We start from the raw sequence: 114,048 nt of genomic DNA, 5'->3' as shown, positions 1-114,048 counted from the left end.
GTGCCTCTTATGTCCCGTCCTCATCTTGTAATTAGGGATAGCTTGGGAATTCGTGGGACGCAATAGTTTTTTATGGGACAAGTTGGGCATATGTTGTTCAGAAGGGGTCTGGAAAACAACATATAGCGTCAATTTTGACCCCGCCGAAACGACACTTAGCAGAAAGTACGCCATCCAGACACCAAATGTAGTGCTGCATACGCAGCATAAAAAAATCCCTCGATTTCCCATATTTTGGGTTATCAGGGGCAAATATGTCGCAAACCGAGGGTATCCAGATCGAAAAAGATCGAATCTGGCCGCCTTTTTTGGAAAGATTCTACGTGTCGCCAGCCCAATCCCCATGAATTCCCATGAGGCGAAGCAAAAACGGCCCATGGTTTCCCACGGGCCGATCGCTACAGATGGTTCAGTTCACTCAGGCGATGCCGCGTGCCACCAAATCTCGGGCCAGCGCGGCATAGGCATCAGCCACCGGCCCCTCGCCCAATGCGGCGGGCCTGCCGCTGTCACCAGCCAGACGCACATCCAGAGACAGAGGAATTTCGCCAAGGAAGGGCGCGCCAAGCTCTGCGGCCTCTTCGCGAACACCGCCATGACCGAACAGATGCGCCTCGTGCCCGCATTGGGGGCAAACATAGGTCGACATATTCTCGACCAGACCAAGGATCGGCACCTTCACCTTGGCGAACATATCAATCGCCTTGCGCGCATCCAGAAGGGCCACATCTTGCGGCGTGGAGACGATGATCGCGCCGGTGATCTGGGATTTCTGCGCCAGCGTGAGCTGCACATCGCCCGTGCCCGGCGGCAGGTCAATGATCAGCACATCCAACGGCGCCCAGTCGACCTGGAACATCAACTGCTGCAATGCGCCCATCAACATCGGGCCACGCCACACCACCGCCTCACGGTCGGATTTCAGCATCAATCCGATGGACATCATCTTCACGCCATGCGCTTCGACTGGCGCAAGTTGTTCGCCATCGGATGAGGATGCGCGTTCGCTGGTGCCCATCATGCGCGGCTGGGATGGCCCCAGAATATCGGCATCCAGCAAGCCAACCTTGCGCCCCTGACGCGCCAGCGCGACGGCAAGGTTCGAACTGAGCGTCGACTTACCCACGCCGCCTTTGCCAGACGCGATGGCTATGACGTTCGTCACTCCTGGCACCGGCAGCGGCCCCGCCTGTGGCTTTGGATGGCCGCCGAACTTGAGGTTAGGCGGCTGCGGCGCGGCCTTAGAAGGACCATGCGCCGTCAGAATAACCGAGACACGCTCGACCCCGTTCAAGGCCGCCACAGCAGCCTCGGCGGCGCGGCGTTGGGGTTCCATGGTCGCGGCTTCCTCGGGCGTCGGCGCCTCGATCACGAAACTGACCGCCCCCTCATTTACCGTCAGCGCGCGCACCAAATCGCGCGAGGCAAGGTCGCCCCCGTCCGGCAATGCAATGGTGGACAAGGTGCCCATGATCTTTTCGCGCATATCTGACATTCGTGCCTCCTTCTGGGTTACGCATTACTTGGCAGCTTTCACGACAGGTGCAAGAGGCATCGAAATGCAAGGCAGACGGCAGGCCTGGTCAGACGTGCCCCAAGGTCAACCCAGACGACCCCAAATTGGCACTGCTGAAGCTAACCCAGCGTCAACCTATTTGCGGCATTAAATCATTATTTTTAAGGCATTTTTACGTATGCACCGGCTGCATATCGGGTTTGCCTTTGTGGGTATTGTGCATCTGCAGCATTCGGCCCATCTACTGCCTCAAGACGACGCTGTGAGCGCCAACACAAATACAGCGGCAACGGCCGCCCCGCCCGCAGGGATCTGTGGATGAGACGAAAGAGAGAATGAATATGACATACGCAAATGAAATCCTGTCCGCCCCGGCTGGAATCGTGGATCGCCTGAACGCCCGCTTTGCCGAGTTGAAAGAAAAACTGGCCCAACGCGCACAATATCGCGCAACCGTTCGCGAGCTGAGCCGTTTGTCAGATCGCGAGTTGTCTGACTTGGGTATCAGCCGCGTCTCGGTCAGTTTTGTGTCGCATATGGCAGTTTACGGAAAATAAGTTTCCTGGCCGCCACTTCCTCCTCCCTTGGTGGTGGCCTTGATTGGCGGCGGGGGCCGAACTCCTCCCCGGTCCCCGCTGCACGATCACATAAGTCCGGGCATAGAGCATCGGACACACAGTTTCGGACCTTCGTCCTCCTCCCATAGAAGGTCCGCGGGTCGCGGTGGCACCATCCTCCTCCCAGGTGTCACCGCACCCCCAAAGATCCGGTTTCCTCTACCTCCTCCCAGAGGCAAACCGATACGGCAACGGGTCTACCTCCTCCCAGACCCCGAGCCACCTGATGTCGGGCTCCTACCTCCTCCCGGGGGCCTGCCTCATCCAGGAACGGCGACGCCCACCTCCTCCCGGGCGTCGCCGTTTTTTTGTGGACGCAGGGGATGTCGCGTGCTTGGTGCTTCCCCGCATACCGGGTTTGCGCATTTATCGGTTGATTTTGCCGGATTTGGCGGGATAGCTCGTCCTATGAAGCCCAAAATCCTGACAACTTTGCGCGATTATGACCGCGAGCAATTCACAAGTGACCTGATCGCAGGTGTGACCGTGGCAATGGTTGCCCTGCCGCTAAGCCTCGCCATTGCCATCGCATCAGGCGCGGGGCCGGAAAAGGGGCTGGTGACGGCCATCGTTGCCGGGTTTCTGATTTCATTTCTTGGCGGCAGCCGGGTACAAATCGGCGGGCCAACCGGCGCATTCATCGTCGTGGTTTATGGCGTTATTGCCGATCACGGTTATGACGGGCTGGTGCTGGCGACACTGATGGCGGGGATCATCATGTTGGTCGCAGGCTATCTGCGCGCGGGTAATCTGGTGGCATATGTGCCCGAACCGGTCATCAACGGCTTCACCATCGGCATCGCGATCATCATCGCAGCCAGTCAGATCAAGGATCTGTTCGGCTTGTCCACTACCGAAGTCCCGGCCGAGTTCATCGCCAAGATGAGCACCCTCTGGGCGGCGCGCGGTAGCGTCAGCGGCGCGGCCTTGGCAATCGGGCTAACAACGATGGTGCTGATCGTTGCCTTGCGGCGGTTCGCACCGAAATTTCCAGGGCTGATCATCGCGGTTGGCGTTACGTCTGCGGCGGTCGCGCTGGTGGCCCTGCCGGTCGACACGATCTTTTCGCGCTTCGGTGCGCTGCCCAGCACCCTGCCCACCCCCACCCTTCCCGATATCAGCATCGCACGACTGACCGAGCTTTTGCCATCCGCCATTGTCATCGCCTTTCTGGCCAGCATCGAATCACTGCTATCGGCGATGGTGGCCGACCGGATGATCGGCGGTCAGCACAGGCCCAACGCCGAGGTTCTGGCGCAGGGCTTTGCCAATATCGGGTCTGCCTTATTCGGTGGCTTGCCCGCGACAGGCGCAATTGCGCGCACGGCGACAAATGTCCGCGCGGGCGGCAAGACGCCGGTTGCCGGGATCGTTCACGCGTTGACCATTCTGCTGGTCATGCTGCTGGCCGCCCCGCTGGCCGGATATCTTGCGATGCCTGCCTTGGCGGGGCTGTTGATCCTGACCGCATGGAACATGAGCGAGCCGCAGAAATGGCGCGGCTATCTACAAACGCGCGTGTCTGACCGTGTGCTGCTGTTGTTGACGCTGGTGCTGACGGTGTTTGCGGACCTGACCATCGCCATTGGCGTCGGTGTTTCGGTCGGGTTGGCGCTGCGCCTGCGCCGCCATGGCGCCGCGCCCGAGAAGGACTGGACCCCGCCGGACCGTTAACGCACCGCCTTAGAACGGCACGTCGCCCGCCTGCGCGGCAGGCACTATGAACTTGGAAACGACTTTCTTGGCACCCGCCTTGTCAAACTCGATATCCAGCTTGTCGCCTTCGATGCCCATCACCGTGCCATAGCCAAACTTGGTGTGGAATACCCGGTCACCCTGCGTGAAGGACGACACGGCCTCAAGATCAATCACCAGCCCGCGCGATTCGTTCGGGCTGGGCTTGCTACGCAACGCGCCCTGCGCCTGCATCCGCTTCCACCCTGGCGAGTTATAAGCGTCCACCCGGCTGGCTTTGTCCTCCAACGGTGACGCCCCAAAATCGCCCGCCGCACCGCCGTAGCCACCACCATAAAGCCCCGGCGCGGTCAGCACCTCGACATGGTCCGCGGGCAGTTCATCGACGAAGCGCGACGGAAGCTGGCTTTGCCACTGCCCATAAACCCGACGGTTGGCAGCAAACGAGATCGTGCAAATCTCCTCGGCCCGTGTGATGCCGACATAGGCCAGCCGGCGCTCTTCTTCGAGGCCCAAATTGACCAACCCGCTTCCGTTCCCCGTCTCTTTGACCTTGCCTTCATCCATCGAGCGTTGGGATGGAAACAGTCCGTCCTCCCACCCCGGCAAGAACACGGCGGGGTATTCCAACCCCTTTGCGCCGTGCAGCGTCATGATCGTGACTTTTTCTTCCGCATCGTCGGTGTCATTGTCCATGATCAGGCTGATATGCTCCAAAAATCCTTGCAGGTTTTCGAAACTTTCCAGTGCTTTGACCAGTTCCTTGAGGTTTTCCAGCCGCCCCGGCGCTTCGGGTGTTTTGTCGTTCAGCCACATGTCGGTGTAGCCGGATTCCTCCAAGATTACTTCAGCCATTTCGACATGGGTGTCAGCCTCGGCGCGCAGTTGCGCGTGCCAGCGATCCAGCCCCATGACCAGTTCGGCCAGCCCCTTGCCACCCTTGCCTTTGATCGCGCCCGTGTCCACCGCTATCCGCGCGCCTTCAACGAGGGACACGCCGTTTTGGCGCGCGAGCCCCTGAATGGTCTGCACCGCCTTGTCGCCCAGCCCCCGGCGGGGCGTATTCACGATGCGCTCAAACGCCAGATCGTCATCCTGAGACACCGCCAGCCGGAAATAGGCCATCGCGTCGCGAATTTCCAAACGCTCGTAAAAGCGCGGGCCGCCGATGACGCGATACGGCAGACCGATGGTCAAGAACCGATCTTCGAACGCGCGCATCTGGTGGGAGGCGCGGACAAGAATCGCCATATCATCCAGCGACATCGGTGCCCTGCCCCGCGTGCCCGATTGCATCGCCTCGATTTCCTCACCGACCCAGCGGGCTTCTTCATCGCCGTCCCAATGGCCGATCAGGCGGACCTTTTCGCCGCCCTCAGCCGCGGTCCACAATTCCTTGCCCAGTCGATCCTCGTTGCCAGCAATTACGCCAGACGCGGCGGCAAGGATATGCGCGGTCGAGCGGTAGTTCTGTTCCAGCCGCACCACCTTCGCGCCCGGAAAATCCTTTTCAAACCGTAAGATATTGCCCACTTCTGCCCCGCGCCAGCCATAGATCGACTGGTCGTCATCGCCTACGCAACAGATGTTTTTGTGACCGGCGGCCAGCAGGCGCAGCCACAGGTATTGGGCCACGTTGGTATCTTGGTATTCGTCCACAAGGATGTAGCGAAACCAGCTTTGGTATTGCTTCAGGATGTCGTCGTGTTTCTGAAAAATCGTGACCATGTGCATCAGCAGGTCGCCAAAATCACATGCGTTCAGTGTCTTCAGCCGCGCCTGATATTGCGCGTAAAGCTCAGGGCCGCGACCGTTGAATGCGTTGGCCTCGGACGCCGGCAGCACCTCGGGCGTCCATGCGCGGTTTTTCCAATTGTCGATCACGCCAGCGAGCAACCGCGCGGGCCAGCGTTTTTCGTCGATATTGTTGGCGGCAATCAGTTGTTTCATCAGCCGGATCTGGTCGTCTGTGTCCAGAATGGTGAAGTTCGTTTTCAACCCCACAAGCTCCGCATGACGACGCAGAAGCTTCACGCAGATCGAATGGAACGTGCCCATCCACGGCATCCCCTCAACCGTCTGGCCCAACAGGCTGGCGACACGCTCTTTCATCTCGCGCGCGGCCTTGTTGGTGAAGGTCACGGCGAGGATCTCGTTCGTCCGCGCCTGCCCGGTGTTCAGAAGATGCGCGATGCGGGTGGTCAGGGCCTTGGTCTTGCCGGTGCCCGCACCCGCCAGCATCAGGACTGGGCCGTTCAACACCTCGACCGCCTCGCGTTGCGCAGGGTTCAGCCCATCAAGGTAAGGCATCGGGCGCGCCGCCATCGCCTGCGCTGACAGGCTGGGGCGGGCGGCGGCCTCGAATGCGTCGTTTTCGTCGAATTCACTCATGGGGGTTCTTTATCAACGGGGGATGCGGGTGGGAAGAGTGTTCCACGAATGTTCTTTCTGCGCAAATCGAATGTCAGCTTTGCCGTCAAATTCTCCGCCCCCTAAAGGGGGCGCGGCGACAGACCCGCCTATATATAATGACACGCCATTGACAACATGCCCCTTCCCAACCCATCTAACGCCCCGTGATGAGGGGTCAATATAACGTGGCCTGACTGAGTCGAGAGGAAGTTCATGCCAGTTGTCGTCGTTGAAAGCCCGGCCAAAGCCAAGACCATCAACAAGTATCTTGGGTCGGATTACACCGTGCTGGCATCCTATGGCCATGTGCGTGATTTGCCCGCGAAGGATGGGTCGGTTGATACCGACGCCGATTTTGCCATGAAATGGGAAATTGGTCGCGACAGCGCCAAGCACGTGCGCGCCATTGCGGATGCGTTGAAAGACGATAACAACCTGATCCTCGCGACTGACCCGGATCGTGAAGGCGAAGCGATTTCGTGGCACCTTGAAGAAGCCCTGCGCAAGCGGCGTGCGATCAAGAAGGACACACCGGTCAGCCGCGTGGTGTTCAACGCGATCACCAAATCCGCCGTGACCGAAGCGATGCAGCAGCCGCGCGACGTGGATACCGATCTGGTAGAGGCCTATCTGGCCCGTCGTGCGCTGGATTATTTGGTGGGCTTCAACCTGTCGCCCGTTCTGTGGCGCAAACTGCCCGGTGCGCGGTCGGCGGGTCGTGTGCAATCGGTTTGCCTGCGTCTGATCGTTGAGCGCGAGGAAGAGATCGAGGCGTTCAACGCCCGCGAATACTGGTCGGTCAAGGCGCTGCTTTCCACGCCGCGAGGGCAGGAGTTCGAGGCGCGACTGACGGTCTTGGGCGGCCAGAAGCTCGACCGTTACGACCTAGAGAATGAGACCGCCGCTGAAATGGCGGTGCAGGCGATTTCGTCGCGCGATCTGTCGGTTCAATCGGTCGAGGCCAAGCCCGCTACCCGCAACCCCTCGCCGCCCTTCATGACATCGACTTTGCAACAAGACGCCAGCCGCAAGTTCGGCTTTGGCGCGCGCCAGACGATGTCGACCGCCCAGCGTCTCTATGAAGCGGGTTATATCACCTATATGCGGACCGACGGGATCGACATGGCGCCCGAGGCCGTGGCCGCGGCACGCGACGCGATCACCGACCGCTATGGCAAGGAATTCATCCCCGCCAAGCCGCGTATCTATAAGAACAAAGCCAAGAACGCACAGGAAGCGCACGAATGTATCCGCCCAACGGATATGACCGTTTCCGCGAACGATCTAGCCAGGTTAGAACCCGATCAACGCAAGCTTTACGACCTGATCTGGAAACGCACACTCGCCAGCCAGATGGAAAGCGCCCGCTTTGAACGCACCACGGTTGATGTGGGCTCATCCGACGGTCAGGTCGTGCTGCGCGCCACCGGTCAGGTTGTCGTGTTCGAAGGCTTCCTGAAGGTCTACGAAGAAGGCCGCGACGACCAAGTGGTGGATGACGACGACAAGCGCCTGCCGCAGATCATGGAAGCCGAAAAGGCCGAGAAAAAGGGCGTCACGCCCGAACAGCACTTCACCCAGCCGCCACCCCGTTACACCGAGGCGACGTTGGTCAAACGCATGGAAGAACTGGGCATCGGTCGCCCCTCGACCTATGCGTCGGTGATCACCACGATCCAGGACCGCGAATATGTCCGCAAGGACAAGAACCGCCTGTTTCCCGAGGATAAAGGCCGGATCGTGACGATCTTTCTGATGAACTTCTTCCGCAAATATGTGGGATACGAGTTCACCGCGAACTTGGAAGAAGAACTGGATGAGATCTCGGCCGGCGACATGGATTATAAGGAAGTCCTGGCGCGCTTCTGGAGGGATTTCTCAGCCGCGATTTCGGAAACATCCGACCTGCGGATTTCCGAGGTGCTCGACAAGCTGGACGCGGCCCTTGCCCCGCAGCTTTATCCACCCCGCGAAGATGGCTCCGACCCGCGTATCTGCCCAAAATGTGGTGAAGGCAAACTGCACCTAAAAACCTCGCGCACGGGCGGGTTTGTCGGCTGTGGCAACTATCCAGAATGCACCTATACCCGCCCGATCGCCGGTGAAGGCGCCGAAGGCGATGAACGTCTGCTGGGCGAAGATCAGGGCGACGAGATTTGGTTGAAATCCGGTCGGTTCGGGCCTTACGTGCAGCGCGGCGAACCGACACCGGAAAACAAGAAGCCGCCGCGCGCGTCCCTGCCCAAAGGCTGGGACAAGGACGAGATCACACTGGAAAAAGCACTGGTCCTGCTGTCTCTGCCCCGTGTCGTGGGCGACCACCCCGATGGCGGTGATGTCAAATCCAATTTCGGCCGGTTCGGCCCCTACATCATGCACCAGGCAGAAGGCGAGGCGAAGCCCGTCTATGTCAACCTGAAAGACCCCGCTGACGTGTTCGATATCGGCATGAACCGCGCGGTCGAGATGCTGGCGGAAAAACGCGCCAATCCCGGCGGACGTGGACGTGCGGCGGCTAAGCCCCTGAAAGAACTCGGTGAACATCCCGAAGATGGCGGCCCGGTGAACGTCATGGACGGACGCTATGGCCCCTATGTGAAATGGGAAAAGGTCAACGCGACCATTCCCAAGGATGTGGAAGCCGCAGACGTCACGATGGAAATGGCCGTCGAATTGATCGCCGAGAAGGCCGCGAAGAAGAAGCCTGCGAAAAAGAAGGCCGCAGCGAAAAAGAAACCCGCCCCAAAGAAAAAAGCTACAGCCAAAAAAACGTAGACGTGCGAGCGACCCAGTATGGCCCGGATTCCCCCGATCCGGGCCAAAAATGCGACAGGCCTGCCGATCACATTCGAACTCGCGCATTCGTGAGTTGAACCCCCGGCGCAGGTTGGTTTGAGTGCCGCCAAACGCAACGAAAATAACGAGCCTCACCATGACACGTATCTTATCTCGTCGCGCCGTGATTGCAGGCGCAACCGCAACCTTGATCATGCCGCGCAGTGGCCTTGCCGCCCCGGCGATTGAAACCGCAAAACGCAACGCGTCGAGCTTTGCCAACCAGGATTGGCGCGACCATTTCGACAAGCTGGACCGGGTGACAATTGTCTGCGACACGGTATCACGCGCCCTGCATTACTGGAGCGCGGATGGCAGCGATTATCGCATCTTCCCGACCTCGGTTCCGATGACGGACGAGCTGACCAAGACCGGTTATACCAAGGTCGTGCGCAAGAAGGTCGGGCCGGACTGGACACCCACGCCCAGCATGATCGAACGCAACCCCGAACTGCACTATATGCCGCCGGGCCCTGACAACCCGCTGGGCACGCACGCGATGTATCTGGATTGGCCTGCCTATCTGATCCACGGCACGCACGACACGCGCAAGATCGGGCGACGCAGTTCGGATGGCTGTATCGGGCTTTACAACAATGCCATCGCCGATTTGTTCGCCATCACCCCCGTGGGGGCGCAGGTCCGATTGATCTGATCCGCCGCGCCGGTTAGATGGAATTATGGACGCAGCTCAGGCTGCGTCCATTTTCTTTTTTGGCACTTCCGGCCCGACCAACAACTCCTCAACCAGAACGCCAACCAGTTGGGTCCGGCTTTTGACACCGGCCTTGCGGTAAATCGCATTGTTCTGTGATTTGACAGTGCCTTGGCTGGTACTGCGCGCCTCGGCAATCTCGGCCACGCTCATGCCCTTTACGGTTAAAAGGGCCACGTCCTGTTCCGCTTCGGTCAGCGCCCATTGGGCGAATTGAGCCTGCAAAAGCGCGGTAAACTCACCCTTGGCCGCCCGCAACAGCCGTTCGACCTCGGCATTGCGGATGTGTAGCAGACGATGGCTGCGCCACATCAACAGGCCACCGATGATGAAACCCAGAAGCGTCGCAAGTTCGGTGATTTCATGCACCACCCACCCGTAATGAAACAGGCGATAGCCGGTAATCTCGCCCAACAGGCTGTGCAAGAACGCGAGGGCCGACACGGCATAGATGACAACACCGATCTTGGTCAGGGTTGCAGGTTTCATGTCGGCCTCCGCTTTGGTTTGAATGACATCCGATCAGGTCGGATCAGTCGTCATCATCGTCACGATCATTGTCGCGGTCGTTATCACGATCATTGTCGCGGCCGTCATCACGATCATTGTCCCGGTCGTCATCATCGCGATCATCATCGTCATCGCGATCATCATCTCGATCATCGTCGCGGTAGTTATCGTCGTCGCGATCATCATCGTCATCATCCCGGTCGTCATCGTCGTCCCGGTCGTCGTCATCGCGATCATCATCGTCGTCATTCGGTTCGAACCGATCGCGCAGAACGTCGCCGTTCTTGCCCAGCACGACCTCGCGTTCACCCTTCGGGCCTTCGCCTTCAATGCGGGTGTTGCCAAACAGGCTACGCTTGATCGTGATCTCGGTGTAACCCTCGGCGGCCAACATCTCGACCACCTCATCGCGGGTGGTTTGGGCGCTTGCAGGTGCGGCCAGCATGGCCAGCACGACCGCGGTGACGAAGGTGTTTGCGGTTTTGGTGGTGTGCATGTCAATCTCCTTTGTTGCGATTTGACTGCGCTCAGCTATCGCCAATTTCACACCTCAGCATATTGGACTTTGGTTGGTCAGGGCCACAACCAACCAAAGTTATAGACCGCCCCGGCAGGTAGAAATACGCAGACCCGCGCCAAGCAGTCGGGTTTCGTTGACTTTGCACCGCCTGCACGCCAGAACAGATGCAACAACTGACGAGAGGTAACTTTCATGAAAAAGGTATATGGCAGCGCCGCCGAGGCCCTTGACGGGGTTCTGCGCGACGGGATGCTGATTGCCGCCGGTGGCTTTGGCCTGTGCGGCATCCCCGAGCTTCTGCTTCAAGCGATCAAGGAAGATGGCGCCAAGGATCTGACATTTGCGTCGAACAACGCCGGCGTGGATGACTTCGGCATCGGCATCCTGTTGCAGACCCGGCAGGTGAAAAAGATGATCTCGTCCTATGTGGGTGAAAACGCCGAGTTCATGCGCCAGTATCTATCGGGCGAGTTGGAACTTGAATTCAACCCCCAAGGCACGTTGGCCGAACGGATGCGCGCCGCCGGACACGGCATCCCCGGTTTTTACACCAAGACCGGCGTGGGCACCGTGATTGCCGAGGGCAAGGAACATAAAGACTTCCCAACCGGCCCCGATGGCGAGGACGAGACCTATATCCTGGAGCAAGGTATCTTTGCCGATCTGTCCATCGTGAAGGCGTGGAAAGCGGACGAAACCGGCAACCTTGTCTTCCGCAAGACCGCCCGCAACTTCAACCCGCCCGCTGCCATGTGTGGCAAGGTCTGCGTGGCCGAGGTGGAAGAGATTGTGCCGACTGGCTCGCTTGACCCTGACACAATCCACTTGCCGGGCATTTATGTGCACCGCCTTATCCAAGGCGAGCACGAGAAGCGCATCGAACAACGCACCATCCGGGAGGCATAATCATGGCTTGGGACCGCAATCAAATGGCCGCCCGCGCGGCGCAGGAACTGCAAGACGGCTGGTACGTGAACCTTGGCATCGGCATTCCGACGCTGGTGTCCAACTACATCCCCGACGGGGTCGAAGTCACGCTGCAATCGGAAAACGGCATGTTGGGCATGGGCCCCTTTCCGACCGAAGACGAGATTGACGCCGACCTGATCAACGCTGGCAAGCAGACGATCACCGCACTGCCGAAAACCTCTTATTTTGACAGCGCGACAAGCTTCGGCATGATCCGCGGCGGCAAGATCGCGATGGCGATCCTTGGCGCGATGGAGGTGGCCGAAAACGGCGACCTTGCCAACTGGATGATCCCCGGCAAGCTGGTCAAAGGCATGGGCGGCGCGATGGACCTTGTGGCCGGAGTTGGCCGCGTGGTGGTCGTGATGGATCACACCAACAAGCACGGCGACAGCAAGGTGTTGAAGGAATGCACTCTGCCGCTGACCGGCAAGGCCGTGGTGGATCGCATCATCACCAACCTGGGTGTTCTGGACGTGGTCGAAGGCGGGTTGAAGATCGTCGAGACCGCCGATGGCGTGACCGAGGACGAGCTGCGCGCCGCGACCCAGGCAACGATCGTCGACTGAACAGCGCGCCAACGCGTTTTTAAGGGGCTCCCGCACGGGGGCCCTTTTCTTTTGGGCGGTGGTCGTGCGGGCGCATTGGTTTTCCCTCGCAATTGCACAAATGCTTTCATATTCTCGCCGTAATCCCCCGCCATAAGCCGGGCAATGACAATGAGCAGCACCAACCCCATACCGTCCACCGCTGGGAAACAGTCGGCGGGCCAGCCCGCACCCCGGCGGCTGCGCGACACGCTTGTGCTGCTGGGCCTGTTTGCGCTGGTGATGGTTGGGTTGATAGGTCTGGCCGCCGCAACAGGCTGGGAAGAAACCCGCGCGCAGCTTGCCAAGCTGTCGATGGCCCAAGTGGGTATTCTTCTGGCGCTGAGCCTTGTAAATTACCTGTTTCGCGGATTGCGCTGGCATATCTTTGCCCGCAAACTGGGCCTGCCAACCGGGCCTTTTCAGAACATGCGCCACTTTCTTGGCGGTTTTGCCATGTCCGTCACGCCGGGCCGCGTGGGCGAGCTGGTGCGGATGCGCTGGCTGAAACGCGAAACTGGTTGGGCGTTTGAACGCACAGCACCGCTGGTGCTGGTGGATCGCGCGTCTGACCTGACAGCCATGGCGTTGATCCTTGGGCTGGCACTGGCGTTTTCAGCCACCGGGATCGCGGGCGGATTACCCGTCACCATCCTTGCCCTGATCGCCGCCTTCGCAGCCACCCGCCCGCGCTTGCTGAGCTGGTTTGCCACGATGGGGCACAAGATCACGGGGCGGTTTGCGCGGCTTTGGGCCAAGGTTCGACGCGCCTCGCTGTCGCTGTCAGCGTTCACTTCGCCCACGCTGATGGCGATTGCAGCTCTGGTAGGCGTGATCGGCTGGGTTGCGGAAGGGTATGCCTTTCACCTGCTTTTGATGTGGATGGGGGCCGATATCGGCTTTGCCAAGGCAGTCGCGATCTTTGTCTTCTCAACCCTTGCCGGCGGTCTGACCGGCGCCCCCGGCGGTGTCGGTGGGGCCGAAGCCGCCATGATCGCCCTGCTTGCGTTGGAAGGCGTGCCGCTTGAGGTAAGTGTCCCCGCCACCGCCATCATCCGCGTTACAACCCTTTGGTTCGCCATCGGGATCGGCCTTCTGGTCTTTCCCGCCGCCGAACGTAGTTCATTGAGACATCATCATGGTTTGGAAAAAGACTGAGTATTCCGGCTGGGGCCGGGTTCTGAAAGCCTCGGCCGACATGGCGCGGCCAGAACGCGCCCGCAGCCTGAAAGCCGCCGTGGCGGACCACCCCTGCCCGGCCATCGGCAATTGTCGATCCTATGGTGATGCCCCGCTGAATGACGGGGGCCGCGCCGTCGACATGACGCGGATGAACCGGATCATCGACTTTGACGCGGACACTGGCGTTGTGACGGTCGAGGCGGGCATCACCATTGGCGACCTTGCCCATGTCTTCGCCCCGCGCGGATGGCTGCCCGCGGTCATGCCCGGCACCGGCTTTGCCACGGTCGGCGGCTGCATCGCACAAGACGTGCACGGCAAGAACCACCATAACGAAGGCAGCTTTGGCCAGCATGTGCTGTCCGTCATACTGCTCAATGGCAACAAGCGCACGGTTGCGACACCCACCCGCAACGCAGGCCTGTTCCGCGCCACGATGGGCGGCATCGGCCAAACCGGTGTGATTGCCGAGGCGAAACTGCAACTCAAACCCTGCCCCGGCGATGTGATGATGGTGACAGAACGCCGGGCCGAGGATTGGGACGAGCATATCGCCCTGCTGGATGGCAGTCAGGCGACCTATACGGTCGGCTGGATCGACACCACCGCCAAGGGTGATGCGCTTGGACGCGGTATCATTGAAGAGGCCGAACTGGCCGCAGGGCTTTTGCCCAAGGCAAAGCCGTCCAAGAAAATCCCACTGGACGCGCCGAATTTCGCGCTGTCCAACCCAGTCGTGCGGATGTTCAACAACGCCTATTATCGACGGGTGCCAAGCTCGGGTAGGTCAACTGTCAAACGGATCGACGACTTCTTCTTTCCCTTGGACAAAATCCACGACTGGAACCGGCTTTACGGCAAACGCGGTTTTTACCAGTTCCAGAACGTTGTGCCGCTGGACCAGGCGGATGCGCTGAAAGAGATGCTGGAGATGATCGCGGGGGCTGGCTTATCCTCGCCCCTCGCCGTGCTGAAACGCATGGGGTCGGGGCGCGCCGGGCATATGAGCTTCCCGATGGAGGGCTACACGCTGGCGGTCGACTTTCCCGCCCGTGAAGCGGCGGTCGAGTTGATCGCGATGCTTGAGGATATGACGGTGGACGCAGGTGGGCGGCTCTATCTGGCCAAAGATGCGCTGGCCACCGGCCCCGCGATCAAGGCGATGTATCCCGAACATGGCGACTGGGTGAAACAGGTCAACAAAGCCGACCCGGACCACGCATTGCAAACCGATATGGTGCGCCGTCTGAACCTTCGCGAGGCAGGGTAAGAAGATGATAAAGACCAAACAGAACCAATGCTGGATCATCCTTGGCGCAACATCCTCGATGGCACGCGCCTTTGCGCAGGCCGTGGCCGATCACGGCGCAAGTGTCATTCTGGCGGGGCGCGACATGGAGGATCTGAAACGCTCCGCCGCAGACCTGACCGCGCGCGGTGTGTCGGCTGAGGCGATGAAGTTCGACGCCCGCGACATCGCGACCTTCCAGCCGATCATCGACCGCGCCGGGCGCGAGGATGGCGTAATCAATGCCGCGGTCTTTGTCGGCTCGATGCCCGCTCAAGAAGATGTCGACGCGGACCCCGCCCTGATCGACGGCGTGGTAAAAGACAGTCATACTGGACCAGCGGCGTTCCTGACCATGCTCGCGCCAATCCTCGAAGACCGGGGCGCGGGCACAATTGTCGGTGTCTGTTCAGTCGCGGGCGATCGGGGACGGATTGGCAATTATGTCTATGGCTCGGCAAAGGCAGGGTTCGCCACCTATCTGTCCGGTCTGCGCAACCGCCTGACACGCGCGGGCGGCCATGTGGTGACGGTAAAGCCCGGCTTCGTGGACACCGCGATGACGTGGGGGATCGAGGGGATGTTCCTTGTCGCTTCGCCCCAGAAGGTCGCGGCCGATATCCTGAAGGCGGTCGAGAAGCAGCGCAACGTGATCTACACGCCGTTCTTCTGGCGCTATATCATGCTGATTATCCGCAGCATCCCGGAGTTCATCTTCAAGAAAATGTCGATCTGAGGGCAGGCTTGATCCGGCGGCGCGTCAGCCGACACCGAACCATTCCTGCCACAGCCCGGCAGCATAGAACATGATCGAGATGGTCATCAGCATCAGCCCGATGCCCCGCTTATCCTTCATGGCAAAAACGATGGGGTCGTAATCCTGCTTGCCATGCCAGCCAAGGCGCACCATGCGGATAAGCCACCAGGCCAGCGGCAGACCTGCGACCCACATCAGCCATTGTGTCTTGTAAAGCGACAGCGCCTGTTCGGTGAAGGAATAGAGGAAAAACGCCAACAGCGCCGCCACCACCCCCAAAGACGCGACGTTCAACAGATCGGGCCGGTCCGGGCGCCCATATCCCCGCCCCGGCAGACGCTCGTCCGATGTAGCAAGGGTCAGTTCAGTCAAGCGCTTTACGCAGCCAAGGGCCAGAAAAACCGGGAAGATGAACACGAGCAAGTATCCCGACACATGGATATCGGTCGCCGCAGCACCTGCCACGACCCGAAGTGTGTAAAGCGACGCCAGCACCGCAATATCCACCCAGCGCATCCGTTTCAGCTTCAACGAATAGGCCAGTGACAGCGCCATATACAGGCTGACCACCCCGAAAAACGCCCAGCCCAGATAGGCTGCAACACCCAGCGCGATGGTGGCCAAGATAAAGAATGACGCCATCCCCACCTGTATCGGCACGGCACCTGAGGCAAATGGGCGGGTGCATTTCTTGACGTGCAGCCGGTCGGCTTCGAGATCGAGAAGATCATTCACCAGATAGATCGAGGACGCCGCCGCCGAAAAACTGATCACCCCAAGGATCGCAAGAAGAAGCGTGTTCAGGTCAAACGCATGGCCCGCAATCATCGGCACGAACAGCAGCACATTCTTGACCCATTGATGGGGGCGGAAGCTTTTCAGCACATCTTTCATGCGCCAGCCACCGTCGATCTGGGTGACAGGCTTGCCCTGCGCCTCCAACGCCTTGGCGGAACGTGGATCACCCACGACAAGGGCCGCATCGGCATGATCCCACACCGCGCGGTCCACTGGGGCGTTGCCCGCATAGTGGAACCCGCCCTCGCCATACGCTGCCACCAGCGCTTCGGCCTTGCGCGCGCCTTTCAGGTTGGTGTGCCCGTCCGAGGCAAAGATACGGGCCGACAGGCCATGCTCTGCCGCCAGTTGCGCCACGACGCTCTGATCCGAGGCCGAGGCCAACACCACCTCGCGCCCCTCGGCCTGGGCGGCGCGGGCGACCTCAAGCACATCCGGGTCGACGGGCAGAAGATCCGTGCGCAGTGCGGCGATCCGGGCCAGTTCAGCTTTCAGATATGCAGGGTCGCGGAAATGCGCGAGGCTGGTTTTCAGCGTGCGGATCGGGTCGCGGCCCAGCCCGGCCCAAAAACTCTCATACAGAATGTCGGTGCGCAGAAAGGTCCCGTCCACATCCAAAACGAACGGTTTTTTGGTCAACTCCTCGGCCATCATGTTATGATCCATTCACTGCAAACACACATCCGTCCGACAAAAGCTCTGGCGGGGTCAAGCACAAACCACGCGCAACACGCCATGCCGCCAGTACTTTGGGCACATAAGCGCGGGTCTCGGCATAGGGTGGCACACCACCATTATCCCTCACGGCATTCTCACCCGCGTTATATCCGGCAAGCGCCAGGATAGGATCGCCCTGAAAATGGTTGATCAACCAGTTCAGATAGGCAACGCCGCCCTTGATGTTCTGCGTGGGGTCGGTGCTGTCCTTGACGCCAAATCGGGTGGCAGTATCGGGGATCAACTGCATCAACCCTTGCGCCCCTGCATGGCTTTTGACGTCCACACGCCCTCCGCTTTCCACGGAAATCAGCGCCAGCACCAGCGCCGGTGATACCGGCGTTCCAATCGTTGCCTTAAGGATCGCGGGACCATGGGCCTGCGCGATGGATTGCAGATGCTGAAGGCGGGGTTGAGACATCCCTTCCTGCGTTTCAAGCAGATCAAGGGCAGCACGCACATTTGCCGGCCCGGCTTTGTCCAGCTTCGGCGATACCGTTGTCCAGAACCAATCCCACTCAGTTGACTGAGGCATCGGAATAACCGCGGCGGCTTTTTGCGGTGTTTTAGCTGCAGGTGTTTTCGGTGCCAGTGCCGCTGCTTGCTCGGCCGGGTCGATCTGGATCGTGATCCGCTTGGCCCCCGCTGGCGGCACCGTCACCCGCTTGAAGGTAAAGTCAGGAAATGGTGCCGGCGTCGTATCCGCCCGCGCCTGCCCCCCCGTCGCAAGGGTCATAACGATGCTTATAGTAACGAAGCCCCGCATTTGCGGTTCACTGCCTGCCTCTTATTGTTTCCTTTTTGTCGCAGATTTACCAAGTCAGGGCCAGATTTACCTTGGTTAGATTGCAATTTTTGTGACGGCGGATGGAGCGACACGGGAAATATAAAGTTTTTTCTATCTTTTTGTTTATTACATTCAATTACTTATTAAAGATCCGCCTTAAAAAACCGTTAAACCATAAAAGGTACGAAACCCGCCCAACTGTTGCCCCAATCAAAGGGCTAATTAGCATACATGCCAAGCAGCGCACAGGACGACAAGGTTCAGGCGCCAAGGTGAACAAGACGAACCAAGTAAATAATGGAGTGAGAAAATGAAACTTTATAACCTGATCAAAACTTTCCAAGCTGACGAAGACGGTGCGGTCACTGTGGACTGGGTCGTTCTGACCGCAGCCATCGTCGGCCTGGGTATTGCTGTTCTGACCTCGGTCTCGGGCGGCACCACCTCGCTGGCCGGCAAAATTTCGTCGTCGCTGAGCAAAATGACAGTTCCGACCTACGGTGTCGGTGGCACAGGCGGTGGTACCAACACCCCATAAAATTGCAATCACCTCACCTGCCACAAAGCTTGTGAGCAAACAAAGACGAAAACCGCGTCACTTGGCGCGGTTTTCACTTTTCCAAGTGTCGTCAATACTTAACTAAACGTCAGGGCAGGAAATTGTTGCTGTTTCCCGTGAAGTTCATTCAAAATTCATCTTTTGTGCCTCAAATTGCCTCAATTGAAGTGGATGAGGTATAGGGTGTTGTACCTGCGATGCTTCCAGCATCACACCAAGGGAAAGGAAACTTGATGCGTCTGCTCTTCGGACTGGTCCTGATCTTAGGCGTCGGCCTGGCGGGCTTTGCGGTTTATCTGGCCAAGGATTACATTGGCGAATATCAGGCTCAGCTTGATGCAGAACGGGCCGCGCGCGAAAGCATCGTTCCAACCGTCAACGTGTTCGTCGTCAATCGCCCCCTTCGTTACGGCGATCAGGTAACGGCCAAGGAACTGCGCGCCGTAAAATGGCCCGAAAACGCGATTCCCGAAGGCACCTTCAAAAGTATGGATGAGGTCTTCCCGGACGGTGAAAAGAAATTCCGCACCGTCCTGCGCGCAATGGAAAAGGACGAGGCTTTACTGAAAATCAAGGTGACCAAACCAGGGGCTGATGCGGGCGTTTCGGCGCGACTTGCCGACGGAATGCGCGCCTTTGCGATCAGTGTCGATGTCAGATCGGGCGTGTCGGGCTTCCTGCGCCCCGAAGACCGCATCGACGTTTATTGGACCGGCCGCGGCGTTGACGAAGTGGGCGAAGGCGAAGCCGTCACCAAACTGATCCTTGCCAATGTTCATATCATCGCAGTTGACCAGATCGCCGATTCTGACCGCACCGGACCAACAATCGCGCGCACAATCACGGTTGAGGTTACGCCCCGTCAGGTTGCGGCGCTTGCACAGGCGCAGTCCAGCGGTCGGTTGTCGATGGCGCTGGTCGGCACGCAGGATCAGACGGTCACCTCGGCGGTCGAAGTCGGTCAGGGCGAGATCATGGGCGAAGTGGTTGGCCCGGTTAAAGAGGTCTGCACCGTGCGCACACGCCGCGGTGGCGAGATCATCGAGACACAGATCCCCTGCCCCCAATAAAAATCCCGGCGTCGCAACAGTATCAGTTGGCATAAACTGTTGCGACTTCTCCACATCAAGCCTGCTTAATAAGGTATTGATTCTTGCATCGATTCGATTTCTGACGCACGCTGCACCACAATTGGGTAGAAATAACCCTTAACCGGGCACAATGCTCGGAGCAGTCAAGTGGGGAAACACCCGCATTATCGTGAAGTGATCAGAGAGGCAGGATCACATGAAAATTGATCGTTTTATCAAGGCGGCCCTTTTGGGTCTTGCGTTGGGGGTTGGTACAACAACCGCCGCGTCCGCCGAAACCTTGCGTGTCATGAGCGGCGCGCCATCTGGTGCCCTGAAGGTTCCGATGAACCGCGCAGTGGTCGTCGAAAGCGACGCGCCCTTCGCAGAGCTTTCCATCGCCAACCCCGGCATCGCCGATATTTCCACTCTGTCGGATCGCACAATCTATGTGCTGGGCAAGACACCGGGGCGCACCACGCTGACCCTTTTGGGCGCCGATGGCAAACTTATCACCAATGTCGACGTGCATGTCGCGCCTGACATCGCAGAATTCAAGGAACGCCTGCGTCAGATCCTTCCGGGCGAACACATCGAAGTGCGGACCGCCAATGATGGGATCGTCTTGTCCGGCATGGTCAGCTCGATACAGCGTCTGGATCGCGCGCTTGATCTGGCCCAACGTTACGCGCCGGACCGCGTGTCAAACCTGCTGTCGGTAGGTGGCACGCAACAAGTGATGCTGAAGGTCCGGTTTGCAGAAATGGGCCGTTCGGTGCGCAAATCGCTGTCCAGTTCGCTGGCCCTGTCCGGCGGCCTGAACGCTGACAGCTTTCAAGGCGCGACGGGTCGCGGGATCGGGCAAGGCGGGTCCTTGCTGGACACGACCCAGACCACGGTCATTGATGGCGCCAATGGCGCGATGAAATTCGGCTTCGGTGTCGGAAGCCTTCAAGTTGGCGTCTTGCTGGAAGCCCTTGAAAGCAAGGGCGTCGTGCGCACGCTGGCGGAACCAAACCTGACTGCTCTGTCTGGGCAGGAAGCCTCGTTCCTGGCGGGTGGCGAGTATCCCCTGCCCGTGTCCAACGGCGACAACGAGATTGCCGTGACATACAAACCATTCGGTGTCGAGTTGACCTTCACACCCACCGTGCTTGCGGATGATGTCATCAACCTGCAACTAAACGCCGCCGTCTCGGGACTGGACGAATCCGTAAGCTATAACAACGGTGGGTTCAGCATCAACGCATTCCGGCGCCGTGAAACCTCGACCACGGTCGAGATGCGCGATGGCGAAAGCTTCGCAATTGCTGGGCTGATTCAAGATGACTTCCGCGACAACATTGGTTCGGTGCCATGGCTGGGCGATATTCCAGTGCTTGGTGCGCTGTTCCGGTCGACGGAATATCAGCGCGCCCAGTCCGAGCTGGTGATCATCGTCACTGCACATCTTGTCACCCCGACCCGCGGCGAAGCACTGGCAGTGCCCACGGATCGGATCCGCCCCCCGTCTGAGCAGGAACTGTTCCTGTTTGGCAATACGACCGCATCGAACCGGCCCAAAACCGGGGCGGCGGGCGAAGTGGCACAGCAGGACTTTTCCGGGTCCTACGGCTATGTGATGGAGGACTGAGATGTCGATCAAACGTATCAAACCATTGCTGGCGGCCACCTCGGTCATTGCGATCCTGACGGCCTGTTCGGATGCGGATATGGCAACGAAATCTTGGTTCGTCGAATCAGGCGCACAGATCGACGAAGGTCGGTTCGGTCAGCCCACCGCCTACAACGCTGGGGTTCAAACCGGTCAGATCAATCCCGCAGTCAGCATGGCGAACCGTTTCAACCAGGAATCCAACGACACGGTGAACTTTGCCTTCAACAGCGCGGCATTGGACAATACCGCACGCGCGATCCTAAGCCAGCAGGCGCACTGGATTGCCCAGTTCCCCGAACTTCGGTTCCGCGTATATGGCCACACCGATTTGGTCGGCTCAAACGCATATAACAAGCGGCTGGGCCTGCGTCGCGCCCATGCGGTCGTTAACTATCTGGTTGCCAGCGGCATCAGCCGGTCGCGGCTTGAAGCGGTCGTAAGCTATGGTGAAACCCGTCCGTTGATCGTCACCCGCGCCCCCGAAATGCGCAACCGCCGCACGGTCACGGAAGTCACCGGCTTCGTTGGCGGCCGCAAACCCACCACGCTGGACGGGAAATACGCCCAAGTGGTGTATCGCGAGTATATCCGCAGTGCAGTACCACCCCCGATCATCTCGGCAGGCACGGCTGGATCGATCGGCGAATGAAGCTGACCAATATAAAAACAACAAAGGCGCGGCACGGATCGCGCCTTTTTGTAACACACTGCTGAAGCATCATAGTTTTGCCGCAATCTTGAAAGGCAGGCACGGCCAAGGGCGGCACCGGTTGCGACCGAAGCCATTATAATCATGCGGTTTTCTTGCAAGAATCGCGCGATTGGCGGCAGGGCCTGTTGTCAGACCTAACGTTCTCTTGGGGGAAACAGACGCATTATTTCCCCGAGATCGTTCCAAATGGACGAATAATTTGGCCGTTTCAGCCGCAATGTTGCCCAGATTTACTGACATCTCTTTAAACAATTCCGAGCAGTCCGCGTGTAAATTCCGACTCACGCACGCCTCGTGGGGATAACGGCCGATGGCAGAATGCCTGGGAGCGGGCTCTAACTGGAGGGGATATAACGATGAGTAGCAATGTTGCGCTACACACTGAACCAGAACCGATCGTCGCTTGCACGATTGCACGAGACGTTCAGAACTTTGATCTGTTGATCGAGGATATGGAAGCCGAGCTTGGCGAGGCCTGGGGCGATCTTTCGTTCTCGGATGCGCTTGCCTTTTTCACCCAGCCGGACTCTGACGCATTGGAATTCGTCGCGATCGCGATGGATGACCAGGACGAATCGAATCTGTCAAAAGTCGCAAGCGTGATCCGCGCGGCCCGCGAAAAGGGGATCAAGGTCGTCGTCATCGCGGAAGAGGTCAGCCCAATCGCGCTGCACCAACTGTTGAAGCTGGGGGCCGAGGAATTCGTCCCCTACCCTCTTCCAGAAGGTGCGTTGCATGATGCGATTGAACGCCTTCGCGCGCCCGAACCTGAGGCGCCCATCCAGCTTGACCCGAACGCACAAGGTCCAGCGCTGAAGCCTGACGGTGATCGTGAAGCGGTCATTCTGGCGGTTCAACCGATGGCCGGCGGCACAGGGGCCACCACCCTTGCGGTGAACTTGGCATGGGAACTCAGCCAACTGGACAAGCCTAAAAAGAAAAAACAGACGACGACACAACCGCGTGTCTGTCTTTTGGATTTCGGGCTGCAGTTCGGCTCGGTGGCTACCTATCTGGATCTGCCGCGCCGTGATGCGGTGTTTGAGTTGCTCTCGGACACCGATGTTATGGACCATGATACATTTGCGCAGGCGCTGGTCAGCTTCGGCGACGATCTGCATGTTATGACCGCCCCGCCCGACATGCTGCCGCTGGACATCATCAGCAGCGAGGATATGGACCGCATTATCGAAATGGCTCGCCGTAACTTCGACTATGTGATTATCGACATGCCCAGCACCGTCGCACAATGGACAGAAACCGTGCTTCATGCATCCCATGTCTATTTCGCGACCCTGGAACTTGATCTACGCTCGGCGCAGAATACGCTGCGGATGATCAAGGCGCTGAAATCCGAAGAACTGCCGGTCGAAAAGCTGCGCTATGTGCTGAACCGGGCTCCCAAATTTACCGATATGTCGGGGAAATCGCGGGTGAAGCGTTTGGCAGAAAGCCTTGATATCGCGATCGAACTGCATTTGCCCGATGGCGGCAGGCCGGTCACGCAGGCCTGTGATCACGGCATGCCCTTATCTAACGCCGCCGCGAAGAACCCGCTGCGCAAGGAAATTCAAAAACTGGCAAAATCGGTCCACGACCTGAACAAGGTCGAAGCCACAGCCAATTGACCCCGGAGACGCCATGTTTTCCCGTTATTCCAAACCTGCAAAAAACGCGAAAGCAGCACCTGATCTGAAAGCGGTCGATGGTGGGCGCGCTACCCCTTCGGCCCCCTCTCAGAACGGGTCCAACAGCAAGCGCGCGACGCCACCCCCCCACGCCACGCGTCGCCAAGCCCCTGTTCAGGCCGCAAAACCGCCACAGGCCGACAAGGAACGCAAACGCAAGGAACGGCTGGGCGAAATTAAGACCGACCTTCATAAAGAGCTTCTGGACAACCTGAACCTTGGCGCTTTGGAAACTGCCGCGGAAAAAGACCTGCGCGCGGAAATCACGGATATCACGTCGGAGTTTTTGAACACGCGTGACGTCGTTCTGACCCGCGACGAACGCCTTCTTCTGAATCAGGAATTGTACGACGAGGTTAGGGGGCTGGGGCCGCTGGAGCCGTTGCTGCAGGACGAAACAATCAACGATATTCTGGTGAACGGTCCGCAACAGGTATTTGTCGAACGCGCGGGGAAGCTTGAGCTGACGGACGTGGCCTTCAAGGATGAACGTCACCTGCTGCGGATCATCGACAAGATCGTGTCGGCAGTCGGTCGACGGGTGGACGAATCGAACCCTCATGTGGACGCCCGTCTTGCTGATGGGTCGCGGTTCAACGCGATGGTGCCGCCGATTGCAGTCGATGGCTCGTTGGTTTCGATCCGGAAATTCAAAAAGGACAAGCTGGGTATTGATGAACTGGTCAGCTTTGGTGCGTTTTCGGAAGAGATGGCGGCGTTTTTGCAGGCCGCCGTGGCGACACGATTGAATGTGATCGTTTCGGGCGGAACGGGGTCGGGTAAAACCACCTCGCTTAACGCGCTGTCTTCTTTCATCGACAATTCGGAACGTATTTTGACCATCGAAGATACCGCCGAACTCCAACTGCAACAGACCCATGTGGGCCGGATGGAAAGCCGCCCTGCCAACGTGGAAGGCAAGGGCGCGGTCAGCCAGCGCGACTGTTTGAAAAACGCCCTTCGGATGCGCCCTGACCGGATCATCGTCGGCGAGACGCGCGGCGAAGAAGTTATCGACATGCTGCAGGCCATGAACACCGGCCATGACGGGTCTATGACGACGATTCACGCGAACTCGGCCCGCGATGCGGTCTCGCGCCTGGAAAACATGATTGCGATGGCCGGCATCGAAATGCCGATCAAGGCGGTGCGCAGTCAGATCGCGTCGGCTGTGAACCTGATTGTGCAGGCCAGCCGTCTGCAGGACGGTTCACGGCGAATGGTCTCGATCACCGAAATCACGGGGATGGAAGGCGACGTCATCTCGATGCAAGAGGTGTTCCGATATGAACGTCTTGGCTTGGCACCCGATGGCAAGATCATCGGGCGCTTCAATGCGACCGGCGTACGTTCGCACTATTCAGAGCGGTTCCGCCAGTGGGGCTATGACCTGCCCGCATCCATTTATGAACCCTGGAGCGACTGAGCATGACCATTTCCATCGAGCCAATTCTGTATGGCCTGATTTTTCTGGCCGTTTTGTTGCTGGTCGAAGGCATCTATCTGACTGTTTTCGGCAAGTCGATCAGCCTGAACAACCGCATCAATCGGCGGCTGGACATGCTGGAAAAAGGTGCGGCGCGCGAAGAAGTTCTGGAAAAACTCCGCAAAGAGATGGGCCAGCACGTCAAGGCGCAAGGGATCCCCTTCTATTCGCTGTTGGCCAACAAGGCGCAAAAAGCGGCGATTGCCTTTACCCCCACCCAACTTGTGATGATCATGGCGCTTCTGACGGTATTTGCCTTTGTCGGACTGGGCGTGGCCACAGCCGCGTCGCTGCCTGTGCGCGCCGGGCTTGCGGTCGTAATGGGCGTTGGTGGGGTCTATATCTGGGTCAACAACAAGGCCAAGAAACGCTCTGCGATGATCGAGGAACAACTGCCTGACGCGGTCGAATTGATGGTGCGCAGCTTGCGCGTGGGCCACCCGTTCTCCTCCGCTGTGCAGATCGTGGCCAAGGAAGTGCCCGATCCGTTGGGCACCGAAATGGGGTTGATCGCGGACGAAAGCGCCTATGGCCGTGACGTGGGCGAGGCATTGGCGGCCATGGCCGAACGCCTCGACAATCAGGATATGCGCTTTCTTGCCGTCGCGGTGATCATCCAGCAGACCTCTGGCGGCAACCTGGCCGAAATTCTGGACGGTCTGGCCAAAGTGATCCGGTCGCGCTTCAAGCTGTTCCGCCGCGTCAAAGCCATCACTGCCGAGGCGAAATGGTCCGGCAATTTCCTGTCCGGTTTCCCCGTTCTGGCGCTGATCATGATCAACCTGATCCAGCCCAATTATTATGACAAGGTGCGCGACACGCCCTATTTTATCCCGGCGTGTCTGATCGTGGGTGGCTTCCTTGTGGCGAACATGTTCGTCATGCGGATGCTGGTCAATATCAAGGTGTGACAGAGGTTTCCCCATGGAACAGTTCCAAGCAATCCTGACCGACCTTCTTGGCCCCGCCGGCCCGCTTCTGGCCGTTGGCGCGGTTGGCATCGTGCTGATCGTCGTCGCGCTGCCCTTCATGTTGAAGCGCAATGTCGATCCACTGGACAAGCTGCGCAAGGCCCGTGAACGTGGGGCGCAGGACGGGCAGAAAATCGACCTGCGCATCGCCTCGGGATCTGACAAGCTTGAGAAATACTCGGCCTTTCTTGAACCTCAAGACGCTGATGAATATTCAGCCGTGCAACTGAAATTGTTGCAAGCGGGATATCCAGGCAAGAACGCGGTGCGCACCTTCCACTTTGCCCAGTTTGCCCTTGGCATCGGGCTGCTGATCTTCGGCGTGTTCCTGACCATCCTCAAGACCGCCAATGGTCAGGAACTGACCACGACCGCGCGTATGCTGTGGATTTTGATCCCCGGTGTCGCGGGATATATGTTGCCGAAATACTGGGTGACGCGCCGCGTTGAAACCCGCAAAGAGGAAATCACCAACGGCTTTCCCGACGCGCTGGACATGATGTTGACCTGCGTCGAGGCAGGACAATCCCTGGACCAGTCGATCTTGCGCGTGTCCAAGGAAATCCGGCCCTCTTACCCCGCGCTGGCGGACGAATTTTCGATCGTATCGAACGAGATGAAGGCAGGTAAGGACCGCGTTCAGGTGCTGCGCGACCTTTCCGAACGCTCAGGCGTGTCTGACGTGGCAAGCTTCGTGACCGTGATGATCCAATCGGCAAGCTTCGGCACCTCGATCGCGGATGCGTTGCGCGTCTACGCAGGCGAGATGCGCGATAAACGCGTCATGCGCGCGGAAGAAAAGGCAAACACTTTGCCCACCAAGATGACACTTGCCACTATGATGCTGACCGTTCCGCCGCTATTGATTATTCTGATCGGCCCGTCGATCTATGACATCTATCTGACCCTCAAAACGATACGTTTCTGACGCAACCCGGGCCGAGCGAAGGAGAGCTTTTTGACCACGCGCCGCCCGTCCACCCCGCTGCCGTCCCAACCAAAACCGCTTGCCTGTCACCGCCGCGCCCTTCTAGGCGCGATTGGGGCCTGTATCTTGTCTGCCTGCGCACCTGGGTCCAGCCCCTTCGCTAAAAACGACAGCCCCTATGCCCCACGCGGCATGAAACGCGGTGAGGACGCCGTCGATGGGCTGACCGTAGGACACCGGCTGACGGCGGCAGGCGAACATGAACTGGCGTTGAAATCCTATCTTCGGGCGGCAGGCGAACAAGGGATCACCGTGGATGTTCTGTCCGCCATCGGATCGGCTAATCTGCAGCTGGGCCGGCTTGGCCAGGCTGAACGCATTCTGCGCCAGGCCACCGAAAAGGATGGGAGTTTCGTGCCGGCATGGAACAACCTGGGTGTTGTGCTGATGGAAACCAACCAAACAGGCGAAGCGGCGCGTGTCTTTCAGATCGCGTTTGGCCTTGATCGTGGCCAATCTGCCCGGATTCGCGAGAATTTGCGCTTGGCGCTCGCAAAAAAAGAAAATCCCGACTATGATCAGCAGCATAATGATACATTCGCGCTGGTTCGGCGGGGGACGGGGGATTACCTGCTTCTGTCGCAAATCTAAGCGAAGACACGAGCAGTAAAAGGACGCAAACATGCGCCATTCCATTTTTGTGACGCTCTGCCTTGGCAGCGCCTTGGCCCTGTCCGCTTGTGACAAGGGGAAATCAGGCAGTGAAGACGTCGAACGCGCGCTTGCCGATGTCAACGTCATCGACGAAAGCAACCTGAACGATATCATGCTGACCGTGGGCGACCCTGAAGAGGCGGTCGCCTATTTCAAACGCTCGACCCAGTCGCAACCCAATCGGATCGACCTGAAACGAGGTCTGGCGCAATCGCTGATCCGCGCCAAACGCCCCGCCGAAGCTGTGCCGGTGTGGAAAGCTGTGGTGGCCAGTTCCGAAGGCACGCAAGTTGACCGCGTCAATCTGGCCGATGCGCTAATTCGCGCGGGCGACTGGGACGAGGCCGAAGTCGTGCTGGACAACGTACCGCCCACCCACGAGACTTATCGCCGCTATCGGCTAGAGGCGATGATCGCCGACAGCAACAAAGAATGGAAAAAAGCCGACAGCTTTTACGAAACCGCGGTGGGCCTGACCACCAACCCTGGTTCGGTTTTGAATAACTGGGGCTATTCCAAGTTGACGCGCGCCGATTTCCAAGGCGCTGAGAAGTTATTCTCGCAAGCACTGAGCTATGACAACAAGCTGTTCACCGCAAAAAACAACCTTGTTCTGGCACGCGGCGCACAGCGGAAATACGACATGCCGGTCATCCAGATGACACAGGTCGAACGCGCGCAACTTCTGCACACGCTGGCCTTGGCTGCAATAAAGCAGGGCGATGTGACAACCGGAAAAGGGCTGTTGCAGGAAGCCATCGACACCCATCCACAGCACTTCGAGGCCGCAACCCGCGCCTTGGAAGCGTTGGAAAACAACGTCTCGAACGGGTGATCAGCGCATGAATACGGCCATGACAAGTGGGGCCGCCCTGCTTTTTCTGCCCTTCGCAGTGCCGATTGCGCTGTGGGCCGCCTGGTCCGATCTGTCGCGCATGAAAATTCCCAACAAAGCCGTCATGGCGCTGATCATCGTTTTCGCCGTGATCGGCCTGTTTGCATTTGAGCTTCAGGAATATCTATGGCGCTGGGTTCATCTGGTGGTGATTATGGTGATCGGGTTTGTGATGAACTTGGCTCGGATGTTGGGCGCGGGGGACGCGAAATTCGCCGCCGCGATGGCGCCTTTGATCGCCCTGCCGGACGCCATGCTTTTGTTGATGATCCTTGCAGTGATGACTGTCGCCGGGTTCATCCTGCACAGGGTTGCGCGCAATATCAGTTGGGTGCGCGCCGCCGCACCGGGCTGGGAAAGCTGGACCCGGCGAGATTATCCGATGGGACTGAGCCTCGGGGCGACCTTGATCACCTATCTTGTGATTGCAGCAATGGCGGGCGCGTAAGTTCGTTGAGCCTTGGTACGATCTGACTGTTTCGCCACATCTTCATCATCGTCCTCAGGCATCGGCGGCACGACCCGTTTCGGCGCCTTCCCCGGCAGGCTGTAAAGCGTGTAATAAGGCGTGCGCCTGACCTCGGTCACGTCGTCAATCCAATCCTGCCCAGACACTTCGTCCAGGATCTTCTTGCGAGTTGCTGCAGACAATGCGCAGCTTGGCACCAAAAGATAATCAGCATTCTGAATGCCGCTGAGTTCGCCATAATACCAAGGCGCACCGCCCTTCAGCGGTTCCAGATCAGCATAAAGCCAGTAGCTGGACAAAAGGTCAGCCGAGAACAAGCTGGCCCCCGGCCCCGCCCAATCGACGATATCCTGCGCCACGGCGTTGAACCAGACGACCATGCCCAGTTCCAGCGAGCAATAGTCCAGATCGCGGCCTTGGAAAGTAACGTCCGTGTCCTCGCGGGCTTCCTTGTCCGCCAGCGCGGCAAAAAGCGTACCCGGCCCGTCATAAGCGCGGCGCACGTCGACGCGCGCGGCGCGAGGTGCGAAGGTTTGCAAATCTTCATGCACGCCGCTTCCCGGCATCAGCGGCGTATATCGTTCGACATCCGTGGCGAAATGGCGAACCGGGCTGGCCGCAAGGTTCAAAAAACCTGGCATGGCAAATGCAAAAGCCGCAACCGCAGAAATCGTGATTGCTTTCTGCAGGTCCCATCCGAACCCGTTGAACACCGGACCGCTCGGGCGTAACGCGATCAGCAAAAGCCCTAGCAACCAAAGCCATTGCGGGTCATTGCCGAAATTCTGAAACGTGACATAGAAAAAGCCCGGCAGAAGCAAAAGCAGAACCAGCCCTTCGGTCATGCGGCCTGCCTGACGCAGGAAGATCACCGACAAAATTGCGACAAGCGAACCGCCAAGATAGGCTGGCGCGCTGACCACATAGCTCAGGTCGTGACCCGGCTGCGGGCGAACGTCGGAACCTGCGACATTTAGAAGGTCGCGCAAATAGGCCAGCCAAATCAACGGAGTGCCAACCCATAGCGTGGCCAGAACCGCTGCCGCAAACCCGGTCAGAAACGCCCACAGCAATGTACGCGCGCCCCCACGCGCCAGCAGCGCAACGACAATCGGCACGAGGAAAGCGGCGAAGTAGGTCACTTTGATCATCGCCATCACCGCCATTGCCAGACCGATTACCAGCCCGTCCCCGCGCGCGCTGCGCGCCGCTTGCGATGGCAATATCGCCGCGCTGATGGCAAGAAACGCCGCCGCCCATGCCCACCGGTTATAATGCATCGAGGTCGAGACCGCGTCATCCCCCGCCCCATAAACCAGCGCGACCGAGAATATCAGGATCGTCGCACCGAACAGATAAGCCCAGACCCCTTCAAACCGCGTCCGAGCCACCCACCACGCCGCCGGAAAAAAGATAATCGCCACAAAGATTTGTCCTGCATGGAAGGCATGCCCCACGCCTAACCCGGCCTTCATGAAAGCAGCGATTGGCGCGAAAGCGAAGATCCCGATCGGGGTGACAAAATCCAGATGCGGCCAGTCACCATCCTCCATCCGTAAAAGCATCTGAAGCAAGTGCAACGTGTCGCCTTCGTGCTTGGAAATGAACAATCCGCCCTTAGCAAACATCATCACCGCATACAGCGTCAAAAGTCCCAGCATGAAGGCTGCCAAAAACTTGCCATTATTTGTGCTCATACCTGCCCTCATTCTTCTGTAGCTAGACAAACGTCAGTATTTTGCTTCGCAGAGCTTTGTAATTATTTGGTCAATTTATTGACCAGGCTGTAGAAAACCGCAACAAATGATCGGGCATGACAATGAATATACATAGCGCGGACATGATCGCACCATCACCCGCGATGAGTCTGTCGGAAACCGGATTGTCGCTGGTGATGATGCGGGACATCTTGCTGAAAACCATGTTTCGCACCAATCTTGAACTGATCAGCGATCTGGAACGCACCCTGTGTGTGCCCGCCCGCGTGGTTCAAGAATTGATTGATATGTGCCGTGACGGCGGGTTGGTCGAGGCGATGGGCACACTTCATGCTGGATCTAAATCGTCTGAAATGGGATATCGCCTGTCCGACACCGGCAAGGCCCGCGCGCTGGATGCGCTCTCGCAATCTGAATATTTCGGCGCGATGCCGGTGCCGATGCAGGTCTATGCCGAACAGGTCAAACGCCAGTCAATCCGAAACATTCACATGTCGCGCGAGCAGTTGACGGGTGCTATGGGTCATTTGATCCTGCCACCCGATCTGCTGGACCAGCTTGGGCCGGCTGTCGGCTCGGGCCGGTCGATCCTGATGTATGGACCGCCGGGCAACGGAAAATCCTCGATCTCGAACGGTATTCGCGACGCGTTGGGCGACAAGATTTATGTGCCTCGCGCAATTGAGTATTCGGGACAGGTGATCACCGTTTATGACCCGATCGTGCACACGCTGGCCGAAGACGAAGACGGCGACCCCAACGCCCTGCGCAGGGTGTCCAAGAAATACGACCGCCGCTATGTGCTGTGCGAACGCCCGACGGTGATCACCGGCGGTGAACTGACGCTGGACATGCTGGATCTGGTTTACAACCCGACGGCGCGGACCTACACCGCGTCGTTGCAGTTGAAATCCACCGGCGGCGTGTTCATCGTTGATGACTTGGGCCGACAGGCCGATCCGCCCCAGGCGCTGATCAACCGTTGGATCGTCCCGCTGGAAGAAAACAAAGACATCTTGGCCCTGCAATCGGGCGAGAAATTCGAGGTGCCATTCGATACGCTGGTTATCTTCTCGACCAACTTCCATCCAAACAAGATCTTCGACAGGGCGGCTCTGCGTCGGATCTTCTACAAGATCAAGATCGACGGGCCGGATCAGGAAGGGTTCCTGAAAATCTTTGCCATGGTCGCTAAAAAGAAGGGGATGCCGCTGTCGCAAGACGCGCTGGTTCATTTGCTCAAAACCAAATACCCGACCATCGACAACATCTATGCCAACTATCAGCCGGTCTTTCTGGTCGACCAGATGCTGTCGATCTGCGATTTCGAGGGGATGGCCCCCCAGATGACGCCCGAACTGATCGACAGGGCATGGGAAAACATGTTCGTGAAAGAAGAAGAAATCGTGCACTAGTACGCCGCATTTCAGTGCAAAGGGCGACATGGCGTGTCGCCCTTTTTCGTGCGCGCATGTATTTCAGGCATGTTCACGCACCGCCGTATTCCCTATCTTCGCGCCATGACCACCCTGCCCCCCACCTTCGAAAAATGGTTCGCCCGGCGCGGCTGGCACCCTCATCCGCACCAGTTGGCAATGCTGGGCGCTGCAGATGCACCCGCCGTGATGCTGATTGCACCCACGGGCGGTGGCAAAACCTTGGCTGGGTTCCTTCCGACACTGGTCGAACTGGGCACAGCCCCACCGCCCGGTTTGCACACGCTTTATATCTCGCCTTTGAAGGCGCTGGCTGCCGACATGCGGCGCAACCTGACTGCCCCGATTGACGAGATGGGCCTGCCGATCCGGGTCGAAGATCGGTCGGGCGACACCACCCAGGCCCGTAAAAAAGCCCAACGCGCCGACCCGCCGCATATTCTGCTGACGACACCCGAAAGCCTTGCCCTCTTGCTCAGCTACGAGGACGCGCCGCGGATGTTTGCCGGCCTTAAACGTGTCGTGGTGGATGAATTGCACGCGCTGGCGGACAGCAAGCGCGGCGATCAATTGATGTTGTGCCTGTCACGGCTACAGGCGCTTTGCCCTGTCCTCAGGCGGGTCGGTTTGTCGGCCACGGTCGAAGATCCGCCCGCGCTGGCGCGTTTTCTGGCCCCGTATCCGACCCTATGCAAAATCCTTCACGCTGACCCCGGCCCGGCACCAGATATTGCCATGCTGGCCACCGACGCCCGGCCCCCGTGGTCAGGCGGTGGCGGGCGATACGCCATCCGGGAGGTGTTGAACGAGGTGGCAAAGCACAACACCACACTCATTTTTCACAACACCCGCGCGCAGGCCGAGATCTTCTTCCACGAATTATGGATGGCCAATGACGCCGCACTTCCCATTGGCATTCACCACGGGTCGCTGGCACTGGAACAACGCAAGAAGGTCGAGGCCGCGATGGTCGCAGGCACACTGCGCGCTGTCGTCTGCACCGGGTCGCTAGACCTTGGGCTGGATTGGGGCGATGTTGATCTGGTCATTCAGGTGGGCGCCCCGAAAAACGTCAAACGCCTTGTGCAGCGGATCGGGCGGGCCAATCACCGCTATAACGCACCATCCAAGGCCCTCATCCTGCCCGCAAACCGGTGGGAAGTCATCGAATGTCACGCCGCGATCGAGGCCGTTCTGGCCCATGACCTTGACGGCGACCCGCGCGGCCCCGGCCCGCGTGACGTGCTGTGCCAGCACATCCTGATCACCGCCTGCGCCGCGCCGTTTGGCGCAGATGCGCTGTTTGCCGAGGTCGCGACCGCTGGCCCCTATGCGGGCCTCACCCGCGCCGATTTCGACGCCTGCCTCGATTTCGTGGCGACCGGCGGCTACGCCCTGCGCGCCTATGACCGCTGGCAGCAGTTGATGCAGCGCGCCGACGGGCTGTGGCAGCTGCGCGATCCGCGTCTGGCCCAACAGGTGCGGATGAACATCGGCACGATCATCGACACCGACAGGTTGAAGGTCAGGATGAAGGGGCGCTCGGGCACCTCATCCGGTAAGGCTTTGGGTGAGGTCGAAGAAAGCTTTGCCGCCTCGCTGGTGCCCGGCGACACCTTCCTGATGGGCGGCAAAATCGTGCGGTTTGAAAGCTTGCGCGAGATGGAAGTGCAGGTCAGCCGCGATCGGGGCCGCAAACCCAAGCTTGCCGTGTTTTCCGGCACCAAATTCGCGACATCAACCCAACTGTCAGACCGCATCCTTGATCTGCTGCACCGCTCGCCCCTGCCCGACTTGCCGCGCCATACGCTTGACTGGATCGCGTTGCAGCGTGAGGTCAGCCAACTGCCCCGCGCTGGCCGCATTCTTGTCGAAAGTTTTGACCATGACGGTCGCGCGCATACTTGCGTCTATGGCTTTGCGGGTAAAAACGCACAACAAACGCTGGGCCTGATGATCACGCGGCGGATGGAGGATATGGGCCTTGGCCCTCTGGGGTTTGTCGCCACAGACTATGCCACACTGATCTGGTCGATCTCGCATCTGGACAACCCGGTGGACGCATTAGACGCCACCGGTCTGCGCGATGGGCTGGACGGGTGGCTGGCGGAAAACGCTCTGATGAAACGCAGCTTCAAGGGGGCGGCGACCATCGCCGGGCTGATCACTCGGAACCTGCCCGGCAAACGATCCTCGGGGCGGCAGGCAACGTTCTCAGCCGACATCCTTTACGACACACTTCGGAAATACGATCCGGACCATCTACTGCTGTCGATCACCCGCGTTGAGGCGATGCGCGGGCTGATTGGCTTCGGCCGGATTGACGAAATGCTGTCGCGCACCGGTGGGCGGATCGACCACGTCCGCTCTGACCGCGTCACCCCCTTTGCAGCCCCCCTTCTGCTTGAGGTCGGCAAGGTGCCCATCGAAGGCGCAGGGCAAGAGGCCTTGATGCGCGCCGAAGCAAATCGCCTTATGATAGAGGCAGGGCTGGCTTAGCCCGAAAATCGCAGTAAAACCTTGCAACAGCGCCGAAAATCGACTTGGAAGAATGAATGAAGGGGTACGAGTTCATTTTCACGGGGGTGAAGCTGACATTGCTGCCTTCCGGCGCGCTGTGGTGGCCGGAGGAGCGGCTATTATGTGTGTCAGACCTGCATTTGGGCAAATCCGAACGCATGGCGCGCAAGGGCGGCGCGATCCTGCCTCCGTATGACACGCGCGACACGCTGCACAGGCTACAAACCGATATCGAGGCGTCGAACGCGCGCACTGTGGTCTGTCTGGGCGACAGTTTCGACGACCTTGAAGCGTCCGACAACCTACCCGAAGTCGAGGCGATTTGGCTGGCCCGCCTGATGGCCGGGCGCCGCTGGGTCTGGATCGAAGGCAACCACGACCCCGGCCCCATTGAGTTTGCAGGCACCCATCTCGCCGAGCTTCTGCAGCCCCCGCTGCATTTTCGACACATCGCGCGCGTCGGTGCGGCGGGCGAGATTACCGGGCATTTTCACCCCAAGGCGCGATTGCATCTCAAGGGCCGCTCGGTCAGCCGGCCATGTATGCTGTTCGATAGCGACCGGGTGATCATGCCATCTTATGGCACCTATACCGGTGGTCTTCGAACCGACCATTCCGTTCTTTCCCGCCTAATGCGACCCGAAGCCAACGCGGTTCTGTTGGGTGATCCACCGCAGCCCATCCCGATGCCGCGCTGACAATCTGTGACGTGGCGTTCCGGCTTCCCTGCACGCTGAACGTGCTAGGCTGCCAGACGAAAGGGGCCGCCCATGACCGACCTATCCGAAGATACCATCACCAAGATACGCGCAAGTTTCGCGGCGCAAAGCCTGATGACATTGATCGGGGCCGATATGACCCGTCTTGCCAACGGGTCTTGCCAGATCACTTCCCCGATCCCCGACAGTATGCGACAGCAACATGGGTTTGGTCATGCAGCCCTGACTTTCGGACTGGGGGATACAGCGGCGGGCTATGCCGCGCTGTCCGTGATGCCCGAGGGGCACGAGGTTCTGACTGCGGAAATCAAGATCAACCTGCTGGCCCCAGCGACGGGCGACAGGCTAGTAGCAGAGGGACGCGTGCTGCGCAAAGGCCGCCGCTTGATTCCGGTCGAAGCGGATGTTTGGGCTGAACAAGACGGCAAACGTATCCTGATCGCCAAAGTTCTGGGCACAATGGTGCCGGTCCCGATCCGAACTGCCGCAACATGACGGTTGGCGATGCGGCGTCCAAGCGGCACACGCATCTCAACCCGATGAAGGAAATAACCATGTCACACCGCGTTCGCATGACCGAAGACAACCAGGTCGCCACCGTCACCCTGACCCGTGCCGACAAACGCAACGCACTGGATCTGGAGATGATCCGCGCCATCGTGGACGCAGGCGAAACATTGGCCGCGCGCCGCGATATCCGCGCCGTTGTGCTTGCGGGGGATGGACCTGCATTCTCAGCCGGACTGGATCTGGCCGCTATGCCCGAGATCGCTCAGTTTGCCATGCAAGGGGGCGTGTTTCTCGAACGCACCCACGGCCATGCCAATCTGTTTCAAGCCGCCGCGATGGTATGGAGCGAGCTGCCTCAGCCCGTGATTGCCGCCGTGCATGGCTATGCATTCGGTGGCGCATTTCAGATCATGCTGGGTGCCGACTTGCGCATCGCCGCGCCCGACACGCGGTTCTCGATCATGGAGGGGCGATGGGGGATTATCCCAGACATGGGGGGTATGGCCCTGATGCGTCGGCTGGCGCGAGGCGACGTAATCCGCAAGCTGACCTATACCGCAGAAGAGTTCCAAGCCGCGCAAGCACTGGACTGGGGGTTCGTAACCGAACTGTCGAACACCCCCTTTGATCGCGCTCAAGAACTCGCCCGCACCATCGCGCAAAAATCCCCTGACGCCGTGCGCGCTGCGAAAGCCCTGATACGTGACACGGAACTGATGGGGGTCAAAGACACGCTGATTGCCGAAAGCCGCGCGCAAGAGGCGTTGATGGGTCAGCCCAATCAGATGGAAGCGGTCGTGGCGGGAATGCAGAAACGCGCGCCCAAATTCACGGATTAGACGCGCGACGTTCGATCAGGAATGGGCGACAAGCGGCTTGTCATTGTCCACATGGCGGCGCACCAGCGTGTTGATCTGTGCCCCTTTTGTGGGGCTAAGCCGCGCCATCGCTGGCCGATAAGTGGGTTCCGCCAATTCGGGAAACAGCGTGACGATCTCGTCATATGCTGCCTTGCCAAGACCTTTCAACGCCTGCGGGCCGGTAAACAGGCTTTCAGTCGGTGCGCCTTCGGCAAAGATAACCTGATGATCGTCCAGCAAAATGTGGTAATAAGTGACGCTTTCGCTGACATCGTCCACATAAATACCGGGCATCCCGACAAGCTTCTTGGCCGCAACCAGCACCTCGTCTCCGCCAAACATTCGGCGGGCGACAGGTGATCGCACCAGCATCCGATGCTGTGGCGAAACGCAAAGATCGCGCGTCGGCATCCCCTGACCCAATGCCCCCGCCTTGATGCGGACCGGGTGAAGTTTGGGTGACAAAAGCAGGTCGCGCAAATTCAATTCACGCCCTCCAATCCAACGGATCGGCTGTGCGCCGTGGTCAGCGGTCAAAACCAGATCACCGACGCCCAAATCCTGCACCGGGCGGGCGCCATCGGGCGTTGCAACCATCGTGCCCGCGACAAGACATGGCACAACCGTCGCGACGTCAATCGACGGACCATTGTCGGTGATAGCTTGAATGGTTAGTTGAGTGTTCAGGGGCGGAGTATTACCATTCAGAAAACCAAGGAAATACCCTTGCTCTTCGCCACCGCCACCCCACCAAGTTGGAGTCTGCATCTGGCCATCGTTGTTCAGGTCGTAATCCATGACACCAATTTCATAGGTGTTCGTGCCATCCGTGACCGCAATAGTATAATCCCAAGTGAACATCTTTCCGTTTAAGGTCTGAGTGGGGTCATTCGGGACTTCATTTACGACATCGTCGCCCGAAATGATTGATGGATCGGCGCCATCGGAAATGGCGATTTTGTCATACGAACTTATCTGAAAAGTCGACCCAACACCACCGGAAGTGGCCATATCGGAGGACATCGTCGTGTTACCGCGAAACGCTCCGTAGATAGAAATAGACATAGCACCCTCATTAAACTTGGGGCGCCGCCTGCCCTTTAGATTCAGGCACGCCCCCACAAATATCAGTGTCTATTATCACAAACCCAACCACGCGCACAGATAAAAAACGGCGTAGCGGTGCATTCTTCGGAAGCAGCTAGGCCGTCAAACCGTCGGGTTCGGTCAATTCATTTGCGCGGCAGCACGCCGTCAGGGTGTTGGCCAGAAGGCAGGCAATGGTCATCGGGCCAACGCCGCCCGGCACAGGGGTAATCGCACCGGCAACCTTGGCCGCGCTTTCGAAATGCACGTCGCCTACAAGGCGGGTCTTGCCTTCGCCTTTTTCGGGCGCGTCGATGCGGTTGATGCCCACGTCGATCACGGTTGCGCCCGGTTTGATCCAGTCACCCGGCACCATTTCCGCGCGCCCCACAGCGGCCACGACAATATCGGCACGCCCGACCACACCCGGCAAATCCTTGGTGCGGCTGTGTGCGATGGTGACGGTGCAGCTATCGCCCAGCAAAAGCTGTGCCATCGGTTTGCCAACGATATTGGACCGTCCGATCACCACTGCGTCCAGACCTGACAGCGATCCAAGCTGCTCGCGCAACATCATAAGGCACCCAAGCGGGGTACAGGGCACCATGGATTTCTGCCCGGTCCCCAAAAGCCCCACATTAGAGATATGGAATCCGTCCACGTCTTTCGCCGGATCAATCGAGTTAATCACAAGGTCTTCGCGCATGTGGTCGGGCAGCGGCAGTTGCACCAGAATACCATGCACGGCGGGGTCGTTGTTCAGCTTGTCGATCAGCGCCAGCAGGTCTGCTTCCGGGGTATTGGCCTCCAGCTTATGTTCATAGCTATTCATGCCGACCTCGACGGTCTGTTTGCCTTTTGATCGGACATAGACTTGACTGGCCGGGTCTTCCCCCACCAATACGACGGCCAGTCCGGGCGTGATGCCGCTTTCGTCTTTCAATCGCGCCACATGGGCGGCGACCTTTTCGCGCACGCTTGCCGCGAAGGCTTTGCCATCAATGATCTGAGCTGTCATCGCCCACTCTCCTTATGTCTTGAAATACGCCCTTGGATCGACCGGTAACAGAAGAGACCGGGGCGCGGCAACGGGCCAGACCCGCACCGCGCCCAAAGATCAGAACAGACCTTCGACGTCGCCATCTGCGGTCAGCCCGATGGACAGAGCTGCGGGCTTGCGCGGCAGGCCGGGCATGGTCATGATCTCGCCGCACACGACGACGATGAAGCCGGCACCTGCAGACAGCCGGACCTCGCGCACAGGAACCGAATGGCCAGTGGGCGCGCCGCGAAGGTTGGGATCGGTCGAGAAGCTGTATTGCGTCTTCGCCATGCAGACCGGCAGATTGCCATATCCCGCCTCTTCCCAATCGCGCAACTGGTTGCGGATTTTCTGATCGGCCAGCACCTCGTCGGCGCGATAGATGCGCTTGGCGATTGTTTGGATCTTTTCAAACAGCGGCATGTCGTCCGGATAAATCGGCGAGAAGCTGGCGATATCGGCATCGGCGACCTCGGCCACGCGGCGGGCAAGGTCGGCAGACCCTTCCGAGCCAAGCTCCCAATGGCGCGACACGATCGCCTCGGACCCGTGAGTGTCGACATAGTCCTTGACCGCCTGCACCTCGGCATCCGTGTCGGTGACGAAGTGGTTGATCGCGACCACAACCGGCACGCCAAAGGTTTTCAGGTTTTCGATGTGGCGACCAAGGTTCGGGCAACCGGCCTTGACCGCATCTACGTTTTCTTGGCCCAGATCAGCCTTGGCAACACCGCCGTTCATCTTCATCGCGCGCACAGTGGCGACCAGCACCACGACGCTGGGCGCAAGTCCTGCCTTGCGGCACTTAATGTTCATGAACTTCTCGGCGCCCAGATCAGCGCCGAAACCTGCTTCGGTCACGACATAATCCGCCAGTTTCAGCGCCGTTTTCGTCGCAATGACCGAGTTGCAGCCATGCGCGATGTTGGCAAACGGGCCGCCATGCACGAAGGCCGGGTTGTTTTCCAGCGTCTGCACCAGGTTGGGCTGCATCGCGTCCTTCAGCAAAACCGTCATCGCACCATCGGCACCAATGTCACGGCAATAGATCGGCGTGCGTGCGCGGGTATAGGCGACGATGATATCGCCCAGACGTCGTTGCAGATCCTCAAGATTGTCCGACAGGCACAGGATCGCCATGACTTCGGAGGCCACGGTGATGTCATAGCCGGTCTGGCGCGGGAAGCCATTTGCCACGCCGCCCAGGCTGACCACGATGTCGCGCAGCGCACGGTCATTCATGTCGACCACACGGCGCCACGCCACGCGGCGTTCGTCGATCTCAAGCTCGTTGCCCCAATAGATGTGGTTGTCGATCATCGCCGACAGCAGGCTGTGCGCCGAGGTGATCGCGTGGAAGTCACCGGTGAAGTGCAGGTTCATGTCCTCCATCGGGACGACCTGCGCATAGCCACCACCGGCGGCGCCGCCTTTCATGCCGAAATTCGGCCCAAGCGACGCTTCGCGAATACAGATCATCGACTTTTTACCGATCTTGTTCAGCCCGTCGCTCAGCCCGACCGTGGTCGTTGTCTTGCCTTCGCCCGCCGGGGTCGGGTTGATCGCGGTGACAAGAATCAGCTTGCCATCCTCGCGATCCTGGATCGAGTTGATAAAGTCCTGGCTGACCTTTGCCTTGTCATGCCCAAACGGCAGCAAATGCTCGGTCGGGATGCCCAGATCGTCGCCAATCTCTTGAATGGGGCGTTTCTTGGCTTCGCGGGCAATTTCGATGTCGGACTTATAGCTCATGGCGGATCCTTAAGGTTCAAACGCTGTTATCGGACAGATTGCGGGCATGTCGATGCCGCAACGTCATATCCCTTGATACATATCGACACTATAGGCGCCTCATAGGGTGAAATCCGACATGTTTGCCGTCTATTTCGTCGCAATGGTTGCCCAAACGTCACCCGCGGCGCCCAGTGAACAAGCGGCCATCCGTGACAAGAAAGCCCAGCGCAATGACGCCAAACCCAAGATAGGCGCTGGCGGACAGGCTTTCGCCCAAGAACAGCACCCCAAGCGCGATGGCAAAAGGCGGGATCAGCAGCGTGACCAGCATCAAGTTGGCCGCGCCTGCCCGCACGAGGATGGCAAAATATAGCACATAGGCCAGCGACGTGGACAAGCCTGCGATCCCCAGCACCGCGGCCCAGATGGTCGGCGACAGATGCAGACTGGGCGGGCCTTCGACCGCCAGAACGACCGGCAACATCAGAACCACACTGCATGTCACCATGCCCAGCGCGTTCATCAAGGGCGGCTGGCCAGACAGTTGCGTTCTGCCCCATACACTTGCGAATGCATAAGACAGGCCCGCCGACAGCACGGACAATTGCGCCAGGTTCGTCAGGCTGAAACCCGTCACCACATCGGGGCCCATGATGATGATCACCCCAGCCACACCCAGCGCAGCCCCTGCAATCTTGCGCGGCAACAGAGGTTCATCTTTCAAAAGCACCCCAGCAACGACCGCACCGAACATCGCCGTCATCGCGTTCAGAATTGAGGCAAGACCGCTCGCAATCTGCGTCTGCCCCCAGAAAATCAACGTGAAAGGGATAGCATTGTTCAAGGCGCCCATTACCAGATACCGCCCCCATATTCCGGGTGCGGTCGGAATGCGGATGCCCTTGGCGCGCACCACCAGAAACAGGATAGGCGCGGCCCAGAACACCCGGTGCAGGGTTATGGTCAGCGGTGACAACTCACGCAACGCGACCTCGGCAAAGAAGAACGACCCGCCCCAAAGTGCGGCCAGAGCCAAAAGCATGATTAGGCTGGTAAGGTCCAGCATCATAGGCGTTGGGCGGGTCATGGCGCGGATCCTGTATTTGTGTATGTCACTTTGATGCCCGTCGATACGACCCAGCGCGATCCGTTTCATGCGCAAACCCGACGACAAAGAAAAACCCCCGGACCGTGGCGGTGCCGGGGGCTAATAGATTACGCGTGCAATCAGGCAGTCGGTTCAGGCTCCAGATCGCCATCGTCCGATGGTTTGGCGCGCGGTTTGGTTTTCGGAATTGCCGTGACCGAGGGCGCGTTGCCTTCGTCCGGCGTATCGTCATCCTCGCTTTTCGAGGGCGGATCGCCCTTCATCACGCGCTGGATTTCCTCGCCGGTCAGGGTTTCGTATTCCAAAAGCCCTTGGGCAAGGTTTTCCCATTCGTCCTTCTTTTCGGTCAGGATCTTGAAGGCGGTTTCATATGCTTCTTGGATGAAGCGCTTCACCTCTTCCTCGATCAGTTCTTTGGTATGCGCCGAGACCGAGAAGCCAGCGGTGTTGCCCGAATATCCTTCAGCCGCTTCGGCATAGTCGATATTGCCGACTTTGTCGGACATGCCCCAACGCATCACCATAGCGCGCGCCAGCCCCGAGGCTTGCTGAATATCGCCCGCCGGCCCATTCGAGACGTTTCCTTCGCCGTACTTGATAATCTCGGCCGCCTTGCCCGCCATGGTCATGGCCAGCTTTTCCTCGCATTCCGACTTGTGCCAGTTCAGCCGGTCGATCTCGGGCAAGCTGACCACCATGCCCAAGGCGCCACCGCGCGGGATGATCGTGGCCTTATAGACCGGATCACATTGTGGCAGGGTCAGGCCAACCACGGCGTGTCCGGCCTCGTGATACGCGGTTTTTTCTTTTTGATCATCGGTCAGGACCATGGATCGTCGCTCGGCCCCCATCATGACCTTGTCTTTCGCGTTCTCGAAATCCTCCATGGTCACGAAACGGCGCCCCACACGGGCGGCCATCAACGCGGCCTCGTTCACAAGGTTCGCCAAGTCCGCACCAGACATGCCCGGCGTACCCCGCGCAATGATGCGCATATCGGCGTCTGGGCCAAGCGGCACTTTGCGGGCGTGAACACCCAAGATTTTCTCGCGGCCTTTGATGTCGGGGTTTGGCACGGTGACCTGACGGTCGAAACGGCCCGGACGCAAAAGCGCGGGGTCCAGCACGTCGCGACGGTTGGTGGCGGCAAGGATGATCACACCCTCGTTCGCCTCGAACCCGTCCATTTCGACCAGAAGCTGGTTCAACGTCTGTTCGCGTTCGTCATTACCACCGCCGTAACCTGCGCCACGCGACCGGCCCACGGCGTCGATCTCGTCAATAAAGACGATACAGGGCGCGTTTTTCTTGGCCTGTTCGAACATGTCACGGACACGGCTTGCACCAACACCCACGAACATCTCGACGAAATCGGAACCTGAAATGGTAAAGAACGGCACGCCCGCTTCGCCAGCAATGGCACGGGCCAGCAGCGTCTTACCGGTGCCCGGAGGGCCAACCAGCAGCGCCCCTTTCGGGATCTGACCGCCAAGGCGGCTGAATTTCTGCGGGTTGCGTAGGAATTCCACGATTTCCTCAAGCTCTTCCTTGGCCTCATCAATGCCCGCCACGTCGTCAAAGGTCACACGACCTTCGCGTTCGGTCAGCATCTTGGCTTTGGATTTCCCAAAGCCCATGGCGCCACCGCCCCCGCGACCTTGCATCCGGTTCATCATGAAGAACCAGAACCCGATCAGCAGGATCACCGGCAGAAGCAGGGTCATCAAGCTCATGAAGCCCGATTGTTGTTGCGGCTCGGCTTTCAGCTCGACGCCTTGTTCGATCAGCATGTTTGACACTTCCGCGTCGCGGGGCATGATGGTCTGATACATCGTGCCGTCTGCACCCTGATAAATGATCTTCTCGCCGTCGATAGTCGCGGTCTTGACCTCGCCCCCGTCGACAGAGGTCACAAATTCTGAATAGCTGACCTGCGATGCTGCCATCCCTGCCTGCCCGTTCGAAAACAGGTTGAACAAGGCCAAGATCAGCAGGAACAGAACGATCCAGAAAGCGAAATTTCTCGCGTTGCCCAAGGGTATCTCCTTTGCGTGCCATGGCGACGAGGCGCAGAACCGGCGGGCTGTGCGCTGTCACTCTAAAATAGGGATGATCGCGGTATGTTCAATGCGATAAAATGGTTGATAGGAATTCTTCGGTATTGGGGGTGCGAATAAGCAAGGAATTGTCGCCCAAACCGGCCAGGGGCGCAGCGATCAGATGCGTGTCGGCCCACAGGGCGGGGGTGGTCATCAGCGTTGTGCGCGCAAAACCCGTGGCGCGCCAGTCTTTGCATTGGGCGATGCCGTCGCCCAGAGCCATCACGACAAGCCCTTCGGCCGTCGCGGTATCCGGCGCGGCGAGCACCCATCGCCCATCCCACAACGCGCCGGGCGCCGCCTGCTCCCACGCCACCGCCTGCGGCTCGCGCCCGATCACAAGCGCGTCGGCGCGGCGCGAGATCAGGCATCCCTGCAAGCTGCGGGTCTGTCCGGCCAACGCGTCGACCTCGGCCCGGCGCAAGGCGTCATAGCGCGGGCGATACGGCGTTGACGAGACATAGGTGATCGCGTGGGCCAGCAGCCGGTGACGGGTTTCGTCCGGCAAGGTTGCAAAGGCGGGCAGCGCAAAATGCACGTCGCCGCCTTCGACCCGCGACAGGCGCACGGCGCAGTCATGGGCCAGCCAGGACAGAGCGTCGCGGGCCTGCGACATGCGCTCGGCGGTGTCGACCAGCCGCGCGCGGTCCAGCCCAAGCTGCGCCAGCGCGCCCATCGTCTGACGCACCCGGACACGATCAAAGCGCGGGTCCTCGTTCGATGGATCGTCGATCCAAGTCTGGTTGCGCGTGGTCAGAACATCGCGCAGGCCCGCGCGGGTCACACCAAGAAGAGGGCGCAGCCAGCGCACGCGGCGGTCTTCCCAATCCGCGCGCATGGCGGCAAGGCCATCGACGCCAGATCCGCGCGCAAGGCGCATCACGAAGGTTTCGGCCTGATCATCGGCCGTGTGGCCCAGCATCACCGCATCCAGCCCGGCGCCCTGCGCCCAGTCCGCCAGCAGGTCGTATCGCGCGTGGCGGGCGTTGTGTTGCAGGTTGCCCTGCTTTGCGCCCTGCCAAACCAGCGTTGTGTGGTCGATGCCATGCTGCGCACAGGTGTCTTTCACGAACTGAGCCTCATCCGCTGATTCGGTGCGCAGCCCATGATCAACCGTGGCGGCGGCCAACGTCACGCCCTGTGCCCGGCACAAATCAAGCGCAAGCATCAACAGCGCCATACTGTCCCCGCCGCCCGACACCGCGACGCCCAAACGCGAAACGGGCCCGCCTGCGCGGACCCGATCAAGGGCGTCGGTCAATGCCGCCTCTGGTGTCATTGGCACCCAAGGTTGGCGCGCGCAGCTTGCGCATCTTCGACGGCAGGCGTGCCGGGGAAGCGTTTGCCGACCTCGCCCAACGTGGCGCAGGCCTCAGACACCTGACCCAACTCACCCAACGCATGACCCAGACGGAACAGTGCATCGGGCGCACGGTCGCCGTTCGGCGCACCCGAGAACGCGTTCAGATAGGCGCGTGCGGCGGCTTTGATGTCGCCCTGCCCGGTCAACGCCTCGCCGCGCTGAAAATGCGCCTCGGCGGTCATCGGCCCGCCGGGATAGGTTTCGATGAAGGTCTCGTAAAGCGTCGCGGCGGTGGCAAAGTCGCCCGCCTCCAGCGCCGCACCGGCGGCTTCGAAATCCTGCCGCTCGCCCACCGCAAGCTCGGTCGCCATTGGTTGTGCAGGCGCGGGCGCTGTGGCGGGTGCAGCGGGCACTTCACCGCCGCCAAGGGTGGTGGTCTCACCCAGTTTCGAGACATCGCCGCCTTCAAGTTCAACCAGCCGGAATTCCAGATCGCCAAGGCGGTTGGTCCCGTCCTTGACGATCGAGTTTATGCGAAACTCAAGCTGCTCAGTCTGGCCTGTCAGGCGTGACAACTCGCTTTCGAGGGTCGCGAGCCGTTGGGTCAGACTGCCACCGCCCGACACAACGCTACCCGACCCAGTGGTGGACAGCTCGGTCTTCAGCTTCTGGACCTCGACATACAACATCGACAGCTCTTGCCGGATATCTGCCAACGATTGCTTGCGATCCTGTGCAGTGGCAGGGGCCACCAAGACCACCGACAGGGCGATGGCGGCAGCGGTCAGCCGGGATATGCGCAACATCCGAACCTCCTTCACGTGATCGTGGCTCAGCTTGTCGCCGCGCCTGCGGCCAGAACGGTCACAGCCCGGCGGTTCTTGGCGTAACATACCTCGGTCGAGCAGATCTCAAGCGGGCGCTCCTTGCCATAGCTGACGGTTTGCAACCGGTTGGGCGCCACGCCCCGTTCGATTAAATAGTTATTCACCGCCGAGGCACGACGCGCGCCCAGCGCAAGGTTGTATTCACGCGTGCCTTGTTCGTCTGCGTGGCCTTCCACAATGGCAGTATAGGCCGGGTTTTCCATCAGCCATGCCGCTTGTTTGTTCAGAATCTCGGTGTTCTCGGCGCTAAGGGTCGATTGGTCGATGGCAAACAGCACCCGGTCGCCGATGGTCTGCTGGAAATAGGCGGGCGATTTGGGGTCGGACGGGCTGCCCGCCACATAATCGCCACCCAAGCCACCCGTGCCGTATTCATCGCCCAGACGGTCCTTTGAACAGGCTGACAGCGCCAAGGCACCCACAACCAGCGAAGCCATTGCAATTCTTTTCATGATCGTTCCTGTGTCCATTTTCATCCCGCCCGTTTGATAGGCGGGCGATTTGTTGCTCGTTGGCGAAAGCTTAGCAGCAAAAACGCCGTTTGGAAACGGAACGGCACACACCCGCTGGCGCACCCCGCCCCTTGCGCAAAATTGCGCTTATTTCAAAAGCGGGGACCACGCCGGATCCGACGCCGCACCTTCCGTCACTACACGGCGCAAATTGCGGCCCGAGATGTCAACGGAATAAAGCGACGGCGCCCCTGTCGCCCCCTGGCTTTCACGGGTGAACATGATGACACGGCCATTCGGAGCCCAAGTCGGGCCTTCGTCCAGGAAAGATGCAGTCAACAGGCGTTCTTCGGACCCATCAGTGCGCATGACGCCGATATGGAAGCGCCCGCCATATTGTTTTGTGAACGCGATCAGATCGCCACGCGGCGACCAGACAGGCGTGCCATACTGACCTTGGCCGAAGCTGATCCGCGTCGCTTCGCCGCCGCCTGCTGGCATGACATACAACTGCGGCGAACCCGAGCGATCGCTTTCAAAGACGATCTGGCTGCCATCTGGCGAATAGCTGGGCGCCGTTTCAATCGCGGGGGTCGAGGTCAGACGCCGCGGGTTGCCGCCGTTGATATCCATCGCATAGATATCCGTGTTGCCTCCCATAGACAGCGAATAGACGATTGTGCGGCCATCGGGCGAAAAGCGCGGTGCGAAGGTCATGGTGCCTTGCTGTTGCGACAACACCTGCCGCCCCACTGTGGCCACATCCAGCACATAGACCTGCGGGAAACCGGTTTCATAGCTGGTGTAAAGGATCTTGTCCCCGGTCGGCGAAAAACGCGGGGCCAGCACCAGCGCCGAACTGTCAGTCAGGTATTGCACGTTGGCACCGTCGTAATCCATGATCGCCAACCGCTTACGCTTCGCGTTCTTGGGGCCGCTTTCGGCCACAAACACCACGCGGCTGTCAAAATAGCCGCTTTCACCGGTGATACGGCTGTAAACGATATCAGCAACCTTGTGAGCCACCCGACGCCAAGACGAAATGGCACCCGAGAATTGAAGCCCTTCGCCCAGTGGTTGGCCAGAGAAGACGTCATAGACCCGGAATTTCACATTCAGGCTGTCGCCAGACGCCGATACCGCCCCAGTGATCAGCGCTTGCGCGTTGATCGCTTTCCAATCGGCATAGGCGACCGGGCTGGCAAAGCTGGTGATGCCTGACACAAACGCATCCGCCGGAATTTCCCGAAACAGCCCGGTGCCCACCAAGTCAGCCGCCACCACCCGCGCGATCGAACGTGCGTATTCGCCCGCCTCTGTGTTTTCGGCTTGGAAGTCCGGAATTGCAAAGGGCAATGGTTCGATAACGCCATCGGTGATTTCGATGCGCAACGGCCCTTGGGCCATCGCCGGTCGGGTCAGCCCAACGACGCAGACCATGACGGCGATCATCGCCGACATTACAACGCCCGTGGATCGTTCGAGGATCAGCTTCTTGAGTTCGATGCTCATGCGACCAATTCCCTCTTCATGTTGTTTTACTCGGTTCTTACACGTTTTCCTGCGCCCAATGGCAGGGGGAAATTTGCCCCGCCGTACACAGGCGGTGCCATGCCCACCGTTAGGTGTCTGCGCCCCGGGATAGATGTCAAAGCCACGCCGCATCATTTGATCCTCATCTTTTCGGGGTTGAAGGTCATTTCGATTTCCTGCCACTGACCGTATTTCTCGGCCGGAAGGTCAAAGCCGCTGGCACCGCACCGGATGATTGCACGCCGGGCGGCTTGAAAGGCGGTGTTCGCGGCCCCTTCCGACGGACCTTCCCAGGATGCCATGCGGATACCTTCGGGTTTGCCATCGCGGCTCATCGACACCATCACGACGACTGTGGTGGTCATCGCATCGGTCGAGGCAGACCCAAGGTTCCAACACCGGCTGACTGCCACGCGCAATCCGTCTTTTTCGCCGCGCGTCAGCGGTGGGCCTTCTGGCACGTCCTGCGCCGGGCGGTCGGTCTCGCCACCCGCGACCTGATCGGCCACGGCGGCGGCAACAGCGGCGGCGTTGTTCGCGGGGGCGGGTGTTTCAGTCGGGGCCTCGGCGGGCGTTTCGGGTTCAGCGGTTTGCACCGGGGCCGGACGATCAGGCCGCGTTTTCGGGCGCGACGAGGTCGCGGGGGCCAAGGACGGATCCTCTATCGGTTCGTCAGCTTCCGTCACGATCTGGGTCGACGCCTCAGGCGGCGCGGTCGGCGTCACTTCCTCGGGCAGAGGCTCTGGTGTCGGCTCGGGCGACGGCTCTGGTGCTTCAACCACCTCGGGTGCTTCCTCGACCGGCGTTTCGGGTTCCGGCGCAGGGGTCGGGGCCACGCGCGGCGCGGGCGCGGGCGGCGCTGTTTCAGGCTCGGGGACGGGTTCCGGCTCGGGTTCAGGTTCAGGTTCAGGCGCGGGTTCGGGTTCAGGGGCCGGTTCCGGTTCGGGCACTGGTTCTGGCGCAGGCTCAGGCTCAGGCTCGGGCGTCGGGCGCGGTGCGGGGGGCGTGTCGCCTTCTGTCGCGGCCTCGCCACGTGGCGCACTGAGCGCTGCAAATTCGTCTTCCGAGATGATCGAGACATCAGACACCTGCACAAGCTCTTCGTCGCGCGACCAGTTGAAGGCCCCGCCGAAAAGCACCCACAGGATCAGGATCCCGTGGACAGATGCCGAGATGTAAAGACCTCTGCGCATGACCCTGCCCTAGTTGTCCGTGCCGGTCAGACTTGGCCCGCCACCTTCGGTCACAAACCCGATCGAGGTGAAGCCAGCCGCGTTCAGCGCGCCCATCACCTTGGCAATCGCATCCCATGCCACCTGACCATCGGCGCGCAAGAACACTTTGTTGTCAGCGCGTTCAGCGGCCACAGCGCGCAGCTTGGTGATCAGCTCGTCTTGCGCAATTTCTGTGGTTTGCAGGAATATCTGACCTTCTTCGGTGATGGTGATCGCCAGCGGCTCTTCCTCGGGCGCGTCCAGCGATTTGGCGGCGGTCTTGGACAGTTCAACCGGCACACCGACGACCATCAACGGTGCGGCCACCATGAAGATGATCAGCAGCACCAGCATCACGTCTACGAAGGGGGTAATGTTGATCTCGGCCATCACGCGGCGATGCTTGCCGCGACGCCGCCCGCGCCGGGCGCGGCGATCCGCACCCCCGCTTTGTTGCACACCCGCGCTCATATCAGCTGTCCAGCTGACGGCTGAGGATGGTGGCGAACTCGTCCGCGAAAGCCTCGTAGCCCGCCAGAATGTTGTCGCTGTCCACGCTTAGCTTGTTGTAAAAAACAGCCGCCGGGATGGCCGCCAGAAGGCCCAGACCGGTGGCCAAAAGCGCCTCGGCAATACCGGGGGCGACGACGGCCAGGTTGGTGTTTTGTTGCTGCGCAATCTCGACAAAGGCGTGCATGATGCCCCAGACCGTGCCGAACAAACCCACGAAGGGCGCGGTCGAGGCAACAGTTGCCAGAAAGCTCAGACCCTTGTTCAGCTCTTCGCCTTGTTTTGCAATGGCCACGTCCATCGACCGGTCAATGCGCGACTGTGCATTAGCGATCAACCCGCCATCGGCGCGATGACTGCGCCGCCATTCCAGCATCCCGGACGAAAAGACCTTTTCCGCGGGCCCGTCTGGCGTCGGCCCGATCTGGTCAAACAGCTCGTCCAGTGGTTCGCCCGACCAGAACTTGCGGTCGAACGCCTCGGCATCCGCGCGAGCGCGGCGAAAGTCCATGTGTTTCGTGATGATGATCGCCCACGACCAGATCGAGGCTGCAATCAAAAGCAGCATCACCAACTTGACCGTGAATGTCGCGCGAAGAAAAAGGGCGAAGAAGGAGAAGTCGATCTCCGCCGCCGCCTGAAGCGTTTCCGTTTCCATATGTCTGCCTCTGTACCGCCGCCTCTTTGGGCAGCTTATCTGCATGTTTCATAGCGGATTGCCACGGGGAATGCCATCAAAACCGCGTCATCGGCATGAAAGTCGTGGGGTCAGTGAACCAAACGGCGGATATTTGCCGGAAGCCGGGCGGGTTGGCCGGTGTCCGACACGCAGACGATGGTGACAAGGGCTTCAAACAAACGCTCTTCGCCGCGTTTGACCACCTGCTCCATCACAAGTCGCGCGCCTGTGACCTGCTGAACAGATGTTTCAACCTGCAACTCTTCGTCAAAACGCGCCGATGACAGATAGTCCGCTTCGACCCGGCGCACCGCGAACACCAGCCCGTCTTCGCGCATCGCGTTCTGGTCGATCCCGATCTCGCGCACCCAATCTGACCGCGCGCGTTCGATGTAACGCAGATAATTGGCGTAATAGACGATCCCTGCCATGTCGGTGTCTTCATAGTAAACGCGGATGGGGAAGTGGTGCATGGGGCCCTCGTGCTTCAAATCATCCCGACCCTAGCCGCGCAAGGGATAATCCGCCAGCCGCTCGTACCGCGCACCATCGGCGCGAAGGTCCGAGCGATAAAGCGACAGCGTGCCCAGCGTGACGGTCGGGTAGCGGATCGCGCCGTGGGTTTCCAACGCACGACCCAACGACGCCAAATCGTCAGTCGTGGGGGTTTGGGGCATTCGCACCAACGTCACATGCCCGCGAAAACGCCGATACGGCAGTGTGATTCCGGCGCGACGCACCGCCTGTTTGGCTTGTTTGTGCAGCAAGTCAACGCCGTCGGCCCCAACCGCCAGAACAGACGGCACCCCGCCGCCCAACGCGGTCAGCCCGGCCAAATCGACGGTCGCGGGTGGGGCGTGCAGCATCTCCAGCTCGGTGTTCAGTTCCTCAAGCGCGTCAATAGGTTGCTCGCCCAGAAAGGCCAGCGTCAGGTGGATATTCTCCTCGGGCACCGGGCGCCCGACCTTTAGACGCAATGCAAAACCCGCAAGCTGCGCGGCCAGATCATCTGGCAGGGGAAGGGCAAGGAAACAGCGCATTCAGTGCAACTGTGCCTGTGACGCGCCGCCCGCTTGCATCCGTGCGAAAATCCTTAGCGCATGTGACGCGTCATCCGCCGCCGCTGGCAGCACCGGATCATAAGCCGCCGAAATCAACGCCGCGATTTCTGGACGCAGGATCGTCTGGCCATCCGGCAGAACCGCCAGCGGGCTTTTGGTGGAAAACGCATCCTCGCTCCACAGCAACACCGCCTGCACGGCTTGGGTCAGAGCCAGCGTCTCGGCCGGTTGGTCCGCCATCGCGCCCCGCATACAGACAAAGGTGAAACAGGCCTGAATGGCGTTGTCATTGTCGAACCGAAACGCGCGATACTGGGTGGCTCCGGCGGCTTTCAAACGCGCCACGAGCGGCAGGAGGTCAGGGATCATCTCGCCCAGTTTCGGCACGTCCAGCAACTCGTCCCAATCGCGAAAGAAGAACACCATCAGGTTGGCGCCCAATTCCGGGTCGGTCTCGGCCATCTTGTGACCGGCCAGCGTCACCACCGCTTCGATCGCACCCTTCACGACCTCTAGCGTGGCGTCTTCAACGCCGAACACGACCGGCACGATGGGGCGGCCCCAGCGAGCGAAGGCGAAGTCACCATTTGCGCGGGTGAAATGCGCGGTCACATGTTCTGGCGTCATAAGAGGGGCGTCAGCCATATCGCGTCTCCGGATCTTCTGGGGGTGATGTCCCGCAAATAGGCGCACGTTTCAAGGGTTAACCTTCGAAAAGTTGTCCCTGCCCCGACCCGCGCGGCTGAGGCGCGGGGGCGGTCAGGCCCAGATGCCGCCACGCAATCTGGCCCAACATCCGCCCCCGCGGGGTGCGCTGGATCAGGCCTTGTTGCAGCAGAAACGGCTCGATCACTTCTTCCAGTGCGTCGCGGCTTTCGGACAGGGCGGCGGACAGAGTTTCGATGCCCACCGGGCCACCACCGTAGTGCTCGGCCATCAAACCAAGATAGCGCCGGTCCGCGCCGTCCAATCCCAGATGATCAACGCCTAATCGCGTCAGCGCATTATCGGCCAAGTCGCGCGTGATGCGCCCGTCGCCCTCGACTACCGCGAAATCGACCACGCGGCGCAAGAGCCGCCCAGCGATCCGCGGCGTGCCACGCGCGCGTTTCGCAATCTCGCGCGCGCCATCATCGTCCGCAGGCGCGCCCAGCTTGATCGCGTTGCGGGTGACAATCTCATGCAGTTCATCAACCGAGTAAAATTGCAGCCGCACCGGAATGCCGAAACGGTCGCGCAAAGGCGTGGTCAGCAGACCAAGCCGCGTGGTTGCCCCCACCAGCGTGAAGGGCTGCAGCTCGATCCGAACGGTGCGCGCGGCGGGGCCTTCGCCGATCACAAGGTCCAGTTCGAAATCTTCAAGTGCAGGATACAGCACCTCTTCCACCACCGGGTTCAGGCGGTGGATTTCGTCAATGAACAACACGTCATTGGTTTCCAGATTGGTCAGAATCGCGGCCAGATCACCGGCCTTGGCCAACACTGGGCCGGACGTCATGCGGAAGTTCACGCCCAACTCGCGCGCCATGATCTGCGCCAACGTGGTTTTGCCCAAACCCGGAGGGCCGTGAAACAGCACATGATCCATCGCCTCGCCACGCTTGCGCGCGCTTTCGATAAAGATGCGCAGGTTGGCGCGGGCCTCGGCCTGACCGATGAAATCACCCAAGGTTTGCGGGCGCAGGGCACGGTTGGCATCTTCTGCGTCTTCCGGCCGCGGGTTGGCGCGCAGCGTCGGGTCCGGCGTGTTCAGTGGGTCAGAGGCAGTCATGGATTCTTTCTAGTCCCCTACCCTTTGGGCGCAAGAAGTTTCAGCGCCGCGCGGATCAGGCCGGATGTGTCCAGCATGGCATCCTCGCCCAATGCCTGCGCCACAGCGGACGCCGCTTCGCCCGGGGCATAGCCAAGGTTGGTCAGGGCTGACAGCGCCTCGGACTGCGCGGCGGCATTGCCGCTGGGGGCGGAGGATGCCGCTGGCGTGGTCGGGATGTTTGGCTCGATCACCCCATCATCCGTCGCAGGGATGCCGATAGCACTGGAAGCTTGCCCCGACAATGCCATCACCGACGCGGCCTTGTCCTTCAATTCATTAACCACACGCTGCGCGGTCTTGGGACCAATGCCCTTGGCAGCCTTGACGGCATTCCAGTCGCCCAACGCAATCGCGCGGCTGACCCCATCGGCCCCCAACGTGCCAAGGATCGCCATCGAGGCTTTCGCACCGATGCCCTGCACGCTCATCAACAGCCGGTGCCATTCCTTCTCAACCAATGTCGTGAAGCCGAACAGTTGCAGATTGTCCTCGCGCACCAGAAGTTCCGTATAAAGCGCAACCGCCTCGCCTGCGTCGGGCAGGCTGGCCATCGTGCGGTCCGAGACATAGACTAGGTATCCCACGCCGCGCACGTCAATCAGCACGTGATCCTCGGCGCGATGGTCGATCCGTCCTGCGATTTTCCCGATCATGCTGTGGCTTTCTTTAACGCGGCTTCCAGGCGTCCGGCATTCTGCGCATGGAAGGCATGACAAATCGCAATCGCCAGCGCGTCAGCCGCATCCGCACCTTTGATCTTCACGCCGGGTAGCTGCATTTTGACCATATGCGCCACCTGCAACTTGTCGGCATGTCCAACCCCCACGACGGCTTTCTTGACCGCGTTGGGCGCGTATTCCCCGATCGGCAGCCCTGCCTTTGCCGGCACCAAAAGCGCGATGCCCCGCGCTTGCCCCAGCTTTAGCGTGGCAACGGCGTCCTTATTGACAAATGTCTGCTCAACCGCAGCGGTTTCGGGCGCGAATTGCGTCAGCACCTCGGACAGTTGATCGTAAAGCGACAACAGGCGCGACGCGAGATCGCCGGTGCGGGAATGACAGATGCCATTTGCGACATGCGACATGCGTGTACCGTCGGTGTCGATCACCCCCCAGCCAAGGTTTCTTAGCCCCGGGTCGATGCCAATTACGCGCATGTGTCATACCGCCCTGTCTGCCCCGCGCCTTGCCATCAGACGACACCTGAAAACCGCGCTTTTACGGGAACTAGCACGAAACAGGAACACGCGCCAGCCGCTTTCGCGGTGCCAGCGATTCGCACGCGCCAAAGCAGCGGGTAGAAACAGTAGATGTATTTAAGCCACAGGCAGCACGATCATACCAATTTTTACTGGGCGAAAACGCCGCTTTCGGCCTGTTTCCGACCTAGCCTATCCTGAATGCGACCCGTTGCAGAAAACGCATGAGAGTCATGCAATTTCGGCCCTTGCTGGCACCACACCGGCGGCCTAAATGCTGGTCAGAGCAATGATGCTTGGTGCAGTATTCTTACCGAGAAGGACATGAAAATGGCTGCTTTCGAAACGACATATATCCCTGTGAACGGTGCGTCCTTCGGGGGCCGTCTGTCCAATACTATCCGCAGCTATTTTGCTGCGGTTGCCGCATGGAACGACGCGCGCTCGAACCGCAACGCCTTGTCGAAACTGACAGATCGCGAACTTGACGATATCGGCCTGTGCCGCGCAGATATCGAAGCGATGTAAACGGAAAAACGACAAGACCCGCGCAATTTTCGCGGGCCTTGCCTTTCATCTGTAACCCCGTCCGGTCACATCCGGGCGGGGTTTTCTTATGGGAATATCATTCCAGCGACAGGGCCACAAAACGCGGGTTGTCGTCGCGACGCACCAGCAGAAGAACAGACTTGCGACCGCCATCCTTGGCATTGGCCAGACGGGCCTCAAGCTCTTTGATCGAAGTGACGGGTTGTTGACCAGCTTCGGTCACAACATCACCGGCGCGCACACCCTTTTCAAACGCTTCGCTGTCCTGATCTATATCCAGAACGACAAGCCCTTCGACGTTCGGACCCAAGCCCATTTCGTCGCGACGCATGTCGTCAAGTTCGCTTAGCGACATGCCAAGCACCTTGCCTTCGTCCGGCGCGCTGGGTTCGGGGTCGGGCGTATCGCCGGGCGCCGCACTTGCATCTTCGCGCCGACCCAGCGTGATTTTCAGGGTCTGCGTCTTGCCATCGCGCAAGATAACGACACGTACGGCCTTGCCAACCGGGGCGTTGCCGACGATGCGCACAAGTTCGCGGGTGTCGGTCACCTCGGTCCCGTCAAAAGACAGGATGATGTCGTTGGCAAGGATGCCGGCCTCTTTTGCCGGGCCTTCGGGCACATCAGTGATCAGGGCACCGTTGGTGTTATCCAGCGCCATCGCCTCGGCGATGTCATCTGTGATGTCCTGAATGCGCACGCCCAGCCAGCCGCGACGCGTTTCGCCGAACTCCTTCAGCTGATCGACGACACGTTTGACAACCGCCGACGACATCGCGAACCCGATGCCGATCGAGCCACCGTTCGGGCTGAGGATCGCAGTGTTCACGCCGACGACTTCGCCTTTCATATTGAACAAAGGCCCGCCCGAGTTGCCCCGGTTGATCGCCGCATCTGTCTGGATATAGTCATCATAGGCACCCGACAATTCGCGGTTACGCTGCGACACAATCCCGACCGAAACAGAAAAACCCTGCCCCAACGGGTTGCCCACAGCCATGACCCAATCACCCACACGCATGACATCGCTGTTACCGAAGGTCACGAAGGGCAGCGGCTTGTCACTTTCCACCTTCAGGACGGCAATATCAGTGTTAGGGTCGGTACCGATCACTTTCGCGGGCAGTTCGCGATCACTGTCGAAGAATTCAATCAGTATCTCGTCCGCGCCTTCAATGACGTGATTATTCGTCACAATGAAGCCGTCTTCAGAAATCACGAAGCCAGAGCCAAGCGCTTGGCTGCGACGCTGTCGGGGTTGGGCGTCGGGGCTATCTGGTCCGCCAGGACGGTTGCGTTCAAGGAAATCGCGGAAGAAATCCTCAAACGGGCTACCTTCGGGAACCATCGGGTGGTTGCCCGTCCGCTGGGCCACCATAGTCGAGGTGGTGATGTTTACCACCGCGGGGCTGACTTGTTCGGCCAAGTCGGCAAAACTGTCAGGGGCGCCGCGCGCATCGGCTCGCACGCCCGATGCGACAACCACGGCAATCGCCATGATCAGCCCGACAAAAGCGCGCATGCCCCGGACTTGTAGGGTTTCGGGGGAAATCGCCTGCACTTTCACACTTTTCTCCTTTCAAGAAAATTTTCCGGACCGCAGTCCGTTGAATGATAGTTTCTAGATAGGAACCCAAAAGCGCAACGCAAAGTTCCTGAACCCTGTTCACTGCCATGTGAACGTCTGTAACGCGGCGCAAATGCGCGCGTCAGCTACAGATCGCGTGCTTGGGAGAAGGACAGAAGCTGTTTTCCCTTGGCGTCCCACAGATGCAGCCGGGTGCAAGTCAGGCTTTGCGCGATTGTCATGCGGTTGGCCTGAGCCAGTTCCGTGTGATCGCGCAAAACTTCGGTCAGGCGATAGAATGGGATACGGCTGTAAAGGTGATGAACATGGTGAATGCCAATATTGGCGCTGAACCATTGCAGGACGGGCGGCAAGACGTAATGCGAGCTGCCTTCAAGGGCGGCGTCGTGCAATTGCCAGTTTTCTTCGGTGCTCCAATGGGTGTCTTCAAACTGGTGCTGGACATAGAACAGCCACATCCCCGCCGTAGCCGCCAGAATGGTGGTCGGAAGAAAGATTAGAAGTAGCGCCGAGAAGCCACCGAAATACCAGATCACAACCAGTATCGCGGCGATCACCAGATTGGTGCCCATCGCGCTGATCCAATAGCGCGCGCCATTCATAAGCCCGAACGGCAACCGGTTTTGCAAAAGAAACAGATAGCTCGGGACAAAGCCAAACAGGAACAGCGGGCTTCGATAAACGCGATAGCGCAACTGATCGAACCGCGATAGCGCGTTATATTCATCGACGGTCAGGGTCATGATATCGCCAATGCCGCGCTTGCCCAGATGACCGGCCGAGCTGTGGTGGATCGAATGCGTCCGCCGCCACACAGCGTAAGGGGTGAGCGTCAAAACCCCGATCACCCGCCCGACCCAATCGCTGACCGCGCGTTCTTTGAAAAACGAGCCGTGGCCGCAATCATGCTGGATGGTGAACAACCGAAGCAGGAACAGCGCGTTGAACAGCGACAGCGCAAGCGTCAGCCACGGGCTGACCGACATCGCCAGCCACGCCAGTGCCCAAATTCCGATGAACGGGCCAACGCTGACCGCCAGTTCGAAGGCACTGCGCCATTGGTTCGGCTCGCGATAAGTGGCTAGCGTCTTCACCCAATCTTTTGCGGATGTTGAATTTCGGGAAGGCGATGGCGCGTTCAAGGGCTGCGCGGCGGAATTATTTGTCATGGGCCTGCTTTTCGAAGTATTAGGGCACCGATATACGACCAGTCGCACATGGTAAGGGATTAGTGTGACGACGTTGCGCAAAGGTCAAAGTGCCACAGGGCGCGCGTGTGCCTCCGTCGCGCGGGTGTCTAGGCCTGCGATAGCCATACCAGAACAACCCCCAATGTCACCGCCACCAATCCGACTGCGCGTCGCTGGTCACGCGACATTGCGGCCATCATGGCTACAAGATCATCCAAACGCGAAGGGGCCAGTGCGAACACCAGCCCCTCGATCACAAGCACTAGACCGATGCCCAATAAGACAATAGTCATTTACGGCCCGTATCCGATTTCAGATAGTCAAAGAACTCGCTGTTTGGTGACATGACTATCGAAGAGTTGTCGCCACGCAGAGAATTCTCATACGCCTCCAAAGATCGCAGGAAGGTATAAAACTCGGTATCTCTGCCAAGCGCATTTGCCAAGATCCCGTTACGGCGGGCGTCAGCCTCGCCTCGGATGATCCGGGCTTCCTTGCGCGCTTCGGACACGGTTTCCACCACGGTCCGGTCGGCGGTTGCACGCAAACGTTGCGCCGCTTCGTTACCGCGGGCGATTTCGTCCGCTGCCAGACGCTGACGTTCGGCACGCATCCGTTCAAAGGTCGCTTCAAGGTTCTGCTTGGGCAGGTCGGCACGCTTGATGCGCACGTCAATGATTTCGACACCAAGCGAGGCCGCCTGTTCACGCGCCTGATCGCGGATCTGGTTCATCAGGATGACACGATCCGCCGACAGAACGGCACCGGAGTTCACCTTACCCAGCACTTCGCGCAGTTCGGCGTTCAGGATACGTTCAAGCCGCGGAATGGCACCATCGATCGAACTTGCGCCAACGGCACGGCGGAACTGCTTGGCATCTGCAATACGCCAGCGCGCAAACGCGTCGACTTCACGGCGACGGCTGTCCGCAGGCGTCACCTCAAGCTTGCCGGTTTCAAGCGGTAGGATACGCGCGTCATATTTGACGATCTCGTGCAGGACGGGGATCTTGAAATATAGACCGGGGTCTGAAATTTCGGCCTGAACTTCACCGAACCACAGACGCAGCGCCGTTTCGCGCTCGTCCACGATATAGACCGCCTGCAACGCGCCAAAGACCAGTGCAACGATGGCAAAAAGGATGATTTGAGTGCGTTTCATCAGTTCGCCCCCCCTGCTTCACTTTGCGCAGGTTTGCGCTGCAGTTCATTCAGCGGAAGGTAAGGCACGACACCGCCTTCGCCACCGATAACTTCGTCAATAATGACCATGTTCACGTTGCCCAGAACCCTTTCGATCGTCTCAAGATACAGCCGTTTCCGGGTGATATCAGGTGCTTTGGCGAATTCATCATAGACCGCGATGAAGCGTGCGGCTTCACCCTCGGCTTCATTGACGGCACGGGCACGATAACCCTCGGCTTGCTCCAGCAATTGCGCGGCCTCACCACGTGCGGCAGCAACTACGCGGTTGGCATAAGCGTCGGCCTGCTTCTGCAACGTATCGCGGGTTTGCTCGGCGGCTTGGACTTCGCGGAAGCTGTCGATCACGTCTTTCGGGGGGTCGGCGCGGTCGAAGTTCACGCGTACGATGTTCACACCCGACTGATAGGATTCCAGCGTTGACTGGATCAGCTCTTCAAGCTCTTGCGCGATGACACCACGATCCGACGTCAGGATTGGCGCCAACCGCGACCGCGCGATGATTTCACGCATGGCAGATTCCGACACCGCCCGGATCGTGTCCGCTGGACCGGCCAGGTTGAACACGAACTTCTCGATGTCCGAGATATTCCAGACCACCTGATAGTCAATATCGACGATGTTTTCGTCGCCGGTCAGCATCAAGCCATCATTGGCACCATCACCGATATTGATGACGTTTTCACGGGTCACGGGGTAGATTTCCTTGGTGACAATCGGCCAAGGGGCGAAGTTCAAACCCTCTTGCCCGACGCCGTAGCGTTCGCCGAACAGCAGTTCAACCGACTGCTCTGACGTGTCCACACGGTAGAAGCTTGCAAACAGCCAGACCGCAACGGCCACGAGCGCGACCAGCAAAAGCGATCCGCGCCCAAAACTTGGCCCTTCGCCGCCGCCTGATCCACCGCCACGACGTTTGTCGCCGCGACCGCCCATCAGAACGCGCAGTTGTTCTTGGCCCTTTTTCATAAGCTCATCGATTTCGGGCATTTGCGGCGGTTCGTTGCCGCCACGGTTGCCGCCACCGTTCGAGGGGGGACGCCCGTCCGAGCCGCCGCGGCTTCCGCCGCCGCCCCAAGGGCCGCCATTGTCACTGGCCATTTGGTCCTGTTCCTTCCACGTAAATGGTTTCGTCGTCATACCTGACCCCTTGCGGGGCGGATTTCAAGCCAAAGGGAATGCAAAGCTGCATCTTTGCCTTGAAATTCCTGTGTTTGCATCGTGAGGGTTCGGTTTTGGCCTCAGTCGCTGCGGCTTGGTGTCCTCATCAGCACAATCTCTTCGGCCATGGTCGGATGCACCGCTACGGTTCGATCAAAATCCGGTTTGGTTGCCCCCATCTTCACGGCGATGGCGGCCATCTGAATCATCTCGCCCGCACCTTCGCCCACGATGTGGCAGCCCAGAACCTTCTGGCTTTCCTGGCTGACGATCAGCTTGAACAAAACACGCTCCTTCGCGCCGATGAAGCTTTTTTGCATCGGGCGGAAAACCGCACTGTAAACATCGATCTTTTCTTGCGCGCGAGCCTCTTCTTCGGACAAGCCGACCGTGCCGTATTCCGGCTGTGTGAACACCGCCGAGGCAACTTCGTCGTGGTCAGGCTTCGTCGGGTTACCTTTGAATACGGTTTCAACAAAGGCCATGCCTTCGCGAATGGCCATAGGCGTCAGGGCAATCCGGTCGGTCACATCGCCGACCGCATAGATTGAAGGCACAGCGGTCTGGCTGTAATCATCCACCACCACGGCTCCGTTTTCGCCCAGTTCGACGCCAAGATCTTCCAACCCCAGCCCAGCAGTGTTGGGATCGCGCCCGGTGGCAAGCAGCACTTGGTCGAACAATTCTTCGCGCCCATCCGTGCCCTTGACCCAGATGGCACCGTCGCGACGCTCCATCCGTTCGATTTCCAGACCGACATGCAGATCGACGCCATCTTCGCTGATTTGTTCGGCCAGAAGCCCGCGCACTTCGTCGTCAAAGCCGCGCAGGATTTGCGCGCCGCGATACCAGACGGTGGACTTGCTTCCCAGCCCGTTGAAAATGCACGCGAACTCCATCGCGATATAGCCGCCACCGACGATCAGGATGCGCTCAGGAAACTCGTCCAGATCAAAGATTTCGTTCGAGGTGATGCCCAGATCCGCGCCCGGAATATCGGGGACGAAGGGACGCCCGCCGGTGGCGACAAGGATGTGCTTGGCGGTAAAGCTTTCGCCCGTCGACAATTCAACGGTGTGAGCGTCCGTCAGTTTGGCGCGGGCATGAAAGATATCGGCGCCCGAATTGCCAAGGTTCTTGGTATAGATGCCTTCCAGCCGCTCGAGTTCGGCATGAAGGGCGGGACGAAACGTGCCTGCCCAGTCGAATTTGCCCTGCGCGTGGCCCTGCCAGCCATAGGCGCGCGCCGCTTCGGCGGCTGATCCGAATTGCGAGGCGAAGACCATCAATTTTTTCGGCACACAGCCCCGGATCACGCAGGTGCCGCCCATGCGGAATTCTTCGGCCAGACCCACTTTGGCCCCACCTTCTGCCGCCACCCGACCTGCACGCACCCCGCCCGAGCCGCCACCGATCACGAAAAGGTCATAGTCAAAGTCGCTCATATCCATCTGCCTTTTGTCTGTCCGAACCATACATTCGGGCGCAATTCATCGTCCGGCGGAAACTATGGACTTCGCGCAGGGATTTCCAGTGCCAGTGATGTCACACGGGTCACGATTACGCGGGGTTGGCAATGGATCAGATGTCGGCGAAGATATTGTCGCTGTCGGCGAAGGCAATCCGATCTTCTTCGTGGGTGCCTTCGTTGATATCTATTACCTCGACCCGGCCATCGCCATGGCCGATCACGACTGCATCGCAAATGTCGATGAACAACCCGTTTTCAACAACGCCCGGCACTTGGTTCAGAACCATCGACAACTTGCGCGGATCGTCGATACGCTTCAGATGCAGGTCAATGATTTGGTTGCCTTCATCGGTGACGAACGGCTCTCCGCCCTTTTCCCGCAGCACAGCCTCGGTCCCCAGAACATCCATCGCGGTCAACAGTTCTTCAACCAACCCCTTGGTAGCGTTCACGCCGAATGGAATTACCTCGATGGGCAATGGGAACGCACCTAGCATATCAACCGCTTTGGTCGGGTCCGCGATCACCACCATGCGGTCTGACGCTGTGGCGACGATTTTTTCCTGCAGATGTGCGCCCCCGCCGCCTTTGATCAGGCACAGGTCGGGATCGTATTCGTCGGTGCCGTCAATGGTCAGGTCCAGCCACTTGGCGTCGTCCAGCGTTGTGACTTCGATCCCCACTTGGCGGGCCAGATCGGCGGTGCGCGTGCTGGTGGGAACGCCGGTGATCTTCAGTCCCTCGGTGCGGATGCGTTCGCCCAGACAACGCACCATCCAAGCAGCAGTTGATCCAGTGCCCAATCCCACCTTCATGCCATCCTCGACATACTGGACCGCGCGTTTGGCGGCGACAAATTTGGCGGTGTCGATGGGTGATAGTTCTCCGGACATGATGGCATTTCCCCTTGTAGCGCTTATGTTCGAGTCGTGGGGTTTATAGGACGCATGGGCCAAGGTGGCGAGGGGCGAAGCCCCGACACTGCCAGTTTTCGCCCATCCATGCGGCGGGTGGACAATCTGCCCCGGTTCACCCAAAGCTTGCACGACCTATATTGGGGATGAACGATTGTTAGGAAACCCGCGCAGCGATGCACAGATATGTCTATCTTACCATGGGCTGGGGGGCGGTTGCGCTGGGGCTGATCGGGGTCTTGCTGCCGGTCGTGCCCACCACGCCCTTCTTGCTGGTTGCTGCCTTTGCATTTAGCAAAAGCAGCCCTAAAACCCGTGCCTGGCTGATTGATCATCCCCATTTCGGCCCGGCGATCCGCGACTGGGAGGTTCGTGGCGCGATTTCGCGTCGGGCCAAGACGCTGGCGGCATCTATGATGGCGCTGGTCTTCGTTTTGTCGGCAGTCCTGGGCGCGCCCGGTTGGGTTTTGGCAACGCAGGGCATATTGATGGGTGCTGGTGCCGCTTTTGTGCTGACACGACCGGACTGATCGCAAAAAGCGTCGTTTTCACGCAGGCGAAGTACACGGGAATGATCACTCTGGTTCGGACCACTTAACGCGCGAGGTTATGATGTTTCTGTCCGTATTCGACATGTTTAAAGTCGGGGTTGGCCCCAGTTCGTCCCATACGATGGGGCCGATGGTGGCGGGCGGGCGGTTTTTGGACCACCTGCGCGCGCAGCCCTTCAAGGTCGCCGGATTGCGCGCGTCGCTGCATGGATCATTGGCGTTCACCGGGGTCGGTCATGCGACCGACCGCGCCACGATCCTTGGTCTGGCCGGCTTCCTGCCCGACACCTATGATCACGACAAAGCCGAAGCCACCTTGGCCGACATCACCCGCACCGGCACCGTCTCGCCCCAGGGGTTGGGCACGCTGGTCTTTGCGCCCAAGACCGACTTGATCTTCGATTACGAGACCCCCCTGCCCGGTCACGCCAACGGGATGCAGTTGATGGCCACCGACGCCCAAGGGGACGTGGTGGCGCGCGAAACCTATTACTCCATCGGTGGCGGTTTCGTTGTGACCGAGGCTGAACAGGCCCGCGAGGCAGCGTTGGACGCGCGCGACGCCAAGCGGCACCCCTATCCGTTCGAAACAGCCGCTCAGATGCTTGAGATGGCGAAGGAGTCCGGTAAATCCATCGCCGAGATGAAGCGCGCCAACGAGTTGGAACACACAAATGCACGCGATCTTGCCGAAGGGCTGGACCGCATATGGCAGGTTATGAACGATTGCATCGATCGTGGTCTGACAACCGACGGCACCCTGCCCGGCGGGCTTCTGGTGCGGCGCCGCGCGATGGCGATCCACAACAGTCTGATCGCCGAACAGGGTATGAACCTGACCGCCCCTCATATCATCAACGACTGGATGAGCGTTTACGCCATGGCGGTGAACGAAGAAAACGCCGCTGGTGGGCGGGTCGTAACCAGCCCGACCAACGGGGCCGCCGGGGTTCTGCCCGCCGTTGTGCGTTATTGGCTGCATCATGTGCCGGGCGCCGCGCCGTCGCGCGTGGACGAATTTCTGCTGACCGCCGCCGCGATTGGCGGGATCGTGAAACACAACGCGTCAATCTCGGGCGCCGAAGCGGGCTGTCAGGCCGAGGTCGGATCGGCCAGCGCCATGGCCGCCGCCGGGCTGTGCGCCGTCATGGGTGGCACCCCTATGCAGATCGAAAACGCTGCCGAGATTGCGCTGGAACATCACCTTGGCATGACCTGCGATCCCGTACGCGGGCTGGTGCAGGTGCCGTGCATCGAACGCAATGGACTGGGGGCAATCAAAGCCGTATCGGCGGCGTCACTGGCCCTGCGCGGCGACGGCACCCACCTCGTGCCGTTAGATGCCTGTATCAAGACGATGTTCGAGACCGGGCAGGATATGTCGGAAAAGTACAAAGAGACATCTTTGGGCGGCTTGGCCGTGAACGTGCCAAACTGTTAGCGGTCAGGCGGTGCCAGCGCTGCAATGGCGCCCGCCAGATGGACGCGCGGCAGGATGACCAGCAGGCCCGGTCCGTCTGCTTGGACCGTCACTGCGGTCGCTTTGGTTTCATTCGACGTGCCGATCGTGGCCCAAGGGGACATTGGCAAATCGTCAACGGGCCAGACCAGCCCGGTGGCGCGCACTGTGACCGGAGCCATCGGAAACAGCGAAAATCGTGTGCCGATGGGCAATGACAGCGTTAGCGGCCCGCTCAGATGACAGCAGATATCAACCTCGCCCACCAGAATCACGCGCTTTTCGGGCAGGCGGACCAAGGTGTTATAGCATGCAAGCTCGTGGTCCAGCCGCTTGCCCATGAAGCCCACACCCAGCACCAGTGGCGCGTCGATCACCTGAAGCGCCTTGTGAAAATCGGTATGATTCTGGTCCGGGGTTTCGACAAACCGATCTGCATCAATGCGCGCGCGCGCCGCGTCCGATACCGAATCCATATCGCCCGTCACCACCTGCGGCACATGCCCCAATTCAAGCGCGCGATCCGCCCCGCCATCGACCGCCACCAAATCAGGCGCAAGCGACAAACACGCCGAAACGGTCTGGGCGCTGGCCGCGCCGCCGCCCAATAAAGTCACATTGTGGGAAAATTGACGAAAATATCTCATTATGGACACAATTGCCTCCGAATCTGGATTTAATAAAGACTCTGTCCATAAAAAGACTGCGTTGTCTGCGGTTTTGTATAAGTTCCCGGGACGGTGTACGTTACGTATATCCACAGGGTTTCGGAGGAGAAAGTGAGTTATCAATGGTGAGCAACAGCAAAATTCTCACTGTATCCTACGGCACATTCTCGTGCACGCTTGAAGGATTCGACGAGCCATTCGGAACCATGAAGTCGATTGCGGAATACTTCCGCGATCTGGCCGCAGATGACCGCTATTTCGGTGCCGAGCCGCCAACCCCGGACGCCGAGGTTCTGCACCGCATCGCCGAACGCGAGGTGCAAAAACGCGTACAGGCGCGAGTGGAGGACGATGGAGTTGTGCTACGGCAGGAGGGCGCAAACCCAACTGCGGTAACCAAAACCGGCGCAACGCTAGTGGCCGGCCACGCCTTGATGGATGACGATCAGGCCGAAGATCACGCGGACGAACAGCAGAACGACACCACTGCTGCGCATGCTCAGGACGACATTAAAGACGAAACTCCGACCACGAACGAAAACGCAACTGCCGACGCGACAGAGGTCGAGGAAACAGCGGATGTGAACACTGGCGACTTCGACGACGCTGGCGATCATCAAGATCAGGTCACACTGTCCAAGGGCACCGACCAAGACGACCCGAATGACGAGCCATTCTATGAGCCTTCGGATAATCACGCGGCACAAGACACGCCCGATCTAACCGAAGAACCGGCTGATTCGCTTGTCGCCAGCGACGATAATCCGCTGCGGGACGATTATCCTGAAGCCCCAGAAGAAGCGGCCGAATTCGAGGTCCAGGCACGGGAAGCCGACACCAGCAATCAACCTGAAGGCAAGCCGTTGGTTCTGTCCCCCGAAGACAGCGCACGGGCCGAAACCGACCACGATGTCGACGCCATTCTGTCTCAGCTCAACGCGCAAGATGGTGGCGCGGACGTTGACGGCGAAGGGTTCGACGACGGCTATTATGACGACGAACAGTCAACCGCCCTGACCGTTCAGGATGATGAAACCAACCTGCTGGGAAACAGCTTCAACGACGACCCCACCCCAGTACGCCCCGTCAATCGCGTTGTGCGCGTCAAACGTATGCGCCGCGATGATGGCAGCGACGAACTGACCGTTGCCCGCCGCCCGGTTGATGACGCCGAAATTTTGGATGCGGAAACTGTGCCCGATGCGGAAATCACGCCCGACGTTCATGAAGACCACAGTGAAGACCACAGTCATGACACTGCAGATGCCGTGATCGACACGGTTGACGAAGCTGATGCTCTGGTGTCCATGATCGAGCATAAAGTCAAAACCGAAGCCAGACGCGAACGCCGCGAACAGGCTTTCGATGACAGCGGCGATGATGAAAACGACGAAACACTGAATCGCATACTGGCTGAAACCAACGACAAGATGGACAGTCAGGAAGCGTCACGCCGTCGCAACTCGATCGAGCATCTGAAGGCAGCAGTTCAGGCCAAACGCGCAGATGAAGACGCCGGTGACATTGACGCTGACGAGCACGAAGAAGACCCCTATCGCGAAGATCTGGCCCTTGCAGTGCGCCCCAAGCGTCCTCAATTTACCGAAGCAAAAGGCACATCCCTGCGGATGGCGCCGCTGGTTCTGGTGTCCGAGCAACGCATCGACGAAACGGACGACAGCGCGGACGAAGACGACGCACCGAAGCACAACAAAGCCGTGCGTATCGTGCGGCCGCGCCGTGTCAGCCGCCGACCGGGCACCAAGGCTGAAACTGTCGCCGGGCAACCCAAGATCGACAATGCAGAGAAAGAGTCTCAGACCGTATCAGCCGATCCGTCGCTGGACGGGTTTGCCGCCTATGTGAACGGAGCAGATGCGTCGGACATGCCGGGCCTGATGGAAGCTGCGGCGACCTACGCCACAAAGGTGCAAGGGTTGGCGCAGTTCAGCCGCCCACATGTACTGCGGCTGGTCGTGGGTTTGAACGTCAATGGCGGCATCTCGCGCGAGGAGGCATTGCGCGCCTTCGGTCGCCTGCTGCGTGAAGGGCGCATCAGCAAGATCGCGCCGGGTCGTTTCGCATTGGCCGACCGCGGCGAAGATGACGACAGCGACCGGCAGACTGCCTGAGATCACTCAGCTTAGAACGACAAAACACGGCCTTCTTGGGGCCGTGTTTTTTTATGTCCGTCCGCCACACAAGGCACACACTAAAGCGCTACGTCTTGTCGTTCGGATCAACGGGGTCGTGCGGATAGCTGTCAGGGTCCGCGTCGGGGTCAGGCCGTCCCACCCCCAGAAACACCTTGCGCAGCGGTATCATCCATAGAAACCCAAGGACGACATAGACCAGAAGCTCCAACAGGATCGGCGGGCGGTCAAACAAGCTGACCACCGACACCGCAACCACGATGTAAAGCGGCAGCCCAACTAGTAAAACCACCAAAGACAACCGCTTACGTGCTTTATAGCTCAGTGCCATCGCGTGCCCCCGATCAATCTGAAAACGGGTCAGTGACAAGGATCGTGTCGTCACGTTCAGGGCTCGTGGACAACAGCGCGACGGGGCAGTCGATCAATTCCTCGACCCGCTTCACATATTTGATGGCGTTGGCGGGCAGGTCATTCCAGCTTCGTGCGCCTTCGGTGGTTTCGGACCAGCCGGGCATTTCTTCATAGATGGGTGTGCAGCGGGCCTGTTCATCGGCGGCAGTGGGCAGGTAATCCATCTGCTTGCCATCCAGTTCATACCCAACGCAGATCTTCAGCGTCTCAAATCCGTCCAGCACGTCAAGCTTGGTCAGCGAAATCCCGGTCACGCCCGAGGTCGCGCAGGTCTGGCGCACCAGTGCCGCGTCGAACCAGCCGCAGCGGCGTTGACGCCCGGTGGTCGTGCCAAATTCATGCCCCCGTTCGCCCAGTCGCTGACCGTCTGCATCGTCCAACTCGGTCGGGAACGGGCCTTCGCCCACACGCGTGGTGTACGCCTTCACAATGCCCAGCACGTAATCAATCGAGCCGGGGCCAATCCCCACGCCCGTCGACGCCTGCCCTGCAATCACGTTCGAGGATGTGACGAACGGATAGGTGCCGAAATCAATGTCCAGAAGCGCGCCCTGCGCCCCTTCAAACAGGATGCGTTTGCCGGCTTTTCGCTTTTCGTTCAGCACTTTCCAGACCGGCGCGGCGAAGCGGAGAATCTTGGGCGCGACCTCTTTCAACTGGGCAATCAGCGCATCGCGGTCGATCGCCTCGATGCCTAGCCCTTTGCGCAACGGGCCATGATGTTGCAACGCCCGGTCAACCCGCGCTTCCAGTGTTGCGGCGTCGGCCAGGTCGGCAACACGGATGGCGCGGCGCCCCACCTTATCTTCGTAGCACGGACCGATCCCGCGCCCGGTGGTGCCGATCTTCGTGCCCTTGCTGGCAGCCTCTTCCCGTGCGCGATCCAATTCACCGTGGAACGGCAGGATCAGGGGCGTGTTTTCAGCGATCATCAGCGTCTCGGGCGAAATATCGACCCCTTGTTCGGTGATCGTGTCGATCTCGTTCAACAGGTGCCAGGGGTCCAGCACGACGCCATTCCCGATCACCGACAGCTTGCCGCCACGCACGACGCCAGATGGCAGCGCGTGCAGCTTGTAAACCTTACCGTCAATAACAAGCGTGTGGCCTGCGTTATGCCCACCCTGAAAGCGCGCAATCACATCGGCGCGTTCGCTGAGCCAGTCAACGATCTTGCCTTTTCCCTCATCGCCCCACTGGGCACCTACGACGACAACATTGGCCATGATCTTTTATTCCTGTCTCAACGAAAACCCGTATTGGTCATAGCCGGGCTTTCAAGCCGGGGAAACCGGAAATCGGCAAAGGTTAGGGATTCAATGACGCAGGCAGCCAGTCGAGTATTTCTGTCAGGATTGACATTCCGACCGTTTTTGTCGACTTTAGCGACCAGCCACAGAATCGCCGAAGATGCCAGCCAATGATCGTTTGTTCCTGCCAGTCGATATCCGACAAAGACATCCATGCCGCCATTGACTGGATGCGGGCCTCCGATGTTCACGCCATCATCACCCCCGGTAAAATCTATCGCGCCCTGGGCAAGACGCCCGATTGCGGCGGCTGCATGAAACTGTTCGTGCAAAAGATGCGCCAGAATGATAATTTGGAAATTCCGTTAGAGTTGCGCGGCTTGCGCGCCACCAATCCCCATCGCAAGGAGGTTTCATCATGAAGGGTGACAAGAAGGTTATCGAGTATCTGAACAAGGCATTGCGCGTCGAATTGACCGCCGTCAGCCAGTTCTGGCTTCATTATCGCCTTCAAAATGACTGGGGCTATACAAAGCTGGCCAAGAAGATGCGCGAAGAAAGCATTGAGGAAATGGAGCACGCCGACAAGCTGATCGACCGTATCCTGTTTCTGGAAGGGCACCCGAACCTGCAAACGCTGGACCCGCTGCGCATCGGCGAAGATGTCCGCGAAACCCTGACCTGCGATCTTGAGGCGGAAGAAGAAGCCGTCAGGCTTTACAACGAGGCACGGAAATATTGCTCGGATGTGGGCGACTATGCGTCAATGCATCTGTTCGAGGAACTGATCCTGGACGAACAGGGCCATATCGACTTTCTGGAAACCCAGATCGGTTTGCACGATCAGATCGGAGCGCAGAATTACGGTATGCTGAACGCCGAAAGCGCAGATGCCGCCGAGGATTGATTCTGGCCCTCAATAGGTGTCACCCCTCAGGGCCGCGGTTTTTCCGCGGCCTTTTCTTTGTCGTGTTCTTTGACTTGCACCGCCCAGACCTTTCGCCTAGATAACCCCCGATCGCCGCATACCCAAAGATGGACCCGCCTTTATGGAAAACGTCATCCTCGTCATTCACCTGATCCTGGCCCTTGGCCTGATCGGGATCGTGCTTTTGCAGCGGTCAGAGGGCGGCGGCCTTGGCATTGGCGGCGGCGGTGGCGGTGGTGGCGGTATCATGTCGTCGCGCGGCGCGGCGACCGCTTTGGGCAAACTGACTTGGCTGTTTGCGATCGCCTTTCTGGGAACGTCAATCACCTTGACGATCATCTCGGCAAAAAACTCGGCCGACAGCTCGGTTCTGGATACGATGGGCATCGAAGCGCCAGTCGAAGACAGCCCCGCACCCACCCTGCCAGGTGTCGACACCCTTCTACCGCCCGCCAGCCCGGATGACAGCCTGACCCCGCCACGCGCGGACTGACACCCACAATACCTTGAGGAGGGGCGGATTTTCCACCCCATCATCTTGCGATCTGGTTGCGCGGGGCATCGGAATCGGTTATTTCTTTAACCCCGTGGAAAGCGGATTCGCCGGGGCCTTTTTTGTGGCCATGCGATGAATTCGAAAACCGATTTTCAATGGCGCGATGGCGCCGGTTTCACGGGGGCAGCCTGACGCATGGCACGTTATATCTTCATCACCGGCGGTGTTGTTTCTTCTTTGGGCAAGGGGCTGACCGCCGCGGCTTTGGGTGCGCTGTTGCAAGCGCGCGGCTATTCGGTGCGGATGCGCAAGCTTGACCCTTACCTGAACGTCGATCCCGGCACGATGAGCCCGTTTGAACATGGCGAAGTTTTCGTCACCGATGATGGGGCCGAAACGGATCTGGACCTGGGCCATTACGAGCGCTTCACCGGTGTAGCCGCGCGCGCCACCGATTCCGTCAGCTCGGGCCGTATCTATACCAACGTGTTAGAGAAAGAGCGGCGCGGCGATTACCTTGGCAAGACTATTCAGGTCATTCCCCACGTTACCAACGAAATCAAGGACTTCATCGAGATCGGCGATGACGAGGTTGATTTCATGCTGTGCGAAATCGGCGGCACGGTCGGCGATATCGAGGCGCTGCCCTTTTTCGAGGCGATCCGCCAGTTCAGCCAGGAACGCCCGCGCGGGCAATGTATCTTCATGCACCTCACCTTGCTGCCATTCCTTGCAGCCTCGGGCGAGTTGAAAACCAAGCCCACGCAGCACTCGGTCAAGGAATTGCGCTCAATCGGTATTGCGCCCGATGTTTTGGTCTGCCGCGCCGAACACACGATCCCGGAAAAGGAACGCGGAAAGATTGCGCTGTTCTGTAATGTCCGGCGCGATGCGGTCATTCCGGCTTATGACCTGAAGTCGATTTACGAAGCGCCTATGGCGTTTCATAACATGGGGCTGGATCAGGCTGTTCTGGACGCCTTCCAGATCGCCCCTGCCCCGAAACCCAACCTGCGCCGCTGGGAAGATGTCGAAGATCGCATCCACAATGCCGAAGGCGAGGTCCGCGTGGCCGTGGTCGGCAAATATATCCAGCTTGAAGATGCCTATAAGTCGATCAAGGAAGCATTGACCCATGGCGGCATGGCCAACCGCGTCCGCGTGAAGCTGGAATGGGTCGATGCCGAGCTTTTTGACAAGGAAGATCCCGCCCCCTATCTGGCCGGGTTCCACGCGATCCTTGTCCCCGGCGGGTTCGGCGAACGCGGCACCGAAGGCAAGATCAAGGCCGCCCAATTCGCGCGTGAACGCAAGATCCCCTATCTGGGCATATGTCTGGGAATGCAGATGGCCGTCGTGGAAGCCGCCCGAAATGTGGCCGGCATCACCGACGCAGGGTCCGAGGAATTTGACCACGAAGCGGGAAAATCGCGGTTTACCCCGGTTGTCTATCACCTGAAGGAATGGGTGCAGGGCAACTATACCGTTAAACGCAAGGTTTCGGACAACAAGGGCGGCACGATGCGCTTGGGCGCCTATACCGCCGCGTTGGCGGAGGGGTCGAAAGTGGCCCAGATCTATGGCACCACCACGATCGAAGAACGCCACCGTCACCGTTACGAGGTCGACACCAAATACCGGGACCAGCTTGAGGCATGCGGCCTGCATTTCTCGGGCATGTCGCCCGATGGGCGTCTTCCCGAGATCGTGGAATGGAAAGACCACCCGTGGTTCATCGGTGTGCAGTTCCACCCTGAGCTGAAGTCCAAGCCCTTTGATCCTGCCCCCCTGTTCGCAGATTTCGTGCGTGCCGCGAAAGAGGTTGAGCGTCTGGTATGATCCGGACATGGGCCACCCTGCTGGCCTTCACTGCCACACCGCTTTGGAGCGATGGGGTAACATCAGTGGATTATGACGATTTGGCCGGGCAATTGTCCGGCCTTGTCGATTTTGAAGACTTCACGACCCTGCCCGAACCCGGACAAGCGGTTTCCGGCCCCCTCAGCCCGCCGGGCCTTACCATCGCAGTGATGCTGCAAGGGCAGGTGCTGCGCGTCAAAGATCGGCGCGACGTGTTGGGCGGGACACCGGTTGTGCCGATCCGCGCCAGCATGGGCGGAAAAGACGCGGCACTGGCGGTGGCGTATCACGCTGGGTTCGGGTCGAACGCCGCTTTTCCGCTTGGCGCGGACGGGTTCGCCAAACGCTCGGGCCGTGGCGAAGGGGCGCTGGTTTTCGTGTTCGACGCCTCCAGCGCGGGCTTCGCGTTGAAGCTGCACGCCGATTACGCAGACCCGCTGGGCACGCGGCCTGCACCGGGGCCAGTGACACTAAGCTTTTATGCCGCATCGGGCGCGGTCATTGCGCGGCACAGCCTGCGCCCGGATCATGGGGTGACGGAAATCGGCTTGCGCATCAACCCGCCCGCCAAGGCGATCACACTGACCCATCACGATGATGGTGGAATAGCCATTGACGACATCCGATATTCACTGGACAGTTTGGGCAGTTAAATATGCAAGAGGTTCCCATGCGTAAAGGTTACTGGATTGGACGGGTCGATGTCAGCGACGACGACGCCTATCAGAAATACATCGCCGCCAATGCTGCGCCCTTTGCTGCTTTCGGCGCCCGTTTTCTGGTGCGCGGCGGCGCGTTTGAGACGCGCGAAGGCACCAGCCGATCGCGCAATGTAGTGATCGAGTTTCCGAACCTTGAGGCCGCGCAAGCCTGTTACGACAGTGAAGACTATCAGGCCGCCAAGGCGTTTCGCGAGCCTGCGGCGATTTGCGATTTGATCATCGTCGAAGGTTATGACGGCTAAGTGATCACCCAGTCGCATTTTCTCTCTTACAATAAGTCCATATGCTCTTAGATAAACACGATGATCCAAGCTCTGCTGACCCGACTGACCCAACCTGACCCCGCCCCTTTGGACGATGATGATGCGCGTGTGGCGCTGACCGCTATCCTTGTGCGACTGGCGCGGTCGGATAACACCTATGGATCAGGCGAAATCGCGCAGATCAAGCGTGTCATCTCGCGCCGTTACGGCCTGTCGCCCGACGGTGCCGACGCCCTGCTGCACGAGGCCGAACAAATCGAGGCTGGCGCGCCCGATACTGTGCGCTTCACCAACGCGGTCAAGAACGGTGTGCCGCTGGATCAGCGTCTAGCGGTCATCGAAGCGGCATGGTCCGTCGTGCTGGCAGATGGCGTGCGCACCTCGGAAGAAGATGCGCTGATGCGGATGATCCCGCGCTTTCTGGGCATCACCGACCGTGACAGCAACGAAGCCCGATTGCGCGCCACCAAGGCCTTGGATGACGGCGCGACGTAAGAGCAAGTCCGCGATAGCTACACTTCTGACAACACCGACGACCTGCTCCAAAGGGACACTTGACGCAGAGGGCGTGCAACCGCGCCAAGCTCTGCCCCCGCAATCTATCACGCACGACCCGCGATCCGGTCGATCACCCGACGTTTCGCCGTAATTTACGCAACTTTCCCGTCTATTCGCCGTTGCAATTCAAGTAAATATGCGCCCTACTTCGGGGCCACACCATTCGTCTCATCGCTAGGTTTCTTCGTGCCCCTCGACAAAGCTGCCCAAAGCCCCACGATCACTTCCGCGCCCGTCATCGAAATTCGCGACTTGCACAAGTGTTATGGCGCGCTTGAGGTTTTGAAAGGTGTCGATCTGGTGGCCGAACGTGGGCATGTCGTGTCCTTGATCGGATCGTCGGGGTCGGGGAAATCGACGCTTCTACGCTGTGCCAACCTGCTTGAAGATAGCCAACAAGGCGAGGTTCTGTTCGAAGGCGAGCCGATCACGTGGCGCGGGCACGGTTCCCACCGCCACCCCGCCGATCGCGCCCAAGTCACACGCATCCGCACCAACCTGTCGATGGTATTTCAGCAGTTCAATCTGTGGTCCCATATGACCATCCTGCAAAATGTGATGGAGGCTCCGGTCACCGTTCTGGGCCGCGACAAGGCCGAGGTCGAGGAAAACGCCCGCGCCTATCTGGCGAAGGTCGGCATCGGCGACAAATGCGATGCTTGGCCCGCGCAACTGTCGGGCGGTCAACAACAGCGCGCTGCGATTGCCCGCGCACTGTGCATGGAACCCAAGGCGCTTTTGTTCGATGAACCGACCTCGGCGCTGGACCCGGAGCTGGAGCAAGAAGTGGTACGGGTCATCAAGGACCTGGCCGCCGAAGGCCGCACCATGATCATCGTGACCCACGACATGCGATTGGCCGCGGATGTATCCGATCACGTCATTTTCCTGCATCAGGGCTTGATCGAGGAAGAAGGCGACCCCGAAAAACTATTTGGGTCGCCGACGAGCGAGCGCCTGAAACAGTTTCTGTCAGCCACCCAACCCGGCTGATCCGAAAACCAAGAAGACCAACATCAAAGGGAGTAAAACAATGAAAAAACTGATCCTTGCAACGGCCGCACTGGCGGTCACGGCGGGCTTCGCCATGGCGCAGTCCGACAACACCGTGCGTCTGGGCACCGAAGGCGCCTATGCGCCTTGGAATTTCGTCAATGATGACGGCGAGATTGACGGGTTCGAGCGTGAATTGGGCGACGAGCTATGCAAACGTGCTGAACTGACCTGCGAATGGGTCAAAAATGAATGGGACACGATCATCCCGAACCTTGTATCGGGCAACTATGACGCCATTATTGCGGGCATGTCGATCACCGATGAACGCGACGAGGTTATTGATTTCACGCAAGGTTATACGCCGCCAGACCCCTCGGCCTATCTTTCGATGTCAGAGGGAGTGGATCTTGATAGCAGCGTAATTGCCGCGCAAGCTACGACCATTCAAGCTGGGTTCGTCGCCGAACAAGGCTGGACGCTGGTTGAATTTCCGACCCCCGAAGAAACGGTCGCAGCCGTGAAAAACGGCGAGGCAGACGCGGTTCTGGCCGACAAAAGTTTTGCCGATACGATGGTCGGGTCTGATGGACTGGTGATGCTTGAACGGATGGAGATGATCGGCGGTGGCGTCGGCATGGGTTTCCGCGAAAGCGACGCCGAACTGCGCGAAACCTTCGACAAGGCGATCCAGTCCATGAAGGATGACGGATCGCTGAACGAACTGATCGCCAAGTGGGAAGTCTCGTCCCAGTGGTAATCTGATCTTTGGCCCGCGTGTCTCTGCTGCGCGGGCCATCTTTTCGCCCTGAACGTGCAGCGTGTGCGCTGCACCGGGGCATCCCCAACCGGGATTCGCGATGTTTTCCTATTGCTCAGACCCATCGACGCTTGACGGCTTGTCATGGCTTAGCTGCTACCTGACCACAGGCAAGCACATGAGCTTTTACACGTCGTTTCTAACGGTAATTACGTTGCTTCTTGTGACGGCCCCGGTGGCATTGATGTTTGGCTTTGCGGGCGCTTCAGCTGCAAGGTCGCGATTTCTGCCGCTTAGCCTGTTGGGAAAAACCTACACGGCCATTGTGCGCGGCGTGCCGGATATCGCGTTTTTCATGTTCTTCGTGATCGCGCTGGATCAGGCGTTTGAGTATCTGCGCCACAAGGTCAAGTGCCCCGACTGGTCGGACCCAATTCGCCAAGGCAGTGATTTCGTAGTCTGCACGCAGGCCAAGTTACCCTTGTCCACCAGCCCGCAATGGGTGCACGAAACCTATGGGTTTTCGCTGGCGGTGCTGACGTATTCCATCGTGTTCGGCGCGTTTGCCGCCAACGTCCTTTTCGGCGCCATGCGGGCGGTGCCGCGCGCCCAGCTTGAAACCGCAGAAGCCTATGGCATGACCCAGCGCCAGACCTTCTGGCGAATCCTCGTGCCACAGATGTGGGTCTATGCGCTGCCCGGCCTGTCCAACCTTTGGATGATCCTCGTCAAGGCGACACCGCTGCTGTTTTTGCTGGGGGTCGAGGATATCGTCTATTGGGCGCGCGAACTTGGCGGCACCAAGACGGCGCGTTTTTCCGATTATCCGCATGGCAATTGGCATGCGATCTATTTCTTCGGTCTTCTCGTGTTCTACCTGATGCTGACCTCGGTCAGTGAGCGGGTGTTCAAACGGATTTCGGCCCGGTTGTCGCACGGACAGGCCACCGCCGCCGGTGAAGCCCAGCGAAAGGCCGCCCAATGAGCTGCCTTCAAACCATTCAGGACTATGCCCTGCGATCGGTCGGCATTGGCGAGCGTCTGCTGCCGCGTGAAGATTTCACCCTGTGCGAGCAGGTCACCCTGATCGGATCAGGCATGATCTGGAACATCTATTTCGGCCTGATTGCCATCACCATAGGCTTCTTTGCGGCGACCGGCATGGCGCTGGCCAAGAGCAGTCAGAACCCCTGGCTGCGCAAACCGGCTGATTTCTTCATCTATTTCTTCCGCGGCTCGCCCCTGTTCATCCAGTTTTTCTTTGCCTATTCGGTGTTTGTGTTGCTGAAACAAAGCATGCCGATCTTCGCTCCCTTCACCTCGGCCGGGCTGGGGGCAACGCTGGTCTTGCTCCTGAACACCACTGCCTACACCGCCGAGATTTTTTATGGCGCTCTGCAATCCATCCCGAAGGGCGATCTTGAGGCCGCCGATGCCTATGGCATAACCGGGCGCACCCGCTTTACCCGAATTGTGTGGCCGTCCATGCTGCGCCTCGCTTGGCCTGCTTACACGAACGAAGCGATCTTTCTGTTTCACGCCACCGCGCTTGTCTTTTTCTCGGGCTTTCCAGTGTGGCAGCAACGGGGAGACGCATTGTATTATGCCAGTTACTTCGCGGACAAGACGTTCAACCCGTTCGTGCCCTATCCCATTCTGGCGGGGTTCTTCATCTTACTGACGCTGGTGGTCATCACGCTGTTCGGCACTATCGGAAAACGACTTAACCGGCACCTGCCGCAAACGGTTATCCGTCGTCCGGGCTTCTTGCGCACGCTGATCCGCTGACGCGTTTCCCCTCTTGCCCCGGCAGATTGGCTCGGTTAGGGTCCGTTCATAATTTGATCAAATTCGGTGACACATGCGGATCGGTATCCTTCAAACCGGCCATTCCCCTGACGAAGTGCGCGAGGAAATGGGTGATTATGGCCAGATGTTTACACGGCTTCTGGCGGGGCAAGGCTATGACTTTGCAATCTACAGCGTGGTGGACGGGATATTTCCCGAAGGGCCCGACGCGGCAGATGGCTGGCTGATCACCGGTTCCAAGTACGGCGCCTATGAAGATCACGACTGGATACCCCCGCTGGAAGATCTGATCCGCGCTATCCGCGACGCGGACCTGCCGCTTGTCGGCGTATGTTTCGGCCACCAGATCGTCGCACAGGCGCTGGGTGGCCGGGTTGACAAATTCGAAGGCGGCTGGGCCATCGGGCGGCAGGTCTATGACATTGATGGCGAACAGATCGCCCTGAATGCATGGCATCAGGATCAAGTGATCAAACTGCCACCGGGGGCACGTGTGTTTGCCTCGAACGACTTTTGCGTGAACGCTGGACTGATGATCGGTGACAAGATCATGACGATTCAGCCCCATCCCGAATTCACCGCCCCGATGATAGATGCTTTGATCCAGTATCGCGGGCGCGGCAAAATTTCCGAGGACATCCTGTCAAAGGCCACAGACGGGCTGACACAGCCAATCGACGCCCAGAAATTCGCAAATCAGATGGCAGAAATCCTGAACAAAGGGGACAGGTAATGGACAGCTCGAACGCAGACGCCAAGACTTGGATGGCTGATCTGCCCGAAGCCGCGCAAACATACCTGCACGGCAGACGGTTGGACGAAGTCGAGTGCATCATCTCGGACCTGCCCGGCATCGCGCGCGGCAAAGCGGTGCCTGCCGCCAAATTCGCGCGGCAGGATTATTTTCACCTGCCCGACAGTGTGTTCTATCAGACTATCACAGGCGATTGGGGCGAAGCGGCGGGCGACGAGGGTTTCATCGAACGCGATATGACCCTGGTGCCAGATATGACAACGGCCACGGCTGCACCCTGGACCGGCGACTGGACGCTTCAGGTCATCCATGACGCGTTCGACCGCAACGGACAGCCCATCCCCTTCAGCCCGCGCAACGTGTTGCGCCGCGTCGTCGATCTTTACCATGCCAAAGGTTGGGAACCTGTTGTCGCGCCCGAGATGGAGTTCTATCTGGTCGCACGTAACATTGACCCGGCGGAAAAGATCAAGCCGATGATGGGCCGTTCCGGGCGCCCCGCTGCCGCACGTCAGGCGTATTCGATGACGGCGGTTGACGAGTTCGGCCCGGTGATCGACGACATCTATGATTTTGCCGAAGCCCAAGGGTTCGAAATCGACGGGATCACACAGGAAGGCGGCGCGGGCCAACTTGAGATAAACCTGATACACGGCGACCCAATCAAACTGGCGGACGAGGTGTTTTACTTCAAACGCCTGATCCGCGAAGCCGCCCTGCGCCACGATTGTTTCGCCACTTTCATGGCCAAACCGATTGCCGAGGAGCCGGGGTCTGCAATGCACATCCACCACTCGGTCCTTGATCGTAAAACGGGCGAGAATATCTTTGCCGGCCCGCAAGGCGGCGATACAGACGCGTTTTTCCACTTCATCGCCGGGATGCAGAACCACCTGCCCAGCGCCGTCGCGGTACTGGCACCTTACGTGAACAGCTATCGCCGCTATGTGAAAGACAACGCAGCACCAATCAATCTGGAATGGGGGCGCGACAACCGCACAACCGGCATTCGCGTGCCGCTTTCATCGCCACGGGCGCGACGGGTCGAAAACCGCATCGCAGGGATGGATTGCAACCCGTACCTGGGCATCGCCGCCAGCCTTGCCGCGGGATATCTGGGTCTAATCGAAGAAAAACGACCCACAGCGCAATACCGCGGTGACGCGTATGAAGGCACCGAGGATATCCCCCGCCACCTGGGCACCGCGCTTGAACTGTTTGACGAAGCGAAAGCCATACACGAAGTGCTGGGGCCAGAATTCGCCCGCGTCTATTCAATCGTGAAACACAGTGAATACGATGAGTTCTTGCAAGTCATCAGCCCGTGGGAACGCGAACACTTGTTGTTGAACGTCTAACCCAATTGCGGCTCTGCCCCTTTGTTTAGGGTCAGCGGACACATGCGCCAGCGCGCGGTCTGGCAATATTCCTCTGGTTTTTTGGGGGCGGGTCATTTACGGATTATCCGAAAAAGAGTTTCGGTAAATCGAAATCAGCCGATTCTCGTCCACACGAGCAGGAGCCGACTTTGACCCTTGCCCCCAACGTCTATGACGCTGAACCCATCCCCGAAACCGCCCGCGCCGAAATTGACCGGCTTTTGCAATCTGGTGATCTATTTCGCTATACCGCGCCCGAAGATGCGCCCGTCAGCCTGCTTGAGGCCGAATTTGCCGAGATGATGGGCGCTAAATACGCGCTGGCCGTGGCCAGTTGTTCGGCAGCGCTGTTTCTGTCGCTGAAGGCGCTGGATTTGCCGCGCGACGCCACAGTGCTGATCCCGGCCTTTACGTTTGCCGCCGTGCCAAGCTCGGTTGTTCATGCTGATTGCAAGCCGGTTCTGGTTGAAGTCAAAGACAACTACCGCATCGACATGGATGATTTTGCAGCCAAGCTGACAAGTGAAGTGAAGGCTGTGATCATCAGCCACATGCGCGGCCACACGTCGGATATGGATGCAATCATGGCGCTGTGCGACGCAGCGGGCGTTCCGGTGATCGAGGATGCCGCCCATTCGCTGGGCACGCTGTGGCATGGACGCAAGATCGGGACGATTGGCAAGATCGGCTGTTTCTCGTTCCAGTCCTACAAAATGCTGAACGCGGGTGAAGGTGGAATTTTGATCACCGATGACGCCGATCTGATCGCGCGCGCGGTGATCATGTCAGGCGCGTATGAACACAACTGGAAAAAGCACAAAGGCCCGCGGGGTGACAACACATCTACGCTGGAGGATGCCTTCGCACGTTGGCAGAACCAGCTACCACTTTACAACACGCGGCTGTCAAACCTGTCAGCCGCAGTCATTCGCCCTCAACTTGAGGAACTGGAACGGCGGGTCACGGACGGGTTGAATAACCACGATTATGTCGCTGAAAAACTTAATAAAAGCCCGTGGATTAACGTGCCTGCGCCGCTGCCACCGGAAACCCGTGCGCCGGATTCCATCCAGTTCAATCTGGTCGGGATGAGCGACGCGGACACCTGTGCCTTTCAAGATGCCGCCAAGGAACGTGGCGTTGCGGCTCAGGTCTTCGGTATGAGCACGGATAATGCCCGTGCTTTCTGGAACTGGCACTTCATTGGCGATCAGGGGGAGCTTCCGCAAACCCGCGAAATGCTGATGCGCGCTTGCGACACGCGCCTGCCGGTGCGACTGCAAAAGCCTGATCTGGACTTCATCGCTGATGCGCTGGTCGCCGCGGCGGCTCAGGTCAAAACCCCCTCGGCCAAGACGAACGCAGCCTAAAGCAGCCGAAGCTTGTCGCGCAGCCAAGGATAGGACTGCGCGGCAGGGGTCACGATCAGGTTTTGCAGGATATCTTTCGTGCGGTTGGCCATATCCAAAGGCAGCCCGCCCAAGACGCCTTCGCGCGCCGTCAGGTTGATACGACGGGTCATCGGCGCAAACGGCAGTTCGATCAGGTCCGTTTGTGCGCGAAAACGGTGCGCGTGGAAAAATCCCAACGGCGTGATGATTGTCCACCCAGCACCCGCCGCCACCATCGCCATGATGGCGTGATAGCTGTCCAGTTCGAACCGATTGTTCAGCCGTATATTGTGCCGCGCAAGGTGGTCGGAAATGACGCGTCCCATATGGTGGCGCGCGGTGTATTGAACCAGCGGCAAATCCTGCAACGCCTGCGCCGGGTCGTCCATGCCGACGATGCCGTTGGGAATGGCCGCGACGAAGGGGTCCTCCATCAACGCATGCACTTCCATCCAGTCGGCGGACGCCCCGGTATCAGCTGCAACGATCACGTCAAGCGCGCGGGCGTCTAACTGGTCATGCAACCGGTGCGACGCACCTGTTTCCAGCAGAAAGCGCGTGGATGGCATGTCCCCTGCCAAGTCCGACAGAAGACGGGGGGTCACGTCAGCGTCAAAATCCTCGATCATGCCCAGACGTAGGCGCGAAAGGTGCGACATCGCGCCCAAGGTCAGTTCGGCACGGGCCTGCTGCGCTTCGTTCAGGATAGCCTGTGCACGCTTAAGAAAAAGCGCGCCCGCAGGCGTCAGGCTCATCGGACGAGCCGAGCGGTCCAGCAAGGTCGCACCCAGTGCGCCTTCAAGATTGGTGATCTGTTGGCTGACGGAAGACGGACTTGCCCCCAACCTGCGCGCTGCAACCGAGATCGAGCTTTCATCCGCTGCGGCCACGAAAACCTCGACCCCCCAAAGGGTGATGCGACCTGCTGTTTCGACCATATGCGTGCTCCTTTAGCGCGAAAGCTAGGGACTTTGCTGGCAGCGGGCAACAGGGTTGCGCGCTAGCGGGTCCAAAGCCGGTCGCCTGCACTGGCACGCGCGGTATGAACGCGAAACCCGCCTGCCTCCGGCCAAAGGGCAACAGCCCCGGTTTTGGACAGGCGGGCACGATCGAGCAGGGTGCAGCCGGGCGGGGATGGGACGGCAAGTTTACCCGAAAGCACAACCAGATCCGCGCTGGCACAGGCCTCGGCCACACGTGTCCCTGCCCCGCGTCCGGTCAGATGAATTAGCCGCGCACCGCCAAGGGTTGCAGTAAGATGTCCCTGCTCGCCGGTCAGCCCCTTGCGGGCAAAAGCCGCCTCTTGATCTGCCGGGTCGCCGTCGTTTTCCAGCCATGACCGGGCGGCAAAGCTTTCACCACGTGGTTTTGAAAGGTCACGCCCGGCGTCCGTCATAACCCCGACCAACCCGCCAGAGGCGCTGATCAGGATCGGCGGGCGGCTGGCTTGGGTCCAGACCAGCATCGCCGCGACAAACGGCAACAGGGACAACGCCCGCGTCCGTCGCGTCAGAAGCGTGGCAAGAATGCCCCCCACCGCGACCAACGGCAACACTGCATCGGGCGGTGCTGGCACCTGCCCGGTCGCGCCGTCAAGTGACGATACGACCCTCGCGACCCCGATTATCCAATCAATTGGTGGTCCCATCAACTTGACAGGCAACCAGCCCAGCCCGATGGGCGCCAACAACGCAGCCAGTACGGCCAACGGCATGATCAGCGCGCCCATGATTGGCACGGACAGAAGATTCGCGATTAGGCCGTAATGGGTGATCTGATTGAAATGCGCTGCCCCAAAGGGCGCGGTTGCCATACCAGCCACGAAGGACGAAATCACAACCGCAAGCACCGGTCGCGCCCATTTTGGCGCCCGCCACACCCCGTCATTGCGGGCCCTGTCCCGAAGCCAGCCAAACACCGCGACCAGCGCGGTTGTGGCCGCAAACGACATTTGAAAACCGGGTTCTACCAGTGCTTCGGGGTGCAACACCAAGACGATGATCGCCGCCATCGCAACCGCACGCAGAGACAAGGCGCGGCGGTCAAACAGGATCGCGACGAACATCGTCGCAACCATGATAAAAGCGCGTTCGGTCGCGATATTCCCACCAGACAACGCCAGATAGAACGCGCCTGACAGGATCGCCACACACGCCGCCAGTTTCTTGATCGGATAGCGCAGTGCGACGCTTTGCCAAAGGCTGAGCAGCATCCGTACGGCTTGAAAAATGAACCCGGTGAGCAGCCCCATATGCAGCCCGGAAATTGCTAGCAAATGCGCAAGATTCGACGCCCTGAGCGCCGCAATCGTATCCCGGCTCATTGCCGAGCGGTCGCCAGTGGTGATGGCGGCGGCAAAAGCACCGGTTTCCCCTGGCAACACCCCGCGCACCCAAGTCGCGATGGCTTGGCGCAGCTTTGAAACACCCAAGGCGATCCCCGACGTGGGTGGTTTCAGCAACAGGGCGGGCACGCGGGTATATCCGACCGCGCCGATGCCGCGAAACCAAGCCATGCGTTGGAAATCAAAGCCGCCGGGTTCAACCGGGCCGTTTGGGCCGGACAGATGCGCTGTCATTGCGATGCGCTGTCCGATGGCGGGGGAAAGAAAGTGCTGCTCGCCATGTAGCGAAACGCGCACGGTGGTTGGGTGCATTTTCGGGCCGACATCATCCAACCGCACCCGGTCCAGCGTCAGTCGCACCGCGTCCGATTGCGAGCGATCTATCTTGACGATCCGCCCCTCGACCGGGCCGTAGTATCGAAAACCCAAGACCGGTTCACCGACATAATGCGCGCGCGCGCCTGCAAGAGCGATGCCGACCCCGACCAATCCCGCCGCGATGGCAAGCGGCCCGACGCCCCACGGCCAGCGCCATGCGATCAGGCTTGTGGCGGCAACAAAGACGGTCAACGCAACATAAATTAACGTTGTCGGCTCGGTTGGTAGCGAGAAATATGTGCCGACCCCGGCGCCCAGAAACAGGGGCGCCCAGTGCAGAAGGCGGCCGCGCTCTTCTTCGATCCGGGTCAAGAACTTGTGGACCAGCACCCTTGTTCACGACCTCCCTTTTGCGTAAAGCCTGTCGGGACACGCACGGGCCCGCGGTTTGGCCGCGACGCCGGCCCGTTCTGGGTGTCAGTGCGCGCCGCGCGTGTTGATACCTGAGTAACGCCCGTATGGTTTCCAAAAGGTTAACGTCCCATGAGCACCGATCAGATCGTCACCCGTTTCGCCCCTTCGCCCACCGGATATTTGCATATTGGCGGCGCCCGCACTGCGCTGTTCAACTGGCTCTATGCCCGTGGTCGTGGCGGGAAATTCCTGCTGAGGATCGAGGATACCGACCGTGCCCGGTCAACCCCCGAAGCGACCGAGGCGATCCTGAAAGGTATGGCGTGGCTGGGGTTGGACCATGATGGCGAGGTGATCAGCCAGTTTGACCGTGCCGACCGCCACGCAGAGGTGGCGCATGAGATGCTGGCGAACGGCCACGCCTACAAGTGCTTTGCCACGCAGGACGAGATTCAGGCCTTCCGCGATGCCGCCCGCGCCGAAGGCAAATCGACGCTGTATCAATCGCCTTGGCGCGATGCCGACCCCGCGACCCACCCGGATGCACCGTATGTTATTCGTTTGAAGGCCCCGCGCGATGGTGTGACCGTGATCAAAGATCAGGTGCAAGGCGACGTGACGATCCGCAATGACCAACTGGACGACATGATCTGCCTACGCTCGGATGGCAGCCCGACCTACATGCTGGCCGTTGTCGTCGACGATCACGATATGGGCGTCACCCACGCGATCCGCGGCGATGACCACCTGAACAATGCCGCGCGTCAGCAGCTTGTTTACGAGGCGATGGGATGGGACGTGCCGGTTTGGGCACATATCCCGCTAATCCACGGCCCGGACGGCAAAAAACTGTCCAAACGCCACGGCGCGCTGGGGGTCGCTGAATATCAGGCGATGGGGTATCCCGCCAGCGCCATGCGCAACTATCTGGCACGCCTGGGATGGAGCCACGGGGATGATGAATTCTTCACAGATGAACAAGCGCTGGATTGGTTCGACCTGAAGGGAATCGGCAAAAGCCCGGCGCGTTTCGACTTCAAGAAGCTCGACAACCTATCAGGGCAACATCTTGCGGCGATGGATGATGCCGAGGTCATGGATGAGCTGGAAGCATTTTTGACCGCGACCGACCAAAGCACTTTGCACCCGCAGCAACGCCAACTTTTGACGGATGCGATGTATGTACTGAAGACGGGTGCAAAGACATTCCCGCAACTCCTTGAAAAGGCTCATTTTGCCTTAACTTCTCGACCCCTTGAACCGGACGAGAAAGCGAAGAAAGCACTTGATGAGGTATCCCGTAGTATACTGAAAGAATTGACGCCGCAGCTGCAAACTGCTAGCTGGGATCGCAACACGCTGGAAGCGATCCTGAACGGGTTGGCCGAAGCGCACGGGACCAAGTTTGGAAAACTGGCGGCCCCTTTGCGTGCGGCCCTTGCCGGTCGCGCCGTAACCCCCAGCGTCTTTGACATGATGCTTGTTCTTGGACGCGACGAAACTGTTGCCCGACTTAAGGATGCAAGCGCATAGAATAAAAATACACGCGCCCGACCAATCCGGGGTGGGCGTGCAACGATACGAACACGAAGGGATTACTTACATGGCCAAACCGACAGGAACTGCAAAGCTGACCTTTGGCGACAAAGAGCTGGAACTGCCGATGTTTTCACCAACGGCGGGGCCCGACGTGATCGACATTCGCAAGCTTTATGCGCAGGGCGATGTGTTCACCTATGACCCCGGCTTCACCTCGACCGCAAGCTGTGATTCGACAATCACCTTTATTGATGGCGATAAGGGCGAACTGCTTTATCGTGGCTATCCTATCGACCAATTGGCCGATCAATCGCATTTTCTCGAAGTTTGCTATCTGCTGCTTTATGGTGAGCTACCGACAGAAAACGAGCTGGTCGATTTCGAAAGCCGTGTGACCAATCATACAATGGTGCACGAGCAGATGATCAAGTTCTTCTCGGGGTTCCGCCGCGATGCGCACCCGATGGCGATCATCACCGGCGTTGTGGGGGCTATGTCAGCCTTCTATCACGACTCGACCGACGTGAATGACCCTTGGCAGCGCGAGGTGGCGGCGATCCGCATGATCGCCAAACTGCCCACCATTTGCGCAATGGCGTTCAAATACTCGGTCGGTCAGCCCTTCGTCTATCCAAAGAACGATCTGGATTATTCTTCGAACTTCCTGCGTATGTGTTTTGCCGTGCCCGCCGAAGAATACGAGGTGAACCCGATCCTGTCGAAAGCGATGGACCGGATCTTCACGCTGCACGCAGATCACGAACAGAACGCCTCGACTTCGACGGTACGGTTGGCCGGGTCATCGGGGGCAAATCCGTTCGCGTGCATCGCGGCCGGGATTGCTTGCCTGTGGGGCCCCGCCCATGGTGGTGCGAACCAAGCTTGCCTTGAAATGCTTCGCGAGATTGGCACCGTCGACCGCATCCCGGAATATGTGGATCGCGCGAAGGACAAGGATGATCCCTTCCGTCTGATGGGCTTCGGCCACCGGGTTTACAAAAACTTCGACCCCCGCGCCAAGGTCATGAAAGAAAGCGCTGACGAGGTGCTGGGCCTGCTGGGGATCGACAACAACGAGACGTTGAAAGTCGCTAAAGAGCTTGAGCGTATCGCACTTGAAGACCCCTATTTCGTCGAGAAGAAGCTGTATCCCAACGTCGATTTCTATTCCGGCATCATCTTAGAGGCGATGGGCTTCCCCACTTCGATGTTCACTCCGATCTTCGCGCTGTCGCGCACCGTTGGCTGGATTTCGCAGTGGAAGGAAATGCTGGGCGATCCAGAGCAGAAAATCGGCCGTCCGCGCCAGTTGTATCTGGGTGCGACGACCCGCGACTACGTCGATGTCAAAAAGCGCTGAGCGGGCGCAAAACCGTCACAAAGGGCTGCCACTGGCAGCCCTTTTTCATTTGTGCGACGATCACCCCATGACCACGCTTACAACGCATCAGCTGAGCCTGCGCGGGCCGCGTGCTTCGGATATCGACGATCTGTTTCAAGTCACAGTGATCCGCACGCGATGGTCTATTGGTCCACGCCGCCCCACGCAGCGACAAGCGTTACGCAGGGACTTCTGGACCGGTGGATCATCGGCTTCAGGGCGACACCGCACTAATTCGCGATCGTCAACCAAGGCCTGTCGTCGGCCGTTGCGGGGCACATACTGGCAACGAGATCGGCTTTATCCCGCATCCTGATGTCTGGGGGCAAGGCATCGCGAAAGAGGCCACACGGGCCGTCATTGACCATGTTTGGCAGGTGACGGATTTCCCGAAGCTGACGGCGGACCTGGACCCACGCCAACAAGCATCCAAGCGCCTTCTACTGGCGCTTGGGTTCCAAACGACTGGCTCTGCCGAAAACACTTACTGCGTCGATTGGGTGTGGACGCACAGCCTTTATGTGGCCTTGTCGTGCCCGCCGGGCATGGAAAAAGGCGCATAGCTGCCCCGTGCCACGCTTCGTCGCTTGGTCAGCGCCCCTCGAAATTCGGGCTGCGTTTTTCCAGAAACGCCCGCACACCTTCCTTGAAGTCGCGCGACGCGCCGCACTCGCCCTGCAGCTTCGCCTCTAGCGCCAGTTGATCGTCCAGAGAATTGCCCATCGACGCACGCAGGGCCGTCTTGATATTTCGATACGATAGCGTTGGTCCCGCCGCCAGATGCGCACCACGTTCGCGCCATGTCGCATCAAACGCATCATCGGTGATACATTCCCAAATCAGACCGATATCGGCGGCTTCTCGGGCCGTCACCTTTTCGGCGAACAGTGACGCGCCCATAGCCTTGGCAAAGCCCATCTGACGGGGCATCCAATATGTGCCACCAGCATCGGGGATCAGGCCAATCCGCGAAAACGCTTGCATGAAAAACGCGCTTTCCGCCGCGATCACCACGTCCGCGGCCAATGCCAGATTGGCGCCCGCCCCAGCCGCCGCACCATTAACAGCAGCGATGGTCGGAATAGGACAGTTATAGATTTGGTCTAACAGGGGCTCGTATTCGTCGCGCAGTATGCGTTCCAGATCGACTTCGGCTGCATCAGCGCCATCACCCAAATCCTGCCCGGAACAGAACGCCCGCCCTGCGCCTGTGATCACCAGCGCGCGCGCTGCGTTGCCCGCAGCGCGAACAGCATGGGTCAGTTCCGCGCGCATCTGCGTGTTCAGGGCGTTCATCACGTCAGCGCGGTTCATCGTCAGCACGGCCAACCCGTCGGTTATGGTCAGCGTGATCGTCTCATAGTGCATCGAAACCTCCGGCATGTTTCGGGCAGATTACCGGACCGAGAGATTTCGTAAAGACGAACGCCCCGTCACGCAGCGCAAAACCCGCGCTGCGTGACAAGCCATCAGTCTTTCAATAGCTCCTGCAACCTTGCTTCTTCGTCCGAGGACAGGGCGACGGCGGTCTCTTTCGCCTGGGATCGGCGGCGCAGATACAGCCCACCGGCGATTAAGGCGACGATTAACAGCACAGGCCCAGCGGCCCACAAGATCACGTTCGCGCCGCTGGTATTGGGTTTCATCAGCACGTATTCGCCATAGCGTTCGACGACGAAATCCACGACCTCGTCATTGCTGTCGCCCTCGACAAGACGTTCGCGCACCAACAGCCGCAGATCACGTGCAATCGGGGCGTTGCTTTCGTCGATGTTCTCGCCTCGGCAGACGACGCAGCGCAGATCAATCGAGATATCGCGCGCCCGCTGTTCAAGGGCGGGATCGCCAAGCACCTCGTCGGGATTGACCGCCAATGCTGGCGACATCGAAAGCGACATCGCCAACAGGCTTGATAGGATGAGCCGTTTCATTCGGCAGGCACTCCTTGCATCGGGGTCTTGGCCGCACCGGCCGCAACGCGGAACCGGCGGTCGGTCAGGCTGATCAGCCCACCCAGCGCCATGATGATTGACCCCGCCCAAATCCAGTTGGCAAACGGCTTGATGAACGTGCGCACGGCCCAAGCTCCGCCAGCCTGCGGATCGCCGATCACAACATAGATGTCGCGCCAGAAGCCGTTTGCGATCGCGGCTTCGGTGGTGGGCATGGCCTGCACCGGATAGACGCGCTTTTCAGGATACAGGGTTGTGGTCGATGTGCCGTTCCGAACCACGCGAATTTCGGCTTTGGTTGACATGTAGTTCGGACCTTGTTCTTGCCCGACACCCATCAAAGTAACCTCGTAGTTCGACACTTGGAATGGTTCGCCGACCTGGGCCACGCGAATGTCCTCAATGCTCCAAGCCATCAGGCCCGAGATACCCATGATCGTGATCCCGAAACCTGCATGGGCACACAGCTTGCCCCAGTCGGACCGGGGCAACCGGGTCGCGCGCGACAGACGGTTGCCAATCGTGCCCCGCCCCGTGCGGCCAGCTAAGTCTGTGAAGGCACCGGCCACCAGCCATGTGCCAAGGAACATGCCGATTGGCCCCAGCGCAGTTTTGTCGGCTTGAATGGCCCAGACCAGCGAACCAACTGCAACTGCAAGTACGAAAGCCGGCACGAGCTTTTTCACGACGCGGCCCAGCTTGGCCCGTTTCCACGGCAACATAGACCCGATGGGCAACAACAGTGCCAGAACCACCATGAAGGGTGTGAAGGCGGCCTCGAAAAACGGCGGCCCGACCGAGATCTTGCGGTCAAAAATTTCGCCAATCAAAGGCCAGATTGTGCCGACAAAAACCACGAAGGATGAGACGGCCAACAGGATATTATTCGTCACCAACGCGCTTTCGCGACTGACGAAGCCAAAGACGCCGCGCGCCTCCATGGTGTTGGCGCGGGCGGCAAACAGTGTCAGCGCGCCGCCGGTAAAGAGCGCAAGAATCAACAAGATAAAGACGCCCCGTTCAGGGTCGGATGCAAAAGCATGCACCGACGTGATCACGCCCGAACGCACGATGAACGTGCCGATCAACGAGAACCCGAAGGCCAAGATCGCCAATAGGATCGTCCAGCTTTTCAAGCTTTCGCGTTTTTCGACCACGATGGCGGAGTGCAGAAGCGCAGCAGCAAAGAGCCATGGCATGAAAGACGCATTCTCGACCGGGTCCCAGAACCAGAAGCCGCCCCAGCCAAGCTCGTAATACGCCCACCAGCTGCCAAGCGCGATGCCGATGGTCAGAAAAATCCACGCTGCCAGCGTCCAAGGCCGCACCCAGCGCCCCCAGGCCGCGTCAATGCGCCCCTCGATCAGGGCCGCAACGGCAAAGGAAAACGCCATCGAAAGGCCGACATAGCCCAGATACAAGAACGGCGGGTGGAAGGCCAAACCCACATCCTGCAAAAGCGGGTTCAGGTCGCGACCATCAAAGGGGGGTTGTTCGATGCGGATGAACGGGTTGGACGTGAACAGGACAAATGCCAGAAACGCCACACTGATCGAGCTTTGCACTGCCAGCACCCGCGCCTTCAACCGTTGGGGAAGGTTGCCACCGAACCACGCGGCCATTGCCCCAAACAGCGCAACAATCAGCACCCACAGCAGCATCGACCCCTCGTGGTTGCCCCACACGCCCGACACCTTGTAAAGCATCGGCTTCGCGGTGTGAGAGTTCAGCGTAACCAACTGCACCGAAAAGTCCGAGGTCACAAAAGCATAGGTCAACGCAAGGAACGACCCCAAGACCAGCAGGAACTGGATCGTCGCGGCAGGGACGGCCATCTCCATCCAGCCGCGCCAGCCTTTATGTGCCCCAATCATCGGGACGATCATTTGCACAACCGCCACGCCCAGCGCCAAGATAAGCGCAAAATGTCCAAGCTCTGTAATCATGTTCGCGACCATTTTATGTTTCTGATCGCGACCATAAACGGAGTCGTCGGCAGGGCCTAGCCCTCTGCGGCGTCACGTCACGCCATTGTGCGCCCTAAATCGCCAAATAAATGACGGTCGACACCGCCACAGCGCCAAGAATAGGCCACACAAAGGTCAGGCCATGACAACCAAACGACCGGTGGATAACGCTGAAATGAAGAAGCGCACCAGAAAGATAGAGCGCCAGAGGCACGAAATGCGCGGTGCTTTCGGCCATGAAGGATGGTTCGCCCGCCAAAGCAAAAATCCACCACCACCCTAGCACAAGGCTTGCCCCCGACCAGCTATAGGCCATTCCCAAAGCCAAGGGCGTGGCGCGTTGCACATAAAGCCACAGGAATGTGAGCGAAATCATCAGGCCCATCAGCGTAATCGCCCCATAGCCAATCTGATACATCGCATCATAGCCAGCCAGTAGATAGCCAAACTGCAACAGCACCGCGAGGCACATCATTAGACCGAACGCCTGTTTCATTTCTGCAAGACCTCTCGCACGGCAGCGTCCAGATCGGCCGCGGCATGTTCGTTTCGTTTAATTGCGGTTTGAAGCCCTGCACCAACCAAGACGGCCCAGATACGGTGGCTGAGATCAAAAAGTGCCCTGATCATCGCATCCGCCCCCCGCCAGCCGGCAGACGTTCACGAATGATTGTCGTGATCTCAATCAAGATCGACGAATTCTTGTCCAGGACCGCCCGCGTGGCCTGATCCTTTTGCAGGTCGCGATACAGCAAATAGAAAACCAACAAGACCCACGGCCCGTGTTCAGCGACCAGCTTCAAGATCATGTCACCGGCCACGCTGCACCTCACGCCAATCGCGCAAAGCAGCGTTGTCGGATGTGTCGATAGCCCGCTGCCGCGCAGGGCGAGCCGCCCGCACCGTTGCTGCTGCGCGAGCGGGGCGGAATACCGATGGCGGCTTCGGTCCGGTGGCACGTGCCCAGGTTCGGTCGCGTTCCCGACCAAGATGGGTGGCCAGCGTCCGCTGGAACTCCTGCCCCTTGATCTGATGGCGCGCACCAAAATAAAAGCTGACCACGACCCCCATCAGCCACCACAACGGCTCGGGAACCAAGGCGATCCCCTGCATCCGGGCGGCAAACCACTCGGGGCTGACCATCGCGGCACCAAACAGCCCAAGTGTCGATAACGCAAGCGCGGGGCGCGGCACCCGGTTCAGGCCATCCATGAACCGATTGAAACGACCGTCCCGGCCCGCGGCAAACTCGGCCCGGAAGGCATCCAGCGCGGCCATTTGCAAATCCGCATCACGGACAGAAGCCGCTTCGCTGTTTTCACGGAATACCTCGGCGGTTTCGCGGATGACATTGCCGCCCCGTCCGAACAGGATGTTGAAAATGTTGCCAATCAACCCCATGCGGATATCCTTTCGCGGTGCTCTTGATCAGAAAAGTGGTATTTCGTCGAAATGAAGGCCTCGGCACGGGTGATCCATCCGCCCTTTCCGCCATCAAGGCGTCTGGCATATTTCCGTGACTTCGGGCGTCTGTCGGCAAGGCCATAGTAATAATTGCGCCGCTCGATTCCGTAGGCATCAACCAGATGGTCGGGCGCGGCCATGATCGCCGTGCGCGCCACACCAAGGGTTTGCGGCCCGATCACACCATCGACCGACAACGTGTATCCCATTTTTTTGAAAAGCTTCTGCAAGACCCGGACAGCATTGCCGCCCGCATTGACATACATATCGAAAACCGACGCCTGCAAAGGACGCGGAAGGTCTGCCAATCGGGGTTTGCGGAAATAATGCTTCAGGAAGATGTCGCAGGCCTGATCGCGGGTCAGTCGCCTCACATCATCTGATGTAACTTGCCCGTCACCATCCAGATCGAGTCCAAGGCGGCGCATCGTGTGGATGGTCACGCCGTATTTGGTGGCCCCGCCCGGATCATCCGGGTCGTTCACAAAGCCGCCCTCGCGGGCGACAATCTCGGTCGCGATTTCTTCAACGCTCTTCATTTTTGCCTATACCCCGCATGTCAAACACGGGGCACAGGCTGGTTAAGAAGCGTTAAGAAACCTCAAATCAAGAGGTCGGCTCAACATACACGCCGGTTTCCTTGAGGCTGTCCACAACCTCTTTTGGCATGTAATCTTCGTCGTGTTTGGCAAGAATTTCCGAGGCTTCGAACGTGCCATCAACATACTTTCCAGTCCCGATCATGCCTTGGTTTTCGCCAAACAGGTCGGGCAACACGCCGGTAAAGGTGACGGGCACAACGGCCCCACCATCCGTAACCGAAAAGGACACTGTTTCCCCCTGTCCGCGCACCAACGTTCCGTCCGAGACAAGACCCCCCATGCGAAACACCTCGTCAGAGCTGGGCGGTTCGGCCATCACTTCCGATGGCGAACGATAGTAGTTGATCCCGTCTTGCAGTGCATATCCGATCAACCCGGTGGAGATCCCAAGCGCAACGAAGGCCAGAACGATTATCTGGACACGGCGCCTTTTCTTCAGATTTTTCAAACCGGCCATAGTCGGCTCCTTTTCAAAAACTTACGGGAACACCGGGGACATCATCAACCCCGTTGTCTCGTCTTCGCCCAGCATGAGATTGGCGTTCTGCATCGCCTGACCGGACGACCCTTTGCACAGGTTGTCCAGCGCCGACACCACCAAGGCACGCCCCGGAACACGGTCACCCACAACACCCAAGTGACATTGATTCGACCCCAAGACATGCCCCATACCGGGCAGTTGGCCTTGTGGTAGCACAGTCACGAAAGGTTCGTCTTGATATTGCTCAACCAAGGCCGCATGGATATTGCCCGCATCCCCCTCCACATAGCAATCCGCCAGAATGCCGCGGCTGACGGGCACAAGATGGGGGGTGAACATGATCTGGACCGGACGACCGGCCAGCGCCGAAAACTCTTGATCGAACTCGCCCAGGTGGCGGTGTGTGCCGCCATGGGCATAGCCTTGCACATCAGTCGACCGCTCGGCAAACAGCATGTTTTCCTTCAGCGACCGACCGGCCCCGGACACCCCGTTCTTCAAATCGCAAATGATCCGGTCAAGGTCGATCAGACCGGCCGCGATCAGCGGGCGCAGCGCATATTGCACGGTTGCCGCGTTGCAACCCGTGCCTGCCACGAGCCGTGCAGACTTGATCTGGTCGCGGTAAAACTCGGTCAGGCCATAAACGGCCTGCTTTTGAAGCTCGGTCGCTACATGCGGCGCGCCATACCACTTTTCGTATTCCGCGGGATCGCGCAGCCGGAAATCAGCACCAAGGTCCACGACTTTGACGCTGTCGGGCAGATCACGCACCAGCGCCTGACTTAGTCCATGGGGCAATGCAGCGAAGGCCAGATCAACATCGGAAAAGTCAATCTGATCCATCTTGACCAATTTGGGCAGATCCAAGTGACGCAGATGCGGATAGACATCCGACATCCTCATCCCCGCTTTGCGGTCGGCAGACAGGGCGACGATTTCCATCGTCGGGTGGGTGGCGATCAGCCGAACAAGCTCTGCGCCGGTATAGCCGGATGCACCAAGGATGGCGATTTTGTGGGTCATTGTGACCTCCTGAACGTCGAAAAAGATGTAGTGCGTTTGACCGCTGCCTTCAATCAGGCAGCTTCGAACGTGATCTTTCGTCGCAAGAATTGCGTCGCACGGTTTGATACGCGTGACGCGTCGCCCGTGGTCAAAAACTGCGCGCCCCTGCCATTGCCCTGCATGTTCGGGTGACGTTCCAGATAATCCGCAAGGCTGTCTGCGACTAAGTTTGCTTGACTATAAACTTTCACTTCCGGGCCAAGCGCGTGCTGAAACACCTCGTCCATCAACGGGTAGTGGGTGCAGCCAAGGATCGCAGCTTCGGGCATCGGCATCTTGCGTTTCAACGCATCCACATGGCTGCGCACCAGCGCTTCGGCCAAGATCATATCGCCTTCTTCGATGGCGTCTACAACGCCGCCACAAGCTTGCGCCTCGACATCCACACCGATCGCGCGGAAGGCCAGTTCACGCTGGAATGCGCGGCTGGACACGGTGGCGGGCGTGGCAAACAGTGCCACATGCTTCACCGCCACTTCGCGCGGCGGCGAGCTGTCACCCCAGTTGCGCTCGGTCAATGCCTCGATCAACGGGACGAAAACACCCAGAACCCGCTTGTCGCCGGGCACCCAGCTTTCCTGCATCCGGCGCAACGCCGCGGCTGATGCGGTGTTGCACGCAAGGATCACAAGGTCACACCCCTGATCCCACAGCGCCTGAACAGCGTTCGTGGTCAAGCCATAAATATCATCGGCATCGCGCACACCATAAGGCGCATGGGCGCTGTCGGCGTAATAGACGAAATCCACATCGGGCAGACGCTTTGACACGGCATCCAGCACCGTCAGCCCGCCAAGACCTGAATCGAAAATACCTACTGCCATTGTCTGTGGTCCCGTCCGTTTTGTCGTTGTGAAAGCCATAGGTCTGTTCACGACGGAAATCCATTGAAGAATCGGCACCATGACGAGAATCCGCCCAAACAACCGCTGCGCAGCCGATGCTTTGCGCACGGCTATTTCTATTCGGCAGCTTGCGCCAGAGGCGTGTCCCCGCCGAACTGCGCCAAAAGTTCGGCCCGGCGCACGGCGGCGTTTTCCACATTCGCTTCCTTCACCGGACCAAAGCCCCGGATCGTCAGGGGCAGTGCCGCAAGTTCTTGCGCAATCACAAGATTGTCATCGGTCAGCCCCGCCAGAACGGTTTTCATATCCGCCTCATAAGCGGCAATAAGGGCGCGCTCGGTGCGACGCTCTTGCGCCCGCCCGAACGGATCAAACGGCGTACCCCGCAGAAATTTCATCCGCGCAAGCCAAGGGGCACCCCGTTCGAACCATTCCCCGAAAGCCCGTTTCTTGGGCCGCCCGCCCGACGTCTGGCCAGCCAGTATCGGCGGAGCCAGATGATATGTCAGCTTCAGGTCGCCGTCGAACTCTGCTTCGGCCTTGGCGCGGGTGTCGCACAACAGGCGCGCGACCTCGTATTCATCCTTATAGGCCAAGAGCTTGTGATAGCTTCTTGCCACTGGTTCCTTCAACGCCTCGGGCATCTGGTCGACAAAGGCACGATAGCGTTTCGCCAACCGCGCGTTCTGATAGGTGGTCAAATGATCAGCGCGGAAGTCGATGATCTCGGCCAAGGTCTTTGGCTTTTCGACCACCTCGCCGGTGACCATCTTCGCGGCTTCCTCGGGGTGCAGCACCGCCCAGCGGCCCAGTTCGAACGCGTGTTTGTTGCGCTCGATGGCCTGCCCGTTCAGTTCAATCGCATACATCAGCGCATCATGGGTCAGCGGAACGATACCCGCCTGCCAACTTGCCCCCAAAACCATCATGTTCGAGAAGATGCTGTCCCCCATGAGCACACGCGCCAGTTCGGTCGCATCAAACAGCGATACGCGGTCGCGCAGCCGCGCTTCAAGCGACAGTTGCAAGCGGTCGCCCGGAATGGCGAAATCGGTGTTACGTGTGAACTCTCCGGTGATCGTTTCATGCTTATCCACGACAGCCCCGGTTCGCCCGGCTCTGGTCAGACCCAGGGTTGAAGACGTCGCCGACACCACCAGGTCACACCCGATCAGCGCATCGCATTCCCCGGTCGCAACCCGGATGGCCGAGATATCCTCGGGCCGTTCTGCCAGACGTAAATGAACCGTGACGGCGCCACCTTTCTGGGCCAGCCCAGCCATTTCCATCATCCCGACGCCCTTGCCATCGATATGCGCGGCTTGTGCCATGATCGCACCAATGGTGACGACGCCGGTGCCGCCAACGCCGGTGATGACGGTGTTGAACGTGCCGTCGATGGTGGGCAGTTCGGGCGCTGGCAGGTCGGGCAGGTCGACCTCGGCCGTCGCAGCCTTTTTCAGCTTCGCCCCTTCGATGGTAACAAAGCTGGGACAGAAACCGTTTACGCAGCTGTAGTCCTTATTACAGCTGGACTGATCAATCGCCCGCTTGCGGCCAAGTTCCGTATCCACAGGCACGATCGAGACGCAGTTCGACTGCACCCCGCAATCGCCGCAACCCTCGCACACGTCCGTGTTGATGAACACGCGCTTGTCGGGATCGGGATACAAACCCCGCTTGCGGCGACGGCGCTTTTCAGCCGCACAGGTTTGCACATAAAGAATGACCGACACACCACTGATGTCGCGGCACTTTTCCTCGATCTTCAACAATTCATCTCGGGTGTGATGGGACAGCCCCTTGGGAAAGGCCGATAGGTCCACATCTTCCTTTTCGTCATACACAAGAAAGATATGTTCAACCCCCATCGCCTGCACCTCGCGGGCGATGCGGACGGCGTCCAGATCGCCCTCGTTGGTCTGCCCGCCAGTCATCGCAACCGCGTCGTTATAGAGGATCTTGTAGGTGATGTTGGTGCCCGCCGCCAACGCCGCCCGGATCGCCAATATACCCGAGTGGTTATAGGTGCCATCGCCGAGGTTCTGGAACACATGTTTGGTCTTCGAAAACGGTGCCTCGCCGACCCAGTTGGCACCCTCACCGCCCATCTGGGTGAACCCGACGGTCGAACGATCCATCCACTGCACCATATAATGACAGCCAATCCCGGCATATGCCCGCGACCCGTCCGGCAATTTGGTCGAGGTGTTGTGCGGGCAGCCCGAACAGAAGAACGGCAGGCGCGCGGCGATATCGGGCGCATTATCTACGCTTTTCGCCTCGGCCAGCATGGTCAGACCTGCCTTAACGGATTCCGTCCCGCGCCCTTCTTCGATCAGGATGTCGCCGATTTTCTCGGCAATCATGATCGGGTCCAGCGCATAGCGGGTCGGGAATAGCTCCAACCGGCGGCCATGTTCCCAAGTGTCACCCTTGTGCCAGCCATAAACGCGACGGCCGCCGCGATCATCAAAGATCGCTTCCTTGATCTGCACCTCGATCAGCTTACGTTTTTCTTCAACGACAACAATCAGGTCCAGCCCCTCGGCCCATTCGTGGAAGCTTTCCATATCCAGCGGGAAGGTCTGCCCTACCTTGTAGGTGGTGATGCCCAGACGTTCGGCCTCGGCCTCATCGATGCCAAGAAGGCCCATCGCATGCACAAGGTCCAGCCAGTTCTTGCCAGCCGCCACGAACCCAATCTTGGCCCCGGGCTTGCCCCATTTGCGCTGGTCGATCCGGTTGGCGCGGGCAAATGTCTCGGCGGCGAAGCGTTTATAGTCGATCATCCGCGCTTCTTGTTGAACCGGCTGATCTGCAAGCCGAATGTTCAACCCACCCTCGGGCATATCAAACTCCGGCGTGACCAGTTTCATCCGGTTCGGGTCACCATCGACGACCGACGTCGCCTCGACCGTATCTTTCATCACCTTTAGCCCCACCCAAACGCCCGCGAAGCGGCTCAGGCCATAGCCGTAAATGCCATAATCCAGAATTTCCTGCACGCCCGCCGGGCTGAGCACCGGGATATACGCATCCACCATCGCCCAATCTGATTGATGCAAGACGGTCGAGCTTTCGCCGGTGTGGTCATCGCCCATCGCCATCAGCACACCGCCATGCGGGCTGGTGCCGGCCATGTTCGCATGGCGCATAACGTCACCGGTCCGGTCAACGCCCGGGCCCTTGCCATACCAAAGACCGAAGACGCCATCATGCGTTCCCTCGCCGCGCAGCTCCGCCTGCTGGCTGCCCCACAAAGCAGTGGCCGCCAGATCCTCGTTCAGACCCGGTTGAAATTTGATGTCATTGGGAGACAGCACTTTGTGGGCGCGGTCCATCCACAAATCCACCGCCCCCAAAGGCGACCCGCGATAACCCGTGACATAACCTGCGGTGTCCAGACCCGCCGCCCGATCACGTTGCTTCTGCATTAGCATCAGGCGGACCATCGCTTGGGTTCCGTTCAGAAGTACCTGCTTCCTCGTCAGATCAAAACGATCATTCAGAGTGATTTCTGGCTTCCCCATGACGCACCTCCCGCTACGTTACATAGATCACTGGACTTCCTCGGATTATAGGTCAAATGTTATGACCTATCAAATCAATTCACACGATAATCCACGCTGGCAATCATCAGCGGTCTAATGATAACACTGTGAAAGTTTTAAGCGCTATCAAGTATCGGTTATTTCATCATGGATTGGGACAAGCTCAGAATATTTCACGCCGTGGCGGATGCCGGATCATTGACCCATGCGGGCGATGTGCTTCACCTGTCGCAATCCGCCGTGTCGCGCCAGATTCGCGCGCTAGAAGAAAGCTTGAATGCCACCCTGTTTCACCGCCACGCACGGGGCTTGATTTTGACCGAACAGGGCGAACTTCTATTCGATGCGTCACGCTCGATCAATCAGCGGATCGACGCTGCGGTGGCGCGCATCCGCGACAGTAAGGAAGAAGTGTTTGGCGAATTGCGCGTGACCACCACCACCGCTTTCGGATCGCTGTGGCTCGCCCCCCGTCTTCCCAAGCTCTATGAGAAATTCCCAGATCTGAAAATCGACCTGATGCTGGAAGAGCACGTGCTTGACCTACCTATGCGCGAGGCTGATGTTGCAATCCGCATGAAGGAACCAAGCCAGGCGGACCTGATCCGCAAACGCTTGATAGATGTGCACATGCGCCTGTACGCAACGCCCACTTACCTAGAAGAAAACGGCTCGCCCGAGACACTTTCCGACCTGTCCGAACACAGGCTGATCTGCCAGAATACAGGCTCTGCCCAAGTCCGCGCCGGCGCCGATCTGGCAAGCGAATTGCTGGCCTACAACGTCAAATCACTTTTGACAGTGAATAACTATTTCGGTGTGCTGCAGGCGGTCTTGAACAATCTGGGAATCGGGTTGCTGCCTGACTACATCACTCAGGACGAGCCCCATTTACATCGCGTTCTGCCCGATGTTGAAAGCAGGAAAATCCCCGTCTATCTTGCCTATCCTGAAGAATTGCGCGCCTCAAAACGGATTGAAGCATTTCGCGACTTTGTTGTCGAGGAACTCGCCGTCGACAGGAAAATACGTCAAAGCTAGGGTGACACGTGCAAATGGCGACGATCTAATTTGCGGCATGCGATGCTATTTTGCAACAAGTCACGCTCTATGGGTGTGCGTCAATGTATACTATCGTCCACTGCAACGACGTATTAACTCATTATAATTCCAATCAATATCTCACTCGCCGTCAACTTATTCGCGAATACACCCCGCCTGCGACCGCAAGGCATGCATCAAAAGCATAGCTGCATTGCGGCAATTTTACTTGATTGCACCCGCCCGGAACCCTAATTCTAGTTCAAAGTCGACTACGACCCAGGTCTTGTCGGCTTTTACCTCCCTGTTGGACTTGGCCGGGCTATGCCCGGCCTTTTTTTTCGCGGATGCCTGCACGGCCCCTGCAGCGCCAGCCTTTGCCCTTTCCCATCTTGCGCACATCGCCTAAAAGGCCCGCATCGAAGCCTAAGGGGGAACAGGCATGCAAGAGCCGAAGATCACCGACGACCTGATTGCGGCACATGGTCTGAAACCGGACGAATACAAGCTGCTCCTCGAAATCATCGGTCGCGCGCCGACCTTTACCGAGCTGGGTATCTTTTCGGCCATGTGGAACGAGCATTGCTCCTATAAGTCATCAAAAAAATGGCTGCGCACCCTTCCCACCGACGGCCCGCAAGTCATCTGCGGCCCCGGCGAAAATGCTGGGATCGTGGATATTGGCGATGGGCAGGCGCTCGTGTTCAAGATGGAAAGCCACAACCACCCCTCTTATATCGAGCCCTACCAAGGCGCGGCCACCGGCGTAGGTGGCATTCTGCGCGACGTGTTCACCATGGGCGCGCGCCCGATCGCCGCCATGAACTCGTTGTCGTTTGGTGAGGTCGATCACCCCAAGACCAAGCAGCTTGTGAACGGCGTGGTCGAAGGCATAGGCGGCTATGGCAACTGTTTCGGCGTTCCCAACGTGGGCGGCGAAGTGCGCTTTCACCGCGCCTATAACGGCAACTGCCTAGTAAACGCCTTTGCGGCAGGTCTGGCCGAGACCGACAAGATTTTCTACTCTGCAGCGTCCGGTGTCGGCATGCCGGTCGTTTATCTCGGCGCCAAGACAGGCCGCGACGGTGTGGGCGGGGCGACGATGGCCTCGGCTGAATTCGACGACACGATCGAAGAAAAGCGCCCCACCGTGCAGGTCGGCGACCCCTTCACCGAAAAGCGCCTGATGGAAGCCACGCTGGAACTGATGGCCACAGGCGCCGTGATCTCGATCCAGGACATGGGGGCCGCTGGCCTGACCTGCTCGGCGGTCGAGATGGGTGACAAAGGGGGTCTTGGCGTTCGGTTGAACCTCGAAGCCGTCCCGCAGCGCGAGGACAACATGACCGCGTACGAGATGATGTTGTCCGAAAGCCAAGAACGCATGCTCATGGTGCTGAAGCCTGAAAAAGAGGCCGAGGCCCGTGCGGTGTTCGAAAAATGGGATCTCGACTTTGCAATTGTCGGGGAAACCCTTGCCGAAGATCGCTTCCTGATCATGCACAACAATCAAGTGAAGGCTGATCTGCCGCTGTCCCCCTTGTCGGGCCGCGCGCCGGAATATGACCGTCCTTGGGTTGAAACACCTGCGGCGGAAGCGCTGTCGGACGTCCCCGAAATCGACGCGATTGACGGGCTGAAGGCGCTGATCGGTTCACCAAACTATGCCGCGAAACAGTGGGTTTACGAACAGTATGATCATATGGTGATGGCCGACACGGTCCGCGCACCCGGCTTGGGCGCAGGCATTGTGCGCGTGCACGGAACCGACAAGGCAATTGCGTTCACCTCGGACGTGACACCGCGCTATGTAAGAGCCAACCCATTTGAAGGCGGCAAACAGGCCGTGGCCGAAGCCTATCGCAACCTGACTGCCGTGGGCGCGAAACCCTTGGCCACCACCGACAACCTGAACTTCGGCAACCCCGAAAAGCCCGAGATCATGGGCCAGCTCGTAGGTGCCATCAAAGGCATCGGTGAGGCGGTCGCCGCGCTGGATGTGCCCATCGTGTCAGGCAACGTGTCGCTTTATAATGAAACAGACGGTCAAGGCATTCTGCCAACGCCAACCATTGGCGCCGTGGGCCTTCTGGACAGCCTTGATGACATGATCGACGGCGTGGCGCGCGACGGGCATGTGGCGATGGTCGTGGGTGAAACCCACGGTCATCTGGGCCAATCCGCCCTACTGGCCGAGGTCTTCAACCGCGAAGACGGCGACGCGCCGCACGTGGACCTTGAGGCCGAAAGGACGCACGGCGATTTCATCCGCGCTAATCGCGAGTTAATCAAGGCCTGCACGGACTTGTCCGATGGCGGGCTTGCCCTTGCCGCCTTCGAAATGGCTGAAGCCGGTGGCGTCGGGGTCGTGCTGGATACAGCCGACACGCCCACCTTGTTTGGCGAAGATCAGGCGCGCTATCTGGTGGCCTGCAATTTCGATCAGGCCGAGGCGCTGATGATCGAAGCGGGCAAACTGGGCATACCGGTTGCTTCGGTTGGCCGCTTCTGTGGCGATACGATCAAGATGGGCGGGTCAGAAGCCCCGCTGGACGAGTTGGCCCAGATTTTCCGCACCGGCTTTGATCAGGCACATCGCTAGGCCATGACACCCGCGCCCGACCCACAGGACATGACCGCACTGGTGGCCGATTGCGCCGCCTGTGCGGGGCTGTGCTGCGTGGCGCCGGGGTTTGATGCGGGCGACGACTTTGCCTTCGCAAAACCCGCGCTGGCCCCCTGCCGCCATCTGGGCAGCGACAACCTGTGCCGCATCCATGAAACCCTCGAGGATCAGGGGTTTTCCGGCTGCGCACGGTTCGATTGCAAGGGTGCCGGGCCATACGTGATGGCACATATCTTCCCGCGCAAACGCTGGCGCAACGATCGCCAACTCCTTGCGGATATCTCTGAGGCCTATCGTCGGATGCGCGCCATCTGCGACATGATTGAACTGTTTCGCGTCGCCGAACGCCTGCCACTGTCTGCCGCACAGGAACACGCGCGGCATGAGATGCTGAACCGCCTGCTGCCTAACCCTGCTTGGACGGCCGAAGGGCTGGCGCACGCCGAGCAAGCCGGCATCTTGACGGACGCCCGCGCGGTCTTGTCCAGCTTCCGCGACGCTGCAACGCGCCGCTGACCCTTGCAGCCCCCCTGCCCCGCCCATAGATTGGCATAAACAATGACGAGGTTCTGACAATGGCCATCGAAGCATCCGAAATTGAAACGTTGATCCGCGAAACGTTTCCGAACGCAAAAATCACCATTACCGATCTGGCAGGCGACGGAAATCACTATGCCGCCGAGGTGGTGGACGAAAGCTTTCGTGGTAAGAACCGGGTGCAACAACAGCGCGCCGTATATGCCGCTCTGAAAGGCAAGATGGATGGCAGCCAAGGCGAGCTTCATGCGCTGGCGCTGACCACCAAGGTGCCCGACTGACGCGGCCCAAGCAACTTCGCCATGCCGCACGGCCCAACCTAAGAAATCAAGGATGATCAAATGACTGACGCAAAAACAAAAATCCAAGACACCGTCAAAGCCAACAACGTTGTGCTTTACATGAAAGGCACGAAGGACATGCCACAATGCGGGTTTTCATCCCGCGTGGCCGGTGTTTTGAACTTCATGGGCGTGGATTTCGCCGACGTAAACGTGTTGGCAGATGAGGAAATTCGTCAAGGTATCAAGGATTACTCGGACTGGCCAACGATCCCGCAGCTTTACGTGAAAGGCGAGTTCGTCGGCGGTTGCGATATCATCACCGAAATGACCCTATCGGGCGAGTTGGACACACTGTTTGAAGAAAACGGTGTTGTTTATAACAAGGAAGCCGCAGACAAGATCCGTGAAGCCAACGGCTAAGGTCCATTGCGGCGCGACTGATTGCGACAGAAGCGTTTCATCCGTGCCTTTTGCACATATTCGCACGGCGGAAACGCTTCGTCACCTTTGGTTCACCAGACCCAGCTCGCAGCGTTCAGGGTCTGAGCATATTGGACGCCCGAGGCTGACCGGGTGATTTCCATCCCGACCCGCTGTGCGACGACCAACACGACCGGAAAAGGCGCATCAGCAGCATTGATAACAGTCGCGGTCCCAGTTGCACCGCGTTCACAGTCATATAACGCAGTCAAGATATTCTCAGCAGAGAACGCGCCTATAACCAAAGGCTCATGCGGTGATCCCGCGCTCAGCTTAACTCGCGCACGTTAAGATGTGCGCTCCTCGACTTCGGCAGCAACAGCTTCGGCACGGGCGGCAATTTCGGCCAAGGTATCTGTGACGGCGTCGGGAATGACAGGCACTTCGACCTTTTGCGGCGCAGCATTTTGAAGGGCATATAGCTGCGCCTCAAGATCAGCGACTTTTTTGTCGGCCAGCTTCACCTTATCCTCAATCCCTGCCGTCTTATCGGCCAGCATCAGCCCTGCCATCAAAAGCATGCGGCTTTCGGTCAGGTTGGTCATTTGCCCCACCAGAACCGAGGCTTCGTTGTCCAGCATCTTGGCGGCTGCCAACAAAAAATGCTCTTCGCCTTCCTGACATGCGACATCGAAGGTGCGACCACCAATGGATATGTTGATATCAGGCATCGGTACCCTCCTTGCCGTTTCCGCTGGTGTCCCCACCCGACGCATCAGGCGCGCTTGCGGCGATCAAATGTCCCAGTTCGCCCAGAACCGCGTCCAGTTCAGCGCGGTCGGCAGTTTGCGCGACGCGCACGCCTTCAAGTTCGGCGGCCATAGCACTGTTGACCAGATCGGCATCAACCGCACCATCATCAATTGCTTTGCGCAGTGCGTCGTTGTTCTCGCGCAGATCGGCGTTGGCCTGCCGCAGTCTGGTGATGACCACCTCGTCGGTGGCGAGTTGCGCCGTCAACCGCTCAAGCTCAGCGCGCAGGGCGTCAAGTTCTGTAGCGTGACCCTCCTGCACCTCATTCATACGGTCTGCCAATTGGTGTTTGGCGGTGCGTTCTTCCTCCAGCGCAGCGGTCAGCCGCGCGATGTCGTCCTCTGCCCCCGGCGTTTGTGGGGACAGCGTCGAAAGACCGACGCTGATCCGCTCCAACGCGGTGGTGATGCGGGTTTCCAACTCGGAAATGTCGTTCATGTTCTGCCCTGAACCTGTTTATCGCCCGATCTTGTCACATGCCTGCCCATCTGACAACGCAGGACATTCGGGCGAATCGGCCCTGCGCAAGTGTAAGCCGATCTTACCCGACCAAAGTTAAAAATGCGCCCCTCGTTCTTTTCCAATCACTTGGCGGGCGACATGCACCTTGGCTTGACCCTTGGCGAATGGCTGCTATCAGGTATCCAACCTCAACTTTGCCAAAGGATGTTGACCGTTGGACATCGCCACACTACGCGCAAGCCACCCCGATCACTGGAACAAAGCCGCTGCGATCCGTTCGCTGACCCTGGATGCGGTCGCCGCCGCGAACTCGGGCCACTCGGGTATGCCAATGGGCATGGCCGATGTGGCAACAGTTCTGTTTGAAAATCATTTGAAGTTTGATGCGTCGGCCCCCCGTTGGGCGGACCGCGACCGGTTTATCCTGTCGGCTGGCCACGGCTCAATGTTGATTTATTCGCTGCTGCATCTGACAGGCTATGAAGATGTGACGCTGGACCAAATCAAGAACTTCCGCCAATGGAACGCGATCACGGCCGGCCACCCGGAATACGGTCACGTCGCGGGCGTTGAAACCACGACGGGCCCGCTGGGTCAGGGCATTGCCAACGCCGTCGGTTTCGCGATGGCCGAGGAAATCCAGCGCGCGCGCTTTGGCAAGAAGATCGTCGACCATTATACCTATGTCATTGCTGGCGACGGCTGCCTGATGGAGGGCATCAGCCACGAAGCCATCGGCCTTGCCGGGCGTCACAAGCTGGGCAAGCTGGTGCTGTTGTGGGACAACAACGACATCACCATCGACGGCAAGGTGTCGCTGTCCGATTGCACCAACCAGGTGCAGCGTTTCAAAGCCGCGGGCTGGCACGTACAGGAAATCGACGGGCATGATCCCGAACAGATCGACGAGGCTATTGCCAAAGCCAAGACCACCAAGAAACCCTCGATGATCGCGTGCAAGACCCATATCGCCTTGGGGCACGCGGCGCAGGATACCTCGAAAGGTCACGGCGCGTTGACCGACGAAGATCAACTGAAAGCCACGAAAGAGGCGTACGGCGTGCCGCTTGGTGCCTTCCAGGTGCCGGACGACGTTAAAGCGGAATGGGAAGCCATCGGCGCCAAAGGCGCCGAAGCCCGTGCCGAGTGGGAAGCCCGCTTTGCGTCGATCAGCGAACGCAAACAGGCCGAGTTCAACCGGGCCTATGCGCTGGACGTGCCGAAGAAACTCGGCGGCGTTGTGCGCGCTCTGAAACGGCAGGTGGCCGAAGGCAAACCCAATGTCGCCACCCGCAAATCGTCAGAAATGGCGCTTGAGGTGATCAACCCCGTAATGCCGGAAACGGTTGGTGGATCGGCTGATCTGACCGGATCGAACAACACCAAGACGGGTGATCTGGGCGTGTTTGATGTGGACAACCGTAAGGGGCGTTACATCTATTGGGGCATCCGTGAACATGGCATGGCGGCTGCGATGAACGGCATGGTTCTGCATGGCGGCATGCGCCCCTATGGCGGCACGTTCTTCTGCTTCACCGACTACGCCCGCCCGGCGATGCGTCTGGCATCGTTGATGAAGATCCCGACCGTGTTCGTGATGACCCACGATTCAATCGGCGTCGGTGAAGACGGCCCAACCCACCAACCGGTCGAGCATCTGGCGATCTGCCGCGCGACCCCTAACAGCTTGACCTTCCGCCCAGCAGATACCGCCGAGACGGCCGAAGCGTGGGAGCTTGCTCTGTCCTCGAAAGACGTGCCCTCGACCCTCGTTCTGACCCGTCAGAACCTGCCGACCGTGCGCACCGAGTATAAGCAGAAAAATCTGACCGCTCAGGGTGCTTATGTTCTGGCCGATGCGGAAGCCGGCAAGCGTCAGGTGATCCTGATTGCCACGGGTTCCGAGGTGTCGTTGGCGATGGACGCCCGCGCCAAACTGGAAGCCCAGGGCATCGGCACCCGCGTGGTGTCCATGCCCTGTATGGAGCTGTTCGCCCAACAAGACGACGCATACCGCCGCAAGGTGCTGCCCGCAGGCCCCATCCGCGTCGGCATCGAGGCCGCCGTGCGTGATGGCGGCTGGGATCGCTGGCTTCTGGGCGAACGTGGTCGCGAAGCCAAAGCCGGCTTCGTGGGCATGGACAGTTTCGGCGCATCCGCCCCAGCTGACGTGCTGTTCGAAAAATTCGGCATTACCGCAGACAACGTCGTGGCGAAAGTGAAGGATCTGTTGGACTGACCCAGCTAGGCAACAGGATAAAAACGCTCCGTCAGTTCAACTGACGGAGCGTTTTTTCAATCAAGAAAGCAAAACCTATCCACCAGCCGCTCTGATCTCACCCAACCGCCTATTTCGCGTAAGCTGGTTCCACTTCTGACAAACCCGGTGGGGGATGCGACGGAATACAGCACGTAAAACGAACGGCGTTGCGCACCATCTAGGCCTTGCCCTTGAACACAGATTGCCAGACCGGACCGATGACACGCGTGGCAAACGGGATCATCAAGACGCCAAGCACAAGCCCGACAACACCGTCCAACGCTGCCGTGACGAACCACTCCACGAAGCCCGGCATTTTAGGCACCGCTTGGGCTGCCGTAACCGCGATGTCGTGGATGATGTGATACGGTTGATCCAGACCCAATTCGCGCAGCCCGTGGATGATAATGGAACCACCAACCCAGATCATCGCAGCGGTGCCGATGACCATCAACAGCTTGAGGAACCCCGGCATAGCGTTGACAACCCCACGTCCAAAGCCCCGAGTCACCGACAGATTGCCGTGCTGCGCCAGCCATAGGCCAACGTCATCCATCTTCACGATCAATGCCACCGACCCATAGACAACGACCGTGATTCCAACCGCAACCACAGCCAGCGTTGCGGCCTCCATCCAGATGTTGCTGTGGGGAATGGCGGACAAGGCGATGGTCATGATCTCGGCTGACAAGATGAAATCCGTCTTGATCGCACCCGCAATCTTCTCTTTCTCAAGATGCGCCGGATCACCGATGTCATGTTCGGCATGGTCCCATTTTTCTTCATGTGGGAACAGAACATGCCAGACCTTTTCCGCCCCCTCGAAGCACAGATAAGCCCCGCCCAGCATCAAAAGCGGAGCGATCAGCCAAGGCGCGAACGACGACAGCAGCAGCGCAATCGGCAGCAGGATGATCAGCTTGTTCTTGATCGACCCCCACGCGATGCGCCCGATAATCGGCAGCTCTCGCTTTGGCTCAAATCCCTGGACGTATTTCGGTGTCACGGCGGCATCGTCAATCACCGCCCCCGCTGCTTTCGCCCCAGCCTTGGCCGCCTGCCCCGCCACATCGTCTACCGACGCCGCCGCGATTTTTGCAATACCCGCCACGTCGTCCAACAGCGCGATCAAACCACTCATCAAATCCACCCTTTTCGTGATCTAGAAATGAAACCTAGTGGCTTTCTGCGGTCGTGAAAAGCACCCACGCGGGATTTGCGTTTCATCTTTGGCGCAAGGCGTTTGCGCTAACGTCTACGCACTCCGCCATGTTTTCGCTAACAAGCCTTCACCAAACGCGTTTTGCGGGTTGGGACATCGGGGCTTGAGCGGTATATCAGCGGAAAGTTCTTGCGGCCACCGGGCCAAAACCTGAGGGGAAGACACATGACCGTCACAGTGGGTATCAATGGATTTGGCCGCATCGGTCGCTGCACCTTGGCGCAAATTGCTGCATCAGGGCGCAACGACATCAACGTGGTTAAGGTAAACGCGACCGGCCCGCTGGAAACTGCTGCGCACCTGCTGAAATACGACAGCGTCCATGGCCGCTTCCCGAACGACATCAAGCTGGGCGAAAAGACTATGGATGTGGGCCGCGGCCCGATGCAGATGATGTCGACCTATGACATGGGCGAACTGGACTGGACCGGTTGTGACGTTGTTCTGGAATGCACTGGCAACTTCAACGACGGCGAAAAAGCCAAGCGCCACATCGAACAGGGTGCGCGCAAGGTGCTGATCTCGGCCCCTGCAAAGAACGTGCAAAAAACCATCGTTCTTGGTGTGAACGACAAAGAACTGGAAGCACATCACAACATGGTCTCGAACGGCTCATGCACAACGAACGGTCTGGCCCCGCTCGCCAAGGTGCTGCACGATGCGCTGGGGATCGAACGTGGTATCATGACCACTATCCACTCCTACACCGGCGACCAGCCGACGCTGGACCGCCGCCACAGCGACCTTTATCGCGCGCGTGCGGCGGCAATGGCGATCATCCCCACCTCGACCGGTGCGGCGAAAGCCTTGGGCGAAGTCCTGCCGGAACTGGCAGGCAAGCTGGACGGCACCGCCATGCGCGTGCCCACCCCGAACGTGTCCGCTATCGACCTGACATTCGAAGCCGGTCGCGATACGAGCGTTGAAGAGGTCAACCAGATCGTGCGCGAAGCCGCCGAAGGCGCCATGTCACGCGTGTTGGGCTATGACCCCGAACCCAAGGTTTCCATCGACTTCAACCACACCGAACAAAGCTCGATATTCGCCCCTGACCAGACAAAGGTTGTTGGTGGCCGCACCGTCCGCGTGATGGGCTGGTATGACAACGAATGGGGATTTTCGACCCGCATGGCAGATGTCGCGGTGATGATGGGCTCGTTCTAAGCAACCCGCCATCCGAGCCATACCCCCGCCCCTGGGCGGGGGTTTTCTTTTGCCCTTGCCCCAGCCCGCCACCCACGGCAATAAGTGTTTGAAACAGGCAGGAGCCAGCCGTGACCAACAAGATCGCCTTTGTTCTTGGCATTTTGATCGTTGCGCTGATTAGTGCCGATTTGCTTCTGAACCATGGCAACAGCGTCGTGTTTCTGTCCAAGAAATTTCTGGATATGACCGAATGGATGGCCTTCTGGCGCTAAGATGAACCGCCGCGTCTTCCATCTTCCCTTGACCTTTTAGCAGAAATAGCCATGTTAGCGCTCACACCACACGATCGGCTTCGCCGCTTCCATCGGCAGGCTACGCTCATGCAAGGAAGATGAATATGACAGTCAAAGTGGCTATCAATGGATTTGGACGGATCGGACGGCTGGTACTGCGTGCCCTCCATGAAACAGGCCGGGACGATATCGAGGTGGTCGCGATCAACGACCTCGGTCCGGTTGAGATGAACGCCCATCTTCTGCAATTCGACAGCGTGCATGGCCGGTTTCCGAACGAGGTCAAATGGACCGACACCACCATCGACGCAGGCCGAGGCCCGATCAAGGTTACGGCGATCCGCAACCCTGCCGAGCTGCCGTGGGGCGATGTGGATATCGTGCTTGAATGCACCGGTATTTTCAAAGGTGACAAGGCACTTGTGCATCTGGAAAACGGTGCCAGCCGGGTGCTGGTCTCGGCCCCCTCATCCGGGGCGGACAAAACAATCGTCTATGGCGTGAACCATGACACGCTGACGGCAGACGATGTGCATGTCTCGAACGCGTCGTGTACGACGAACTGCCTGGCGCCGGTCGCCAAGGTGTTGAACGACGCTGTCGGCATCAAGAAAGGGTTTATGACCACAATCCATTCATATACTGGCGACCAGCCGACCTTGGATACCCTGCACAGTGATTTCTATCGCGCACGCGCCGCAGCGCTTAGCATGATCCCCACCACCACCGGCGCCGCCCGCGCCGTCGGCCTTGTGTTGCCAGACCTGGCGGGCAAGCTGGATGGCGTGGCCATCCGCGTGCCAACGCCGAACGTCTCGTGCGTCGATCTGACCTTTGAAGCATCGCGCGATACGACGGTCGATGAAATCAACACAGTCGCCATCGACGCGGCCAACGGCCCGCTAAAAGGTGTGCTTGGAATTGTCGACCGGCCCTTGGTCTCGGCCGATTTCAATCACGACCCCCACTCATCTAATTTCGCGCTGGACCAAACCAAGGTGCTGGACGGAAATATGGTGAGGGTACTGGCTTGGTACGACAACGAATGGGGCTTCAGCGTCCGAATGCTGGACACCGCGGTTGAGATGGCAAAGCATCTCTAATCGGACGTTGATCAACGTGGAAGCCGGGATCCTGCCCGGCTTCTTCTTTTGTAACAATCTTACGCAGCACGACGTACGAGGGAAACGCGGCCCCGCGCCTCAACTTTTGCCGACACCAAGAAGCAGCCAATATCTTGAAAATGGTGCCCCACACGGACTCGAACCGCGGACCTACTGATTACAAACGGCCAAAATGGGTTTTCGCCGGTTTTCGCCGCACCTCGCCAAACCGCCATAAATGCATGAATTAAAACAGTTTTCATTGACGCCTCGCACGCCAACCCTACATCATGAACGCCACGAAACGCTGCACGGTGCTTCCGATATGCTTCCGGATTTCGTGATCAAGAGTAGGAATGACGATGCCAAAACTGACCAAACGACTTGTTGAAAGCCTATCACCAGAACCCAAGGAACGCATCCTTTGGGATGATGAATTGGCAGGCTTTGGGATCAGGGTGTATCCGACAGGGCGGCGGGTCTATGTGGTGCAATATCGGCTGCACGGGCGCACACGGCGAAAGAACCTCGGGCAGCATGGCGTTCTAACCGCCGAAGAGGCCCGCAAGGATGCCAAGCTGGTGCAGGCGGATGTGGCGCGGGGGTCTGACCCGTCAGCCGAACGCAAGGCGCGTCTGCGCAGCCCCACGATCAAAGAACTAGGTGAACGGTTCCTGACAGACCATGTGGCGCTGCATTGCAAGCCAACAACCCTATACGACTATCGCAACATGCTGCGCGGTGTCGTGAACCCCGTTCTTGGTAGCATCAAGGTTTCCGAGATCACATTCACCGACATTCAAGCGTTTCACCTCAAACGACGCGATACGCCCTATCAAGCCAATCGGGGCGTTATGGTTCTGTCGAAAATGCTGAACCTTGCCGAGGACTGGGGATTGCGCGCAATGAACACCAACCCAACGCGCCGTATCAAGCGCTATCCAGAGGAAGAAAAGAAACGCTATCTGGACGAAGGCGAACAAGAACGGCTTGGCACGGTTCTGGCGAACATGCTGCAAAACGAAGAAATCACCCGATACGTTTTCGCCGCCTTCTATTTGCTGTTGCTGACAGGGTGTCGCCTTGGGGAAATTCAAAAGCTGAAATGGGATTACGTCACCCGAACCCATCTGGAATTGCCCGACAGCAAGACCGGTCGGCGACGCATCCCCCTGCCCCGAGAAGCCCGCGCGCTGTTGGACACCTTGGAACGCCGAGACGGTAACCCCTATGTCATCTTGGGAACGCACTCAGACGGTTACTATAACGACCTGCAAAAGCCTTGGCGCAAAATTCGGGAACGGGCTGGACTGAGTGATGTGCGGGTGCATGATCTACGGCACACTTATGCGTCAGTTGCGGTCATGAACGGCATTGATCCATTCACTTTGAAGGAAATTCTCGGTCACAAAAACTTGTCCACGACATTGCGCTATGCGCACCTGTCTGACGATGCAGTGCAAAAAGCAGCGGGGCAGATTGCCAATCGGCTTGCAAGTGCGCTGGGAAGTGTGGCGTAGGCTTAGGCATTGGGCTAGATCACGAGCGACACTTAAAGCCGCGAGATAGCCATGACTAAGCCACATCCCAATTTGCAAATAGACCTGCGCCATTACCATTATTTGGGCGAAGCCTTCTTTCGCGTCGGCTTGTCTTTATTTCCCGATGACTGGACCGGACGGGAACAATTTGCCGTACCAGATTTCACCGGGGAACAAATTGAGCAAGAACGGGCGGCTCTTGAAAAGAATGTGTCCCGATTGCGCCAACAAGAACTTGAATTGGCAATGACCCCGACGGACGGCTTGTCCGATAAAGAATATGTGGCGTTTCGAGAGAATAAGGCAGCAACCCGTGATCGTAGGATGGTTGCAGAACAGAAGCTATTTTCTCTTGGCAAACCCGACCACTACCAACATCAAGAAAACGCAGCGTATCAACGCCGGATGGACGCTGAGGCAACGTTGATCACCGCTTTCAAGGCCAAGGAACTCGACTTAATAACTTATGGTGGTCTGGTGGTCGATTGGTCGACCTGGCCCGACAGGAAGGGATGGGACTATAGCTTTCCATACTCAACGATCAATGCGCCACCTTCCATTTCTTCGATGGGGTGCGCCATAGCATTGGTAAGAAGAACCGCGTTTGAATACTGGCACCAGCAACAACCTTTTTTTCAGAATGCGTTGCGTGAATTGTCAGACGAGGAACGTGCCTTAGTTTGGATGAAAGAGCTGGTTAGCACGAATCCAACACCGCAAAAGAAGGATTCCATCTTAGCGGATATGAAATCCGAATATCCTGAACTTTCAGAACGTGCTCAAAAACGAATATGGGATGCTGCCGCACCGGAAGCATGGAAGCTGTCTGGACCGAAACGCCCTGCATAGAACTATGCACGAAACTAATAGGAATCACGTAACAAATTATTTTCATTGATATTAGTTCAGTTCAGCCTAGTGCACTGAACTAAATGTTCGTGTCGTCTATTTGCGCCTAGTGCGCCCGCCTATCTTCACCTCACAAATCAAACGCCAACCAACGTGAGGTCAACACAATGCAACACAACCAACCCAAACCCAGCACCCTTGTCGACGAACGCGAAGCCGCGTCGATCCTTTGTTATTCCGTCCGCGCCTTGCAGAACTGGCGGCATCGCGGCGGAGGACCGGACTTTGTGAAAGTATCCGCACGCTCAATCCGGTACCGACGCGCCGATCTGGAAAAGTGGATCGCGGACCGCACGGTGTCCAACACCTCACAAACCATCTGACATTCAATTTTGCCCCGCAACAGTTGACCTGCTCCCCTTGGAGTCCGCGTTTATTGGTTAGCTCTGTTCAGGGTTTGGTCCTCTCTTGACCGTTGGTGATACTCCCACGGGGTTAGCCC

The 114,048-nt window shown here is 59.0% G+C and carries 113 protein-coding genes; 58 read left to right on the top strand and 55 right to left on the bottom strand.

Translation table 11 applies throughout. From position 1 onward, the window contains the following. Positions 1 to 418: 418 nt before the first annotated feature. Complete coding sequence (locus MN186_RS00640) at positions 419 to 1,495, bottom strand: Mrp/NBP35 family ATP-binding protein (protein ID WP_242110875.1); 1,077 nt, start codon at positions 1,493 to 1,495, stop codon at positions 419 to 421. A gap of 362 nt (positions 1,496 to 1,857) precedes the next feature. Here MN186_RS00640 and MN186_RS00635 point away from each other — a divergent pair, with 362 nt between their 5' ends. Both MN186_RS00635 and MN186_RS00630 read left to right on the top strand, forming a co-directional pair. Further along, positions 1,858 to 2,073, top strand: coding sequence for a DUF1127 domain-containing protein (locus MN186_RS00635; protein ID WP_242110874.1), 216 nt, complete (start codon positions 1,858 to 1,860; stop codon positions 2,071 to 2,073). A 468-nt stretch (positions 2,074 to 2,541) separates the two neighbouring features. Further along, positions 2,542 to 3,807 carry a SulP family inorganic anion transporter gene (locus tag MN186_RS00630; protein WP_242110873.1) on the top strand — a complete coding sequence of 422 codons (1,266 nt, stop codon included), beginning with the start codon at positions 2,542 to 2,544 and terminating at the stop codon, positions 3,805 to 3,807. Positions 3,808 to 3,816: 9 nt separating this feature from the next. On the opposite strand, the gene MN186_RS00625 is transcribed toward MN186_RS00630, so the two are convergent. Then, positions 3,817 to 6,219: an ATP-dependent helicase gene (locus MN186_RS00625; RefSeq protein WP_242110872.1), complete on the bottom strand. Its 2,403-nt coding sequence runs from the start codon at positions 6,217 to 6,219 to the stop codon at positions 3,817 to 3,819. Positions 6,220 to 6,453: 234 nt separating this feature from the next. On the opposite strand from MN186_RS00625, the gene topA reads away from it, so the two are divergent. Next, positions 6,454 to 9,015, top strand: coding sequence for a type I DNA topoisomerase (gene topA / locus MN186_RS00620; RefSeq protein ID WP_242110871.1), 2,562 nt, complete (start codon positions 6,454 to 6,456; stop codon positions 9,013 to 9,015). 157 nt (positions 9,016 to 9,172) lie between these two features. Continuing rightward, the gene (locus MN186_RS00615) at positions 9,173 to 9,730 is read left to right on the top strand and encodes a L,D-transpeptidase (protein WP_242110870.1); all 558 of its coding nucleotides are present in this window, start codon (positions 9,173 to 9,175) and stop codon (positions 9,728 to 9,730) included. A 36-nt stretch (positions 9,731 to 9,766) separates the two neighbouring features. Here the strand turns inward: MN186_RS00615 and MN186_RS00610 are convergent, their stop codons facing one another. Continuing rightward, on the bottom strand, positions 9,767 to 10,279 hold the full coding sequence (locus tag MN186_RS00610) for a helix-turn-helix transcriptional regulator (RefSeq protein ID WP_242110869.1): 513 nt from the start codon (positions 10,277 to 10,279) through the stop codon (positions 9,767 to 9,769). Positions 10,280 to 10,322: 43 nt separating this feature from the next. Next, the gene (locus MN186_RS00605) at positions 10,323 to 10,796 is read right to left on the bottom strand and encodes a hypothetical protein (RefSeq protein ID WP_242110868.1); all 474 of its coding nucleotides are present in this window, start codon (positions 10,794 to 10,796) and stop codon (positions 10,323 to 10,325) included. A 216-nt stretch (positions 10,797 to 11,012) separates the two neighbouring features. Here MN186_RS00605 and MN186_RS00600 point away from each other — a divergent pair, with 216 nt between their 5' ends. The 5 genes from MN186_RS00600 (at position 11,013) to MN186_RS00580 (ending at position 15,582) form a co-directional block, all read left to right on the top strand. Beyond that, positions 11,013 to 11,726: a CoA transferase subunit A gene (locus MN186_RS00600; protein WP_242110867.1), complete on the top strand. Its 714-nt coding sequence runs from the start codon at positions 11,013 to 11,015 to the stop codon at positions 11,724 to 11,726. Positions 11,727 to 11,728: 2 nt separating this feature from the next. Next, positions 11,729 to 12,358, top strand: coding sequence for a 3-oxoacid CoA-transferase subunit B (locus MN186_RS00595; protein ID WP_242110865.1), 630 nt, complete (start codon positions 11,729 to 11,731; stop codon positions 12,356 to 12,358). A 150-nt stretch (positions 12,359 to 12,508) separates the two neighbouring features. Continuing rightward, positions 12,509 to 13,534: a lysylphosphatidylglycerol synthase transmembrane domain-containing protein gene (locus tag MN186_RS00590; protein ID WP_242110863.1), complete on the top strand. Its 1,026-nt coding sequence runs from the start codon at positions 12,509 to 12,511 to the stop codon at positions 13,532 to 13,534. Beyond that, positions 13,515 to 14,828: an FAD-binding oxidoreductase gene (locus tag MN186_RS00585; protein ID WP_242110862.1), complete on the top strand. Its 1,314-nt coding sequence runs from the start codon at positions 13,515 to 13,517 to the stop codon at positions 14,826 to 14,828. Before MN186_RS00590 ends, MN186_RS00585 begins: the two co-directional genes overlap by 20 nt. A gap of 4 nt (positions 14,829 to 14,832) precedes the next feature. Beyond that, a complete protein-coding gene (locus MN186_RS00580; RefSeq protein ID WP_242110861.1) occupies positions 14,833 to 15,582 on the top strand; it encodes an SDR family oxidoreductase in 750 nt (249 codons plus the stop codon). Positions 15,583 to 15,606: 24 nt separating this feature from the next. Here MN186_RS00580 and MN186_RS00575 read toward each other — a convergent pair whose 3' ends face one another. Together MN186_RS00575 and MN186_RS00570 are read right to left on the bottom strand one after the other, a co-directional pair. Continuing rightward, positions 15,607 to 17,067: a UbiA family prenyltransferase gene (locus MN186_RS00575; protein WP_242110859.1), complete on the bottom strand. Its 1,461-nt coding sequence runs from the start codon at positions 17,065 to 17,067 to the stop codon at positions 15,607 to 15,609. Next, positions 17,057 to 17,854, bottom strand: a complete 798-nt coding sequence (locus MN186_RS00570) for a lytic transglycosylase domain-containing protein (RefSeq protein ID WP_242110857.1) — start codon at positions 17,852 to 17,854, stop codon at positions 17,057 to 17,059. The genes MN186_RS00575 and MN186_RS00570 overlap by 11 nt, the downstream gene beginning before the upstream one ends. A gap of 361 nt (positions 17,855 to 18,215) precedes the next feature. Here MN186_RS00570 and MN186_RS00565 point away from each other — a divergent pair, with 361 nt between their 5' ends. From MN186_RS00565 to MN186_RS00515, 11 genes are all read left to right on the top strand, one after another. Next, positions 18,216 to 18,443 (top strand): Flp family type IVb pilin, encoded by a 228-nt coding sequence (locus MN186_RS00565; protein WP_242110856.1) that lies wholly within the window; start codon positions 18,216 to 18,218, stop codon positions 18,441 to 18,443. A gap of 254 nt (positions 18,444 to 18,697) precedes the next feature. Continuing rightward, a complete protein-coding gene (cpaB, locus tag MN186_RS00560) occupies positions 18,698 to 19,534 on the top strand; it encodes a Flp pilus assembly protein CpaB (RefSeq protein ID WP_242110855.1) in 837 nt (278 codons plus the stop codon). Positions 19,535 to 19,751: 217 nt separating this feature from the next. Then, complete coding sequence (locus MN186_RS00555; protein ID WP_242110854.1) at positions 19,752 to 21,167, top strand: type II and III secretion system protein family protein; 1,416 nt, start codon at positions 19,752 to 19,754, stop codon at positions 21,165 to 21,167. A gap of 1 nt (position 21,168) precedes the next feature. Continuing rightward, positions 21,169 to 21,840: an OmpA family protein gene (locus MN186_RS00550; RefSeq protein WP_242110853.1), complete on the top strand. Its 672-nt coding sequence runs from the start codon at positions 21,169 to 21,171 to the stop codon at positions 21,838 to 21,840. A gap of 419 nt (positions 21,841 to 22,259) precedes the next feature. Then, positions 22,260 to 23,531, top strand: a complete 1,272-nt coding sequence (locus tag MN186_RS00545) for a CpaE/TadZ family protein (protein ID WP_242110852.1) — start codon at positions 22,260 to 22,262, stop codon at positions 23,529 to 23,531. Positions 23,532 to 23,544: 13 nt separating this feature from the next. Further along, positions 23,545 to 25,017, top strand: coding sequence for a TadA family conjugal transfer-associated ATPase (locus MN186_RS00540; RefSeq protein ID WP_242110851.1), 1,473 nt, complete (start codon positions 23,545 to 23,547; stop codon positions 25,015 to 25,017). A gap of 2 nt (positions 25,018 to 25,019) precedes the next feature. After that, positions 25,020 to 25,988 (top strand): type II secretion system F family protein, encoded by a 969-nt coding sequence (locus MN186_RS00535; RefSeq protein ID WP_242110850.1) that lies wholly within the window; start codon positions 25,020 to 25,022, stop codon positions 25,986 to 25,988. A gap of 13 nt (positions 25,989 to 26,001) precedes the next feature. Further along, positions 26,002 to 26,976 (top strand): type II secretion system F family protein, encoded by a 975-nt coding sequence (locus MN186_RS00530; RefSeq protein WP_242110849.1) that lies wholly within the window; start codon positions 26,002 to 26,004, stop codon positions 26,974 to 26,976. Between the two features lie 111 nt (positions 26,977 to 27,087). Continuing rightward, positions 27,088 to 27,627, top strand: a complete 540-nt coding sequence (locus tag MN186_RS00525) for a tetratricopeptide repeat protein (protein WP_420838882.1) — start codon at positions 27,088 to 27,090, stop codon at positions 27,625 to 27,627. 31 nt (positions 27,628 to 27,658) lie between these two features. After that, on the top strand, positions 27,659 to 28,525 hold the full coding sequence (locus MN186_RS00520) for a tetratricopeptide repeat protein (protein WP_242110847.1): 867 nt from the start codon (positions 27,659 to 27,661) through the stop codon (positions 28,523 to 28,525). Between the two features lie 7 nt (positions 28,526 to 28,532). After that, the gene (locus MN186_RS00515; protein WP_242110845.1) at positions 28,533 to 29,033 is read left to right on the top strand and encodes a prepilin peptidase; all 501 of its coding nucleotides are present in this window, start codon (positions 28,533 to 28,535) and stop codon (positions 29,031 to 29,033) included. Here the strand turns inward: MN186_RS00515 and MN186_RS00510 are convergent. Continuing rightward, complete coding sequence (locus tag MN186_RS00510; RefSeq protein ID WP_242110843.1) at positions 29,000 to 30,751, bottom strand: hypothetical protein; 1,752 nt, start codon at positions 30,749 to 30,751, stop codon at positions 29,000 to 29,002. The two genes, MN186_RS00515 and MN186_RS00510, sit on opposite strands and share 34 nt — an antisense overlap. A 143-nt stretch (positions 30,752 to 30,894) precedes the next feature. Between MN186_RS00510 and MN186_RS00505 the strand changes: the two genes are divergently transcribed. The 5 genes from MN186_RS00505 to MN186_RS00485 all read left to right on the top strand — a co-directional run bounded on the left by MN186_RS00505 (position 30,895) and on the right by MN186_RS00485 (position 36,796). Further along, positions 30,895 to 32,187 carry a P-loop NTPase family protein gene (locus MN186_RS00505; protein WP_420838876.1) on the top strand — a complete coding sequence of 431 codons (1,293 nt, stop codon included), beginning with the start codon at positions 30,895 to 30,897 and terminating at the stop codon, positions 32,185 to 32,187. 105 nt (positions 32,188 to 32,292) lie between these two features. Further along, positions 32,293 to 34,707: a ligase-associated DNA damage response DEXH box helicase gene (locus tag MN186_RS00500; protein ID WP_242111192.1), complete on the top strand. Its 2,415-nt coding sequence runs from the start codon at positions 32,293 to 32,295 to the stop codon at positions 34,705 to 34,707. A 56-nt stretch (positions 34,708 to 34,763) separates the two neighbouring features. Beyond that, positions 34,764 to 35,426 (top strand): ligase-associated DNA damage response endonuclease PdeM, encoded by a 663-nt coding sequence (gene pdeM, locus MN186_RS00495; RefSeq protein ID WP_242110840.1) that lies wholly within the window; start codon positions 34,764 to 34,766, stop codon positions 35,424 to 35,426. Positions 35,427 to 35,498: 72 nt separating this feature from the next. Then, positions 35,499 to 35,942, top strand: coding sequence for a PaaI family thioesterase (locus MN186_RS00490; protein WP_242110839.1), 444 nt, complete (start codon positions 35,499 to 35,501; stop codon positions 35,940 to 35,942). A 59-nt stretch (positions 35,943 to 36,001) separates the two neighbouring features. Further along, positions 36,002 to 36,796, top strand: coding sequence for a crotonase/enoyl-CoA hydratase family protein (locus MN186_RS00485; RefSeq protein WP_242110838.1), 795 nt, complete (start codon positions 36,002 to 36,004; stop codon positions 36,794 to 36,796). Between the two features lie 15 nt (positions 36,797 to 36,811). On the opposite strand, the gene MN186_RS00480 is transcribed toward MN186_RS00485, so the two are convergent. From MN186_RS00480 to ruvC, 18 genes are all read right to left on the bottom strand, one after another. After that, a complete protein-coding gene (locus tag MN186_RS00480) occupies positions 36,812 to 37,882 on the bottom strand; it encodes a Hint domain-containing protein (protein WP_242110837.1) in 1,071 nt (356 codons plus the stop codon). 136 nt (positions 37,883 to 38,018) lie between these two features. Next, the gene (folD, locus tag MN186_RS00475; protein ID WP_242110836.1) at positions 38,019 to 38,921 is read right to left on the bottom strand and encodes a bifunctional methylenetetrahydrofolate dehydrogenase/methenyltetrahydrofolate cyclohydrolase FolD; all 903 of its coding nucleotides are present in this window, start codon (positions 38,919 to 38,921) and stop codon (positions 38,019 to 38,021) included. A gap of 99 nt (positions 38,922 to 39,020) precedes the next feature. Beyond that, a complete protein-coding gene (locus MN186_RS00470; protein WP_242110835.1) occupies positions 39,021 to 40,697 on the bottom strand; it encodes a formate--tetrahydrofolate ligase in 1,677 nt (558 codons plus the stop codon). Between the two features lie 157 nt (positions 40,698 to 40,854). Next, positions 40,855 to 41,766, bottom strand: a complete 912-nt coding sequence (locus MN186_RS00465) for a DMT family transporter (protein WP_242110834.1) — start codon at positions 41,764 to 41,766, stop codon at positions 40,855 to 40,857. Between the two features lie 140 nt (positions 41,767 to 41,906). Beyond that, positions 41,907 to 43,823, bottom strand: a complete 1,917-nt coding sequence (gene ftsH / locus MN186_RS00460) for an ATP-dependent zinc metalloprotease FtsH (protein WP_242110832.1) — start codon at positions 43,821 to 43,823, stop codon at positions 41,907 to 41,909. A gap of 88 nt (positions 43,824 to 43,911) precedes the next feature. Next, positions 43,912 to 45,147 carry a tRNA lysidine(34) synthetase TilS gene (gene tilS, locus MN186_RS00455; protein WP_242110830.1) on the bottom strand — a complete coding sequence of 412 codons (1,236 nt, stop codon included), beginning with the start codon at positions 45,145 to 45,147 and terminating at the stop codon, positions 43,912 to 43,914. Between the two features lie 14 nt (positions 45,148 to 45,161). Then, positions 45,162 to 45,995 (bottom strand): tol-pal system protein YbgF, encoded by an 834-nt coding sequence (ybgF, locus tag MN186_RS00450; RefSeq protein ID WP_242110829.1) that lies wholly within the window; start codon positions 45,993 to 45,995, stop codon positions 45,162 to 45,164. A 26-nt stretch (positions 45,996 to 46,021) separates the two neighbouring features. Continuing rightward, positions 46,022 to 46,528 carry a peptidoglycan-associated lipoprotein Pal gene (gene pal, locus MN186_RS00445; RefSeq protein ID WP_242110828.1) on the bottom strand — a complete coding sequence of 169 codons (507 nt, stop codon included), beginning with the start codon at positions 46,526 to 46,528 and terminating at the stop codon, positions 46,022 to 46,024. A gap of 147 nt (positions 46,529 to 46,675) precedes the next feature. Beyond that, positions 46,676 to 47,989: a Tol-Pal system beta propeller repeat protein TolB gene (tolB, locus tag MN186_RS00440; protein ID WP_242111191.1), complete on the bottom strand. Its 1,314-nt coding sequence runs from the start codon at positions 47,987 to 47,989 to the stop codon at positions 46,676 to 46,678. A 203-nt stretch (positions 47,990 to 48,192) separates the two neighbouring features. Next, a complete protein-coding gene (locus MN186_RS00435) occupies positions 48,193 to 49,254 on the bottom strand; it encodes a hypothetical protein (RefSeq protein ID WP_242110827.1) in 1,062 nt (353 codons plus the stop codon). A 9-nt stretch (positions 49,255 to 49,263) separates the two neighbouring features. Beyond that, positions 49,264 to 49,746 carry an ExbD/TolR family protein gene (locus MN186_RS00430; RefSeq protein ID WP_242110826.1) on the bottom strand — a complete coding sequence of 161 codons (483 nt, stop codon included), beginning with the start codon at positions 49,744 to 49,746 and terminating at the stop codon, positions 49,264 to 49,266. 1 nt (position 49,747) lies between these two features. Next, a complete protein-coding gene (gene tolQ / locus MN186_RS00425) occupies positions 49,748 to 50,443 on the bottom strand; it encodes a protein TolQ (protein ID WP_242110825.1) in 696 nt (231 codons plus the stop codon). A gap of 110 nt (positions 50,444 to 50,553) precedes the next feature. Continuing rightward, on the bottom strand, positions 50,554 to 50,937 hold the full coding sequence (gene ybgC, locus MN186_RS00420) for a tol-pal system-associated acyl-CoA thioesterase (protein WP_242110824.1): 384 nt from the start codon (positions 50,935 to 50,937) through the stop codon (positions 50,554 to 50,556). A 30-nt stretch (positions 50,938 to 50,967) separates the two neighbouring features. Continuing rightward, positions 50,968 to 51,504: an RNA 2',3'-cyclic phosphodiesterase gene (thpR, locus tag MN186_RS00415; RefSeq protein ID WP_242110823.1), complete on the bottom strand. Its 537-nt coding sequence runs from the start codon at positions 51,502 to 51,504 to the stop codon at positions 50,968 to 50,970. Beyond that, entirely contained in the window at positions 51,505 to 52,170 is a 666-nt protein-coding gene (locus tag MN186_RS00410; RefSeq protein WP_242110821.1) for a hypothetical protein, read from the bottom strand. 58 nt (positions 52,171 to 52,228) lie between these two features. After that, on the bottom strand, positions 52,229 to 53,296 hold the full coding sequence (gene ruvB / locus MN186_RS00405) for a Holliday junction branch migration DNA helicase RuvB (RefSeq protein ID WP_420838875.1): 1,068 nt from the start codon (positions 53,294 to 53,296) through the stop codon (positions 52,229 to 52,231). 17 nt (positions 53,297 to 53,313) lie between these two features. Continuing rightward, positions 53,314 to 53,991, bottom strand: coding sequence for a Holliday junction branch migration protein RuvA (ruvA, locus tag MN186_RS00400; RefSeq protein WP_242110819.1), 678 nt, complete (start codon positions 53,989 to 53,991; stop codon positions 53,314 to 53,316). Next, entirely contained in the window at positions 53,988 to 54,494 is a 507-nt protein-coding gene (ruvC, locus tag MN186_RS00395; RefSeq protein WP_242110818.1) for a crossover junction endodeoxyribonuclease RuvC, read from the bottom strand. Before ruvC ends, ruvA begins: the two co-directional genes overlap by 4 nt. A gap of 372 nt (positions 54,495 to 54,866) precedes the next feature. Here ruvC and MN186_RS00390 point away from each other — a divergent pair, with 372 nt between their 5' ends. Continuing rightward, positions 54,867 to 55,064 (top strand): DUF1127 domain-containing protein, encoded by a 198-nt coding sequence (locus MN186_RS00390; protein WP_242110817.1) that lies wholly within the window; start codon positions 54,867 to 54,869, stop codon positions 55,062 to 55,064. Between the two features lie 97 nt (positions 55,065 to 55,161). On the opposite strand, the gene MN186_RS00385 is transcribed toward MN186_RS00390, so the two are convergent. From MN186_RS00385 to rpiA, 7 genes are all read right to left on the bottom strand, one after another. Continuing rightward, a complete protein-coding gene (locus tag MN186_RS00385; RefSeq protein ID WP_242110816.1) occupies positions 55,162 to 56,607 on the bottom strand; it encodes a Do family serine endopeptidase in 1,446 nt (481 codons plus the stop codon). 191 nt (positions 56,608 to 56,798) lie between these two features. Continuing rightward, positions 56,799 to 57,842, bottom strand: coding sequence for a fatty acid desaturase (locus tag MN186_RS00380; protein ID WP_242110815.1), 1,044 nt, complete (start codon positions 57,840 to 57,842; stop codon positions 56,799 to 56,801). 128 nt (positions 57,843 to 57,970) lie between these two features. Then, a complete protein-coding gene (locus tag MN186_RS00375; protein ID WP_242110814.1) occupies positions 57,971 to 58,156 on the bottom strand; it encodes a DUF2065 domain-containing protein in 186 nt (61 codons plus the stop codon). Then, complete coding sequence (hflC, locus tag MN186_RS00370) at positions 58,153 to 59,025, bottom strand: protease modulator HflC (protein WP_242110813.1); 873 nt, start codon at positions 59,023 to 59,025, stop codon at positions 58,153 to 58,155. Before hflC ends, MN186_RS00375 begins: the two co-directional genes overlap by 4 nt. Continuing rightward, on the bottom strand, positions 59,025 to 60,167 hold the full coding sequence (gene hflK, locus MN186_RS00365; RefSeq protein WP_242111187.1) for an FtsH protease activity modulator HflK: 1,143 nt from the start codon (positions 60,165 to 60,167) through the stop codon (positions 59,025 to 59,027). The genes hflC and hflK overlap by 1 nt, the downstream gene beginning before the upstream one ends. Before the next feature lie 140 nt (positions 60,168 to 60,307). Continuing rightward, entirely contained in the window at positions 60,308 to 61,672 is a 1,365-nt protein-coding gene (gor, locus tag MN186_RS00360) for a glutathione-disulfide reductase (RefSeq protein WP_242110812.1), read from the bottom strand. Positions 61,673 to 61,808: 136 nt separating this feature from the next. Next, complete coding sequence (gene rpiA / locus MN186_RS00355) at positions 61,809 to 62,591, bottom strand: ribose-5-phosphate isomerase RpiA (protein ID WP_242110811.1); 783 nt, start codon at positions 62,589 to 62,591, stop codon at positions 61,809 to 61,811. Positions 62,592 to 62,788: 197 nt separating this feature from the next. Between rpiA and MN186_RS00350 the strand changes: the two genes are divergently transcribed. Further along, entirely contained in the window at positions 62,789 to 63,142 is a 354-nt protein-coding gene (locus MN186_RS00350; protein WP_242110809.1) for a YbaN family protein, read from the top strand. An 82-nt stretch (positions 63,143 to 63,224) separates the two neighbouring features. After that, positions 63,225 to 64,604 (top strand): L-serine ammonia-lyase, encoded by a 1,380-nt coding sequence (locus MN186_RS00345; RefSeq protein ID WP_242110807.1) that lies wholly within the window; start codon positions 63,225 to 63,227, stop codon positions 64,602 to 64,604. Here MN186_RS00345 and MN186_RS00340 read toward each other — a convergent pair. Next, positions 64,601 to 65,269 (bottom strand): thiamine diphosphokinase, encoded by a 669-nt coding sequence (locus tag MN186_RS00340; protein ID WP_242110806.1) that lies wholly within the window; start codon positions 65,267 to 65,269, stop codon positions 64,601 to 64,603. The genes MN186_RS00345 and MN186_RS00340 overlap by 4 nt on opposite strands. Before the next feature lie 143 nt (positions 65,270 to 65,412). Between MN186_RS00340 and MN186_RS00335 the strand changes: the two genes are divergently transcribed. Continuing rightward, positions 65,413 to 67,422 (top strand): hypothetical protein, encoded by a 2,010-nt coding sequence (locus MN186_RS00335; protein ID WP_289069407.1) that lies wholly within the window; start codon positions 65,413 to 65,415, stop codon positions 67,420 to 67,422. An 88-nt stretch (positions 67,423 to 67,510) separates the two neighbouring features. Here MN186_RS00335 and MN186_RS00330 read toward each other — a convergent pair whose 3' ends face one another. From MN186_RS00330 to MN186_RS00320, 3 genes are read right to left on the bottom strand one after another with little or no spacing between them, the layout of a single operon-like run. Then, the gene (locus MN186_RS00330) at positions 67,511 to 67,774 is read right to left on the bottom strand and encodes a DUF2842 domain-containing protein (RefSeq protein WP_242110804.1); all 264 of its coding nucleotides are present in this window, start codon (positions 67,772 to 67,774) and stop codon (positions 67,511 to 67,513) included. Between the two features lie 13 nt (positions 67,775 to 67,787). Next, positions 67,788 to 69,083, bottom strand: a complete 1,296-nt coding sequence (locus MN186_RS00325; RefSeq protein ID WP_242110803.1) for an adenylosuccinate synthase — start codon at positions 69,081 to 69,083, stop codon at positions 67,788 to 67,790. Between the two features lie 17 nt (positions 69,084 to 69,100). Further along, positions 69,101 to 69,322 (bottom strand): hypothetical protein, encoded by a 222-nt coding sequence (locus MN186_RS00320; RefSeq protein ID WP_242111217.1) that lies wholly within the window; start codon positions 69,320 to 69,322, stop codon positions 69,101 to 69,103. Between MN186_RS00320 and MN186_RS00315 the strand changes: the two genes are divergently transcribed. From MN186_RS00315 to MN186_RS00250, 14 genes are all read left to right on the top strand, one after another. Beyond that, on the top strand, positions 69,278 to 69,529 hold the full coding sequence (locus tag MN186_RS00315) for a (2Fe-2S)-binding protein (RefSeq protein WP_242110802.1): 252 nt from the start codon (positions 69,278 to 69,280) through the stop codon (positions 69,527 to 69,529). The genes MN186_RS00320 and MN186_RS00315 overlap by 45 nt on opposite strands. Next, a complete protein-coding gene (gene bfr / locus MN186_RS00310) occupies positions 69,526 to 70,014 on the top strand; it encodes a bacterioferritin (RefSeq protein WP_242110801.1) in 489 nt (162 codons plus the stop codon). Before MN186_RS00315 ends, bfr begins: the two co-directional genes overlap by 4 nt. Positions 70,015 to 70,156: 142 nt before the next feature. Further along, positions 70,157 to 70,528, top strand: coding sequence for a preprotein translocase subunit SecG (secG, locus tag MN186_RS00305; protein WP_242110799.1), 372 nt, complete (start codon positions 70,157 to 70,159; stop codon positions 70,526 to 70,528). Positions 70,529 to 70,726: 198 nt separating this feature from the next. Further along, a complete protein-coding gene (locus tag MN186_RS00300; protein ID WP_242110797.1) occupies positions 70,727 to 72,370 on the top strand; it encodes a CTP synthase in 1,644 nt (547 codons plus the stop codon). Then, positions 72,367 to 73,044: a hypothetical protein gene (locus tag MN186_RS00295; protein WP_242110795.1), complete on the top strand. Its 678-nt coding sequence runs from the start codon at positions 72,367 to 72,369 to the stop codon at positions 73,042 to 73,044. The genes MN186_RS00300 and MN186_RS00295 overlap by 4 nt, the downstream gene beginning before the upstream one ends. Positions 73,045 to 73,061: 17 nt before the next feature. Next, complete coding sequence (locus tag MN186_RS00290) at positions 73,062 to 73,355, top strand: DUF1330 domain-containing protein (RefSeq protein ID WP_242110794.1); 294 nt, start codon at positions 73,062 to 73,064, stop codon at positions 73,353 to 73,355. Positions 73,356 to 73,415: 60 nt separating this feature from the next. Then, entirely contained in the window at positions 73,416 to 73,871 is a 456-nt protein-coding gene (locus tag MN186_RS00285) for a tellurite resistance TerB family protein (RefSeq protein ID WP_242110792.1), read from the top strand. 249 nt (positions 73,872 to 74,120) lie between these two features. Next, a complete protein-coding gene (locus MN186_RS00280) occupies positions 74,121 to 74,927 on the top strand; it encodes an ABC transporter ATP-binding protein (RefSeq protein ID WP_289043735.1) in 807 nt (268 codons plus the stop codon). A gap of 40 nt (positions 74,928 to 74,967) precedes the next feature. Then, a complete protein-coding gene (locus MN186_RS00275) occupies positions 74,968 to 75,687 on the top strand; it encodes a transporter substrate-binding domain-containing protein (protein WP_242110790.1) in 720 nt (239 codons plus the stop codon). 100 nt (positions 75,688 to 75,787) lie between these two features. Beyond that, positions 75,788 to 76,672 carry an ABC transporter permease gene (locus MN186_RS00270; protein WP_242110788.1) on the top strand — a complete coding sequence of 295 codons (885 nt, stop codon included), beginning with the start codon at positions 75,788 to 75,790 and terminating at the stop codon, positions 76,670 to 76,672. Next, positions 76,669 to 77,475, top strand: a complete 807-nt coding sequence (locus MN186_RS00265) for an ABC transporter permease (RefSeq protein WP_242110786.1) — start codon at positions 76,669 to 76,671, stop codon at positions 77,473 to 77,475. The genes MN186_RS00270 and MN186_RS00265 overlap by 4 nt, the downstream gene beginning before the upstream one ends. A 73-nt stretch (positions 77,476 to 77,548) precedes the next feature. Next, positions 77,549 to 78,229: a type 1 glutamine amidotransferase gene (locus MN186_RS00260; protein WP_242110785.1), complete on the top strand. Its 681-nt coding sequence runs from the start codon at positions 77,549 to 77,551 to the stop codon at positions 78,227 to 78,229. Further along, entirely contained in the window at positions 78,229 to 79,608 is a 1,380-nt protein-coding gene (locus MN186_RS00255) for a glutamine synthetase family protein (RefSeq protein ID WP_242110783.1), read from the top strand. Before MN186_RS00260 ends, MN186_RS00255 begins: the two co-directional genes overlap by 1 nt. Positions 79,609 to 79,778: 170 nt before the next feature. Next, on the top strand, positions 79,779 to 80,999 hold the full coding sequence (locus MN186_RS00250; RefSeq protein ID WP_242110781.1) for a DegT/DnrJ/EryC1/StrS family aminotransferase: 1,221 nt from the start codon (positions 79,779 to 79,781) through the stop codon (positions 80,997 to 80,999). Here MN186_RS00250 and MN186_RS00245 read toward each other — a convergent pair. Together MN186_RS00245 and MN186_RS00240 are read right to left on the bottom strand one after the other, a co-directional pair. Next, positions 80,996 to 81,958, bottom strand: coding sequence for a LysR family transcriptional regulator (locus tag MN186_RS00245; protein WP_242110779.1), 963 nt, complete (start codon positions 81,956 to 81,958; stop codon positions 80,996 to 80,998). The genes MN186_RS00250 and MN186_RS00245 overlap by 4 nt on opposite strands. A gap of 62 nt (positions 81,959 to 82,020) precedes the next feature. Next, entirely contained in the window at positions 82,021 to 84,072 is a 2,052-nt protein-coding gene (locus MN186_RS00240) for a ComEC/Rec2 family competence protein (RefSeq protein ID WP_242110778.1), read from the bottom strand. 153 nt (positions 84,073 to 84,225) lie between these two features. Here MN186_RS00240 and gltX point away from each other — a divergent pair, with 153 nt between their 5' ends. Both gltX and gltA read left to right on the top strand, forming a co-directional pair. Further along, the gene (gene gltX / locus MN186_RS00235; RefSeq protein WP_242110776.1) at positions 84,226 to 85,629 is read left to right on the top strand and encodes a glutamate--tRNA ligase; all 1,404 of its coding nucleotides are present in this window, start codon (positions 84,226 to 84,228) and stop codon (positions 85,627 to 85,629) included. 70 nt (positions 85,630 to 85,699) lie between these two features. Further along, positions 85,700 to 86,995 (top strand): citrate synthase, encoded by a 1,296-nt coding sequence (gltA, locus tag MN186_RS00230; RefSeq protein ID WP_242110775.1) that lies wholly within the window; start codon positions 85,700 to 85,702, stop codon positions 86,993 to 86,995. Here gltA and MN186_RS00225 read toward each other — a convergent pair. Continuing rightward, positions 86,982 to 87,134 (bottom strand): hypothetical protein, encoded by a 153-nt coding sequence (locus MN186_RS00225; protein ID WP_242110774.1) that lies wholly within the window; start codon positions 87,132 to 87,134, stop codon positions 86,982 to 86,984. The genes gltA and MN186_RS00225 overlap by 14 nt on opposite strands. Positions 87,135 to 87,216: 82 nt before the next feature. Here MN186_RS00225 and MN186_RS00220 point away from each other — a divergent pair, with 82 nt between their 5' ends. After that, the gene (locus tag MN186_RS00220; RefSeq protein WP_242110773.1) at positions 87,217 to 87,579 is read left to right on the top strand and encodes a GNAT family N-acetyltransferase; all 363 of its coding nucleotides are present in this window, start codon (positions 87,217 to 87,219) and stop codon (positions 87,577 to 87,579) included. A gap of 28 nt (positions 87,580 to 87,607) precedes the next feature. Here the strand turns inward: MN186_RS00220 and MN186_RS00215 are convergent, their stop codons facing one another. The 12 genes from MN186_RS00215 to MN186_RS00160 form a co-directional block, all read right to left on the bottom strand. Then, positions 87,608 to 88,384, bottom strand: coding sequence for an enoyl-CoA hydratase-related protein (locus tag MN186_RS00215; protein WP_242111185.1), 777 nt, complete (start codon positions 88,382 to 88,384; stop codon positions 87,608 to 87,610). A 101-nt stretch (positions 88,385 to 88,485) separates the two neighbouring features. After that, a complete protein-coding gene (locus MN186_RS00210; protein WP_242110772.1) occupies positions 88,486 to 88,947 on the bottom strand; it encodes a cytochrome c-type biogenesis protein in 462 nt (153 codons plus the stop codon). After that, complete coding sequence (locus MN186_RS00205) at positions 88,944 to 90,914, bottom strand: heme lyase CcmF/NrfE family subunit (RefSeq protein WP_242111184.1); 1,971 nt, start codon at positions 90,912 to 90,914, stop codon at positions 88,944 to 88,946. Before MN186_RS00205 ends, MN186_RS00210 begins: the two co-directional genes overlap by 4 nt. A gap of 94 nt (positions 90,915 to 91,008) precedes the next feature. Then, positions 91,009 to 91,431: a hypothetical protein gene (locus MN186_RS00200; RefSeq protein ID WP_242110771.1), complete on the bottom strand. Its 423-nt coding sequence runs from the start codon at positions 91,429 to 91,431 to the stop codon at positions 91,009 to 91,011. Further along, positions 91,428 to 91,565, bottom strand: a complete 138-nt coding sequence (locus tag MN186_RS00195; protein WP_242110770.1) for a hypothetical protein — start codon at positions 91,563 to 91,565, stop codon at positions 91,428 to 91,430. Before MN186_RS00195 ends, MN186_RS00200 begins: the two co-directional genes overlap by 4 nt. Further along, entirely contained in the window at positions 91,562 to 91,744 is a 183-nt protein-coding gene (locus MN186_RS00190) for a hypothetical protein (RefSeq protein WP_242110769.1), read from the bottom strand. Before MN186_RS00190 ends, MN186_RS00195 begins: the two co-directional genes overlap by 4 nt. Before the next feature lies 1 nt (position 91,745). Further along, positions 91,746 to 92,336, bottom strand: coding sequence for a holin family protein (locus MN186_RS00185; protein WP_242110768.1), 591 nt, complete (start codon positions 92,334 to 92,336; stop codon positions 91,746 to 91,748). Beyond that, a complete protein-coding gene (locus MN186_RS00180) occupies positions 92,327 to 92,938 on the bottom strand; it encodes a holin-associated N-acetylmuramidase (protein WP_242110767.1) in 612 nt (203 codons plus the stop codon). The genes MN186_RS00185 and MN186_RS00180 overlap by 10 nt, the downstream gene beginning before the upstream one ends. Before the next feature lie 67 nt (positions 92,939 to 93,005). Continuing rightward, positions 93,006 to 93,449 (bottom strand): cytochrome c maturation protein CcmE, encoded by a 444-nt coding sequence (ccmE, locus tag MN186_RS00175; protein WP_242111183.1) that lies wholly within the window; start codon positions 93,447 to 93,449, stop codon positions 93,006 to 93,008. A 30-nt stretch (positions 93,450 to 93,479) separates the two neighbouring features. Beyond that, positions 93,480 to 94,508, bottom strand: coding sequence for an N-acetyl-gamma-glutamyl-phosphate reductase (argC, locus tag MN186_RS00170; protein ID WP_242110766.1), 1,029 nt, complete (start codon positions 94,506 to 94,508; stop codon positions 93,480 to 93,482). 53 nt (positions 94,509 to 94,561) lie between these two features. Beyond that, entirely contained in the window at positions 94,562 to 95,374 is an 813-nt protein-coding gene (gene murI / locus MN186_RS00165; protein ID WP_242110765.1) for a glutamate racemase, read from the bottom strand. A gap of 137 nt (positions 95,375 to 95,511) precedes the next feature. Then, a complete protein-coding gene (locus MN186_RS00160; RefSeq protein ID WP_242110764.1) occupies positions 95,512 to 98,928 on the bottom strand; it encodes an indolepyruvate ferredoxin oxidoreductase family protein in 3,417 nt (1,138 codons plus the stop codon). A gap of 168 nt (positions 98,929 to 99,096) precedes the next feature. Between MN186_RS00160 and MN186_RS00155 the strand changes: the two genes are divergently transcribed. From MN186_RS00155 to grxD, 5 genes are all read left to right on the top strand, one after another. Further along, positions 99,097 to 99,990 (top strand): LysR family transcriptional regulator, encoded by an 894-nt coding sequence (locus MN186_RS00155; protein ID WP_242110763.1) that lies wholly within the window; start codon positions 99,097 to 99,099, stop codon positions 99,988 to 99,990. 442 nt (positions 99,991 to 100,432) lie between these two features. Then, positions 100,433 to 102,592: a phosphoribosylformylglycinamidine synthase subunit PurL gene (gene purL / locus MN186_RS00150; protein WP_242110762.1), complete on the top strand. Its 2,160-nt coding sequence runs from the start codon at positions 100,433 to 100,435 to the stop codon at positions 102,590 to 102,592. 3 nt (positions 102,593 to 102,595) lie between these two features. Continuing rightward, positions 102,596 to 103,132, top strand: coding sequence for a hypothetical protein (locus tag MN186_RS00145; protein ID WP_242110761.1), 537 nt, complete (start codon positions 102,596 to 102,598; stop codon positions 103,130 to 103,132). A gap of 59 nt (positions 103,133 to 103,191) precedes the next feature. Then, on the top strand, positions 103,192 to 103,434 hold the full coding sequence (locus MN186_RS00140) for a BolA/IbaG family iron-sulfur metabolism protein (RefSeq protein ID WP_242110759.1): 243 nt from the start codon (positions 103,192 to 103,194) through the stop codon (positions 103,432 to 103,434). Between the two features lie 60 nt (positions 103,435 to 103,494). Further along, positions 103,495 to 103,857: a Grx4 family monothiol glutaredoxin gene (gene grxD, locus MN186_RS00135; protein ID WP_242110757.1), complete on the top strand. Its 363-nt coding sequence runs from the start codon at positions 103,495 to 103,497 to the stop codon at positions 103,855 to 103,857. A 92-nt stretch (positions 103,858 to 103,949) separates the two neighbouring features. Here the strand turns inward: grxD and MN186_RS16590 are convergent, their stop codons facing one another. From MN186_RS16590 to MN186_RS00125, 3 genes are all read right to left on the bottom strand, one after another. Further along, positions 103,950 to 104,129: an MliC family protein gene (locus MN186_RS16590; protein ID WP_353890301.1), complete on the bottom strand. Its 180-nt coding sequence runs from the start codon at positions 104,127 to 104,129 to the stop codon at positions 103,950 to 103,952. A 75-nt stretch (positions 104,130 to 104,204) separates the two neighbouring features. Next, positions 104,205 to 104,588 carry a cell division protein ZapA gene (locus tag MN186_RS00130; RefSeq protein ID WP_242110755.1) on the bottom strand — a complete coding sequence of 128 codons (384 nt, stop codon included), beginning with the start codon at positions 104,586 to 104,588 and terminating at the stop codon, positions 104,205 to 104,207. Next, positions 104,581 to 105,108: a hypothetical protein gene (locus MN186_RS00125; protein ID WP_242110754.1), complete on the bottom strand. Its 528-nt coding sequence runs from the start codon at positions 105,106 to 105,108 to the stop codon at positions 104,581 to 104,583. The genes MN186_RS00130 and MN186_RS00125 overlap by 8 nt, the downstream gene beginning before the upstream one ends. A 238-nt stretch (positions 105,109 to 105,346) precedes the next feature. Here MN186_RS00125 and tkt point away from each other — a divergent pair, with 238 nt between their 5' ends. Next, positions 105,347 to 107,371 (top strand): transketolase, encoded by a 2,025-nt coding sequence (gene tkt / locus MN186_RS00120; RefSeq protein WP_242110752.1) that lies wholly within the window; start codon positions 105,347 to 105,349, stop codon positions 107,369 to 107,371. Between the two features lie 199 nt (positions 107,372 to 107,570). On the opposite strand, the gene MN186_RS00115 is transcribed toward tkt, so the two are convergent. Continuing rightward, a complete protein-coding gene (locus tag MN186_RS00115) occupies positions 107,571 to 108,533 on the bottom strand; it encodes a DUF808 domain-containing protein (RefSeq protein WP_242110751.1) in 963 nt (320 codons plus the stop codon). Positions 108,534 to 108,779: 246 nt separating this feature from the next. Between MN186_RS00115 and gap (MN186_RS00110) the strand changes: the two genes are divergently transcribed. The 6 genes from gap (MN186_RS00110) to MN186_RS00085 all read left to right on the top strand — a co-directional run bounded on the left by gap (MN186_RS00110) (position 108,780) and on the right by MN186_RS00085 (position 113,929). Further along, positions 108,780 to 109,778 (top strand): type I glyceraldehyde-3-phosphate dehydrogenase, encoded by a 999-nt coding sequence (gap, locus tag MN186_RS00110; protein ID WP_242110750.1) that lies wholly within the window; start codon positions 108,780 to 108,782, stop codon positions 109,776 to 109,778. A 110-nt stretch (positions 109,779 to 109,888) separates the two neighbouring features. Next, positions 109,889 to 110,032, top strand: a complete 144-nt coding sequence (locus tag MN186_RS00105) for a hypothetical protein (protein WP_242110749.1) — start codon at positions 109,889 to 109,891, stop codon at positions 110,030 to 110,032. Between the two features lie 125 nt (positions 110,033 to 110,157). Continuing rightward, positions 110,158 to 111,156, top strand: coding sequence for a type I glyceraldehyde-3-phosphate dehydrogenase (gene gap / locus MN186_RS00100; protein WP_242110748.1), 999 nt, complete (start codon positions 110,158 to 110,160; stop codon positions 111,154 to 111,156). Positions 111,157 to 111,518: 362 nt separating this feature from the next. Then, positions 111,519 to 112,676, top strand: coding sequence for a site-specific integrase (locus MN186_RS00095; RefSeq protein WP_242110747.1), 1,158 nt, complete (start codon positions 111,519 to 111,521; stop codon positions 112,674 to 112,676). 51 nt (positions 112,677 to 112,727) lie between these two features. Continuing rightward, on the top strand, positions 112,728 to 113,546 hold the full coding sequence (locus MN186_RS00090; protein WP_242110746.1) for a hypothetical protein: 819 nt from the start codon (positions 112,728 to 112,730) through the stop codon (positions 113,544 to 113,546). A 167-nt stretch (positions 113,547 to 113,713) separates the two neighbouring features. Next, positions 113,714 to 113,929: a helix-turn-helix transcriptional regulator gene (locus tag MN186_RS00085; protein WP_242110745.1), complete on the top strand. Its 216-nt coding sequence runs from the start codon at positions 113,714 to 113,716 to the stop codon at positions 113,927 to 113,929. Positions 113,930 to 114,048: the final 119 nt, after the last annotated feature.

Origin of the sequence: Aliiroseovarius sediminis (assembly GCF_022678485.1) — a bacterium.
Classification (GTDB): Bacteria; Pseudomonadota; Alphaproteobacteria; order Rhodobacterales; family Rhodobacteraceae; genus Aliiroseovarius; species Aliiroseovarius sediminis.
Note: the sequence above shows the minus strand (reverse complement) of the source record. Positions and strands in the feature narration are given on the sequence as shown.

What these genes read in the sequence shown, in the direction of transcription:
- pdeM (WP_242110840.1), top strand. Translation starts at nt 34,764, where the DNA reads ATGAAGGGGTACGAGTTCATTTTCACGGGGGTGAAGCTGACATTGCTG.
- MN186_RS00630 (WP_242110873.1), top strand. Translation starts at nt 2,542, where the DNA reads ATGAAGCCCAAAATCCTGACAACTTTGCGCGATTATGACCGCGAGCAA.
- MN186_RS00610 (WP_242110869.1), bottom strand. Translation starts at nt 10,279, where the DNA reads ATGAAACCTGCAACCCTGACCAAGATCGGTGTTGTCATCTATGCCGTG.
- MN186_RS00385 (WP_242110816.1), bottom strand. Translation starts at nt 56,607, where the DNA reads ATGCGCGCTTTTGTCGGGCTGATCATGGCGATTGCCGTGGTTGTCGCA.
- MN186_RS00130 (WP_242110755.1), bottom strand. Translation starts at nt 104,588, where the DNA reads ATGCCTGATATCAACATATCCATTGGTGGTCGCACCTTCGATGTCGCA.
- gap (WP_242110748.1), top strand. Translation starts at nt 110,158, where the DNA reads ATGACAGTCAAAGTGGCTATCAATGGATTTGGACGGATCGGACGGCTG.
- MN186_RS00270 (WP_242110788.1), top strand. Translation starts at nt 75,788, where the DNA reads ATGTTTTCCTATTGCTCAGACCCATCGACGCTTGACGGCTTGTCATGG.
- MN186_RS00510 (WP_242110843.1), bottom strand. Translation starts at nt 30,751, where the DNA reads ATGAGCACAAATAATGGCAAGTTTTTGGCAGCCTTCATGCTGGGACTT.
- MN186_RS00540 (WP_242110851.1), top strand. Translation starts at nt 23,545, where the DNA reads ATGTTTTCCCGTTATTCCAAACCTGCAAAAAACGCGAAAGCAGCACCT.
- MN186_RS00500 (WP_242111192.1), top strand. Translation starts at nt 32,293, where the DNA reads ATGACCACCCTGCCCCCCACCTTCGAAAAATGGTTCGCCCGGCGCGGC.
- gor (WP_242110812.1), bottom strand. Translation starts at nt 61,672, where the DNA reads ATGAGCGACTTTGACTATGACCTTTTCGTGATCGGTGGCGGCTCGGGC.
- MN186_RS00485 (WP_242110838.1), top strand. Translation starts at nt 36,002, where the DNA reads ATGTCACACCGCGTTCGCATGACCGAAGACAACCAGGTCGCCACCGTC.
- MN186_RS00515 (WP_242110845.1), top strand. Translation starts at nt 28,533, where the DNA reads ATGAATACGGCCATGACAAGTGGGGCCGCCCTGCTTTTTCTGCCCTTC.
- MN186_RS00570 (WP_242110857.1), bottom strand. Translation starts at nt 17,854, where the DNA reads ATGACCCTTGCGACGGGGGGGCAGGCGCGGGCGGATACGACGCCGGCA.
- MN186_RS00320 (WP_242111217.1), bottom strand. Translation starts at nt 69,322, where the DNA reads ATGGATGTCTTTGTCGGATATCGACTGGCAGGAACAAACGATCATTGG.
- purL (WP_242110762.1), top strand. Translation starts at nt 100,433, where the DNA reads ATGCAAGAGCCGAAGATCACCGACGACCTGATTGCGGCACATGGTCTG.
- MN186_RS00190 (WP_242110769.1), bottom strand. Translation starts at nt 91,744, where the DNA reads ATGATCTTGAAGCTGGTCGCTGAACACGGGCCGTGGGTCTTGTTGGTT.
- MN186_RS00200 (WP_242110771.1), bottom strand. Translation starts at nt 91,431, where the DNA reads ATGAAACAGGCGTTCGGTCTAATGATGTGCCTCGCGGTGCTGTTGCAG.
- tolQ (WP_242110825.1), bottom strand. Translation starts at nt 50,443, where the DNA reads ATGGAAACGGAAACGCTTCAGGCGGCGGCGGAGATCGACTTCTCCTTC.
- argC (WP_242110766.1), bottom strand. Translation starts at nt 94,508, where the DNA reads ATGACCCACAAAATCGCCATCCTTGGTGCATCCGGCTATACCGGCGCA.
- MN186_RS00390 (WP_242110817.1), top strand. Translation starts at nt 54,867, where the DNA reads ATGGCTGCTTTCGAAACGACATATATCCCTGTGAACGGTGCGTCCTTC.
- MN186_RS00600 (WP_242110867.1), top strand. Translation starts at nt 11,013, where the DNA reads ATGAAAAAGGTATATGGCAGCGCCGCCGAGGCCCTTGACGGGGTTCTG.
- folD (WP_242110836.1), bottom strand. Translation starts at nt 38,921, where the DNA reads ATGACAGCTCAGATCATTGATGGCAAAGCCTTCGCGGCAAGCGTGCGC.
- MN186_RS00590 (WP_242110863.1), top strand. Translation starts at nt 12,509, where the DNA reads ATGAGCAGCACCAACCCCATACCGTCCACCGCTGGGAAACAGTCGGCG.
- pal (WP_242110828.1), bottom strand. Translation starts at nt 46,528, where the DNA reads ATGAAAAGAATTGCAATGGCTTCGCTGGTTGTGGGTGCCTTGGCGCTG.
- MN186_RS00185 (WP_242110768.1), bottom strand. Translation starts at nt 92,336, where the DNA reads ATGGGGTTGATTGGCAACATTTTCAACATCCTGTTCGGACGGGGCGGC.
- MN186_RS00480 (WP_242110837.1), bottom strand. Translation starts at nt 37,882, where the DNA reads ATGTCTATTTCTATCTACGGAGCGTTTCGCGGTAACACGACGATGTCC.
- bfr (WP_242110801.1), top strand. Translation starts at nt 69,526, where the DNA reads ATGAAGGGTGACAAGAAGGTTATCGAGTATCTGAACAAGGCATTGCGC.
- rpiA (WP_242110811.1), bottom strand. Translation starts at nt 62,591, where the DNA reads ATGTCCGGAGAACTATCACCCATCGACACCGCCAAATTTGTCGCCGCC.
- ybgC (WP_242110824.1), bottom strand. Translation starts at nt 50,937, where the DNA reads ATGCACCACTTCCCCATCCGCGTTTACTATGAAGACACCGACATGGCA.
- gltX (WP_242110776.1), top strand. Translation starts at nt 84,226, where the DNA reads ATGAGCACCGATCAGATCGTCACCCGTTTCGCCCCTTCGCCCACCGGA.
- tolB (WP_242111191.1), bottom strand. Translation starts at nt 47,989, where the DNA reads ATGTCGGCGATGATCGCCGTCATGGTCTGCGTCGTTGGGCTGACCCGA.
- MN186_RS00550 (WP_242110853.1), top strand. Translation starts at nt 21,169, where the DNA reads ATGTCGATCAAACGTATCAAACCATTGCTGGCGGCCACCTCGGTCATT.
- thpR (WP_242110823.1), bottom strand. Translation starts at nt 51,504, where the DNA reads ATGCGCTGTTTCCTTGCCCTTCCCCTGCCAGATGATCTGGCCGCGCAG.
- MN186_RS00315 (WP_242110802.1), top strand. Translation starts at nt 69,278, where the DNA reads ATGATCGTTTGTTCCTGCCAGTCGATATCCGACAAAGACATCCATGCC.
- MN186_RS00180 (WP_242110767.1), bottom strand. Translation starts at nt 92,938, where the DNA reads ATGAAGAGCGTTGAAGAAATCGCGACCGAGATTGTCGCCCGCGAGGGC.
- MN186_RS00260 (WP_242110785.1), top strand. Translation starts at nt 77,549, where the DNA reads ATGCGGATCGGTATCCTTCAAACCGGCCATTCCCCTGACGAAGTGCGC.
- MN186_RS00155 (WP_242110763.1), top strand. Translation starts at nt 99,097, where the DNA reads ATGGATTGGGACAAGCTCAGAATATTTCACGCCGTGGCGGATGCCGGA.
- MN186_RS00335 (WP_289069407.1), top strand. Translation starts at nt 65,413, where the DNA reads ATGGTGAGCAACAGCAAAATTCTCACTGTATCCTACGGCACATTCTCG.
- MN186_RS00505 (WP_420838876.1), top strand. Translation starts at nt 30,895, where the DNA reads ATGATCGCACCATCACCCGCGATGAGTCTGTCGGAAACCGGATTGTCG.
- gltA (WP_242110775.1), top strand. Translation starts at nt 85,700, where the DNA reads ATGGCCAAACCGACAGGAACTGCAAAGCTGACCTTTGGCGACAAAGAG.
- MN186_RS00345 (WP_242110807.1), top strand. Translation starts at nt 63,225, where the DNA reads ATGTTTCTGTCCGTATTCGACATGTTTAAAGTCGGGGTTGGCCCCAGT.
- MN186_RS00295 (WP_242110795.1), top strand. Translation starts at nt 72,367, where the DNA reads ATGATCCGGACATGGGCCACCCTGCTGGCCTTCACTGCCACACCGCTT.
- MN186_RS00375 (WP_242110814.1), bottom strand. Translation starts at nt 58,156, where the DNA reads ATGACTATTGTCTTATTGGGCATCGGTCTAGTGCTTGTGATCGAGGGG.
- MN186_RS00300 (WP_242110797.1), top strand. Translation starts at nt 70,727, where the DNA reads ATGGCACGTTATATCTTCATCACCGGCGGTGTTGTTTCTTCTTTGGGC.
- MN186_RS00205 (WP_242111184.1), bottom strand. Translation starts at nt 90,914, where the DNA reads ATGATTACAGAGCTTGGACATTTTGCGCTTATCTTGGCGCTGGGCGTG.
- MN186_RS00285 (WP_242110792.1), top strand. Translation starts at nt 73,416, where the DNA reads ATGATCCAAGCTCTGCTGACCCGACTGACCCAACCTGACCCCGCCCCT.
- ruvC (WP_242110818.1), bottom strand. Translation starts at nt 54,494, where the DNA reads ATGCGCGTAATTGGCATCGACCCGGGGCTAAGAAACCTTGGCTGGGGG.
- MN186_RS00430 (WP_242110826.1), bottom strand. Translation starts at nt 49,746, where the DNA reads ATGAGCGCGGGTGTGCAACAAAGCGGGGGTGCGGATCGCCGCGCCCGG.
- MN186_RS00290 (WP_242110794.1), top strand. Translation starts at nt 73,062, where the DNA reads ATGCGTAAAGGTTACTGGATTGGACGGGTCGATGTCAGCGACGACGAC.
- MN186_RS00210 (WP_242110772.1), bottom strand. Translation starts at nt 88,947, where the DNA reads ATGAAACGGCTCATCCTATCAAGCCTGTTGGCGATGTCGCTTTCGATG.
- hflC (WP_242110813.1), bottom strand. Translation starts at nt 59,025, where the DNA reads ATGAAACGCACTCAAATCATCCTTTTTGCCATCGTTGCACTGGTCTTT.
- murI (WP_242110765.1), bottom strand. Translation starts at nt 95,374, where the DNA reads ATGGCAGTAGGTATTTTCGATTCAGGTCTTGGCGGGCTGACGGTGCTG.
- cpaB (WP_242110855.1), top strand. Translation starts at nt 18,698, where the DNA reads ATGCGTCTGCTCTTCGGACTGGTCCTGATCTTAGGCGTCGGCCTGGCG.
- MN186_RS00095 (WP_242110747.1), top strand. Translation starts at nt 111,519, where the DNA reads ATGCCAAAACTGACCAAACGACTTGTTGAAAGCCTATCACCAGAACCC.
- MN186_RS00380 (WP_242110815.1), bottom strand. Translation starts at nt 57,842, where the DNA reads ATGACAAATAATTCCGCCGCGCAGCCCTTGAACGCGCCATCGCCTTCC.
- secG (WP_242110799.1), top strand. Translation starts at nt 70,157, where the DNA reads ATGGAAAACGTCATCCTCGTCATTCACCTGATCCTGGCCCTTGGCCTG.
- MN186_RS00625 (WP_242110872.1), bottom strand. Translation starts at nt 6,219, where the DNA reads ATGAGTGAATTCGACGAAAACGACGCATTCGAGGCCGCCGCCCGCCCC.
- MN186_RS00605 (WP_242110868.1), bottom strand. Translation starts at nt 10,796, where the DNA reads ATGCACACCACCAAAACCGCAAACACCTTCGTCACCGCGGTCGTGCTG.
- MN186_RS00090 (WP_242110746.1), top strand. Translation starts at nt 112,728, where the DNA reads ATGACTAAGCCACATCCCAATTTGCAAATAGACCTGCGCCATTACCAT.
- MN186_RS00140 (WP_242110759.1), top strand. Translation starts at nt 103,192, where the DNA reads ATGGCCATCGAAGCATCCGAAATTGAAACGTTGATCCGCGAAACGTTT.
- grxD (WP_242110757.1), top strand. Translation starts at nt 103,495, where the DNA reads ATGACTGACGCAAAAACAAAAATCCAAGACACCGTCAAAGCCAACAAC.
- MN186_RS00340 (WP_242110806.1), bottom strand. Translation starts at nt 65,269, where the DNA reads ATGAGATATTTTCGTCAATTTTCCCACAATGTGACTTTATTGGGCGGC.
- MN186_RS00160 (WP_242110764.1), bottom strand. Translation starts at nt 98,928, where the DNA reads ATGGGGAAGCCAGAAATCACTCTGAATGATCGTTTTGATCTGACGAGG.
- MN186_RS00555 (WP_242110854.1), top strand. Translation starts at nt 19,752, where the DNA reads ATGAAAATTGATCGTTTTATCAAGGCGGCCCTTTTGGGTCTTGCGTTG.
- MN186_RS00520 (WP_242110847.1), top strand. Translation starts at nt 27,659, where the DNA reads ATGCGCCATTCCATTTTTGTGACGCTCTGCCTTGGCAGCGCCTTGGCC.
- MN186_RS00545 (WP_242110852.1), top strand. Translation starts at nt 22,260, where the DNA reads ATGAGTAGCAATGTTGCGCTACACACTGAACCAGAACCGATCGTCGCT.
- MN186_RS00615 (WP_242110870.1), top strand. Translation starts at nt 9,173, where the DNA reads ATGACACGTATCTTATCTCGTCGCGCCGTGATTGCAGGCGCAACCGCA.
- MN186_RS00215 (WP_242111185.1), bottom strand. Translation starts at nt 88,384, where the DNA reads ATGCACTATGAGACGATCACGCTGACCATAACCGACGGGTTGGCCGTG.
- topA (WP_242110871.1), top strand. Translation starts at nt 6,454, where the DNA reads ATGCCAGTTGTCGTCGTTGAAAGCCCGGCCAAAGCCAAGACCATCAAC.
- MN186_RS00530 (WP_242110849.1), top strand. Translation starts at nt 26,002, where the DNA reads ATGGAACAGTTCCAAGCAATCCTGACCGACCTTCTTGGCCCCGCCGGC.
- MN186_RS00580 (WP_242110861.1), top strand. Translation starts at nt 14,833, where the DNA reads ATGATAAAGACCAAACAGAACCAATGCTGGATCATCCTTGGCGCAACA.
- MN186_RS00565 (WP_242110856.1), top strand. Translation starts at nt 18,216, where the DNA reads ATGAAACTTTATAACCTGATCAAAACTTTCCAAGCTGACGAAGACGGT.
- MN186_RS00635 (WP_242110874.1), top strand. Translation starts at nt 1,858, where the DNA reads ATGACATACGCAAATGAAATCCTGTCCGCCCCGGCTGGAATCGTGGAT.
- MN186_RS00350 (WP_242110809.1), top strand. Translation starts at nt 62,789, where the DNA reads ATGCACAGATATGTCTATCTTACCATGGGCTGGGGGGCGGTTGCGCTG.
- MN186_RS00115 (WP_242110751.1), bottom strand. Translation starts at nt 108,533, where the DNA reads ATGAGTGGTTTGATCGCGCTGTTGGACGACGTGGCGGGTATTGCAAAA.
- MN186_RS00640 (WP_242110875.1), bottom strand. Translation starts at nt 1,495, where the DNA reads ATGTCAGATATGCGCGAAAAGATCATGGGCACCTTGTCCACCATTGCA.
- MN186_RS00125 (WP_242110754.1), bottom strand. Translation starts at nt 105,108, where the DNA reads ATGAACGACATTTCCGAGTTGGAAACCCGCATCACCACCGCGTTGGAG.
- ruvA (WP_242110819.1), bottom strand. Translation starts at nt 53,991, where the DNA reads ATGATCGGGAAAATCGCAGGACGGATCGACCATCGCGCCGAGGATCAC.
- MN186_RS00470 (WP_242110835.1), bottom strand. Translation starts at nt 40,697, where the DNA reads ATGAGCTATAAGTCCGACATCGAAATTGCCCGCGAAGCCAAGAAACGC.
- MN186_RS00085 (WP_242110745.1), top strand. Translation starts at nt 113,714, where the DNA reads ATGCAACACAACCAACCCAAACCCAGCACCCTTGTCGACGAACGCGAA.
- MN186_RS00265 (WP_242110786.1), top strand. Translation starts at nt 76,669, where the DNA reads ATGAGCTGCCTTCAAACCATTCAGGACTATGCCCTGCGATCGGTCGGC.
- ybgF (WP_242110829.1), bottom strand. Translation starts at nt 45,995, where the DNA reads ATGTTGCGCATATCCCGGCTGACCGCTGCCGCCATCGCCCTGTCGGTG.
- MN186_RS00585 (WP_242110862.1), top strand. Translation starts at nt 13,515, where the DNA reads ATGGTTTGGAAAAAGACTGAGTATTCCGGCTGGGGCCGGGTTCTGAAA.
- MN186_RS00435 (WP_242110827.1), bottom strand. Translation starts at nt 49,254, where the DNA reads ATGCGCAGAGGTCTTTACATCTCGGCATCTGTCCACGGGATCCTGATC.
- MN186_RS00330 (WP_242110804.1), bottom strand. Translation starts at nt 67,774, where the DNA reads ATGGCACTGAGCTATAAAGCACGTAAGCGGTTGTCTTTGGTGGTTTTA.
- ruvB (WP_420838875.1), bottom strand. Translation starts at nt 53,296, where the DNA reads ATGACTGCCTCTGACCCACTGAACACGCCGGACCCGACGCTGCGCGCC.
- MN186_RS00535 (WP_242110850.1), top strand. Translation starts at nt 25,020, where the DNA reads ATGACCATTTCCATCGAGCCAATTCTGTATGGCCTGATTTTTCTGGCC.
- gap (WP_242110750.1), top strand. Translation starts at nt 108,780, where the DNA reads ATGACCGTCACAGTGGGTATCAATGGATTTGGCCGCATCGGTCGCTGC.
- MN186_RS00195 (WP_242110770.1), bottom strand. Translation starts at nt 91,565, where the DNA reads ATGATCAGGGCACTTTTTGATCTCAGCCACCGTATCTGGGCCGTCTTG.
- MN186_RS00575 (WP_242110859.1), bottom strand. Translation starts at nt 17,067, where the DNA reads ATGGATCATAACATGATGGCCGAGGAGTTGACCAAAAAACCGTTCGTT.
- hflK (WP_242111187.1), bottom strand. Translation starts at nt 60,167, where the DNA reads ATGGCCAGTGACAATGGCGGCCCTTGGGGCGGCGGCGGAAGCCGCGGC.
- MN186_RS00595 (WP_242110865.1), top strand. Translation starts at nt 11,729, where the DNA reads ATGGCTTGGGACCGCAATCAAATGGCCGCCCGCGCGGCGCAGGAACTG.
- MN186_RS00465 (WP_242110834.1), bottom strand. Translation starts at nt 41,766, where the DNA reads ATGACCCGCCCAACGCCTATGATGCTGGACCTTACCAGCCTAATCATG.
- MN186_RS00490 (WP_242110839.1), top strand. Translation starts at nt 35,499, where the DNA reads ATGACCGACCTATCCGAAGATACCATCACCAAGATACGCGCAAGTTTC.
- MN186_RS00410 (WP_242110821.1), bottom strand. Translation starts at nt 52,170, where the DNA reads ATGGCTGACGCCCCTCTTATGACGCCAGAACATGTGACCGCGCATTTC.
- MN186_RS00145 (WP_242110761.1), top strand. Translation starts at nt 102,596, where the DNA reads ATGACACCCGCGCCCGACCCACAGGACATGACCGCACTGGTGGCCGAT.
- MN186_RS00275 (WP_242110790.1), top strand. Translation starts at nt 74,968, where the DNA reads ATGAAAAAACTGATCCTTGCAACGGCCGCACTGGCGGTCACGGCGGGC.
- MN186_RS00255 (WP_242110783.1), top strand. Translation starts at nt 78,229, where the DNA reads ATGGACAGCTCGAACGCAGACGCCAAGACTTGGATGGCTGATCTGCCC.
- MN186_RS00245 (WP_242110779.1), bottom strand. Translation starts at nt 81,958, where the DNA reads ATGGTCGAAACAGCAGGTCGCATCACCCTTTGGGGGGTCGAGGTTTTC.
- MN186_RS00325 (WP_242110803.1), bottom strand. Translation starts at nt 69,083, where the DNA reads ATGGCCAATGTTGTCGTCGTAGGTGCCCAGTGGGGCGATGAGGGAAAA.